Genomic DNA, 115,343 nt, shown 5'->3' with positions numbered 1-115,343 from the left:
AGATGAGGTGGAGTAGTGGCAACCCCGGACGAGCCCATGGAGATTCCCGCGTCGCAGGCGGGTGCGCCCGTCGCGCAGCCCGAGACGCGTAAGACTCCCGTGACCGACCCCTTCCTTCGCCCGGAGAACGAGGATGACGACGGCTACGACCCCTTCTCGGATCGCAGGCCGACGCCCGAGCCCCTCTTCGAGCGCGACCCGTGGTCGTAGTGAGGAGGCGTCTCCGCTGCCCCCGCGCCGCGGCGCCGCATCCACCGCTTTCCCGCGGCCCGTGGCCTCGCAGCCGCGGCGCTGCATCCACCGCGCACCCGCGGTTCGTGGTCTCGCAGCCGCTGCGCCCATTAGGGCCGTAACACATAAGAGAGCCCGTCAGACCGGTTTGTGCGCCGGCTGGCGGGCTCTTTGCATAAAAAGGCGTAGGGAGGGGTAGGAGGTACTTGCTGGCCAAACGTCTGATCGCCGGCACGTCGCGCCTCTGTCCCGCCGCTTCAGCGGGGCGAAGTCCTTAAATGGCGATGACTTGCCTGACGCCTGACGTATAAAACGAAAACGTTCCCACATATTTGGAATGCCGGCGTGTCACCCCTTGTTCTGGTCGCGAGCTCTTCGTCTTAGGGAGTAACATGGCCGCCAAAGCTGCTGAGCGTAGCGCGTGTGAGCCCTTCAAGCCCCCAACCCTCACTTTCGAGGATGGCGTGCGCGGGTCTTGTCCGCATTTCAGCATCGCCATTCCGGACGGCTTCGTCCTCGACGGTTCCCCGACGGACGGGTCCGCCTTTGTGGCCACGTCCCGGGACGAGGCGAGTCCCATTCGGGTGATATCCGGCGTCGCGACGCCCGTCCCTCTTGAGGATCTTCTCCAGTTCGACAAGTCCGGGTTCATCGAGCTCTACTATGCCTACGCCCGACTCCTCGTGCTTGACGTGCAAGAGCCGGGCTGGCGTTTTCTTGACGAGCGTGTCGTCGAGGCACAGGGCTGCTCCGTGCTCGTCACACGGTTCTCAGTCGTCGATTCTGAAGACCAAGTCTATTGGCTCCAGCCAATCAACCACTACCCCGATTATGGCATCCGCGTGGATGTGAGGCGGGGATGGGATGGCGCGGAGCCGCTGATGCCGCTCGTCGACCAGCTCGTCTCTGGCGTCAGCGTGGACGAGTGGAAGACCAGCGACCTCGTCTATGACCTCAATCGCGCCCGCAGTGAGGTCGTTGATCCTGCGCGCTTCGGCGAGATATGCCAGTCCCTCTTCCGTTTGCTCAACAGCTGTCGCCAGATGCACCATGCGGCTGACCAAGCCCAGCACCTCTCGGTCGCGGGCAATCTGATCACCGCCGACCTCATGGCCGTGGTCGTTTCCGGCATCGAGGAGTGCGGCGAGCGCACCCTTCCGTACGTGGAGGCATGTGTCGAGGCGTACGAGGCCCAACTCGGGCTCGGCGTCGACGACGAGACAATCCGCGCCGAGGGCCACGACGTGCTCTCCCTGCTAGGTTGTTTGCTGGTCAAGTTCGAGCCCGATGGGCGCGAGGAGGCGGAGTACATGCGCGAGCATGGTCCCATCGAGGTTCCCGACAGGTTCTGGGAGCTCTCTGACCGTATCGCCGCCGTCCTTGGAAGTCTCGCCTAGCCAGGCCCTCGTCCCCGCATACACAACCTGCGTGCGCAGACCTTGTATGCGGCCTGCGCATGCAAACAGGGGCTACATTCTGCGATGGTGCCCCTGAGCCTGCCTATGTGAGCGACATCGGCGCGACGGGAAGCCCTCGCCCTGCTTCGCGGACGCTTGCCTAGAGCGTCGGGTTCGCCTTCATGATACGAGGCCTCAGGGTCTTGCCCACGGCGAGGCGATAGCCCTCGGTCATCTCGATGGTCTTCCTGAGGAGGTCCTGCGCCTCCGCGTCATGGACGTCGACGAGCGACATGGACATGCGGAGGTCGACCGCGAGGAGCTCGTCGAGCTCGCCGTCGAGATAGCTGGACTCAATGCAGCGAATCATCTCGTTGAACGCTCCCTGAGAGAGCGTGACGGCAATCTTGAGCTTGGTAATGTCACAGCTGCCGGTCTTGCGTGCCAAGATCTTCGAGAGCTGCTCGTGCTGGACGCGGACCTCGTCGTCAGAGACCTCGGGGTACGCGATGATGTCGACGTAGAAGCGACGGAGACGCTCGTTGCGATGAAGGCAATCGACGAGCAGATACTCGAGGATGCAGTAGGCAAGAGCCGGATCGTCCGTTGGGAAGCGACGCTCCACGGCTTCGCGCAATGCCTCGACGTACTCGTGGTAAATGGCAGCAACAAGTCCGCCGCGGCTACCAAAGTGATATCCGACGAGTCCTCGCTGGACTCCCGCCTCTCGGCAGATGATGGCGTCGGACACTGAAGAGACACCCTGTTCGTAGAAGAGCGTACGGGCGGTGTTCTTGATGCTTTCCTTGGTGGCATCTCCCACCGCGTAGGTTCCCATATCAACTCCTTATAGCTCTACGGGGCGCCGCTATTGTATAGCACGCGGCGCCCCGTAGGCCAAGCTTATGCGATCTGTGGGCGATTCACCTGCGTGCGATTAGCACATCATGACGAGCGCGAGGCCACCAAAGCAGATTCCGCAGCCGATGATGCGGGAGATCGTGACGCGCTCCTTGTAGAAGATTGCGCCGATGGCAAGCAGGCAGACGGCGAGGATAACGTAGAGGACCAGGCAAGCGACGGAGACGTCCCAGCCGGCGCGGTACTGCAGAAGGATGGCGAGCTCCATGAGGACGAGGGAGAGGCCCATGGCGGGGGCTGACCAGTTGCACTTCTTGATGGCGCGGCCGTAGTTCTTATCCTTTGCGGTGGTGAAGAAGAAGATGAAGGAGGCGGCGCAGCAGGTTGCGTAAGTAAGGAACACGGAGGCGACGGCGTTGACGTCTGTCGGGGTGAGCTTGGCCACGATGTTGTAGGCCACGTTCACGAAGATCATCAGGATGACGGGGAAGAGGAATGCGAAGCCCGTCTTCTTAGCGGTTTCGGTCATGGTAGTTTCCTCTCGGTTGCTCGACTTGGTTAAGCCTCGGCGTCGTAGGCGATACGGCCGTTGACGAGCGTCAGCTGCGACTCGGTGATCTGGATGTCCTTGGGATCACAAGTGAACAGGTTGTGATCGAAAACGACGACGTCTGCGAACTTGCCGCACTCGAGGGAGCCCTTGATTCCCTCCTTGTTGAGCTGATAGGCGCCACCCCAGGTGAAGGCCCACAGAGCCTCGGAGACGGAAATCTTCTGCTCGGGATGGATGCCGCCGACGGGCAGGCCGTCGTTGAAGGTGCGCTGGGTGGAACGGAAGACCTGGTCGAGCTTGCCAGCGAAGCCGACCGGGGAGTCGGAGCTGAAGGAGATGTAGTCGCAGTTGTCGAACATGGAGCGGTTGGCCCAGGCGTACTTGTAGACAGCGTCTCCGAACGTCTTGCGATAGAAGTCGGTCTCGTACGTAGGCGTCGGGGCGAGCATGTCGGGCTGCAGCGCGGCGACAACGCCGAGCTCACGGAAGCGCGGGAAGTCCTTGGGGCTCACGGTGTCGCAGTGGGTGATGCAGTTGCGCTGGCCCTGGACATAGCCTGCCTTGACGGCCTCCTCGAAGCAATCAAGGGCGTATTCGACGGTGCGGGTGCCGCAGGCGTGGACGTGAACCGGCATGCCGGTCTCCTCGCAGGCGAGGATGCGGCGCCTGAACTCCTCGGGCTCGAGCAGGCAGCCACCGGAGGTGGAGGGATCGTCAGCGTAGGGCTCGCACATCCAGGCGGTGTGGGCTCCGCCGACGCCGTCACCGATGACCTTGAAGCCCCAGAAGGTGATGAAGTCCTCGATGTTGGGATAACGCTCGGCCATCTTCTGAGCGATCTCGATGAAGTCGGGGTTGTCATTGATCATGGTGCAGGTGTTGACGCGGAGATTGAGCTTGCCCTGTTCCTGAAGGTCCTCGAGGGCCTCGTACCAGGTCTCGGGGGTGTCGAAGGCGTCCCAGACCTCGGTGACGCCGCGGCGGTTGAGCAACTCGATGGTCTCGAGGAGCTTGCCCGCGCGGACGGCGGGGTCGGAGATGGCGCGCTTGAGGACGTCGGGCTCGATGTTGAGGGCTGCGGACTCCTCGAGGTAGCCGGTCGGCTCGCCGTTCTCGTCACGCCAGATGCGGCCGCCGATGGGATCGGGGGTCTCGGCGGTGATCTCGAGCTCGTCGAGGGCCTTCTGGTTCAGCCAAGCGCAGTGGGTGTCGATGTCGAGCAGGAAGGCGGGGTTGTCAGGCAGGGCCTCGGTCAGCAGATCCTTGGTGGGAACCTTGCAGCCGGGCCAGTTGGCCTGGTGCCATCCGAAGCCGATGACCCAGTGGGAATCCGGGTTGGCCTCGTGCCAGGCCTTGCAGTTGGCGACGCACTCCTCCTCGGTGCCGATGTAGCGAAGCACCGGGCCGCTCTCGCAGAGAACGGTGTTCTCGAGGTGGAGGTGAGCGTCGCAGAGAGCGGGCATGAGGAGCTTGTCATCGCCGTAGCGGCGGATAACGGTGTCGGGACCGGCAAGAGCCTCAATCTGCTCGGGGGTGCCAACGGCGACGATGCGCTCGCCGCTGATCGCGATGCCGCCGGCGGCGGGTATCTCGTCGCGGCTGATGCCGCGCCACATGGCGCCTGCGAGGATGACCATGTCGATACGGTTGCTCATTGTGCTCTCCTTAAGTTTGGAAAAGGGGAGGTACGCGGGGAAGAAGGGGGCACGCGGGGAAGGGACTCCTTCGCCTCATCACGTTATTTGGGGTTCCGACCCCGCGTACCAGGGGGTGCATGCTCGCTTTAGGACTCGTATTCAACAGCCTCTTCCTCAACAGCCTCTTCCGCACCCTCGACTGCCTTCTCGGGGCGGTTGACGACGTAAAGGCCAAGCAGGCAGACTGCGATGCCGGCGATCTTCATTGCGTCGAGGGACTCATTCCAGAGGAGGACGCCAACAACGACGAGGGCAAGGGAGACAGAGATGTTGCCTACGAGAGTGCCGACGCTGATGTCCCAACCGACGCGATAAAGCAGGATGATCGCGACATCGCAGCCTACGATGCACAAACCGAGGGCGTAGGAAGCCCAGTTTGCCTTAGCGAACTCGGCGAAGATGTTTCCGCCACCGGAGGTGACCATGTAGATCACGAAGGTGGCAGCCATGCCGGCCGCATAGGTGAGGGTGAGGGACGCGAAGGTGTCCGCGTCATCGGGAGTCGACTTGGCGAAGACGTTGTACAGGATGTTACCCAACACGCCGATTCCCAGGGGAACGTAGAACATGATGCCTTCCATAGATTCTCCTTTGTTGATGATGGGCCTTCCATGACTGAGGACAATGTAAAGGAGGATTTTGAAGGTGTAAATATTGACGCTGCAAAATTTCACGGCGTGAAAATCGAATATCGAGCCGATCAAAATGAAATCTGTGCAGCGAGATGTGCAGAAAAGGGCAGGTAAACTGTTTGCCAGCTTTGAGGTGTTATTGGTTTGCAGCGGAGGATTGGTCGCTTCTCCGAATTGACAAACAGTCGGCAAGCGGTTGAAAAACTGAGATGAGCGCTATCTGTCTAGATCTCTTCTGAAATCAAAATTATGGCACAGCGCAAATACAACTTCGAAGTAACAAAAATCGAATTCAGGCAGAGCCGTCATCGCCTCGCGTGGGCGACAGGCTAAGGCGAAGGCCCGGCTCCGGTGTGATTCGGAGCCGGGCCCTTCGCTTCTGGTCAGTTTGCGGTGCGCCGTTGGGCTTGGTGCATACGATTCGTGGCGCCGTTGGGCTCGACGGATGTGTGAGCTCCTGTGTCCTACTTGGACCAGAAAATGATGAGCAGGATCGCAACGATGGCCACCACGACGATGCTGACAACCACGATGTGGCGCTTCTGCTCCTTTTCATGCGAGCCGAAGATCTCGCGGTTGCCTTTTGGAACGGAGAGATACTGGCCGTACTTGAGCTCTTGGCGCACCTTCTCCTGCTGGGAGCGGGAGTGGCGATAGACACCCCTTGAGGGCGCGACGCGATTCTTGAGCGTGTAGCTCGAATCGAAGGAGTAGTTGTTCTCGTAGGCCTCGTCCGCCTGGAGGTCATTCACGGGCGGCTGGCGGCGATGAGGCTTGGGTTGACGCACGTACGCGGGGCGCCCCTCGCTATCTCGCTCAAAAGACTCCTGCGAATATGCGGGACGCTCCTCTTGGCCCTCCCCAGAGGGCTCCTGTGCCTCGGCGCCCATGGCGTCGATTTCATCCGTGGAATTGCGGTCTTGATCGTTCGTCATTCCAGTCCCCTTTTGGAGCATGTCTCAGTCCCTGTGAGTGTACCCCCTCAGGGTTGGTATGGCTCAATTTCTCATGACCTTTACCCATGCCAGGATACTGCCGCGCGTACGTCTCGACGCGAATGCGCCGCGTGGGCGTGGCGTTGGAGCGGGGAGGGGAGGGCGGCGGAGCGACGGAAGCTTGCGCTGGCTCTTGTTCGCTTATGAGACCTTATATAGACAGACTTAGATTTTATTAGCAAAAAAGACTAAGAAATCTTGTATTGACGTGTTTAGAAACAATCGTCGCGGGAACATATACCAGCGACACAAGGGGCACAGGCAATGCGAGGTGCCCACAACCACAAAAGGAGTGGTAACCATGGCAAGCATGATTCCGTATGATCGTTACAACCGTCTCGCGCGTGTGGCCTTCCCGTTCGATGACGTCTTTGACAGCTTCCTCGCTCCGGCCACTGCGGCGGCAGACTTCAAGATGGATGTCGAGGATGCTGGCGATGCCTATGTGGTCAGCGCTCACGTTCCTGGCGTCACGCGCGATCAGATTGACGTCGAGCTCAACGAGGGCCGTCTTTCCATCACGGTTGATAAGAAGGACTCTGACGAGCAGAAGGCAAAGAACTATCTGCAGCGTGAGACCGGCGAGTACACCTGCACGCGCGGCGTCTTCCTGAAGGATGCTGCTACGAGTGGCTTGTCCGCCAAGCTCGCCGACGGCGTCCTGACCGTCAACGTCCCGAAGCAGGACGAGAAGGCCAACGTAACCAAGGTCTCCATCGACTAGATGGGCTCAGTCACGCTAGGCTCGCAACGTAGCGAGTGCGATTTTTTGAGGAGGGGCTGTCGCTTAGGCGGCGGCCCCTCTTTTTATGACTAATCTGGAATGGATAACACGAGGTAGAGCGTTTGCGTAAGCAAACATTAGTTCGATTTAGTGTCAGATAGGGGCTGTATCCTCTGTCTATCAGAGGCCAAGAGATGGGAGATGGTATGCGCGACATCACGATCACGTCTGATGGATGCACGGTTCTGGCAAGGCGTTGCTCTTCTCGGGAGACGGTCCAGATGGGCCTTGTCGAGAAGCCAGAAGGTGTGCTTGTCGTTTGCCGTACGGAGGGCGATACCACACTTGATGTCTATGATGCGCCGTGGCATATCGGCTGCGCGTGCGTGACGGCCCAGAATCTCCCTGCGCTCATTGAGGTGCTGGCTGGTCCTCTCCCCAGCGTTGAGAGGACACTGCCCGCACTGCTCACGGCGCTCTTCGCGGATGATGAGGTGCAGTTTTCGGATCTCCTCGACATCCTTGATGCGGCGAAGGTGCCCTATGCCTATCGAGCGTTTGGTCCGGATGCAACGGCGGTTCGCCTTGAGGGAGACGAGGCGCTGATGGGGGCCTTGTTCGACTAGCCGCTTGCGATAGGCTGCTTGCTGGGTCCGTGCGTGGGCGTGATTGGCAGTCCGGCCGAGTCCCCTGGCGCTTTCCTAGGCCAGGGGAGGCTCGGCTCTATTCGGGATGAGGCGCCTCAGCTCGCCTCAGCTCTATTCGCCTCGGCCCAATTCGAGCCGGAAGATGGCTTTGCTGCGATACACAAAAAAGCAGGTGGCCGTCCGAAGACAACCACCTGCGTCTTTTTAATGGTGCGGCATATAGGATTCGAACCTATGACCTTTTGATTCGTAGTCAAACGCTCTATCCAGCTGAGCTAATGCCGCAGCGCAGTTAGATATACTCGCATTCGACCTACCCTTCGTCAAGTACTTTTTCGAAATTCAGTAAAAAATTTTTGAGCAACGCCCTTGAGCAGGGGTTTTCCAATCGGACACCAATGGCTGATCTTGAGGGAGAATAGAAGTCGCGTGTCTTTGCGTCCGTAGTGGGTTCATCTTTGTTGGGAATCTCGTATGGCGAGCATGACACGCGGGCGTTTGGGTATGCATGCTTATCGGATTAACAGTCCGTTCAATACGTTGGAAGGAAGACTCTATGGCTATTAACGAGAACGTCGCCAAGGTGCTTGAGGACCAGATTAACAAGGAGCTCTATAGCGCCTACCTCTATCTCACCTTCGCTGACTACTACGAGGACCGCGGCCTCAAGGGCTTTGCCAACTGGTACATGATCCAGGTCCAGGAGGAGACGGACCACGCTAAGGCTCTTCGTCGCTACCTGCTCGACAATGATTACAAGCCCACGATGGAGGCCATCGACAAGCCCGACAAGACCTTCTCCAACGACCTCGAGCCGCTCGAGGCCGGCCTTGAGCACGAGGAGTACGTTACGAGCCTCATCCACCACTGCTACGAGGTCGCCCAGGAGGCCCACGACATTCGCGCCATGCAGATGCTCGACTGGTTCGTGAAGGAGCAGGGCGAGGAAGAGGCCAACGCGCGCGACATGATCAGCAACATGAAGCTCTTCGGCACTGACCCCAAGGGCCTGTACGATCTTGATCGCGAGTACGCCACGCGCACTTATATCGCGCAGACCACGCTGCCGATGTAGTCTCTGCCGCCACTGCCTCGTGCCGCTCGGGCGCCGTGCCACGGCGCTCGCTCCGCATGTGCCATACTGGGCGACATGGATATCGCTCATGACACCAATATCGCCCGCCCGACGGCGCCCAAGCGCGTCGTCGGGCGTTTTGCGCCCACGCCGTCCGGGCGCATGCATCTGGGAAACGTTGCGTCGTGTCTCTTGGCGTGGCTGTCGGCTCGCTCTGCAGGCGGGCGTATGATCCTCCGCATCGAGGACCTCGACCCTCGCGCTCAGAGTCGCGAGGCAGCCCGGCTCATCATGGATGACCTGAACTGGCTTGGCCTTGACTGGGACGAGGGCCCCTTCTGGCAGAGCGAACGCGCCGAGGTCTACGCCGCCGCGATCGACCGCCTCGGCGGCAGCGGCATAGAGGCCGGTTCGAAGGGCCTGCGGCTCACGTATCCATGCTTCTGCACCCGCAGCGAGCTCCATGCGGCGACGGCGCCCCATGCGAGCGACGGCACCTACGTCTATGCCGGTACGTGTCGTGGCCTTTCCGCCGATGAGGTTGCGGCGCGAGCTGCCGTGCGTCCCCCGGCGACGCGCCTGCGAGTGCCCGATGCCGCCGATCCGGCGGGCACCATCGACTTCTGTGACCTCGCCTATGGGGCGCAACGCGAGGTGCTGGCACACGAGTGCGGGGACTTTCTCGTACGGAGAAGCGACGGCGTGGTCGCCTATCAGCTTGCCGTGGTGGTCGATGACGCGGAGATGGGCGTCACGCAGGTGGTCCGCGGGCGTGACCTGTTGGGTTCCGCGCCTCGTCAGATGTATCTCCAGAGCCTGCTGGGCTATGGCAATCCGGAGTATGGCCACGTGCCGCTGCTTGTGGCGCCGGACGGCCGCCGCCTCTCCAAGCGCGAGCGAGACCTCGATCTGGGCGCTCTCCGCGAGCGTTTCGAGACCCCCGGTCCTCTGATTGGCGCCATCGCGAGCCGTCTGGGCCTTGCCGAGGTGGGGGAGAGCCTGACTGCGGATGCCCTCGTGCCCCGTTTTTCGTGGGGGACGGTCGCCAGTCATCGCGAGGATATCGTGGTGGACGAAGACTTCTTGTCTTTCGTGTGAGGAAACCCTTGCAGTTTTGCCGGTGTGAGGTATGATTCTCTAGCACCTTTTACGGAGAGCTGACCGAGAGGCCGAAGGTGCTCGCCTGCTAAGCGAGTATACCCCCCAAGGGTATCTGGGGTTCGAATCCCCAGCTCTCCGCCAGAACGCGCAGCCCCGCAGGGATTCGTCCCCGCGGGGCTTTTCTTTTGCGCCGATGCGCTGTGCTGGCCCGTGTCGTCGTGCTGTGGCCCTCAACCGTACCGGGCCACCGCCGTGGGTGCCGATTCGCGTCGCCGCACTGGGCGGCTGCCATGTTCCCACCCGCAGGCTGACGTCGCCCTCCATCGGGTACCATGTGGCCAACACTGGCCCGTTCAAGGGAGCCACATGGCTATGTCTTGCAAGAGGTGGCGCGGGGCTGCCGGGGCGCTTGTCCCCGTCATCGTGCTTCTCGCACTTGCCCTCGTCCTCGCGCCCACGCCGGCGCAGGCGCGCGAGTATTCGATTGACGAGGTTGTTGGGGACCTAACCGTCAACACGGACGGGTCGATTACGGTCGCCGAGGAGCGAACCTTCGACTTCGACGGATCCTTCCATGGCGTCTACTGGAACCTCTCGAAGCGCGGGCCCGTTGCCACCACCAACTCTGGTGACGTGAGCATTACCAACATCACGGTGGAGGACCTATCCTCTCCCGAGCTGGGTAGCTTCATCGAGTCTGATTCGGGGGCTGACGGCACCTATCAGCTCACGGATAGCGGCAGCGCGCTCAAGGTGAAGATCTTCTCCTCGCACGAGGACGAATCCGCCACGGTGCGCATCACCTACACCGTCACCAACGTGGTCAACGCCTGGGCCGATACCGGCGAACTCTACTGGAAGCTCGTCTCGAACGGCTGGGACGTGCCCTCTGATAACGTCACCTATCGCGTTCATCTTCCCGTCCCCGCTGGTGAGACGGTGCGTCCCGAGGATAACGTCCGCGCCTGGGGCCATGGCCCGCTCGACGCGTCGCTCGCCTTCGACGGCAACGAGATCGTCTACGCCATTCCCGGCGTGGGAACGAGCGAGTACGCCGAGGCCCGCGTGACCTTCCCGGTCGAGTGGCTCACGGGCATGGTGCCCAGCTCCATCGAGCACATGTCTTCGATCCTGCGTGACGAGCAGCGCTGGGCAGACGAGGCGAACGAGCGCCGCGAGCGCGCCCGCCTCGAGCTTGCGATCTTCGGGACCGTGGGTGGCGTCTCGATCGCGGCGACGGGAGGCCTGACGCTCTTCCTGACGAGGCGTTATAAGCGCATGCGCAGGAAGGCCTTCCCAGACGAGTACTTCCGCGACGTCCCCTCCGCAGACCATCCCGCCGTGCTCGGCGCGTTGCTGAAGGGCGGCAAGGTCTCGAACGAGTGCTTCACCGCCACGCTTATGAAGCTCACGGACGATGGCATCATCGGCCTTGACCTCATCTGCGATAGCAAGGGTAGGGCGAAGGACTATCAGATCACCCGCAGCACGCGCGTTGCGACCGATCCTATCGATGACGCCGCGATGCATCTCATGTTTGACGTCGTGGCACCCCGCGGCAAGGACCGCAAAATGAGCACGGCTCCCGCCGCCGGCTATTCCACGCTGCGATTCTCGGATTTCAAGCGTGCCGCCAAGAAGGCACCCGCCACCTATAGCGAGGCCCTGGGCGACTGGGAGCACGAGGTCAAGGCGGCTGCGGAGAAACGAGGCTTCTTCAATGGCGAAGAGGTGACCGGCCGTGTTCCCCTCGCCATCTTCTCCGTGCTGTTTGGCCTGGTGGGCATGGTCTGCGGCGTTGCGCTCTTGGCTGATGACGCCATCTTGGCGGGCATTGCCGTGCTCGTGCTCTCTATCGTGGCGATGACGGTCGGCATCATCGTGTGCGCCAGGCTCGCGCCGATGTCTCGCGAGGGCATGGAGCTTGCGGGCAAGCTTGAGGCCCTCAAACGCTGGCTCAAGGACTTCACGCTGCTCAACGAGGCGGTGCCTCGCGACGTCGCCCTGTGGGATCGCCTGCTCGTCATGGCCGTCGTCCTCGGGGTGGCGGATCGCGTGATCGAGCAGCTCAAGGTCGCGGCGCCCGAGGTCCTCGCAAGCCCGTACTTCTACAGCTACTGCTGGCTCCACGACTACGGCTATGCCGGCCTCGACAGACCCGCCAGCTGCCTCACCACGGACTTCGGCAGCGCCCACAACGTAAGCACTGCTGCCCTCGCCGCGTCTTCCTCGAGCTCCGGCGGCGGTGGCGGCGGTGGATTCTCCGGCGGTGGCGGCGGAGGCGGAGGCGGTGGCGGCGGTGGCGGCGCGTTCTAACGTGCCCGCGCGTCCACGCGACCTTTGTTGAGCGACCGGCGCGCCTGGTGCATCAGGCGCGCCGGTCGTGTTCGTGCTCTCTGGCGCTCGCGAGGTTGCGCGGCCTGCGGGATTCCACATCCGGCACGCTGGTCGCGCTTGCGTTCTCTGGCGCCTAGGCTCTGCCTCCGTAGACAAAGTAGTGCTCCGGGGCGCCAGACACCATGCCGGGGCGATCCGCGAGCCTCTCGAGGCCAAGGTGCTCGTAGAAGGACCAATCGCAGTCCGTGTCCGTGACGAGCCAATAGCGCTCCGCACCGTGGCGGCGGAAGTGGTCGAGCGCCCGGTCGATGAGGCGCTTGCCAAGGCCGTGGCCGCGCGCCTCCGTGCTGACTACGAGCAGGAGAATGCGCGGAATCGAGCCGAGGTCCGCCTCGGCGCGCATCTCCTTTGTGGCGCGGATTTCATCGAGGTAGATGGGTTCGGTGGGCTCGACGTTGTCCGGGTGCTCCGCGCGCTCGCGTGCTGCCGTGAGGAGCTCCTCGGCGCGCTTGCGGGCCTCCGCGCCAACGTGCCCGAAATGCTCGGCCGTCTCTGCGCTCGTGTGGGTGCCGTGCGTCACGATGACGCCAACCATCTTGCCATTGAGCAGGGCCTTTACGCCCCACGTCATCTCCTGGAGATAGGCGGCGATCTCATCGGTCGCCATGAGGCGTGCCACACGGTCGCGCTCGGAGTCATCGAGCCATGTGCCCTCCATGGAGGCGCTCGTCATGTCCCCCAGCCCGTCGGGCGAATACCAGGCGTCCGCGGCAAGGCCTGCGATGTCGTCTAGGTCATCTCCGGTGAGTGGTTCGAACGTGATGCCGTCGCCAAACAAAGCCATAATTCCTCCGTTTCGGGTGCTATTCCAAAAGCCTACCCGTTTTTCACGTTCTCGACGGGCGAGAAGGCGCCGCATGCGTCACAATGAAGCGTTGGGAGTTGAAACCACGGGCATCCCCCAGCGACCGCCTTCGGGCGCCGCGCGTGTTCGGCGGAGGCCGCTCCCGGACTGCTAGCAATCAACGAGGAGGTTTCATGGCACAGGGTTCCATCAAGAGGGCGCTCGTCTCGGTCACCGACAAGACCGGTGTCGTCGAGTTCGTCAAGACGCTCGAGGATGAGTTCGGCGTCGAGGTGATTTCTACCGGCGGCACGGCCCGCGTGCTCGCGGACGCCGGCGTCAATGTCGTCCCCATCGAGCAGTACACGGGATTCCCCGAGATGATGGATGGTCGCGTCAAGACCCTGCACCCCAAGGTGCACGGCGGCCTTCTTGCCCGCCGCGATGACGAGAAGCACATGGCCGAGGCCGCGGAGCACGGCATCGGCATGATCGACCTCGTCGTCGTCAACCTCTATGAGTTCGAGAAGACCGTCGCCAAGCCCGACGTCACCTTCGCGGACGCCATCGAGCACATCGACATCGGTGGCCCCTCCATGCTCCGTTCCGCCGCCAAGAACGCTGACGCCGTGACCGTCGTCAGCGACCCGGCGGACTACGACGCCGTCCTCGCCGAGATGCGCGCCAACGACGGCGCCACCACGCTCGAGACCCGCCGTCGCCTGCAGCTGAAGGTCTACCAAACCACCGCCGCCTATGACACGGCCATCGCCGCCTGGCTGGGCGAGCAGGCCGCCAAGGCTTCCGCCGAGGGCGAGGCCACGAGCGCCTTCCCCGAGAAGTTCGTGCTCACCGCCACCAAGGAGCAGGACCTCCGCTACGGCGAGAACCCGCAGCAGGCTGCCGCCTTCTACGTGAGCCCGGACGCGCCGGAGCACTCGCTTGCCCGCGCCGAGCAGATCCAGGGCAAGCCGCTCTCCTACAACAACATCCTCGATGCCGACGCCGCCTGGGCGGCCGTCCGCGAGTTCGACGAGCCCGCGGTGGTCATCCTCAAGCATCAGAATCCGTGTGGCTCCGCCACCGCCGCGGATGTCACCGAGGCCTATGACCGCGCCTTCGCCTGCGACCCCATCTCCGCCTATGGCGGCATCATCGCCGTCAACCGTGAGGTGCCCCTGTCGCTGTGCGAGCACTTCGCCGACGTGAACAAGCAGTTTGTCGAGGTCATGATTGCCCCGAGCTACACGCCCGAGGCCCTCGAGCGCCTCTCCAGGCGCAAGAACATGCGCGTGCTTGCCACCGGTGGCGTCGACCGCACGATTGGCCACGAGGTCCGCACCGTCGACGGCGGTGTCCTCGTCCAGGACATCGACCACGTGAGTGAGGACCCCGCGACCTTCACGGTGCCCACCAAGCGCAAGCCCACGGACGCCGAGATGGATGACCTGCTGTTCGCCTGGCGCGTCTGCAAGGCCGTGAAGTCCAACGCCATCCTCGTCGCCAAGGGCCGCGCCGGCATCGGCATGGGTCCCGGCCAGCCCAACCGCACGGACTCCGCCCGCATCGCCTGCGAGCGCGCCGAGGCCGCCTGCGAGCGCATGGGTGTCTCGACCGAGGGCATGGTCGCCGCGTCCGACGCCTTCCTGCCGTTCCGCGATGACGTCGACGTCCTCGCCGAGCACGGTATCACCGCGATCATCCAGCCCGGCGGCTCCATCCGCGACGAGGAGTCCATCCAGGCCTGCGACGAGCACGGCATCGCCATGGTCTTCACCGGTACCAGGCACTTCCGCCACTAGTAGCTGGTGGTAGTCCGGCGGGCTTCGGCCCGCCGGCATTTTGTTTGGGGGAGCGTTGCCCAAGATCTATGTCATAGAGGATGACGAGGGCATCCGCGTCGAGCTCGTCCGCATGCTCGAGCGCGAGGGCTTTGAGGCGGAGGCGTGCGAGGACTTCTCCCGCGCCGCCGAGCTTGCCCTCGCTGCCGCCCCGGACCTCGTTCTTCTCGATCTCACGCTTCCGGGTACGGATGGCCAGCTCATCTGCCGCGAGATCCGCGCCGCCTCCTCAGTCCCGGTCATCGTGCTCACGAGCCGCGTGACCGAGGCGGACGAGGTGGTCTCCATGACGCTGGGCGCGGATGACTTCGTGCCCAAGCCCTATAGCCCCCGCGTGCTCGTGGCTCACATCCAGGCCTTGCTGCGCCGCGCGGGCCAGGCTGCGACGCCCGCCTCGACCATCGAGCGCGGGGCCGTGACGCTCGACCTCTCCCGCTCCTGCGCCGCCGCGAACGGCAAGACCGTCGAGCTCACCAAGAACGAGATGCGCATCCTGGGCCTGCTCATGCGCCGTTCCCCCGCAATCGTCTCGCGCGAGGACCTCATGCGCGAGCTCTGGGACTCAGACGCTTTTGTCGATGACAACACGCTTACGGTCAACGTCAACCGCCTCCGCGCCCAGCTCGCGAGGGTGGGCGTCGAGGGGTTCCTGGTCACGCACCGCGGCCAGGGCTATTCGGTCCAGGCGTAGCCGATGAGGTTGGGAAGTTACATACGCTCGCGCGTCCCGGAGCTTCTGGTCCTCGTGGCGCTCGAGCTACTCCTTGCGCTCCTGCTGCACATCTCCGGCATGGGCGCGGCCTTCGTCGCGCTCGTCTGCTCGATTGTGCTCGTCTCGGCGCTCGTCGCCGTCGCACTGGGGTTTGCCCGCGAGTGCGGCTTCTGGGACTCCCTCTCCGAGACCTGCTCCTCGCTTGACAACGCGCGCCTGCTGCCGGAGCTCATCGACAGGCCAGAGTTCCCCGAGGGCCAGGTGGCCTATGACGCGCTCGTCTCCGTGGCGAAGACCGCCAGCGACGAGGTCGCCGAGCAGCGTCGCTTCGTCGAGGAGTATCGCGCCTACGTCGAGACTTGGGTGCATGAGGCAAAGAGCCCGATTACGGCCGCGCGCCTGGCGCTCTCAAACCTCGAGGAGGACGCGGATGCGTGCGTGGGCTGCCCGCGCGAGGTCGAGCCCGTCGTCCCGCGCCTGCGCTCGGTCGAAGACGAGCTCGTCCGCGTCGAGCGCTACGTTGAGCAGGCGCTGTTCTACGCGCGCTCCGAGACGCTCGAGCGCGACTTCCTCGTCCGCTCCCACTCGCTTCGCGAGATGGTGGCCTCGGCCATCAAGGCCAACGCGAACCTGCTCATCGCCGCCGGCGTGACGCCGCGTCTGGGCGAGGGCCTCGACCTCAAGGTCTTCACGGACGACAAATGGCTCGTCTTCATGCTGGGGCAGCTCCTCCAGAACACGGCCCGCTACGTGCGCCCCGGTTGCGAGGGCTGGCCTCAGGTCTGGTTCGATGCGCGCCTCTTGGACGAGGGCCTCGCGAGCGAGCGCGTTGAACTGACCGTGCGGGATAACGGATGCGGCGTGAGCGCGGCGGACCTGCCACGCGTGCTCGAGCGCGGCTTCACGGGCGACAACGGCCGTACCCACAAGCAGTCGACGGGTCTGGGCCTTTGGCTCGTCGCGCGCCTCGCCCGGAAGATGGGCGTCTCGGTCGCGGTTGACTCGGCAGAGGACGAGTTCTTCTCCGTGACGCTTGCCTTCCCCGCTAACAAGATGCACTACTTCGAGGACTAGCGGCTGCGCGCTGTTGGCTCGGCCTGGCCGTCCGCATATTCGGGCGATGCCGCTCGAGGCTTGCCGGGCACCCGGCGCGCTCGCCCCGCCGCCCGCCGCCGCCCGCGGGCCCGAGCTCGGACAAAAAAAGAGGGCCGGCCACGTGGCCGACCCTCGGGTGCCAGGCAGTGTCCTGCTCGCCGCCTGCGCTACGCCGTGTAACGGGTGCGAACGGCGTCGTTCAGGATGCCGCGGCTCATGGCGTAGGTGACCAGGAAGTAGCCACCGTATGCCGCGAGGAAGATCGCGCAGGTGAAGCCCACCATGCCGCTGATGGTGAGACCTCCGAACACCCTGACGAGGTCGATGACGACCCTCAGCGCCACGAACGAGTGGGCGACGCCTACCGCGAGCGGGAACATGAAGAACACGGTTTGCTGCGCGAGCATGGAGTGGGCAATCTGTCGTCTGTCGCAGCCGAGCTCGGAGAGCACGCGATAGCTGCGGCTGGCGTCGGACACGCCCGAGAGCTGCTGAATGGCAAGGATTGCCGCACAGGCGATCACGAGCACGAAGCCGATGTAGATGGCGAGGTAGCTGACGGAACCCGCCAACGTGTTGATCGAGGCGAACATCTCGCCGCGGGTCACGCTGGGCCCGAAGAAGCCGAAGACGTCGCTGCCCGACCTGATCTCGCTGTAGGTGATGCGGCTAAGCGCCGACTGGTTTATGAACTCGTCGCCCTGGTCGATGCTGACGCCCCGCTTGTTGTAGTTGACGAGTAGGTTCGAGCTCTTGACCTGGAGGTGTGCGTCGTCGACGACGGCGTCGGGGACGATGATAGTGCCGGAGTTGGAGCCCACGGCGGAGTTCGCCAGGGCGCTGCTGCCGACGTCGACCTTCTGGGCCGCGGGCTTGAGCTCGTGGCCTCCCAGCTTGATGGTGAGGTCGGAGGCGAGGACCTTGTCGTAGAAGCTGGCGATGGCGTCGCCCATGTCACAGGTGATGAGGTAGCCGCACTCGCCGAGGTCCACCTGCGGCTTGCCGAGATAGGCGAGGAGCTGGTTGTACTGACTCTCCCTCATGACGTCGATTCCTAGGAGGTCAGCGTCCGAGTTGGTCATGCCGTCGGGAACCTCGGCTCCCGTCCTCTCGGCGAGGGCGCGAATGGTGAGCGGGTTCTCGCTGGCCGTGCTCTCGCGGCGCTCGACGCGGGTGACCTGCTCGCTTTCGAGCGGGAAGTAGCTGTCGAGCTGGACCGTGGAGTCGCAGACCGAGTCAAGGTCGACGCCACGTGCCTCGAGCTCGCTCGCGACGTCGAGCGGCTGGTCCGGCGCGACATAGCGCAGGGGGTTGAGGTTCTCGTCGGTGCCTTCGGAGGGGCTGTAGTTGTACCAGACGCTCTGGCTGAAGTCGACGGGGTTCATGCGCTCGATGCTGTTGGTCATGGCATTGACGATCGACATGCCGGTGGTGACGGACGTGATGGCGAGGAACAGGATCATCGAGATGATGGCCATCGAGAGCGAGACGGTGTTGACCTTGGCGGAGAGCTGGCGAAGCGTGAAGGCGTTGAGGCCGCGCCAATAGATGCCGCGCACGGTTTGGAGGAGCTTGAGCAAAAGCCCCGAGAGCCCAAAGAAGAACAGGACGGTTCCGAGGGTCACCATTCCCGTGGTGATCTCGAACTGGGTCATCGCGGCTTCGAGCTCTTCACTCCTGGCGGTGACGGGGAGGCCGTCATGCAGCAGGCGGGAGTAGGCCACTCCGATGAGCACGGCGCCAAGCAGGCACACCAGACCTGCGAGCAGCGGGTTGCGCGTTTTGACCGACTCGTTGCGGCGCCCCGACCCCATGAGGTCGACGAGGCATGACTTGCGCACCACGCGAAGGTTGAACACGAGCGTCACGAGGAAGATTACGGCGAGGCACTCGACGGTGATCGCGAGGGCGCTCGTGGAGAAGATGAACTTGAAGTTGGCGATCTGCGTTTTGAAGAGCGACGCGGTGAAGAAGACCATCAGCTGGGAGAGGCCAACGCCCAAGATGATGCCGAGGACAAGTGCCGCGGCTGACACGATGACCGTCTCGAGCGCCATGATGCGGGCGACCTGGCCGCGCGTCATACCCAGTACCTGGTAGAGGCCAAACTCCTTGTTGCGGCGCTTCATGATGAAGTTGTTGGCGTAGACCATGAGGAAGCCCATGATCGCGCCGAGGAACTTGGTGACGCCGTCGAGCAGGCTCCCGAGGACCTCGGCCACGCTGTCGACATCGACGCCAGCGAGGTCGACCTGCAGGCTGATGGTGTTGAACGCGTAGAAGACGGTCACGCCGAGCGTGAGCGTGAGCAGGTAGATGAGGTAGTCGCGCCGCGCGCGGGCGACGTTGCCCCAGGCGAGCTTACAGAGCATCGGAGCCCTCACCGCCCATCATCGCGACGACCTCCATGATGCGGTCGAAGAACTCGCGGCGAGGCGAGCTTCCGCGGCGGAGTTCGGTGAAGATCTTGCCGTCGCGGATGAACAGCACGCGCTCCGTGTAGCTTGCCGCGAAGCTGTCGTGGGTGACCATGAGGATCGTGGCGTCCCTCTCCTCGTTGAGCTGCTGGAGGCTCTCGAGCAGGAGGCGGGCGCTCTTGGAGTCGAGGGCGCCGGTGGGCTCGTCCGCCATGATGACGGCAGGCTTGGTGACGAGCGCGCGTGCCGCGGCGACGCGCTGTTGCTGGCCACCGGAGAGCTGGTAGGGATACTTGTCGAGGACGTCCGCGATGTTGAGGCGGCGGGCCATCTCCTCCACGCGGGCGAGCGTCTCGCCGGCGGAGACGCGGGAGATGGTGAGCGGCAGGGCGATGTTCTCGCGGGCAGTGAGGGTGTCGAGCAAGTTCGAGTCCTGGAAGACGAAGCCGAGCTGCTCGCGGCGGAAACGCGCGAGCTCGCCTGCGCGCATGGACGTGACGTCGACGCCGCGCACGAAGACGTGGCCGCTCGTGGCAGAGTCGATAGTCGAGACGCAGTTGAGCAGCGTCGACTTGCCGGAGCCCGAGGCGCCCATGATGGCTACGAACTCGCTCTCGTTCACGTCGAAGGAGACGTCCGCCAGGGCGCGGGTGGTCGCTCCACGGCCCCTCTTGCCGCGGTTCCCGTAGGTCTTCTCGAGGTGCTGGACGGAGAGGACCGAATTCGCAGGCGCCTGACGCACCGGTGACCCATCGAGAGGAATGTTGGAGTTGGGCTGATAGTGGTTGCCCATGGGTATCCTTTCTTTTACGCCCCATCGTCGGGGCGCAGCTGCATGACACCAGTATCGTTGCGCGACCGCCCCTGCGGAGCCATCGAATTGGCTTACAGTGTGGTTGCAAAAATGTAATGTTGGGCACCCGCGCCCGAGTGTGCGGGTGTGTGGGCGTCGTGCGCGCGGCGTCTCCGGATCCTGGCGCGAAGCGCCCGCAGAAAGGCGGTTCTTCATGGCAGATGGCAAGATTCCCGAGGAGTTCGAGGTTGGCGCTCCCGTCCTCGTGTGCCGCTGGCGAATTCAGGGTGGCGAGCTGCCTGCCATGAATCGCCACATGCGCGCGCTCGGTAAGCGCATGGTGCTGGGCAAACATCTCACTCCGCAGCTTCTGGGCTGGGTCAAGCAACACGTGGAGTGGACCCTCAAGGATGGCTCGTATGAGCATCCCAACGGCGTCCTCATGTTGATGATCGACGAGCTCGGCCGCGCCGCCATGGCGGTGGGGGAGTATGAGCCGCTCGCAGACACCTCGCTTTCGGCGCTTATCGAGCGCGCCAAGGCCTCTGAGCTCGAGGCGGGCGAGACCGACGTCGCCCCCGAGACGATCTGGGTGGCTCGCGGCGGTTCCCTCGTCTACGGCGCGGGCGTGGGCTCGATCTCCTCGGGCGCGGCGTCGCTCGTCCTCGACCTCGCAGCGACCCTCGGCATCCCGGTCGAGCGCGCGGACTCCCTCGCCGAGGACCTCGAGATGGGCGCTGCCTGCGACGAGGCCTTCCTCGTCTCGGACGAGCACGGCGTCGTGCCGGCGTCGGACGCCAAGGGCCCCATGGGCGAGCGCTTTGCCCAGAGCTGGGAGGCCTTGCTCGCCAAGACCGCCCGGGCTGCAAGGTAGGAAACGCCATCGCTTCCTGTGGCCCCTCTGCAGCAAAGCCGCAGGAAGCAAGCGTGAATACCGGAGAATAACGCCTTCGAGCGGACGTCGCGCTGCGACGCGTCGATGACCGCTCGGCAGATCGCTGGCATGCTTTCTTAAAAACCCGATTGAACCGGCCCAGAATGCGGGATAATCAAATGGCTATGAAATAGCCGCCTTTTGGCCGCCGGGGAAGTGGCCAGGGGGCGATTTCGCGTGGAGAGGCAACCGCCAGGGGGTGGTGGTGACCCACGTCACCTGCCGCCGCGCGACCTCGTCAGAAGGAGAGGATATGGCACGTAAGTTCAAGTCTATGGACGGCAACGAGGCTGCTGCTTGGGTCTCGTACGCCTACACCGAGGTGGCGGGCATCTACCCGATCACGCCGTCCAGCCCGATGGCCGACCACGTCGACCAGTGGGCCGCCCAGGGCATCAAGAACGTCTTTGGTACCCCGGTTAACGTCGTCGAGATGGAGTCTGAGGCTGGTGCCGCCGGTACCGTTCATGGCTCCCTTGGCGCTGGCGCTCTCACGACGACCTACACGGCGTCCCAGGGCCTGCTGCTCATGATCCCGAACATGTACAAGATCGCTGGCGAGGGCCTGCCGGGCGTGTTCCACGTCTCCGCCCGCTGCGTCGCTTCCCACGCGCTCAACATCTTCGGCGATCACTCTGACGTCATGGCCTGTCGCCAGACCGGCTTCGCCATGCTCGCCGAGGGCAACGTCCAGGAGGTCATGGACCTTTCGCCTGTTGCCCACCTCGCTGCCATCAAGGGCCGCGTGCCGTTCCTGAACTTCTTCGACGGCTTCCGCACCTCGCACGAGATCCAGAAGGTCGCCATGTGGGACTTCGACGACCTCAAGGACATGCTCGACATGGACGCCGTCCAGGCTTTCCGTGACCACGCCCTGAACCCCGAGCACCCGCATGCCCGCGGCTCCCACGAGAACGGCGATGTCTTCTTCCAGCATCGCGAGGCCTGCAACAAGGCCTATGACGAGCTGCCGGCCGTCGTCGAGGAGTACATGGGCAAGATCAATGCCAAGCTCGGCACTGATTACGGCCTGTTCAACTACTACGGCGCTCCCGATGCCGATCGCGTCGTCGTCTGCATGGGCTCCTTCTGCGACGTGCTCGAGGAGGTCATTGACTACCTCAACGCCCACGGCGAGAAGGTCGGCCTGGTGAAGGTCCGCCTGTTCCGTCCGTTCTCCATCAAGCACTTCGTTGACGTCCTCCCCGAGACCGTCAAGAAGATCGCCGTCATGGACCGCACGAAGGAGCCGGGCTCCATCGGCGAGCCGCTCTACCAGGACGTCGTCTCTGCCCTCTATGAGGCCGGCAAGACCGATATCCACGTTTCCGGCGGCCGTTACGGCCTCGGCAGCAAGGACACGCCGCCCGCGTCTGCCTTCGCCGTCTTCGAGGAGCTCAAGAAGGACGAGCCCAAGCGCGAGTTCACCATCGGCATCAACGACGATGTCACGCACCTCAGCCTCCCCGAGGACGAGGACGCGCCCAACACCGCTGACCCGAGCACCATCGAGTGCAAGTTCTGGGGTCTCGGCGGCGACGGCACCGTTGGCGCCAACAAGAACTCGATCAAGATCATCGGTGACCACACGGACAAGTACGTCCAGGCCTACTTCCAGTACGACTCCAAGAAGACCGGCGGCGTTACCGTCTCGCACCTGCGCTTCGGTGATTCCCCGATCCGCTCGCCGTACTACGTCACGAAGGCCGACTTCGTGGCCTGCCACAACCCGTCCTACATCATCAAGGGCTTCAAGATGGTCCGCGACGTCAAGCCGGGCGGCACGTTCCTCGTGAACTGCCAGTGGTCTGACGAGGAGTTCGCCGAGCACATGCCGGCCGTGGCTAAGCGCTACATCGCCAAGAACAACGTGAACGTCTACCTCATCGACGCCATCGACCTCGCCGCCAAGGTGGGCATGGGCAAGCGCACCAACACCGTGCTGCAGTCCGCGTTCTTCGCGCTGGCCAACGTCCTGCCGGCCGCTGACGCCCTCCAGTACATGAAGGACGCCGCCACCAAGTCCTACATGAAGAAGGGCCAGGCTATCGTCGACGCCAACCACAAGGCCATCGACGCCGGCGCCACCGCCTTCCACAAGTTCGAGGTTCCCGCTGACTGGGCCACTGCCGAGGACGCTCCCTCCACGCTCTCCATCGAGGGTCGCGCGGAGATCGTCGAGCAGGTCAAGAAGATCATGGACCCGATCAACCGCATGGACGGCGACTCGCTGCCCGTTTCCGCCTTCGAGAAGTACGTCGACGGCCAGTGGGAGCTCGGTGCCTCTCAGTACGAGAAGCGCGGCGTTGCCGTTATGGTTCCGCACTGGGATGAGACCAAGTGCATCCAGTGCAACCAGTGCGCCTATGTCTGCTCGCACGCCACGATTCGCCCGATCGCCCTCACGGCTGACGAGGCTGCCGCGGCTCCTGAGAACATGCGCATGATCGATGCCAAGGGCAAGGGCGTCGAGGGCCTGAAGTTCGCCATCGCCGTCTCCCCGCTCGACTGCATGGGCTGCTACAACTGCGTCCAGGTCTGCCCGAAGGACGCTCTCACCATGGTCCCGCAGGAGGACGAGCTCGATCAAGCTCCCGTCTGGGATTACGCCGTCAACAAGGTCACGGAGAAGAAGGAGCTCGTTGCCTCCAACGTCAAGGGCAGCCAGTTCGCCAAGCCGTACCTCGAGTTCTCCGGCTCCTGCGCCGGCTGCGCCGAGACCGCTTACGCGCGTCTCGTCACCCAGCTCTGCGGCGACCGCATGTTCATCTCCAACGCCACCGGCTGCTCTTCCATTTGGGGCAACCCGGCTGCCGTCTCGCCCTTCACCGTCAACGCTGAGGGTCACGGTCCGGCCTGGAACAACTCCCTGTTCGAGGACAACGCGGAGCACGGCCTCGGCCTCGCCGTTGGTTATGCCGCCGTCCAGAACAAGCTCGTCGCCGAGACTGAGGCTCTCCTCCAGGGCGACGCCTCTGACGAGCTGAAGGCCGCTGCTGCCGCTTGGCTCGAGAACCGCAACGACACCGAGGCCTCCAAGACCACGGCTGCTGCCTACATCGCCGAGCTCGAGAAGTGCGGCTGCGATGCTTCTAAGGCCATCCTGGCCGACAAGGCTTACCTCACCAAGAAGTCCTTCTGGATCTTCGGCGGCGACGGTTGGGCCTACGACATCGGCTTCGGCGGCCTCGACCACGTCCTGGCTTCCAACCACAACATCAACGTCTTCGTCTTCGACACCGAGGTCTACTCCAACACGGGTGGCCAGGCCTCCAAGGCCTCTAACCTCGGTCAGGTCGCGCAGTTCGCTGCCGCCGGCAAGGTGACCAAGAAGAAGTCCCTCGCCGAGATCGAGATGTCCTACGGCTACGTTTACGTCGCCCAGGTCGCCATGGGTGCCAACCCGGCCCAGACCCTCAAGGCCATCACCGAGGCCGAGGCCTACGACGGCCCGTCCCTTGTCATCGGCTACAGCCCGTGCGAGATGCACTCCATCAAGAAGGGCGGCATGATGAACTGCCAGTCCGAGATGAAGAAGGCTGTGGACTGCGGTTACTGGAACCTCTTCCGCTTCAACCCGGCCGCGCCGGAGGGCAAGAAGTTCTCGCTCGACTCCAAGGAGCCGGCGGGTGGCTACCAGGAGTTCCTGATGAACGAGGCTCGTTACGCTTCGCTCACCCGCTCGTTCCCCGAGCGCGCCAAGGAGCTCTTCGCCGAGAACGAGCAGGCCGCCATGGAGCGCTACGCTCATCTGCTCAAGCTCAAGGCCCTCTACAACGAGGCCTAAGCCACGAGCTAGGTTCGCGCGCCTGACATAGTTTGGGCTAGGGCCCGCTTCGGGAAACCGGGGCGGGCCTTTTTTGTGGGACAAGCGGCGCGTATTGCTTGCCGCGACCCTTCATCTGCCATTCGGCGAGCGGTTGCAAATGCTCCGTGAGGTAGAATGTCAGAAAGAGATGAAGGGGAGTTGGTATTCATGGACAAGTCTCTTACCTGCCTCGGGTGGGCTTGCGTCGTGCGCGACGTCATGACCCATGCTGCCGCTCCCCGTACTGGGTATCGCTGGTAGTGCCATTGAATCCCGCCGTCGTCATACCAACCTACTGGGCTACTGATCCCTCGCAGCCGGGAGTCTATGACCATGCCACGTCCATAGACGAGCCCCTGCCCGAGCTCGCGCGCTGTCTCGACTCGCTCGACGATGTTCGCGGCGTGATGAGGACGGTCATCCTCGTCGTTGCTCCGCCGAGTGCGCAGGCTGCGGCCCGCGCACGCATCAACGCCATCGTTCGTGACCACGAGGGCCTTTCGCCGTATGTCGTGGGTGCCCCTGAGGCCCGCCTCATTGCCGCCCACATCGAGAGCCTCTGCCCGGGTATCGGCGGTGAGCCGGTTTCGCTTCGCGGCTACGGTGCCATCCGTAATCTTGGCCTCGCTGTCTGCGCCATGCTCGGCCACGATGTCGCCGTCTTTATGGATGACGACGAAGTCGCCCTTTCCCCGGATTTCCTCGTGGATGCGGTCTTCGGTCTGGGCCACCTCACGCGTCAGGACCTGAAGATTCTTGCGAAGACCGGACACTTCGTGGATGCCGAGGGATCTCACCTCGCGGGCGGCGGCAAGCGTCGCTTCTGGGAGCGCTGGTGGTCGAAGCGCGAGGAGTTCAACGAGTGGATGTCCTCTGCGCTTGCGGGCACGCGCATCTGCCGCTCCAACTATGTCTGCGGCGGATGCCTTGCCATTCACGCGAGCGCCTTCTCCCAGGTGCCCTTCGATCCCTGGATCACACGTGGCGAGGACCTCGACTACCTCTTCAACCTGCGCCTTTCCGGCCTGGAGATGTGGTTTGACAACAAGTGGTACGTGCGCCACCTGCCGCCCGCGACGCCGGATGAGCCAAACCGCTTCCTCCAGGACATCTACCGCTGGCTGTATGAACGCGCCAAGCTCGCGTTCTGCTCGCAGAGGCAGGAGCTTCGCCAGGTCACGCCCGCGTCCCTCATGCCCTATCCCGGCCGCTGGATCTCGCCGGAGGTCGAGGGCAGGATCTCGAAGGCGACCCTCGCCCGCATCGTGGCGGGCCCGGGAAGGCGCCAGAGTTTTGCTATCTGGCACCGCGGCATCGGCGAGGCTCGCGCCTACGCCGGCGCGAACGCGCAGAACTATGCGCGCCTGCTGAGCTTCTGGCCAACCGCGATTGACGGGCTCTGGAACGACGAAGAGCTTGCCGTCAAGGTCGCGGAGATTCAGGCGAAGCGCCCAGAACCCGTCCCGCGTTGCGGTGGGAGAAAGAGCAAGGCGCGTACCGAGCACCAGGGCGAGCCGCGGCTTCAGAGCCAAGATGGGGCCCGAACGCAGGGCGAGAATCGGAAAGACACCACCACGAGTAGGGAAGGGGAGGCATGACGGCACACCGCTTGAACAAGGGGCTCGCTCGCTACGGGGACATTCGCAGCTCACAGGGCACCGAGCATATCCTGGGCCTTGCTTCTAGGACGCTCGATCTCATGCGAGCCGGCCTTACCCCGCAGGCTTGCAAGGCGGTCTGCAGCCTCCTTCTGCCTGAGACCACGGCCGTCGCCGTTGCCATGACGGACACGGAGCATGTGCTCGCCTACGAGGGCGCGCTTGCCGCGGACTTCCCTCCCGGCAGTCCCATTCACACGGCGGGCACGCTCGAGGTGCTCAAGACGGGCAAGCTCGGGATGTTCCAGTCGCGCAACGAGGATGACAACACGGAGTTGCCTCGCAACATGCGTGGCGGCATCGTCGTTCCGCTTAACGTGCAGGACCGCGTGTGCGGAACCATCAAGTTCTACTATCGCTCGCCTGCGGACATCAACCGTAGCCAGCTTGCGATCGCGCGTGGTTTTGGCCAGCTGCTCTCCACCCAGCTATCCACCCACGAGCTTGATCGTCAGGCTGAGCTCACGGCAAAGGCCGAGGTAAAGGCCCTACAGGCGCAGATCAACCCGCATTTTCTGTTCAACACCATCAACACCATCGCGGCATTTACGCGAACGGACCCGACGCGTGCCCGTAATCTCCTGCGCGAGTTCGCGGTCTTCTATCGTCAGACGCTCGAGAGCTCTGACCAGCTCATCCCGCTCGCTCGTGAGCTCGAGCAGACCAGGCGCTACCTACGCTTCGAGCACGCTCGCTTTGGCGAGGACCGCATCTCCGAGCACGAGCACGTTGGCTTCGGGTGCGGGGACGTGCTCGTCCCGGCCTTTATCGTCCAGCCGATCGTGGAGAACGCCGTTCGCCATGCCATGCGCGATGAGGGTGCCCTGAGCATTGACATCAGGGCAGAGATCGATGGGTCTGACGTCCTAATTGCCGTAACGGACGACGGCCTTGGAATGGATGAGGAAACGCTTGAAAAGCTGCGCTGCAGCGTCTCGACCGACCAGCCCTGTGGCTGCTCGGACGAGGAGAAGGGAACGGGCATCGCTCTGAGGAATGTTGCAGAGAGGCTCGAGAGGTTTTATGGTTTCGACTCGGGAATCGACATCATGTCGAAGCCCGGCGAGGGGACGTGCGTGACGCTGCGCCTCGCGCGCACCGCCGCCCACGACTGACGAGGAATGTGATTCTATGCTGCGTGCCATGATCGTTGACGACGAAGCCCCTGCTCGTTCCGAGCTCCGCTTCCTCCTCGAGGAGACCGGAAGGGTTGAGAACATCACCGAGGCTTCGAGCGCTCGTGACGCCGTCGAGAAGCTGATGGATAGCCGCCCGGACGTGCTGTTCCTGGACATCTCTATGCCCAAGACGAACGGCATGCAGCTCGCCGAGGCGCTCCATAAGCTCAAAAACCCGCCTGCGGTGGTGTTCGTCACTGCCTACAGCGAGTACGCCCTCGAGGCGTTTGACGTCGACGCCGTCGACTACCTGATGAAGCCTGTCGAGACGGATCGCCTCGAGCGAGCCCTCGACAAGGTTGAGGCTCGCGGCAAGCAAGCCGCCGCCCCGGCTGCTCCGGCCGAGCGCATTCCCGTCGAGAAGGGCGGCCGCAAGGTTCTCGTCCCCATCGACCAGATTCGCTATATCGAGGCGAAGGACGATTATTCCTGCATCTACACGGATTCCGATCGCTATCTTTCGGTTATCTCGCTCGCGCAGCTCGAGGCGAAGCTCTCCCCGCACGGATTCTTCCGCGTGCACCGTGGCTACATCGTCAATCTTCAGTACGTCGAGGACGTCGAGGTCGTGTCGAGTGGCGTGATGCAGCTTGGCATTGCTGGCGTTGAGGGCAAGAAGATTTCCGTCTCGCGCCGCCGCGTGGTGCAGCTCAAGCGCGCTCTGGGGCTCTAGCCCATGACATTGCGACGTATCGACGTTATCTCGGACACCCACGGCAGGCTCTCCCGCGAGCTGCTTGACGCGCTTGATGGCTGCGACCTCATCGTCCATGCCGGCGACATTACCTCGGAGGACGACTTCATTACGCTCAAGGCGCTTGCGCCCCTGCGGATGTGCCTGGGCAACAATGACTGGGCGGGCGAGTACGGGCCCGAGGTGAAGCGTCTCGTGCGCTTCGAATACGAGGGATTGCAGTTCAGCGTCACGCACTATCGCGAAAACCTTACGGGCGAGCACTGCGACGTGGGGGTTTGCGGCCACACCCACGTACCGGAGATCGTCGAGCGCGCGAACGGTTCCATCATCGTGAACCCGGGCAGCCCGACGTTCCCGAGGAGCATGGCGGGCCCGACGATCGCTCGCCTTATGGTGCAGGACAGCCACGTGGTTTCTTCGAATATCGTGGAGCTGAAGGTCCCCGAGAAGGACGGGCGCGGTAAGGGCCGCTTCTTCATGGGCTGGTAGCCTGGCCGTGGCGGGGCGAGCCTATGTCTGGGTCGTGACGGCGTGGCTGATGCTGTGAGCCAGGGCGAGCGCGGCGCTGACGTGGCCGGTGACGATTCGAGATATGGAACGCGAAGCGCCCGCGGAGCCGATGGGTTCCGCGGGCGCTTGGTATATCTTGCTGGTGGTGTCGGACGCGAGTGGTGGGCTGGAGCCCCGGTGTGTCCGGCGTGTCTGGGACCTGAGCTTGCCGGCGCTTGCTTACAGGTACTCGCGCAGCTCTGCGAGGATGCGGGCCTTGGGGGCGCTGCCGACCATCGTGTGAACCGCCTTGCCGCCCTTGAAGAGGATGAGCGTGGGGATGGACATGACCTGGAAGCGCATGGCGAGGTCCTGCTCGTCCTCGACGTTGCACTTATAGACGGCAAGTTCGCTGGGCATCTCGTTGGCAATTTCCTCGATGATGGGGGAGAGGGCACGGCAGGGTCCGCACCAAGACGCCCAGAAGTCGACGAGGACGGGCTTGTCAGAGCTGCTGATGATGTCATCGAACGTATCCTGGGTGATTGCCTTTGCAGCCATGGTGGCCCTCCTATGATCTTGTGGCGCGAGGCGCGGCTCACGCGATTGTTGACGACGGGGTTATACCCGGAAAATGGGCGCTAGAATCAAAGACCGGTTAAGTTGGCGGCGGAGGTCCCCATGGGTGTGAGTGACGAGTACGTGAACAAGGCGAAGGCCGAGCTCGGCGATCTCGCTGATGCCGGCGTGGTCATGTCTGGCAACGCCTTCTCTCCCGTGCTGCTCGTGAAGGGCGAGCCCGAGGAGTCTGGCGTCAAGCTTCTGGCTGGCCCGGATGGCGATGCCCTGCGCGCCGCCCTTGGCGCCCTCGGCTATGCGCCGGAGGAGTGGGCCGCGCTCTCCGTCCGCGATGCGGAGGGATTCCCCCTGGTGCCGGGAACGTTACGCCTTGCCATCGCCACGCTCGACCCCGCCACGGTCATTGCGCTGGACGATCCTGCCGCCTCCGCCATTTGCGAGGCTTTTGCCGATGAGCTCGTCGAGCTTGAGAGCCTCGAGGCGGCGACGCTCGCGCCCGGGTATGTGGTGCGCCTGCTGGGCATGCGCGTTCTTGCCCTCGGCGGTTTCGAGCAGAGCCTCGCGGACGCAAAGGCAAAGCAGGTCATGTGGGCTCGCCTGAAGCAGGTTCCGCCGCTGGGCGAGCCGTACTAGGCGCGGCGGGCCGTACCGGGTTGGGCAGCGGACCGGGCCGGGCGAGCCGCGCTGGCGTGGCGGGCCGGACACCGGATCGGGCCTGGCGCTGGCGGGGCGGCGCGCTCGCCCGGGTGGCGGGCAGGCCCTGCAGGCTAGCAGCTCGTAACAAACCGACAGACTTCGGTTTCTTCGCTTGCACGTTGCGCTACGCTTAAGCCTGCTGAGAATCGCCCCGGAGTGTCCGGGGCCTGCGGTCAAGGAGGACTTATGTCGAACATCCCCGCGCCCATTGACGCCACCGCCACCCCCGAGTGGGCGGCCCTTAAGGCGCACCATGACAAGCTCGTTGCCGATGGGTTCAACCTCAAGAGCGCCTTCGCGACGGATGCCGAGCGCGTCGAGAAGCTCACCTTTGAGACGAGCGACCTCCACTTCGACCTCTCCAAGAACCTCGTGACCGAGGAGACCCTGAAGCTGCTCGTCGACCTCGCCCGCGCCGTCAAGCTCGAGGAGCGTCGCAATGCCATGTACTGTGGCGAGCACATCAACACGACCGAGGATCGCGCCGTTCTCCACACCGCCCTTCGTCGTCCGAAGGAACAGATTGGCAAGTTCATCGTCGATGGCCAGGACACCGTGGCCGACGTCCACGAGGTCCTCGACCGCATGTACGCCTTTGCCGAGCGTGTCCGTTCCGGCGAGTGGAAGGGTGTTTCCGGCAAGGAGATCAAGCACGTCCTCGCTATCGGCATCGGCGGCTCTGACCTCGGCCCGGTTATGGTCTACGAGGCCCTCAAGCCCTATGCCGACTCCGGAATCGACTGCACCTTCGTCTCGAACATCGACCCGAACGACATGGCCGAGAAGACTCGCGGCCTCGACCCCGAGACCACGCTCGTGATTGTCGTCTCCAAGACCTTTACCACGCTCGAGACCCTTACTAACGCCCGCGAGGCGAAGGCCTGGATGCTCGACGCCCTTCGTGCCGCCGGCGCCATTGATGGTTCCGCCGAGAAGGACGCGGAGGCCATCCGCAAGCACTTCGTCGCCGTCTCCACCGCGCTTAACCTCGTCGAGCAGTTCGGCATCGACCCGGAGAACGCCTTTGGCTTCTGGAGCTGGGTTGGCGGCCGTTATTCCGTCGATTCCGCCGTGGGCCTCTCGCTCATCATCGCCTTTGGTCCGGAGCGCTTCCAGGAGTTCCTCGCCGGCTTCCATGACCTCGACGAGTACTTCAAGAACGTGCCGCTGGAGGAGAACGTCGTCGCCCTTCTCGGCCTCATCAATGTCTGGTACGTCAACTTCTATGGCGCCGAGAGCCACGCCGTGCTGCCCTACAACCAGTACCTGCATCGCTTCCCGGCCTATCTCCAGCAGCTCACGATGGAGTCGAATGGCAAGAGCGTGCGCTGGGACGGCACTCCGGTGACGAGCGCCACGGGCGAGATTTTCTGGGGCGAGCCGGGCACCAACGGTCAGCACGCCTTCTACCAGCTGATTCACCAGGGCACCCGCATGATTCCCGCGGACTTCATCGCCTTCGTGAACACGCCCAACCCGTTTACCGATGGCGGCCAGGACGTCCACGAGCTCTTCCTGGGCAACTTCCTCGCCCAGACCAAGGCCCTCGCCTTTGGTAAGACGGCCGACGAGGTCCGCGCCGAGGGCACGCCCGAGCAGATCGTGCCCGCTCGCGTCTTCACTGGTAACCGCCCGACCACTTCGATCTTTGGCGAGGCGCTCACGCCGCACGCGCTGGGCGAGCTCATCGCGCTGTACGAGCACATCACCTTCGTCGAGGGCACCGTCTGGGGCCTTGACTCCTACGACCAGTGGGGCGTCGAGCTTGGCAAGCAGCTCGCCAAGCAGATTACCCCGGCATTCCACGACGACGCCGCGCTCGCCGAGCAGGACGCGAGCACCCAGGCGCTCATCGCCTACTATCGCGCTCACCGCAAGTAGGGTTGCCGCGCGTGCGCAAGCTGTCGCGCGCTCGCGAGCTTGAACTGACAACAAAGCGGGCCACATCGTTTGGGTGTGGCCCGCTTTTTGCTGCGCCTTCGTAGGCGACTAGGGATTTGCAAAGATGCATGCTTAGACGGGCCAAGCATGCCGAAAGTGTGAGTTACTTTGAGGGCGTAACGAGCTGGATCAGGTCGCGGTGACGCTGTTCGCTGAGGGCGCGCTTGGGCACGATGAGGTAGCGCGGGCCCACGAACTCGACCACGCTGACCTCGCGGCCGAGGTACAGCTTATGAACGGTCGAGAGCGGAAGCTCCTCGGCCTCTTTGCCGGGGACATTGGCGACGAGGTGGTCGGGGTAGACCTCGACCTTGACGCGGCGGCTCTCCTTGGGGAGCCCGGTGATGTCGAGGCCAGCCTTCTTGAGGCGCCTGAGGTGGAACTCGTTCCAGTGGTCGGAGACGAACCAGAGGACAACCTCGACGCAGACGAGCGAGGCGAGGAGGAGCGTTACCTGCCTTCCGTTGGGTGACATCGCGATGAAGACAATCACGATGAGCAGAAGGACGCTCGCGATGTTCGACGGGTTGCGGAGGCGATTGCCCATCATGGCGAGAGAGGCATCCTCGAGGAGGGTGTGGTTCACGTCATAGCTGAACGAGAAAAGGTGGTTGTCCGGGGACTGCTTTGAGGTGCTCTTCTTTGCCATGATGACTCCCGTGCCTGCCGACCCTGCGGTCCGGCGTTTGATTAGTAGATTCCGCGCTCGCGGCCCTGACGGTCGCCCACGCGACGACGCGGCTTGCCGGTCGGCTTGGTCGCGTGCTTCGAGGCGGGCTTGCCGGACTTCGAGGTTCCGCCGGCGGCCTTCTGACGCCTCGCGGCGTCGCCCTGGCGCTGGCTCGACCCCTTGCGAACACCGCTCGGAGCCTGGGCGCGAACGCCGGAACCCTTGCCCTTGCGCCTGCGCTTCTTGCCGCTGGCCTCGGCTTCGAGCTCGGCAATCTCGCCACGGCTGAGGAGAGCGCCGGTCGCGTCGATCTTGCGCCTGCCGCGAGGGGTGCTCTCTCGGGGGTCGCGGTCCGTCTGGGCGTCACGGCCAGCGCGCTCTTTGCGGTCGCCCGTCTCGTGATCCTTACGGCCCTCACGCTTGCGGCCCTCGCCGCCGCGTCCAGACCTGCCCTTGCCGCCGCGCTTCCTGCGCTTCTTGCCGGCGCCGCGCGCGGGGGCGTCCGCGGTGCGGTTGGGATCGAGCTCGGGGAGTTCCTCGCCCAGCTCGAGTTCGACCTTTGCCTCGTAGGGAGGGACGACCTGGCCCATGAGGCGCTCGATATCAAAGAGGTCCTCGGCGTCGTTGACGGTCACGAAAGTGAGTGCCCAGCCCGTCTCGCCGGCACGGCCCGTGCGGCCAATGCGGTGGATGTAGTCCTCGGGATCCTCCGGGACGTCGAAGTTGACGACGTATCGAACGTCGGAGACGTCGATGCCACGAGCGAGGACGTCCGTGGCGACGAGGATGTCGACCTTGCCGTCGCGGAAGTCGCGAAGTGCGCGCTCGCGCTGGTTCTGGCTGCGGTCTCCGTGGATGGGCGCGCAGGCGATGCCGGCGCGGCGCAGGCGACGGCAGCAGGCGTCCGCGCGGTGCTTGGTGCGGGTGAAGACGATCACGCGGTCCGTGCCCTCGCTCTTGAGGACCTTGGTGAGCAGGCCGTTCTTCTCGTCAAGGGAGACGGGGAGAACGTACTGGTCGATCGTCTCGGCGACAGTGCCCTTGTGGGCGATCTCGACGGTGGCGGGGTCATGTACGAGGTCGCGAATGCCGCCGATGGCGTTCTCGTCGAGCGTGGCGGAGAAGAGCAGCGTCTGACGCGTGGAGGGCGTCTCGGACACGATCTTGCGCATCTGGGGCAGGAAGCCCATGTCGAGCATGCGGTCCGCCTCGTCGAGGACAAGTACCTCGACCTCGTCAAGATGAGCCTCGCCCTGCTCGATGAGGTCGACGAGGCGACCAGGCGTGGCGACGAGGATGTCGCAGCCGCGGCGAAGGGCCTGCTTCTGCGGCTCGTAGCCAACGCCACCCACGATGGTGACGCTGCGGTGATGCGTGTATGCCTCGACGGTGGTGCAGACGTCGGCGATTTGCTGGGCGAGCTCGCGGGTGGGGGTCACGACGAGCATGGCGGGGCCATGATGGCGCGCGACGTGGGTGAGACGGCTCATGGAGGGAAGGACGAAGGCCGCGGTCTTGCCGGTGCCCGTCTGGGCGGCAGCAAGCAGGTCGCGCCCCTCAAGAACATAGGGGATGGCGCGCGCTTGGACGGGCGTGGGCTCCGTGTAGCCAAGGGCGTCGACAGCGGCGAGGACCGGCTCGGAAAGGCCGAGGCCGGAGAAGGCGACGACGTCGCCCGGGGTGGTGCTCTGGGTCATGTAGTTCGTTCCTATCTGTGGGGAGGGCTTGGGGCGGAGGTTCGCCCCGGCTCCTCGTCTGCGGCTAGGCGGGCGGCGGGTTGCTACGCTCGCGGCCGTTGGTATACCGATTATCGATTAGACGAGAACACTGTAGCGGAAGTATGCTTATCGCGCAGCTCAAAGGGGTTACGCTTATGTGCTAACGAGGGATTTCGCGGACAAATTCGCAATTCGAACGCAACCGAGCCGGAGGGATGCGCGATGGGGGAGCCGTCGGACGGCGCCTGGTGGCAGCATGACGAGCCTGACGTAAACGAGCGTCGGGCGTCCTATCCGCATGCCGATGCGCAGCCCGCGCGCCGGGGCCCTGCGCGCGAGTCCTCCTCGGGAGGCTATGGCGCGCGTCCTTCGCGCCCGCGCAAGGACGGTCGCCGCATCGATCCCGCCGAGGGTAGAAGCGCTGCGGCATCGCTTCCCAACGCGCGCCGCCGCTCCGTTTCCGGCGAGCGTCCGGGGGAGCGCGGGGGCTACCACCGCTCGGGCCCTGCTCATCGCAGCGAATATGGTTCGGCTGAGTACTCGTCCTACGGTCGCTCGGCAATCCCTGATGACCGCGCTCCGCGTCCTCGCAGGCGTCCGCAGCAGCAGCGCCCCTTGGGTTGGAGCACGGAGAACGTCCCCCAGATGCACAAGACCATCGCGAGCAATGGTGGCTGGGGCTTTAAGTCCCTCAAGCCCAGGCGGTCGGTGGGGCCGAAGTGGGGCTTCATCGCGGCGGGCGTTCTTGCCGTCGTCCTTCTCGTCCTTATCGTGCGTGGTATTTCCGGATGCGTCGCCGGCCTGGTCAGGCCTCAGGAGGAGCCTGAGCCCGCGGCTGCGACCACTTCCGTCGCGGCAACGACCGAGCCCGCCTCCGCAGACCCGACGGCTCCCGCGACCAAGGTGCTCGACGCTGGGCGCAGGACCGCAAGCGGCGAGGGGCGCATGAGCTTCTCTGCCGTGGGTGACAACCTCATCAACGAGAACCTCCTCAAACTCGCGGATTCCTGGGCGGGTTCCACCGGTGACGGCGAGTATGACTTCACGCCCTTCTACCGCGAGGTGAAGCCGTTCATCCAAGACCAGTGCGATGTCTCCTTCGTGAACCAGGAGACGACGCTCGGTGGCACGGACCGCTTCGATTACATGGGCTATCCCAGCTACAACACGCCGGACTCCATGGCAGACGCCGTGGCTGACACCGGCTGGCGAATCGTCGCGACCAACTCGAACCACACCTATGACACTTGGACACCCTCGATCGAGCATGCCCAGGAGGTCTGGAACAGCAAGTCGGGCCTCGTCACCATCGGCAGCTATGCGAGCGAGGAGGACCGCGCGACGGTTCGCGTCGTGGAGTGCAACGGCATCAAAGTTGCCGCGCTCTCGTATAGCTATGGCCAGAATGGTTACGAGCAGAGCGATCTCCCCAATGACTACTATGCCGTTCCCTACGACGCAGATAGGCTCAAGGAGGAGGTTGCTCAGGCGCGCAAGGTGGCGGACGTCGTCCTCGTCTACATGCACTGGGGCGCGGAGTACAAGAACGAGCCGAGCGACGAGCAGCGCGAGATGGCGCAGGTGTGCGCCGACGCCGGCGTTGACGTGGTGATTGGCAGCCATGTTCACGTGATTCAGCCGGTCGAGTGGGTGAGCCGCTCGGGTGGCGGCAAGATGCTCTGCGCCTACGGGCTGGGAGACTTCCTCGCCGGCTATGGCGGCAACCCGGATTGCATCATGAGCGGCATGATCACCTTCGACTTCGTCCGCACGGACGAGGCGGGGGACAACGTCGGCCCGGGCGGTATCGCCGTCGAGAATGTCGTGTGGCACCCGCTTGTCGAGCACATGGTGGGCGATACTGACGTGGTTCGCTTCGTGAAGGGCTACTCGGACGAGGACGCCCGCGCGAACGAGCTCCTTTCGACCCTCGATGACCCGCATTCCTGGCTCATAGACCAGACGCGCGAGGTCATTGGCGATGACGTCACGATCGACGTGTAGCGCGCTCGATAGCGGGACCGTCGCGTGCGACGTCCGCGGATGCCGTGGGCGCCTGGCGATGCCGCATGGCGCCTGGCGATGCCACGGCTGCGATTTGGCGTGGTTGGCGGCCAAGCGTGCCGTCGCGCCAGCAAGGCAAAAACCAATCTCCTCCCGTTATCGAAGCGCAACGTTGCGGTGGTAGCGTGGCTCGAGGACTATTCGCCACTACGGGAGGCAAGCATGCAAGAGCTCAGCCAGCGCACGTCGCAGTTCACGGATTCCGTGATTCGCCGCATGACGCGCGTTTCCATGAAGTACGACGCGATCAACCTGTCACAGGGCTTCCCTGATTTCGATCCCCCTGCGGAAATCACCGACCGCCTTGCCGAGGTCGCCCACAAGGGCCCGCACCAGTACGCCATTACCTGGGGAGCGCCCAACTTCCGCGCGGCGCTTGCTGCCAAGCAGAGCCCGCGCATGGGCATCGATATCGACCCTGAGACCCAGATCGTCGTCACCTGCGGGTCGACCGAGGCCATGATGTGCTCCGTCATGACGGTCACCAACCCCGGCGACCGCGTCGTGATCTTCTCGCCGTTCTACGAGAACTACGGAGCCGATACGATCCTGTGTGGCGCAGACCCCACGTACGTGGAGCTCCACGCGCCCACCTTCACCTTCGATGAGGCCGAGCTCGAGGCGGCGTGCGCCGTGCCGGGCACGAAGGCATTGATCCTGTGCAACCCATCTAACCCCTGCGGCCACGTTTTCTCGCGCGCCGAGCTCGAGTTTATTGCCAAGATGGCCGAGAAGTACGACCTATGGGTCATCACCGACGAGGTCTACGAGCACATCGTGTACGCACCGTACGAGCACATCTACTTTGCGAGCCTGCCGGGCATGGAGAAGCGTACGCTCTCCTGCAGCTCGCTCTCGAAGACCTACAGCATGACCGGCTGGCGCCTGGGCTACGTCATCGCGCCGGCAGATGTCATCGACCGCGCGCGCAAGGTGCATGACTTCCTTACCGTGGGCGCCGCGGCTCCTCTCATGGAGGCGGCCGTTGCGGGCCTCGAGCTGCCGCAGTCCTACTATGACGAGCTCACGGCGCTCTACACCCACAAGCGCGACCTGTTCTGCGACGGCTTGCGCAGCCTCGGCTTCGATTTCATTGAGCCGCAGGGCGCCTACTACGTTATGGCCGACGTCTCGAGCCTGGGCTACGAGAGCGATTATGACTGCGCGGTGGACCTCATCAAGAAGGTGGGCGTGGGCACGGTGCCTGCGAGCTGCTTCTATGACACGCCGGAGAACCGCTTCGTACGCTTCCACTTCGCCAAGTCTGACGAGGTGCTGAAGGCCGCCCTCGATCGTCTCGACGGCTGGCGCGAGAAGATGACGAAGTAGGAGGCGTGCGAGGACGGCGGGCGGCGTGTGCCCTGGGCTCGCGGGGATGGGCAGCATACGTTGTCGGGGGGCTTGCGGCCATTCGCCGATTGACAAAAACGGGTCATCTACCTGCGCATACGCAACGTAACGCATCGTTTACAGAAAAGGCCCTTGCTTCTGCGCGGGGGATGCGCGTATAGTCTCCGGCAACGTGCAAGAGCGTATTGAATCGAAGTCGAGAGAGCAGAGAGGAGTGCCAACATGTTCAAGTCCCAGAACAACAACTGGTGGTGGCGCAACTCGATCTCTCTCGGTCGATGGTGAGTCTTGTCGCGCCATATTTTTCGCGATTAGAAGGGCTCCCGGGCGACCGGGGGCCCTTTTTTCGTATCGCGGCTATGTCCGCAAGCTTTAGCCATAGCAAGTCAAGCAATCCCGACGACCAACCGGGAACAAAGGAAGGAATCCAAAAATGTCCGAGAACACCCAGCAGGCCCGCACCGTCTCCGCCAAGTCCACCGACGCCCTCGACCTCAAGGCCCTCGTCCTGCTCGCCATCCTGCTCGCCGCCGGCTTCATCCTGAACTTCACCCTCGGCAAGGCTATCTCCACGATGTCGGGCGGCATGATCTCCCCCGAGTTCATTATCTCCGCCTTCTGCATCACGATCCTCGTCGTCCGCCCGAACATCCCCCAGGCGCTCGTCATCGGCCTCATCTCCGCCGCCGTGATCCAGCTCACCACGACTTCGCCCTTCATCGACTTCGCCGCCGAGGGCGTCTCCGCCATGCTCATGGCCGGCATTGTGTCCGCCGCCGCCAAGAAGGGCTCCGTCAGCCCGGTTGCCGCCGCTGTCGCCACCTTCGCGGCAACCGCGGTCTCCGGCGTCATCTTCATGGTCATCAAGATCGCGATGGTCGGCGCTGCCGAGCAGCTCGCCGCCGCGATGCTCCCCGTCATCATGCTCACCGCCGTCTTCAACGCGATCCTCGTCGCCGCGCTCTACGTCCCCATCAAGAAGGCCCTCAAGCTCAACGACTAGCCTCCCGGCTCTGGACGCCGCTTACGCCCGCCGCTAGGCGCGACTCGGAAAGCGTCACCCCGCCGGCATCACCTCGACTCGGCATGCCGGCACCACCTCACGCAAAGCTCACCCGAAGGGATTCCACTATGGCCAGCGCCGAAGCCCGCACCGTCTCCGCCTCTGCCAAGTCCAATGGCCTCGTCGACATCAAGTCCCTCGTCCTGCTGGCGATTCTGCTCGCCGCCGGATTCATCCTCAACATGACCGTGGGCAACGCCCTGGCCACCGTTGGCATCAAGCCGCAGTTCATCATCGCCGCCTACGCGCTCGCGATCATCCTCACCCGCGCCAACCTCGTCCAGTCCGTCATCTACGCCGTCGTCTCCGCCTGCGTCATTCAGATCACGACGTCCATTCCCGGCCTGAACTTCCTCACCGAGACCGTTGCCGCCGCCGTGATGTTTGGTCTCTGCAGCCTTGACCGCAAGTCCGGTGGCTTCGCCCTGACCCCACTCGTAGCCACCTTCCTGACAACGCTCGTCTCCGGCGCCCTCTTCGCCGCCATCGGCACCGTGATGATGGGCGCCCCGATCGCCAGCGCCATGGTCAAGGTCCCGCTCGTCCTCGGCACCGCCGTGTTCAACGCGGCCGTCGTCCAGGCGCTCTATATCCCGCTCGTCAAGGTTCTTGGCAAGTAACTTAGATACGATGTTGGCGCTGGCTCTCATGCGGGCCGGCGCCTTTTCGTGCGCCGCGGCCATGTCGGCTGTTCTCGTACGACCGCTCGTCCCGCATCGCGCGCCCGCGCCTCGTGCGTGTTTCGCACCACCCACGTTCCGCGCCGCGCATGTCCATACAAACCCGACCGCTTCGAAAGGCCCCATCCACCATGACCACGGGCACATCAATCATCGAGCTCAAGGACGTCAGCTTCTCCTATGACGGATCCGGCGAGCCTGCGGGGGAGAAGGCGCTCGACCGGGTGTCCCTCTCCATCAGCGAGGGAGACTTCGTGGGCATCATCGGCCCCTCCGGAGCCGGCAAGTCCACCCTCGCCGCTGTCATGAGCGGCGCCATCCCGCATCACTTCACCGGCCAGCTCTTCGGCGCGACGTTCGTCGACGGCAGGGATACCTGCGACGTCACCCTGACGGACATCTCGAGCGTCGTCGGCAGCGTACTCCAGGACATCGATGCGCAGATGGTCGCGTCCGTCGTAGAGGACGAGATGCTGTTCGGCCTCGAGAACTTCGGCGTGCCGCACGACCAGATCGAGGGGCGCATCGCGACCACGCTCGAGACCGTGGGTATCTCCGATCTCCGCGACCGCGAGATCGCGACGCTGTCCGGCGGCCAGAAGCAGAAGGTCGCCATTGCCGCGATCCTGGCGCTCGAGCCGCGCGTCCTCGTCCTTGACGAGCCCACTGCCGCGCTCGACCCCGCCAGCTCGCGCCTCGTCTTTGAGACGCTGCGCGAGGCGAACGAACGCCTGGGCGTGACCGTCGTCGTCATCGAGCAGAAGGTCGCCCTGCTCTCCGAGTATTGCGACCGCATCGTCGTTATGGACCGCGGCCACATCGCCTTCTCCGGCACGCCACACGAGGTGTTCTGCCACTCCGAGGAGCTCCGCGCGATCGGCGTCGACAGCCCGCGCGTCGCCCGTATCTCGAACTGCCTCGTCAGGGATGGCTTCATCACAGCGGGCGAGCCCTGCCTGAACGTGGCCGAGGCCGAGGCTCTCGTTGCCGGGCTTGTGGGCGTTCGCGAGGGCGTCGCGGCCGGCGGCCAGGCCGCGGCCGACGCGACGGCGGAGACCCGCCCCGCCGCGTCCCCGCACGCCCCCGCCTCGCGCCCCCACGCTGAGGGAGCCGAGCCTGTCGTTCTGCTCCAGGGCGTGAACTTCTCCTATCCGCATGGCGGCGCCTCCGTGCGCGACCTCGAGATGCGCGTCTATCCCGGCGAGCTCGTGGGCGTCGTGGGCCAGAACGGCGCCGGCAAGACCACGCTCACCAAGCTGCTGAACGGGCTGCTCAAGCCCTCTTCCGGCAGCGTTCGCGTCGCGGGCCTCGACACGCGCGAGGTGCCGACGAGCGCCATTGCCGCCCGCTGCGCGACCCTCTTCCAGAATCCGGATCGCCAGCTGTGCAAGGACACGGTCCTCGAGGAGGTCGCCTTCGGCCTCGAGCTCCAGGGCGTCGAGGCGCGGGAGGCGAAGAGGCGCGCCGAGCAGGTCGCTCTGCGCTTCGGGCTGCCCCTCGACGAGGCGCCCTTCTCCCTCTCGCGCGGGCAGCGCCAGATGGTGGCGCTCGCGAGCGTCGTCGTCACCGATCCGGACGTCGTCCTGCTCGATGAGCCCACGAGCGGCCTTGACTATCGCGAATGCATGACCGTCATGGAGACCGTGCGAGAGATGGCCGAGCGCGGCTGCGCCGTCATCATGGTCTGCCACGACATGGAGGTCGTGAGCGACTTCGCTGAGCGCCTCGTGGTCATGGCGAACGGCGAGATCCTCGACCGCGGTCCTGTCGCCGAGGTCTTCGCGAACGAGGACCTCATGAAGCGCGCCTACGTCGCGCCGCCCCAGGCCGTCGAGCTTTCCGCACGCCTTGCGGCTGACGTGTCGCCCGAGTTCAGCGGCATGAGTGAGGTTTCCGACATCGTTCGCGTCACCGAGGAGATGATCCGCCGTGGTTAATGTCATCGACTACGTTCCGGGCGACACCGTTCTGCATCGCCTGAATCCCATCGCCAAGCTCGCGCTCGCGTCGGGCATCATCATCGCGACCTTCCTCGGCGACACCTACCCGATGCTTCTGGGCCTGCTTGCCCTCACGCTCGCGCTGGGTGCCTACGCTGGAGTCTTCAAGAACCTGCTCTCGCTGCTCAAGCTGCTCATCCCGCTCGCCGTGGTGATGCTCGCGCTCCAAACCGCCTTCGTGCGCACGGGCGATGTCGTCGCGCTGTGGATGACGGTCGACGGCCTGGTCACGGGCTCGAAGGCGTGCCTGCGCCTCCTCGGCGTGGCGCTGCCGCTCATCCTCATGCTTACCGTCACCAAGCTGAACGACCTCGCGAACGCCTGCGTCGAAATCCTCCACGTGCCCTATCGCTACGCCTTCACCTTTACGACGGCGCTGCGCTTCGTGCCCGTGTTCAGCCAGGAGATGAACGCGATCATGGAGGCCCAGACCGCGCGCGGCGTGGAGTACGACACGAAGAACCCCTTCAAGAAGGTCCAGCTCATGCTGCCGCTGTGCATTCCTTTGCTCGTGAGCTCGGTGGGCAAGACCGACGCCACCGCCCTCGCCGCCGAACAACGCGGCTTCTACCTGCGCACGCGAGAGAGCAGCTACAAGCGCTACCCGTTCGTCGCCACCGACTACGCAGCACTCCTCATCGCCGCCGCCCTCATCGTCTCCGGCGCGCTCTTCTAAACCTGCAGAAGAACCTGCAGAAGGGACAGTCCCTTTTTCAGGTGGTGCCGCGCGGAGTGACAAAGGGAGTGACAAAGGGACAGTCCCTTTGTCAACTTTGAGGGTGATGGGGAGACGGCTGCTGGAGGAATAGCCCTTTTGCACGCTTTGCCATCTCGACGGCTGATCCGCATCTGAGCGAAAACCAATAAGTATGTTTTCAGAGGACTTTAAGGGCCCGCTTCAACTATCATATGCACCGGATTTGAGTCGGGGTGGTCGATGAGAACGTTTCGTCGGCCACCCTGCCTGCTAAGGAATTGCTTCTAAGACCGGGGGCAAGGTGGATTGGAGCATGTTCGTGAAGACGAAGCGTTGTATTGGCCGGAGGGGCAACCTTGGCCATTTTGAGAGGGTGGGCCTCGGCTTTGGCGCGATCTGTGCCGTGCTCGTGGCCGCTCTGTTCACGCCGACGCCTGCTATGGCAGCCGACTGGATTGAGATCAATGGCGAAAGGTATCAGGCCGGCACGCCCCAGAGTGACCCCGCCGGCGACTCCTGGAAGTGGGACGGCGACAGCACGCTCACGCTCAGGGACTACGACGGTGGTGCCATTGGCGCTGGTGGCAATCTCGATATCGTCTGCGAGGGCAAGAACTCTGTAAAGAACGCCGATGGTGAGGGGTCCGTTCTATGGCAGGAGGGTGACGGTACGCTCACTGTTAAGGGCTCCGGATCGCTTTCCGTCGCTGCCACTGGTGGATTCTACGACATCAAGGCCATTTCCGCTGAGGGTAACATTGCCCTGACCGACGGTGTAACTGTGAGCGTTACGTCTGTGGACCTTGGCAATGCCATTGGTATCATGACGAACGGAAGCGTCAGTATCGATAAGGGCACCACCTTTACGGCCAACGATTGCTATGCGGGGATAATCGCGATTGGTGGGGTGACCATCGATGCCGCATCTGCCAACTTTACCGGCAGCTTTCCGGAGGACGAGGTCCCTCATCAGGAATATGGTGTGATGTGCGGCGGCTCTCTTGCCATCAAGAATGGCTCGGCCGTACGCGTTAAGCTTGACGGCTATGCGGCTATCGGATTCAGCGTTACCAAGACTGCTAGCTGGGATGGTCCGTCTGTCGCAATCGCCGACTCAGTGGTTGATATTGCCGTGAACTCTACCGCTAGTACCGTGGCCCCGAGCGGCATCGTGGCTATGTCTACTGTTCCTGATAACGAGATTTCCATTGCTCGCTCTACGGTCACCGTTGACTCGCCTTCTGGCCCCGCGATTATGGCCCAGTATCAGCTTACGAATGCCGAGACCGCTGATCGCGCAACAATCACTATCGATGGCTGCAAGATCGTCGAGCCGACTGTTGGTCGCGTTTGCGACATCTCTCTCAATTTTACGGACTATGACTACGGTATGCCAGTGGTGAGGGGCCAGTTCATCGGAACCGGTGACGTCCGTGCCGAATTCGAGGAGCCCGACTACTCTAACAATGTGTTTGCGTGCGTCTCGAGGAAGGTCGTCATCAAGCCCGACGCTCCGGTTGCTCCCGAGCCGCCCGCGACGACCGAGCCGCCCGCGACGACCGAGCCGCCCGCGACTACCGAGCCTCCCGCGACGACCGACCCCGCCACGTCTGGGTCTCCCGTAACGCCGGTCGTCCCGACGACGCCTGCGACTCCGGCCGTTACGCAGGGCGCTGCGACGACGACGGAGGAGAAAGCCCTGCCCCAGACCGGCGATTCCAACTCGCCTATTGCGGTTGCGGCCTTTGTTCTTGGCGGTATTCTCGCGCTCGCTCTCGCCTTTGTCGCAAGCCGCTCTAACGAGTAAGACCTGAAACCTGCAAAAGGGACAGTCCCTTTTGCAGATGACAGCGCGTAAGTTGACAAAGGGACAGTCCCTTTGTCAACTTTTGTGGTGCTGACTCGTGTAGCTTTGGTAGCGGGCGCCCCGCCTTTGCGGCCGGGCGCCCGTCTTCTGTATACTGAGTCCCCGAGTGAGTTCGATGGGTTCGGGTGACGTCACACCTCGAACCTGGTCAGGGCCGGAAGGCAGCAGCCATAAGGGGCCTCTGGCGGGCACCCGTTCCCATCGAACTCACTTATTGATCAGCAAAGCGACGCCCCGAGGAATGCGATGGCTGCATCCGAGGGGCGTTTTTCTAACTCGGCAACGTCGCGCCGCCTTGCGGCCCGTCACGCCGGACGGGAGGGACCATGGGCTTCATCAACTTCATCGTCGAGCTTCTGCAGGATCCGCGCACGGCCATCGCCAGCTGGATTGCCGCCGGCCCCCTCATGGCCTACGGCTGCGTCTTCCTCATCATCTTCATCGAGACGGGTGTCGTGTTCTTCCCGTTCCTTCCGGGCGACTCGCTGCTGTTCGCGTCGGGCTTCTTTGCGCACAACGGCGGCTTCAACATCGTGGCTCTTCTCGGCACTGCCTGGGCCGCCGCAATCCTGGGCGACCAGTGCAACTTCATGATCGGCCACTTCTTCGGCAAGAAGATTGTCGCCTCGGGCAAGGTCAAGGCCATGACGCCGGAGCGCCTCGAGAAGTCCGAGAAGTTCCTCGACAAGTGGGGCCACCTCGCCATCTTCCTCGGCCGATTCTTCCCGTTCATCCGCACCTTCGTGCCCTTCATCGCGGGCATGGGCGGCATGCACTGGCGCAACTTCGGCATCTACAACATCCTGGGCGGCATCACCTGGTCGACGCTCTTCACGCTCCTCGGCTACTTCTTCGGTGGAATCCCGTTTGTCCAGGAGCACTTTGAGCTGCTGATCGTGGGCATCGTGCTCGTCTCCGTCATCCCGACGGTCGCGGGTCTCGTGAAGGCGAAGCTCGCCAAGAAGGCCGAGTAGCGCGGGACGTGCGCCGTGGGGCGGACGCCCCTCATAGTGACGGCGAGGGCCGCGGGACGCAGGTGCTCCCGCGGCCTTTTTACGCGTCGCGTGGTTGCCGCGCGTCCGCGTCGCTCGTGCGTGAGCCTCGGTCCTGCGTGCCCGTGCGCCCCGGCCACGAGTGTCCCGGCATCATGCTCGAATCTTACCCACCGCGGAAATCGATACCGCAGCTAGAACACTAATTCCACCCGCTTTTACCGATGCTCCCGACATACCTTTCGCCAGGCCATGAGTACCGTTCGCGGCGGTAAAAACCCTGGCAGTGATTCAAGTCGGGCTCGGTTGTACACAATATGAGTAAAGCGCGCGCCCTCCTGAACGCTCGTCTCCCCTCCGGTCGTCGGGTAGCATGCTGGGCGCATTCAACGGCACGCCCATTTAGTTCTTCAGAGATTCTTCCAACCCCCTGTTCTCTGGGAGGGCGCGCGCCGATTGGAAGATCCGGGTCGCCCGCTAAGCGGGAAAAGGAGTCTTTGGCTGCCATGACCCGGCAAGCGCCCCGGATGATCGGGGCGCTTTTTTGTGCCTGGAATTCTGAATCTGTGGACTTCGCGGCTCGATGGCTATAAGGCGCATGGGCTCGCCGGGCGATCGGGGAACGCGGCTTGGCATGGACCTGCGTCGCTTCATGAAGTCGCCCGCCTATGGTGAGGAGCCTGCTTACAACAGCGCGATCGCCTGGCGCGCCGCGCCGAGGAAGCCGGCGTCGTTTCCCAGCGTGGCAACGCGAATGAGGGTGTCGCGGCAACCGGGGATGGCGTAGGCACGGTATTTCTCAAGGCAAACGTCACCAAACGTATCCCAGCCTCCGCACATGCCCCCGCCCAGAATGAACATCTCCGGGTCGACGAGGGCGGCGATGATCGACATGGCACGCGCGAGGTAGTCGGCGAGGCGGTCGCAGGCGCGCAGGGCCTCGGGATTGTCCGCGCGCGCGGCCTCGAAGACGGCGAGCGCGTCGGTCGCGTGGGCGATTGGGACCTCAGCGGCGCCGGATGCCGCGCACTCCTCGCGATAGAGGCGGATGAGGCCGCGGGCGCTCGCATATTGCTCGAGGCAGCCGTGGCAGCCGCAGCCGCAGGCTTCGGGTTCGCTGGGGTTTACGTTGATGTGGCCGGCTTCCCCGCCCGCGCCGTGCGTTCCAACGACAACCTTTCCGTCAACGATGACGCCGGCACCCACGCCCGTGCCGAGCGTAAGCATGACGGCGCTTCTGACGCCGTCGCCCGCTCCGAGCCAGGCCTCTCCAAGCGCCGCGGCGTTCGCGTCGTTGAGCGCGTGGGTGCGGGCACTGGGGAAGGCGGCCTTGAGGGCTGCGGTCAGACCGTCGAGATCGAGAACAGTGTTGGGGGCCATGGCCAGCGTGCCGTCCTCGAGGACGACGCCGGGAACGTCGATACCGACGGCGCTGAGCGTCTCGGGGTCCTTCCCCGCCTCGCGCACGAGGGCGACAGCGGAGGTGGAGACCCTATCAAACGCCTCGGCATTATCAAGCTCGCCGGTTGGGACCTTCGCTGTGGCGAGGATTTTCCCGCCCCTCGTCACAACGCCCATCTTGATGCTCGTACCGCCGATGTCGAGGCCGAGAACTGCCTCGTCCGTGTTGCTCGCCGCAGCTGCATCGAGCGCGTCATCAATATTTGTCATGGTTTCCCCCTCGGTCTCTGCGCACTTTCGAAAGCGTACGCCTTGCGACTCGGGCGGGGTGCGCGTATTAGGCGGACGGTAGCGCGGGAGAAGGAGACCGGGGTGTCCTCCGACGCGTTGGGGGATGACGTTGAATGCCGGAAAAGGCTCTGCGGAGGCGCGGGCCGCTGGTCGAGTGCCGCCGTCATGGGTGTCCGCGCGGTGTCAGGCGCGAGCGCGCCAGGCGGCCCGGGTATACTGGTCTGGTCTGGCGTGGCCCGTCTCGGTCGCGCCGCTACGATTGCCGGAGGTCCCATGGAGTCGCTGTATCGCAAATATCGTCCGCAGACGTTTGAGCAGGTAGTCGGCCAGGCGCACGTGGTCTCTACGCTCGAGCGTGCCGTGTGCGAGGGCCGCACGAGCCATGCGTACCTCTTCTGCGGCCCGCGCGGCACTGGCAAGACCACCATGGCCCGCATCCTTGCGAAGGCCCTCATGTGCGAGCAGGGCGAGGGCCACCTGCCGGATGGCACCTGTGAGGAGTGCCGCCTCATCGCCGCCGGCGAGCACCCGGATGTCTACGAGCTCGACGCGGCAAGCCGCACGGGCGTCGACAACGTGCGCGAGGAGATCATCAACCGCGTCGACTATGCGCCGGTGCGTGGCCGCTACAAGGTCTACATCATCGACGAGGTCCACATGCTGACGCCCGCGGCGTTTAACGCGCTGCTCAAGACGCTCGAGGAGCCGCCGGCACACGTCGTCTTCATCATGTGCACGACCGATCCGCAGAAGATCCTCGCCACCATTCTCTCTCGCGTGCAACGCTTCGACTTCCACTCCATCGCGCCGGACGAGATGCGCGCCCACCTCGTTGACGTGTGCGAGAAGGAGGGTTTCACCTTCGATGACGAGGCTCTCGACATCGTTGTGCGTCATGCTCGCGGAGGCATGCGTGATGCGCTCTCCGCGCTCGAGCAACTCTCTGTCTTTGGCGCGGGAGATGTGAGTGCCGAGGCCGCGCGCGATCTTCTCGGCGAGGCGAGCGGCTCTGCGCTCTCCGGCGTGTCGCTGGCACTCGCGAACCGTGATGTGCCCGCGCTCTTCTCCGAGGTGGCGGAGCTCGTCAACAACGGCGGAGACCTATTGCAGTTTACGCGCGAGCTCGCGAGCCGCGTGCGCGATGCCTACGTGGTGAGCGTTGCCGGTGCCAAGCCGGGCGTGGTGAACGCGTCCGACGAGGCCCTGACCGAGCTTGCGGACGAGGCTGCAGCATATGGCAGCAGCGACCGCCTCGCACGCGTGCTTACCGTGCTCGGCGATGCGGCGAGCGAAATGCGCACCGCCGTCAACCAGCGACTCGTTCTCGAGATCGCCCTGACGCGCTGCGCGAGGCCCGAAGGCGACCTTACGCTCGAGGCCCTTGCCGAGCGTATCGAGTGCCTCGAGCGCGGGGGAGTGGCGGTGGCCCCCGCTGTCGGTGCGTCCACGCCTGCGGTGGCGCCTGTGGTAGCGTCATCGCCCACGCCGAGGCCCGCCCCTGCGCCTGCGCCTGCGGCTGCGGCGCCGAAACCGTTTACGCCGCCGCCCCTGCCTCGCCGCAAGCCCGCGGTGGCCCCGGCGCTCGTGCCCACGGCTATTCCGGCGCCCGCGCCTGCTCCGGAGCCCGCGGCTGCTCCGACGCCGGTCAAGCCCGCCGTTGCTCCGGCTCCCGCGCCGAAGTCCGCGGCTGCCCCGGCTCCCGCGGCGGCTCCGGCGGCGGCCCCGGCTCCCGCGCCCACTTCGTCGGTCGCTGCTGGCAATCTCCAGCGCACGTGGAAGGGCGTCGTCGATGGCATCGTCAAGAGCAACCCCTCGTGCGGTGGGCTGCTGCTTAACGTGACCGCGCTGTCTGATGACGGCTCGACCTTGACGCTTGGTCTGCCCGCGGGTGGTTCTTTCGTCCGCCTGATGCTCGGCCGCGCAGACGTGAAGGCGATTCTCGATGCCGCCGTGACGGCCGCCTTTGGCTCTCGCCAGATTGCGCTCGTCGGCTCCGAGGCGCCTGCCGTGCCTGAGCCCAAGCCTGCCCCTGCTGCCGTTGCCGCGCCTAAGCCCGCTCCGGCTCCTGCCGCCGTTGCCGCGCCCGCGCCAGCGCCCGCGCCGGCCACCGCGCCCGAACCGGCGTCCGCATTCGAGGAAGACGAGCCGCCCTATGACGACTACGTTCCCTATGACGACGAGGATGCCTTCGCTCCTGGCGACGAGGATTCCGCGCCCGCGAATCTTGGCGCCGACCCGAGCGAGTCCGAGGCGCCCGCTGCCCCCGCGTCCGCGACTGCCGAGCCGGCTCCCGCGCCTGCGGCACCCTCGCTTTCCGTTCCTCCCGCGGCTTCTGCTGCGGCGGGATCGTCTGACCCCATCACCTCCGAGGCAGAGCTTCGCTCCGCGATGATGGATATCTTCGGGGCCGGAATCAAGATCGACCATGTTGAGGGCGACGCCTAGGCCGGATGGCATGCAAGGCCCTCAGCGGGTAAAGTAGAAGAGTTGCCAATGCCGTTTTCTCGGCGATAGACGAAGGAGCCCCCATGGCCCAGATGAATATGCAGCAGATGATGAAGCAGGCACGCAAGATGCAGGAGCAGCTTGCTGCCGCGCAGGAGAAGCTCAAGGACCTCGAGGTCTCCTCCTCCACCGGTGGTGGCATGGTCAAGGTCGTCGCCACTGGCGAGATGCAGATCAAGTCCATCGAGATCAGCCCCGACGCCTGCGATCCCGAGGACGTCGAGCTTCTCCAGGATATGGTCCTCGCTGCCGTTAATGAGGCCCTTTCCAGCGCCCAAGAGGCTGCCGGCTCTCAGATGAGTGCCGCCACTGGTCTCGGCGGCATGAACATTCCGGGGCTCTTCTAACCTATGCCCTACGACCAAATTGGCGCCCAGGGAGAGCCCTTCGGTGCCTCGCGCAATGATGGTCGCGCCTTGCGTCGCCTGCTCGACGAGCTTGGCCGCCTGCCGGGCATTGGGCCTAAGAGCGCCCAGCGCATCGCCTATCACATCCTCGGCGCTGATGCCGAGGATGCTCGTAGGCTTGCGCAGGCGATCCTCGACGTCAAGCAACAGGTTCACTTCTGCCCGGTCTGCTTCAGCTACGCGACGCGCGAGCGCTGCGACGTCTGCGAGGACCCGGGCCGCGACCAGACCTCAATCTGCGTGGTCTCGGAGCCCCGTGACGTCTCCGCCATCGAGCGGACGGGCGCGTTCCACGGACTGTATCACGTCCTCGGCGGCGTTATTTCGCCCATGGATAAGATCGGACCGGAGCAGCTCCACGTGCGCGAGCTTCTCTCGCGCCTGGCGGATGGCACCGTCACCGAGGTTATCCTCGCGACGAATCCGGACGTCGAGGGCGAGACCACGGCTACGTACTTGTCGCGCACGATCAAGCCGCTCGGCGTGCACGTGACGCGCCTCGCGAGTGGTCTTCCGGTTGGTGGAGACCTTGAGTACGCGGACGAGGTCACGCTGGGGCGTGCGATTGAGGCTCGCAGAGAGCTGTAGAATTTCGTCGTCAGCGGAGGCGGGCATTTCGTCCGCCTACCGCGCGCGACAAAGGGGGAATGGCGATGTCAGCAAAGCGCTTCAAACAGCCGGATCAGGGTCAGCCCCAGCGGGCCGCATCCGCGTCTGGCCAGCGCCCCGTCTCCGGACACCACATGGGCGCGCATGCCGCCACGCCGCGACCGGCGGATCGGGTTCCTCCGGTGTCGGGGTATTCCGCGCCTGCACGCGCTCAGGCTGCGTCCGCGCCTGCCGCGGCCCATCGTCAGGGCTCTGCGCCGGCTCGCGCCAGGGGCTCCCGCTTTGCGGACGCAACCCGCGCGACTGCCTCTTCCCACCAGTTCGCTCACCTCGGGGGCACTACGGACCTTGGCGTTGCCGCCGGCCAGGTCCCTGTCACCGCGTCTGACGACGGGGCCGGCTCCTATTCGGGCGACGACGCACCGCGTCCCATTGACGTCGACCCCGCGGCAACGGGCTCCTTTAATACGATCCGTCGCGGTCAGGGTGCCGTCATCTCTACGCGCGAGACCGCAGGTCGTGCTGCCGCTGCCGCTCGCAGGTCTCTTCCCAAGGAAGCGCGTCGTGGTCAGGGCACGCGCCAGCGCTCGGCAAAGGCCCCGCTTCCGGTTCTCGTTGGCATTGGCGTCGCCGCGCTCGTGGTAGTCGTCCTTCTCGTCATGCTTGTCACGTCGCTCCTGGGTGGCTCCTCCAAGCAGGCTTCTGGCGCCGCCACGACCGCTCCCGCCGAGACGGTCGTTTCTGCGCAAGAGGGCATCCAGCTTGGGAGTTACACCTATTCTACGAGCCAGGGTGATCAGGGCTGGGAGCTTGTCCGCAGCTCGACTGCTGGGGAGACCGCGGTGGTAGCGGCGCTTTCGGGCACCCCCGCCTCTGTCTGCCTATATCAGGGCACGCTTTATATTCCGGAGAACCTGCCCGATGGCACGTGGGACATCATCTGCTATCTTCCCGCCGATGGCTCAACTGCTTCCCAGCTGCTTGGCGGCGACGGCCAGCCCGTCGTTGGTTCGGGCACGGTGACAAGCGCCGTGGTTCAGGGCGGGTCGCTTGCGCTTTCCGGCGATGGCGTCTCGCAATCCGTGCCTCTTAGCTAGAAGAAGTGAGCGATGTCCCTGGTAGAAGGCTAGCGCTGGAGCATGTTGCATCTTTGTCAAAAACTGGCAAAGAAATTTGAAAAAGCTACTAGACAGGGCTAGAGAGTTTCCTGTACTATAGCTCTCGCACCTGACACGGGGTATTAGCTCAGCTGGTTAGAGCGCCGGCCTGTCACGTCGGAGGTCGCGGGTTCGAGCCCCGCATATCCCGCCATTAGATGTTCGAAGGGTCCTGGTTCACGCCAGGGCCCTTTTTGTTTTGGGCGAGCGGGTCTCCTCGTGTGGCGAGTCGCTCGGGCCGCGCGTCTCTTTGTCTGGACGATCCCGTGTCATTCCGCCTCCGTCGCTGGAGTCGAGCGCCTGCTAAATCTGCTGTCCCTTGAGGGCGAGACAACTCCCTTAGTTGCGGCGCCATTACCAAGGGCCCACAAAACGCCATGCGACTGGTCGCATTTGCTAAAATTGCTAGGTCGCACTCACATTTCACGGGGGTGATTAATGGTGACTGCGCCGACGCAAACAATGGCCCCGGCTCGCCTCGCCGTCTTCGACTATGACGGGACGATTCTGAGCGGTCAGTCGGGCGCTCTCTTTTCGCGCTATCTGCTTTCGAACGGGCTTGTGACGAAACGCACCGCGTTGCGCCTGTTCTGGTGGGGAGTTCGCTATAAGCTTCACCTGCCATTCCGTCAGGATGAGGCTCGCGAGCTGATCTTCCGCGATCTCGGGGCCCATGGCTACGATTACGCCACGCGGGTCATGCGGGATTTCTCGCATGAGGTTCTCGAGCCGCGTGAGCGGGCCGCCGCCAAGGCGGAGATTCGTCGCCGTGCCGATGAGGGCTGCGCTACCGTGCTCGTTTCCGCGACGTTCTTCGAGATCGCCCGCCTTGCGGCAGAACGCCTGGGTATTGACGGCGTCGCCGCCACGCGCATGGAGCGCGACGCCGATGGCGCTTATACCGGCAAGGTCGAGGGCGAGGTCGTCGCGGGTGCGGGGAAGGTCCGGGCTGTCGTCGCTTGGGCAGAGGAGCGCTTCGGCCACGACTGGTCGATTGCCTACGCCTATGGCGACCACTTCACTGACGAGCCTCTGCTTGAGCTGGCGGACACGCCTTACGCGGTCTGTCCGGGGACCACGCTCTCGCGCATTGCGAAGAAGCGCGGTTGGCAGAGTTTGAACTGGAGGTAGCCTTGGATATCTCGAGAAAGACGGACTACGCCCTGCGCATGCTCGCAGAGCTCGTCCGCGAGCCTTCCGGGGTCGTTTCCGTTCGTTCCGCGGCAGACCAGAACAACGTGCCTTACTCCTTTGCGCGCTCGATTCAGCGCGACCTCGTTCAGGCCGGCGTCATAGAGAGTATTCGCGGTTCTCGCGGTGGCATGCGTCTCGTAGCTGACCCGTCGACCGTCACCCTGCTCGATGTCGTCGAGGCCGTGCAGGGCCCGCTTGCGATTTCCGGCTGTGCTGCGGCTGGTCCGGATGGGGGAGAGTGCCCGCGTGCCATCGCCTGTGGATACAATCCCATTTGGAGGGGCGCTCAGGAGCTGCTCGATAGCTATCTCTCCTCGGTGACGCTTGCCGAGGCGGTTTCTGGCCGCGCGCGTCCCGTCGTGGACGCCCGCTTCACCCGTCCCGGCGAGTCCGGTGTGGCGCATCGATGAGCGAGGGTATCGAAGCCTTCCGCGAACGCGTCTATCTTGCGGGCCGCGAGTTGTATCGCGATCTCCCCTGGCGTCGCACGCATGACCCCTATGCGATTTGGGTCTCCGAGGCAATGCTCCAGCAGACGCAAGTCTCTCGTGTTGACGGGAGATGGCAGTCCTGGCTCGACCGATTCCCCTCGGTCGACGCGCTTGCCGCCGCTACCTCGGCAGACGTGCTTGCCGAGTGGCAGGGCTTGGGCTATAACCGTCGTGCCCTCGCGCTCTGGCGCGCCGCGCGGGAGATTTGCGAGCGCCACGCGGGCGTTATGCCCCACGACGAGGCCGCCCTCAAGGCGCTTCCGGGGATTGGTCCCGCGACGGCTGCCGGCATTCGCGCCTTCGCGTTCGACCTGCCCGGCGTCTACCTCGAGACAAACGTGCGCGCGGTCTTTCTCCACGAGCTCTTTCCCGGTGCCGAGGGCGTGCCGGATTCTGCCCTTCGGCCGCTTGTGGCCGAGGCGTGCCCCGACGACTCGCTGGCGATTGTCGGTGCTGACGCGCCATGCTCGCCGCGTACCTGGTATTACGCGTTGCTTGACTATGGCGCGCACCTCAAGCGGACCTTGCCCAACCCATCCCGTCGCTCTCGCGAGAACGTGAGGCAGTCGCGTTTTGAGGGGTCACATCGTCAGAAGCGCGCTGTCCTCGTGAGGCTGTTGCTTGCTGCGGGCGTTGAGGGGGTCTCTGCCGCCGACGCCGCTCTCGAGCTCACAGAATTCGAGGCCAAGGCGGGGCGTGCCGCCGTTACTGAGGCTGCCACCTCCGGCATTCTCGAGGAGCTTGCCGCCGAGGGCTTCTGCCGCGAGGTGGCTTCAGGGTGTTGGGTCGTTTAGCTGCGATCTTGCCATCGCAAACAGGAATCTTACCGCTGGCGGCGCGTCTCTGTGCCGCGTTGCTTTGGCGGTGTGCGGGCGTTTGCGTTTTCGCATGCGAACGATTGCCGCCTGCATGCGCGGTCGGCTGGCGCTTTCGCGCGATGCGCGTGACGCGTTGGGCTGGCGGTTTCGCGCGATGCGCGTGACGTGTTGATTGTCCGGCCGTGCGTATTGCTCCCGCGCCTGGGGTAGAAGAGCTGTGGTTCGATTGGGGCGTCGCCTGGGATTGCGGCGCACAAGAGAGAGGAAATTGCCATGGCTACCAACTTTGCCGATTCGAAGACCAAGAAGAACCTCGAGGCAGCCTTTGCTGGTGAGTCTCAGGCGTCGATGAAGTACGGCTACTATGCCAAGGCCGCCAAGAAGGAAGGCTACGTCCAGATCGGTCAGATCTTCTCCGAGACGGCCGGCAACGAGGCCGAGCATGCCAAGCTGTGGTTCAAGTACCTGCACGATGGCGATGTGCCCGACACGCTCACTAACTTGAAGGATGCCGCCGAAGGCGAGAACAGCGAGTGGACGAGTATGTATCCCGAGTTTGCGAAGGTCGCTCGCGAGGAGGGCTTCGACGAGATTGCCGCTCGCTTCGAGAGCGTCGCCGGTATCGAGCGCACGCATGAGGAGCGCTATCGCAAACTCGCCGATCGTGTCGAGAACGGCGAGGTATTCAAGCGCGAGGGCGTTAAGGTCTGGAAGTGCTCCAACTGCGGTTATCTGTATGAGGGTGACGCCGCGCCTAAGGTCTGCCCGGTTTGCAAGCATCCACAGGCTTACTTCGAGGAGCAGGCGACCAACTACTAGGCGCGTGACCAGGGCCGAGTACATATGCGAGCAGCCCCGAGCGATGTCGCGAAAACGCGTGAGTGAAATCGAGGCGTGGCCGGCATATCCGCTCGCGATTAACAAAGAAACGCGCGAAAAGTCAGGATTCGCATAGCTCGATCGCGCGGAGGAGCGCCCCAATTGGGGCGCTCCTCTTTTTTATGCGCCAAGTAGGGGGCTAATCGGCTTCCCGCCGAGTAGACGCCTTTTTTGTCCCGCAAAAGCCGAGGTCGCTGAGAGCTCTTGAGTGGGTCTACTCGAGCTCGGGCGATTTAGCCCCCTACTTGGCGGCTTTTTCGCGTCGCGGCCTTTCTCGAGAGGATCCGCACCTTACTTCCGAAAGCGGGGGCTAAATGTTTAGGTCTAAAACAAAGCAAAACCAATTTCATATAACGGCAGCTCGCAGGCCTGCTTTGTGCTACACCTTAAAAATGTGCACGAAATGTGAACCGCCCATCATTGAACCACGCCCGCTTACCGAAGCTTTTCATTCGCCGGCGCTCCTGGGGATGCGGGCGGGCATAAAGTGGAGGTGTCCCATCGAGCCCGGGGCCAAACGTTCGCGAATCAACCGGTTTTACGCCGGGCCGCACTTGCGATATCGCCTGGCTTCGCTGGCGTGTGGGAGAGGGTTGAAGAAGGGGGATTCGAATGAAGGCAACCAAAGCCGCCGTTGATCCGGTGGCTGGCGCAAGCCTCGATATAACGTCTGACGACCTGTATTTGATGGCTGCCGGTACCTGGTATCGCAGCTATGACAAGATGGGTGCTCACCCTACTTGCGAGAATGGTGCCCCTGGCTACCGCTTTGCCGTCTGGGCCCCCGGCGTGCGATCGGTCCACGTCGTGGGTGATTTCAATGGCTGGGATACCTCGGCAAATCCGCTTTCGCCCTTGCCTACGGGCGGCGTATGGTGCGGTTTCGTGCCTGGTGTCGGCGAGGGTGAGCTATACAAGTTCGTCCTCGAGACGATGTCTGGCGAGCTGCTCTATAAGGCCGATCCCTACGCCTTCGCTGCGGAGCCCGCGCCGGGCACCGCCTCAGTCACGGCGGCGGATCCCGCATATGCCTGGGGCGACGAGGAGTGGCTCGCCCACCGCTCCCAGAATGGCCACATGCATGAGCCCCTCAACATCTATGAGGTGCATCTCGGCAGCTGGAAGCGCCATGGCGACGAGCCCCAGGGCGAGCCTCGCGAGGACGGCACCTGGCCTGGCCCTATGGACGAGTTCCCCGCCCAGCGCGGCGCCTACTACTCCTATGACGACATGGCTGCCGAGCTCGTGCCCTACGTCAAGGAGATGGGCTACTCCCACGTCGAGCTCCTCCCCGTGATGGAACACCCCTTCGATGGCTCGTGGGGCTATCAGGTCACCGGTTACTATGCCCCCACCTCGCGCTTCGGTTCCCCGGAGGGCTTCATGCGCCTCGTCGACGCCTTCCATCAGGCGGGCATCGGCGTGATCCTCGACTGGGTGCCCGGTGGCTTCTGCGCGGACGCCCATGGCCTCGCGATGTTCAACGGCGGGATGCTCTATGAGCGCGAGATCCACCCCAACTGGGGCACGCACAAGTTCGACTTCGCTCGCGGCGAGGTGCGCAGCTTCCTCGTCTCCAACGCGCTTTTCTGGCTCGAGCGCTTCCACGCGGACGGCATCCGCATGGATGGTGTCTCCAGCATGCTCTACCTCAACTTCGGTATCGACAATCCCGCGGAGAAGCGCCTGAACGAGAAGGGCACGGAGGAGGACCTCGATGCCTCCGCCTTCATTCGCCAGGTCAACACTGCGGTGGGCGACTACTTCCCCGGTACGATGATGATGGCGGAGGAGTCCACCGCGTGGCCCCTCGTGACCTACCCGCCCGAGGACGGCGGCCTGGGCTTCCACTACAAGTGGGACATGGGCTGGATGAACGACACCCTGAGCTACATGCAGACGGACTTCCCCTGGCGTCCCGGCGCCCACGGCAAGCTGACGTTCTCCCTCATGTATGCCTTCAACGAGAACTTCATCTGCCCGCTCTCGCATGACGAGGTCGTCCACGGCAAGTGCTCGCTGATCACGCGTCAGCCGGGCGACCAGTGGAGGCAGTTCGCCGGTCTGAGGACGCTCGCGTTCTACCAGATGACTCACCCCGGCGCGAAACTAAGCTTCATGGGTAACGAGATTGGCCAGTACATCGAGTGGCGCTACTACGAGTCCATCCAGTGGTTCCTCGCCAAGGAGTATGAGCCCCACGCGAAGCACCAGCACTTCATCGCCGCCCTCAACAAGCTCTACCTCGAGCAGCCGGCGCTCTGGCGCGAGGCGTACGAGTGGCAGGGCTTCGAGTGGCTCTCGGCGGATGACGCCGAGCACTCGATCATCTCCTTCGTCCGCCGTGGCGACGAGGGCGAGGAGCTCGTCGTCGTCATCAACTTCGACGTCAACTTCCGTCCGAGCTGGCGTGTCCCCGTGCCGCGTGAAGGCGATTACATCGAGCTCTTCAACTCGGACGCCGAGGAATTCGGCGGATCGGGCCAGCTCAACGGCGGCACCATCCAGAGCCGCCCGGAGGACTGCGACGGACGCCCGAACTCCGTGATTGTGAACGTGCCCCCGTTGGGTGGCATGATCTTGCGCCGCATAGGGCCGAGCACCTTCGTGCCAGAGCCCAAGGAGGCCGCCGAGGCCAAGCCTGCCGCCAAGCGCGCTCGTCGCGCCAGTGGTCCGCTGCCCGTCAAGGGCAAGCGCGCTGCCACGCAGAAGAGCGCTAAGACCAAGAAGCGCGCAGCCGCCCCAAAGGCGTCAGGTAAGAGGAAGGGCAAGTCTGCGAAAGCAAATAAGGCCGACGCCCCTGCCAAGTCCGCAAAGGGCGCTACCATCAAATAAATGCCTGCTAACAGGCGTCTGTCGAGGCCAAGCTGGGCTGACAGACGCGTAACAGCACCAGAGAAGAGTTAGATCGTTAGGAGCACGTACATGACCGACCGTATCTTCGAGAATTCCGAGGTTTTTGCCACCGAGTATCGTTCCATGCTCGAGTCCCTCGTGGGCAAGGACTTCAAGGACTGCACCACGCTTGAGCAGTACCAGGCCCTGGCCCAGCTCATCGCGATGAAGGCGAACATCGAGTTCGCCACCTCGGATTCCGAGAACAAGAAGAGCAACAAGAAGAAGGTCTACTACTTCTGCCTCGAGTTCCTGCTTGGCCCCCTGCTCGATAACTACCTGCTCAACTATGGCGTCCGCGACCTGGTCAAGGACGGTCTTGCCAACATGGGCATCGACCTCGATGAACTCATCGCCCAGGAGGTCGACCCGGGCCTTGGCAACGGCGGCCTCGGCCGTCTCGCCGCGTGCTTCCTCGATTCCATGGCCGCCGAGGGCATCCTGGGCTTTGGCAACGGCATGCGCTACCACTACGGCCTCTTCCGCCAGAAGATCGTCGATGGCCGCCAAGTCGAGGTGACGGACAACTGGCTCGACAAGGGCTATCCGTGGGAGACGAAGCACCCGGAGAGCGCCGTGCTCGTGCGCTTCGGCGGCGAGGTCGTCCGCCACGAGGATGAGAACGGCAAGTTCTGGTTCACGCAGGAGGGCGGCGAGCTCATCAAGGCCGTCCCGTATGACGTACCGGTCATCGGTTATGGCGGCAAGACCGTGAACCGCCTCCGCCTTTGGAGCGCCGAACCCGCGCACGAGGACTTCGACCTCGATGCCTTCAACGCCGGCGACTATGCCAAGGCCGCGAAGTTCCGCACGGACGCCGAGGCCATCTCCGAGATCCTCTACCCCAATGACGCCGGCGAGCACGGCCGCATCCTTCGTCTCAAGCAGGAGTACCTGTTCGTGGCCGCGGGTCTCGCTTCGATCCTGCGTAACTACAAGTACGACCATGCGGATGCCGGCTGGGAGCGCTTCCCGGATTTCGTCGCCATCCACACGAACGACACCCACCCCGCCATGTGCGGCGCCGAGCTCATGCGCCTGCTTGTTGACGAGGAGGGGCTCGACTGGGATACCGCGTGGGACATCACCACGCGCTCCATCTCCTACACCAACCACACCGTGCTTCCCGAGGCCCTCGAGAAGTGGCCGATCGACACCTTCCAGCGCCTGCTCCCGCGCCTCTACATGTACGTCGACGAAATCAACCGCCGCTACATGGAGAGCTTCCCGCGCGACATCGACAACTGGCAGGAGAAGCTGCGCAACACCGCCATCCTGTGGGACGGCCAGGTCCGCATGGCGAACCTCTCGGTGATCTGCAGCCACAGCGTCAACGGCGTGGCCGCGCTCCATACGGAGATTCTCAAGCGCGAGACCCTGCATGACTTCTACGAGCTCATGCCCGAGAAGTTCAACAACAAGACCAACGGCATCTCGCCGCGTCGCTTCCTCGGCAACGCCAACCCGAGCCTCTCTGCCCTCATCACCTCGAAGATCGGTGACGGCTGGCTGGCGGATGCCGCCGAGCTCTCGAAGCTCTCCGCCTACTATGACGACGTCGACTTCCTCGATGCCATGAGCGCGAGCAAGCGCGAGAACAAGGTTCGTCTCGCCAAGTATGTCCTCGAGCAGACCGGCGTCGAGATTGACCCGGACTCCATCTACGACGTCCAGGTCAAGCGCTTCCACGCCTACAAGCGTCAGCTGCTCAACATTTTCAAGGTCATGAGCATCTACAACCACATGCTCGATGACCCGAGCTACAAGCCGCACAAGACGACCTTCATCATCTCCGGCAAGGCGGCGAGCGCCTACACCTTCGCCAAGGAGGTCATCCGCCTTATCAACTCGGTCGCAGACGTCATCAACAACGATGAGCGCGTCAACGAGTACATCAAGGTCGCTTTCATCCCCAACTTCGCGGTCTCGAACGCCCAGCTCATCTACCCCGCGGCCGACATCTCCGAGCAGATTAGCACTGCCGGCAAGGAGGCCTCGGGCACCTCGAACATGAAGCTCATGATGAACGGCGCCCTGACGCTCGGTACCCTCGATGGCGCCAACGTCGAGATCGCCGAGCTCGCGGGCATGGAGAACGAGAAGATCTTCGGCATGAAGGTCGAGGAGGTCGAGGCCCTGCGCGCAAGCGGCAGCTACTTCGCACAGGACATCCTCAACGCGGACCCGAACGGCATCGGCCGCTGCGTGCGCCAGCTGACGGACGGCACGTTCGCCCGCCTCTCGGGCAATTTCGAGCAGATCAGCTCCGAGCTCATGGGCAACAACGACTACGACTTCGTGATCGCGGACTTCGCGAGCTACGTCCAGGCTTGGGAGGAGCTGACCGCCACCTACGACGACCAGCGCTCCTGGCAGCGTAGGGCCCTCCACAATATCGCGAACTCCGGTCAGTTCTCGAGCGACCGCACCATCAGGGAATACGCCTCAGAAATCTGGGGGCTCTAGGGATATACGGCCCCAATCGCCCGCACAACCTTCCGCGGGCGAAGGGCCAGGCATACCAATTACGGCGTGAAGGGGGAAGGACACATGGGCAAGAAGGAAAGCATCGCGATGCTGCTTGCCGGTGGACAGGGAAGCAGGCTTCTTGCGCTCACGCGCAATATCGCCAAGCCCGCGGTCTCGTTCGGAGGCAAGTACCGCATTATCGACTTCGCGCTCTCCAACTGCGCGAACTCGGGAATCGATACGGTGGGCGTGCTGACGCAGTATCGCCCCTATCTGCTGCACTCCTACATCGGCACGGGTGCTGCGTGGAACCTCGACGCGCGTGACGGCGGCGTCTCGATTCTGCCGCCCTACGCCACCGAGACGGGCGGCAACTGGTATGCCGGCACGGCAGATGCCATCTACCAGAACCTCGGCTACATCGAGAGCTATGACCCCGAGTACGTCGTGATCCTGTCCGGCGACCACCTGTATCGCATGGACTACAGCAAGATGATCGAGAGCCACAAGGCCAACAACGCCGACCTCACGATCTCCGTCATGCCGGTCGACTGGGCGGAGGCCTCGCGCTTCGGCATCATCACCAAGAACGAGGACGACTCGGTCGCCAAGTTCACCGAGAAGCCCAAGAAGCCGGACTCCAACCTCGCCTCGATGGGCATCTACGTCTTCAGCACCGACGTCCTGCTCCGCTCGCTCCGTGAGGACGCGCAGGACCCGCAGTCCGAGCACGACTTCGGCAACAACATCATCCCGAAGCTCCTCGCCGAGCAGGCCCGCATCTTCTGCTACGAGTTCCACGGCTTCTGGCGCGACGTCGGCACCATCTCGAGCTATCACGAGACCTCGATGGAGCTCCTCGGCCCGAACCCGGCGTTCGACCTGTATGGCAAGGAGTTCCCGTTCATGACGAACGCCCCGGTGCGCCCGCCGCACTACGTGGGTCCGGATGCCGTCATCGACGACGCGATTGTCGCCAACGGCTGCCGCATCGAGGGCACCGTCCGGCACTCGATCATCTCCACGGACGCGGAGGTTGGCCCGCGCGCGGTCGTCGAGGACTCGGTGCTGTTCCCGGGCGCTGTCGTCAAGGAGGGCGCGCACGTGGTTCGCGCGATTCTGGGCGAGAAGGCCGTCGTTGAGGCGGGCGTCGAGCTCGGTAGCGTTGATGTGACGAAGGACACGGCAGTTATCGGCGACGAGGTCGTCGTGGGGAAGGGGGAGGAGTAGGCCATGGAGACCGCGGTCGGACTCATCACCACAAACTATTCCGTCAAGCACCCGAGCGCCCTCACGAAGCTGCGCCCGGCGGCGTCCGTGCCGTTCCTCGGCCGTTACCGCCTCGTCGACTTCCCGCTCTCGAACATGGTCAACTCCGGCATCGAGACCGTTGGTGTGATCATGCCCTATAACTATCGTTCGGTCGTTGACCACCTCTACACCGGTAAGGACTGGGGCCTCGATCGCAAGAAGGGCGGCCTCTTCCTCATGCCGGGCTCCGCGTTCGGCACGAGCCGCAAGGGCCCGCGCTTCCTGTTGCGCGACCTCATCGCCAACCGCGTGTTCCTCGATCGCGACAAGGCCAGCAATGTGGTCGTCTCCGCGGCGAACATCATCTATAACTACGACTATCGCGAGCTCATCCGCGTTCACAACGAGAGCGGCGCAGACATCACGCTACTCACGAAGACCTACAACTGCGAGGCCGAGGACGTCTCGAGCGTCTACACCGAGGACGGCCATGTCCGAGGGTTCACCTATGGCACCCGTTACGGTGACGAGGGCTTCCTTGACTGCTTCGTGGTTAAGCGCGAGAAGCTCATCGAGCTCATCGAGCGCTATGCCAACGTCGACTATCTCGACCTGTTCGAGGCCATCGAGCCGGATCTCCCGCAGCTTGAAGTTCGTGCGCACAGGGTCGATATGTACACGGGCTCGGTTTTCGACGCGCGCATGTATGCCAAGCGTAGCCACGAGATGCTCGACTCCAACGTCACCGCCGAGCTCTTCCCGCCTGATCGCCCGATCATGACGAAGGCTCACGATAACCCGCCTGCGAAGTATGAGAGCGGTTCCCGCGTCACCAACTCCATTGTCTCGGGAGGTTGCCACATCCAGGGCACCGTCGCGGACTCGATTCTGTCTCGCCACGTCGTCGTCGAGCCCGGCGCCTCCGTGCGCGACTGCGTCATCATGAATGACTGCGTCATCAAGCGCGGCGCTCGCCTCGAGCACGCGATCATCGACCGCGGAAACGTCATCACGGCTGGCACCGAGCTTCGCGGCACGCCTGAGGCCGTTCTCGTGAAGGAGAAGGGCGGCGAGAGGTAGTGAGTGGCCGAACCCGCAGGAAGCTTCGCGTGGTCTTCTGCGCCTCCGAGGCCGCCCCGTTCGTGAAGACGGGCGGCCTGGGCGACGTCGCCGGCTCGCTCCCCCATGAGCTCCGTCGCTGCGGTAGCAAGGTCAGCGTGATCCTGCCCAAGTACCGCCGTATCCCGGCGGAGTACCGCGATAAGATGAACCACGTGGCCGATTTCTGGATGAACCTGGGCTGGCGCAACGTCTGGTGCGGCGTCGATCACCTCAACTATCACAGCATCGACTACTACTTCATCGATAACGAGGACTACTTCGGCCGCGATACCATCTACGGCGACTTCGACGATGGCGAGCGCTTCGCGTTCTTCTCGAAGGCCATTACGGAGTGCCTGGGTCGCGTGCCGGAGCTTGCCGGGACCGACATCCTCCACTGCAATGACTGGCAGACGGCGCTCTCGTGCGTGTTCCTCCGCGAGTTCTACAAGGGCCTTCCCGGATACGACAACGTCAAGACGGTGTTCTCTATCCATAACGTGAAGTTCCAGGGTCAGTATGGCGACGAGGTCATGAGTGACATCTGCGGCCTTGCGGACACCGCTGCCGCTGGCCAGATGTACACGGCCCCGAAGACCATCAACTTCATGAAGGGGGCGCTCCTCTACGCGGACACCATCACCACGGTGAGCCCGACTTACGCCGAGGAGCTCAAGACCCCGTTCTATGGCGAGGGCCTCGATGACATCTTCCGCGATCGCGCCTGGAAGCTGCATGGCATCCTGAACGGTATCGACACGCAGGAGTACGACCCCAGGATTGACTCTGGCATTGCCAGCCACTACTCCGTGGACGACCTCTCCGGCAAGGCCGCTTGCAAGGCGGCGCTGCAGGAGGAGCTTGGCCTCAAGGTTGACCCGAGCCGTCCCCTCGCCGTCATGGTGAGTCGCCTCACCAAGCAGAAGGGCTGCGACCTGGTCCAGTACGCACTGGGTCAGCTGCTCGACCGCTCGGTCCAGGTCGCCGTGCTCGGTACCGGCGAGAGCCAGTACGAGGATTCCCTCCGCTACTTCGACTGGAAGTACAAGGGGCAGATGTGCGCTCGCATCGACTTCGACTCGAAGCTGTCGCATCGTATGTATGCGGGTGCGGACCTGTTCCTGATGCCCAGCCAGTTCGAGCCGTGCGGCCTGTCGCAGATGATCTCGATGCGCTACGGCACCCTGCCGGTGGTTCGCGAGACCGGCGGCCTCAAGGATTCCGTCGTGCCGTACAACAAGTTCACGGGCGAGGGGACCGGTTTCTCGTTCGCGAACTTCAATGGTGACGAGTTCGCTGCGACGGTTTTGAACGCCTGTGAGGTATTCTGGACTGACAAGGATGCCTGGGAGGGCCTCATGCGCAATGCCATGGGGGCCGATTTCGGCTGGCGCCGCGCTGCCAACCAGTATCTGGATGCCTACCATGACCTCCATCCCGAGGTGATCCCTTACAACAAGAAGCGGAACCGGTAGAGCCCGTCGCCTGCGGAGCTCCCGGTGACCGCAGGACGGATGGGATAGAGACATGTGGGCATATCACGACAGTCGTGACAGCCGCTATAGGATTCCGTTCGGTGCCGCCCCCGCGGGCGGCACCGTCACGCTTGGCCTCTCCATCGGCGGAGACTCTGGCGCGCATGTGGCTCTGCGCACGTGGGTCGACGGCGAGGGGGAGGCCTTCGTCCCCATGACGGGCGAGCCCGAAGGCGATCACCTACGCTTTTCGTGCGAGTTCACGCGTGAGAGCCCTGCGATCGTGTGGTACTCCTTCGTGATCGAGCGCTCTGACGGCAGGGTGCTGCGCTATGGCGCGCGCGATGGCCACACCGGCGGCGAGGGCATGCTCTGCGAGTGGCAGCCCTCCTCCTTCCAGCTCACGGTCTATCGCCCGCGCGAGGTCAAGCCGGAGTGGTTTACCTCGGGCATCGTCTATCAAATCTTCCCGGACCGCTATCGCCGCGGAAGCGACTGGCGTGAGCGAGCCCGGGCGGCGGGCCACCTCCATGGGAACGACTCTGCAGATGGCATCCCCGGTCCCAGGCGTCGCGTGGTTGAGGATTGGGACACGGACCCGTCCTACGAGAAGGATGCCGATGGCCGTGTCGTGGCGTGGGACTTCTACGGCGGCACGCTCGAGGGCATCAGGGGAGACCTACGCCGTCTCGCCGACATGGGCGTGACCGTCATTTATCTGAACCCGATCTTCGAGGCTCGCAGCAGCCATCGCTATGACACGGCTGACTTCATGCGCGTCGACGCGATGCTTGGCGACGAGGAGGGATTCTCCGAGCTCTGCCGCGAGGCGGGAGAGCTCGGCATCTCGATCGTCCTTGACGGCGTCTTCAACCATGTGGGCGCGGACAGCCGCTACTTCAACCGCTACGAGACCTACTCCGAGCCCGGCGCCTGGCAGGCCCACGAGGCGGAGATTGCCGCTGGTGGCCCGGAGGCGGGCGGAGCCGTCTCTCCCTATGCGGACTGGTTCACCTTTAACGACGACGGTACCTACGAGGCTTGGTGGGGCGTCGACGACCTGCCTGCCGTGAACGAGACGAACCCTGGCTACCAGAACTTCATCACGGGACCCGAGGGCGTCGTGCGCCACTGGCTCGCCGCTGGCGCACGCGGCTGGCGCCTCGACGTGGCGGACGAGCTGCCGGACGAGTTCATCGAGGACATCAAGACGGCCGCCCTCGCGGAGCGCCCAGACGCACTCGTCCTGGGCGAGGTCTGGGAAGACGCGTCGAACAAGATTAGCTATGGCAAGCTGCGTCGTTACCTGCTGGGTTCCGAACTCGACAGCGCGATGAACTATCCGTTCCGCACGGCGGTGCTCGACTTCCTTCTCGGCAATGTCAGCGCGGCGGATGCGGCGGAGAGCCTCATGCAGATCGCGGAGAACTATCCGCCTGAGGCTATGGCTGCCGCGCTGAACCTGCTCTCGAGCCATGATCGCCCACGTCTCATGAGCGTGCTGGGTGGCGCGCTCGACCATCCTGACTGGCAGCCTTGGCCAGATGATTTCCCCGGGCGCCTGACGGAGGCGCGCCGCGGCCTTGCCAAGGGCCGCTTTTGGCTCGCGACGCTCCTCCAGATGACCTACCAGGGTGTTCCCAGCATCTACTACGGTGACGAGCGTGGTATGGAAGGTCTCTGCGACCCGTGCAACCGCGGTCCCTATCCGTGGGACGGTGGCGACGCGGACTGCCAGGTGATGTATCGCAACACCACCCAGCTGAGGCGCGCTCTGCCCGTGCTCACGGATGGCATCGTGAGGCCCATCAACTGCGGTGACGATGTTCTTGGCTGGTGGCGCCTGCCTGCTGGCTCGAGCCTTGCTCCGCATGATGCGCCCGATGGCCCGAGCGTCTGCGTCCTCGTGAACAGGAGCCTTTCCGAGTCAAGGTACGCCTCCATTCCCAGTCGCGGCGAGCGTGCCGTTGACCTTATCGGTGGCATGGAGCTCAGGCGCGAGGGCGAGGCGGTCTCGCTTACGCTGCCGCCGCTCGGCAGCGCCGTGATCTATTTTGATGACGAGAAGACCCTGGCAAAGCCTATGGACGCCGGCTGCGGCGTGGTTTGTCACGTCACGAGCATCCCCAACGGCGACAAGCCCGGTACGCTGGGCGCCCCCGCTCGCGCCTTCGTCGATTGGCTTGCGTCCTGCGGGCAGCGCTATTGGCAGATCCTCCCCGTGAACCCCACGGACATGTACGGCTCGCCCTATGCGGGGTCCTCGGTCTTCGCCGGAAACGAGCGCTTGCTCGAGCCGGATGGGGGCGAGCTCAGGCGTCGCTTCGAGGCGTTCGAGCCCGATGCCGCGTTCCGCGAGTTCGTGCAGATCAACAATGACTGGCTCGAGCCCTACTGCTGCTTCGCCGCCATCGCCGAGGTGCTTGGCACGGAGGAGTGGCAGACCTGGCCGGAGGAGCTCCGCCACTACGCGCCGGAGCTCGCAGATGACCCGCGCTTCAGCGCCGGCGTCGCATTCCATCGCTTCGCGCAGTGGGAGTTCGAGTGGGAGTGGATGGATCTGCGCGCCTATGCGAACGCCCGAGGCATCGAGGTCATCGGTGACATTCCCATGTACGTCGCCTCCTCCTCCGCTGACGTCTGGGCGCATCCCGAGCAGTTCCGTCTCGACGCGGACGGCGCGGCGGAGCTCCAGGCCGGCACCCCGCCGGACCAGTTCGCCGAGGAGGGCCAGCTCTGGGGCAATCCCTGTTACCGCTGGGACGCGATGCGCGCCGACGGCTACGCCTGGTGGATGCGCCGCCTCGCGCGCACCTTCGGTCTCTATGACGTGACGCGCCTCGACCACTTCCTGGGCTTCGAGAACTACTACGGCGTGCCCGCTGGCAAGGGGGCCCGTGACGGCTCGTGGCTCGCGGGCCCGGGCGTCGACCTCTTCGCCCACGCCAACTCGCTGCTGGGACCACTGCCGATTCTTGCCGAGGACCTCGGCTCGATCACGCCCGCCACGCGTGCCCTTCTTGCGCAGGTGGGTTGTCCGGGCATGGACGTCCTCCTCTTCGCCGACGGCGACGTGAGGGACGGGTGGCATCCGCACGCGGACAAGGTCGCCTATACCTCCACGCATGACACCTCCACGCTCGTGGGTTGGTGCGGGCAGAGGTTCGGCCTTGCCGAGGGTGACGCTCGCGAACTCGCCCGTCGTCTCATGCGTGACGCCTACTCGAGTTCCTCTCGCGTGGTCATGTGCACGCTGCAGGATGCGGCGCTGCTCGGCGACGAGGCTCGCATGAACGTGCCCGGCGTCGCGGGCGGCAACTGGAGCTGGCACGCTACCGAGGCGGACCTCGACGCCGCCGCGCCGCACCTTCGCGAGCTCGCTTCCCTGCGTCCCGAGCGCCAGGAGGATGGTCGCTAGTGCTTATCAACCGAGTCTCTCGACAGTTGCTTTCCGCGCCGGAACTTCTCCCGGCGCTCTCCGAGCTCCGAGCCGGAAACGACGCCACGCTGGCAGTCTCCCAGAGCGCTCGTCCGCTCGTGCTGGCGAGCGTCTGGGCGGCTGACCCGCGTCCGTGCCTGTTCGTGGTCTCCGGCGAGGAGGCGGCGGACCGCGCGGCTAAGGCCCTCTCGGCATGGCTTGGCGGCGACGTCGTCTGCCGCTACCCAGAGCGTCGTGACCTCCCCTGGAAGGCGGAGACGCCGGACTGGTCCGTCGTTGGCGCTCGTTGCGAGGCGATTGGACGCCTGGCAACCGGCGACCCCTGCCTCGTCGTGGCCAGCGCTCGCTCGCTGCTTCGTCGCGTGCCGCCCGTGGGGTCTGGCTACTGGGCGAGCAGCACCTTCTCGGTGGGCGACGAGGTTCCCTTCGAGGAGGTTGGGTCCCTGCTTGTGGGTCTCGGCTACTCCGATCCGGGCGAGCTCGACGGCCCTGGCACCTTCCATATCCACGGCGACGCGGTCGACATCCATCCCGCCCAGATGGGCACGCCGGTGCGCATCGAGTTCTTCGGCGATGAGGTCGATCGCGTGAGGCGTATGGTCGTCTCCACTGGCCAGACCATCGGCGACCTCGACAGCGTGACCGTGCGCCCTTGCCGCGAGCTGGCGCTCACGGACGAGACGGTCGCCCGCGCGCGCAAGGCGCTCTGGGCGGATGCCCAGGCAAGCACCAAGGTCGCCACTGACCTCGAGCTCATCGAGGCGCGAAGCGCGGACCCCACGCTCGAGCGCTATCTCGCCGCCCTCTATGGCAAGACGGCGAGCCCTCTCGAGCATGTCTGCGAGGGCGCCCTCATGTGCTTCGCCGAGCCACGCGCCCTCTTTGACGATTGCGTGCGCGCTTCAGACGAGGTGGCCCAGCTTGCGACCAACGCCGGCGAGGAGACGGCGGGACTCTACACCGCCCCTCGTGACCTCGATTTCGGCCGCCAACAGCGACTTTCGTTCGCAAGCATGTTGCGCGTGGGCTCCCAGGTCACCGCGGAGCTGCCCGTGAGGCAGCCGAGCATCGCCGGCTCCGATACGCGCCTGCTCGGCCGCGTCCGCCAGCTTCTGAACGACGGCGCTTCCGTGCTGTTCGCCGTGCCCGACCGTGCGGCGCGCGAGCACCTCGAGCTCACCTTTGGCGACGAGCGCGTCACCTTTGGCGAGGCGCTGGGCTCCGCTCCGGAGAATAGCGTGCCGGTGATGGACCCGACTGCGAACGACCTTGCGAGCGCGCCAGACCTCCCGCGCGGCCAGGTGACCTTCACTGACCTTCCCGTGCCCGCCGGCGTCATCGTGCCGTCGGCGCGCCTCGCGATCCTCTCCGTGGGCGACCTCGCGATTCGTTCCGCCAAGCGCAAGACGCGCCGCCGCGTCGATCCCACGAGCGTGACCTTCCCGTTCAAGCCCGGAGACTACGTCGTCCACGCCACGCATGGCATCGCGCTCTTCTCGGACATCGTGCGCCAGGAAGTCGCCGGCAAGGAGCGCGACTACTTCCTGCTCGAATACTCCGGCGGGGACAAGCTCTTCGTACCGCTTGAGCAGGTCGATCGCATCACGCGTTATGTTGGCCCGGACGGTTCCGCGCCGCGCCTCACGCGCCTCAACACCGCGGACTGGAGCCGTGCCACCGGCAAGGCTCGCAAGAACGCCCGCCGCCTCGCCTTCGACCTCGTCGATCTCTACACGCGTCGTGCGAGCGTCCAGGGCTTTGCCTTCGCGCCGGACACGCCCGAGCAACAAGACATGGAGGCGGAGTTCCCCTACCAGCTCACGCAGGATCAGGCCTCCGCCGTGGCGGATATCAAATCTGACATGGAGACCGCCCGCCCGATGGACCGCCTGCTCTGCGGTGACGTGGGCTTCGGCAAGACCGAGGTAGCCCTGCGCGCCGCCTTCAAGTGTGTCGCCGAGGGCCGCCAGGTCATGGTGCTCTGTCCCACGACGATCCTCGCCCAGCAGCACTTCGAGACGTTCTTCAACCGCTTCGCGCCGTTCGACTTCGAGGTCGACGTGCTCTCGCGCTTCCGCACGCCCAAGCAGCAGAAGCTTGCCCTCGAGGGCTTTGCGAGTGGCAAGGTGAGCGTCCTCGTGGGTACCCATCGCCTGCTTTCCTCGGACGTGAATCCGCATGACCTGGGCCTCGTCATCATCGACGAGGAGCAGCGTTTCGGCGTCCAGCACAAGGAGCAGCTCAAGAACATGCGCGAGCAGGTCGACGTGCTCACGCTCTCCGCCACGCCCATCCCGCGCACCATGCAGATGGCGATGAGCGGCGTGCGCGACATGAGCCTGATCATGACGCCGCCGCCGGGGCGCCTCCCTGTCAAGGTGACGGTGGGGGAGTACGACCCGGACGTCGTCTCCGCGGCCATTCGTGCGGAGCTCGCCCGTGATGGTCAGGTCTACTACGTCTCCAACCGCGTGAAGACCATCGACGAGGCCGAGGCCCGTGTGCTCGAGGCCGCGCCCGAGGCCCGCGTGGGCGTGGCGCACGGCAAGATGAGCGCCAAGCAGGTCGAGGACATGATGATGAAGTTCCAGCGCGGCGAGATCGACGTGCTGGTGGCGACCACCATCATCGAGAGCGGCATCGACAACCCTCACAGCAACACCCTCATCATCGAGGACTCCCAGCGCTTGGGCCTGGCACAGCTCTACCAGCTCAAGGGGCGCGTCGGCCGTGGTCGCATCCAGGCGTACGCCTACTTCATGTTCCCCGGCGAGCGTCCGCTCACGCCTGAGGCGACGGACCGCCTCATGGCGATCAACGAGTACCAGGAGCTTGGCAGCGGCATGCGCGTCGCCATGCGCGACCTCGAGATTCGTGGCGCCGGCTCGCTCGTGGGGGCGGAGCAGCACGGCAACCTCTCGAGCGTCGGCTTCGACCTGTTCACCCAGATGCTTGGCGAGGCCGTCGCCGAGGCGAAGGGCGAGGCAGGCGGCGAGCTTGCGCAGAGCGAGGTCAACATCAACCTTTCCGCGGACTTCTACCTCGCGGAGGAGTACCTGCCCGAGGTCGACAAGCGCGTCCTGGTGTACCGCAAGCTTGCGGGCGCCGTGGAGCTTGCCGAGGTCGACGCGCTCGAGCAAGAGTGCGAGCGCGACTTCGGCGCGATGCCTGCCGCCGCGAAGAACCTCTTCGACCGCGCGCGCATTCGCATCCGCTCCCAGCGTCTGGGCGTCACGAGCGTCACGCTCACGAGCGGCCGCATCATCTACCTGGGCCTCAAGTGCTCTCGCGACCTTACGCTCAAGTTCAAGGCACGCGGGGCGATCATATATCCCAAGACCGAGAAGGTCGCCTACCCCTTCAAGCGTGGTGCCGAGGACCTCGTCGCCTGCGCCTTGGCCGTGCTCGAGGAAGCCGGTGGCGATGACGAGCCAGAAGAATAACCGCTGGTGAGGACTCTGGCACCATGCCAAGGCCTCGCCAAGACCCATCCCTTCGAACGAACGGAGAAGATCATGGCCGAGAACAGTTCGAATACCCCGATCGATGCGGCAGCCGCTGCGGACGCCGCCTTTGCCGAGGTCGCCGGCAAGCCCTTCCCCTCGGATGTCTTTACTGCGCCCGAGCTGCGCTGGGCCGTCATCGGTTGCGGCGTCATCGCGAACCAGATGGCGGAGTCCTTCGCGCTCGCGGGCCGCAAGCTCGCCGGCGTCCAAAATCGCACGCGGGCCAAGGCGGAGGAGTTCGCCGAGCGCTGGGGCGTCGCGCGCGTCTATGACACGCCGGAAGAGCTCTATGCCGATCCTGACATCGACGCTATCTACATCACGACGCCCCATAACACGCATATCAAGTATCTCCGCGGTGCCCTTGGCTCGGGCAAGCACGTGCTGTGCGAGAAGTCCATCACGCTGAACTCCGAGGAGCTCGCTGAGGCACTGACGATCGCGGACGCCAACCACGTTCAGCTCGTCGATGCCACCACCATCCTGCACATGCCCCTCTACCGCGAGATTATCCGCCGCGCCATGGCGGGCGAGTTCGGCCAGATGAACCTGGCGCAGATTAACTTTGGCTCCTACAAGGAGTTCGATCCCAAATCGCGCTTCTACAACCGCGATCTCGCGGGCGGCGCCCTGCTCGACATCGGTGTCTATGCGATTACCCTCGCGCGTCTGTTCATGATGAGCCTGCCGGAGGACGTGCTCTCGATTGCCAATGCCTGCTCCACGGGCGTCGACGTCACGAGCGGCATCGTACTGCGCAATCCCGACATGCAGATGGCTACCATCACGCTGTCGCTCCACTCGAAGCAGCCCAAGCGCGCCGTCCTCTCGTTTGACGACTGCTACATCGAGGTCACGAACTACCCGCGTGCGGACCGCGCCACCATCGTCTGGACGGCCGATGGACGCCGTGAGGAGATCCGTGCGGGCGAGGAGGCCTACGCGCTGTGTTACGAGGCCGCGAACCTCGAGCGCGCCGTGGCCGGAGACCAGGTCGAGCAGAATATGATTGCCTACACCGTCGACGTCATGGCCATCATGACGATGCTCCGTCGTCAGTGGGGCATTCGCTACCCCGAGGAGGAGCGGGCGTAAAACAGCTCCGCGTGCGGCGGCCGTACGCGCTTTGTTGCCGTCGTCGCCTCTTTGGCATGGTGGGCGTAAGCGCTCTGTCAGGAGTCGCTGTCTTTTCAGACTCGAGCGCTACACTTGGGCAAAACCAAGGGAGAGAAAGAAGAAACATGACTGCTGCTAACATCGCGCCGTTCGTCCGAGGTGCCCGTCACCTCATCTACCGCCCCGATGGTCTCGTGAGGCCGTCGCGCATGTCGAACAAGCAGGCGGAGGCCGCGGCAGCCGCCGGTCGCGAGCGAGCCGCGAGCTACACCGCTGGCGCCACGATTAACCTCGTGACCACGGGGGACGAAGTCTCGTTCGACCTCTCCGTCATCGAGGGCATCCACTTCGAGAGCAACTCGGTGCGCGAGACCATCGAGCTCGCTCGCGCTGCCGGCGATGACCGTGCCCCGGAGGACGGCGTGGTTGACGGCATCGATCTCGTCGTCGACGGCGTCTACGTGAAGACCGCCCCCGTCCGCGAGGGTACGGTCACGCTCGAGTTCGAGAATCCCTCCCACGCGCCCGCCTCGGTCACGATCTACCTGCCCTGCCTCATGAACGTCGCGGTGGGCAACCTCTCAACCAATGGCAGCCTCGAGCAGCCGGCCGAGCGCGGCTACCTCCTCGCGCTCGGAGACTCGATCACCCAGGGCTACGTCGTGGGAAGGCCGAGTGCGTCCTGGCCGGCGGAGGTCTCCCGCGCTCTCGGCCTTGACCTCATGAACCAGGCCATCGCGGGCCATCACTTCGACGACCGCACCCTGCGCGGCATGAAGGCCTTCCGCGAGAACCCGCCTGCGGCGATCATCGTTGCCTATGGCACCAACGATTGGGCCCATACCGAGCGAGAGCGCGACCTCGTGGAGAATATGACCACGTATCTCCAGAGACTCGTCGACAAGTTCCCCGATACGCCCATCTTCGCCGTGAGCCCCATCTGGCGCGCGGACGTCGACGGCGAGCAGCCTCACGGCCGCACCCTCGCGTGGGTGCGCAGCATCATGTGTGACGAGTGCGCGCGTCTTGGCATCGAGTACATCGATGGCGCGGAGCTTGTCCCGGCGGACCCCGCGCTCTATGCGGACGGCAGGCTCCACCCCAACGCCGATGGCGCCCATCTCATGGCCGAGGGCATCCTTCGCGCCCTCGGGGAGCGTGGACTCGTCGCCGCTCTTGGGGGACGCCACGATGAGCCTCGCGAGCTCGCGGACGCCCAGACGCTTCTCCGCTCGAACGCCCCGCGCGACCAGCGCGAGCTCGAGCAGGCCGTGAGGACGATCTGGCGCCTTCGCCAGAACGATGGCTGCCCCTGGGATAGGGAACAGACCCACGCGAGCATCGCGAAGAACATGATCGAGGAGGCCTACGAGGCGGTCGATGCGATTGAAGCCGGTGATGCCGCGCACCTGCGCGAGGAACTTGGCGATGTGCTCATGCAGGTCCTCCTCCACGCCCAGATTGCCGAGGACGCCGGCGAGTTCACCTTTGCCGATGTCTGCCGTGACCTCGACGACAAGCTCGTTCGTAGGCATCCGCACGTGTTTGGCTCCGGCGTGGCCGCGCATGACTCCGCCGAGGTGCTCGATATCTGGAGCAAGGTGAAGCTCGACGAGCGCCGTGACGCGGAGCAGTCCGGCTCGACCTCGAGCCTGCTCGATGCCGTCCCTCGCGCGCTTCCCGCCCTCATGCAGGCGCAGAAGATCTCGAAGAAGGCTGCCAACTGTGGCTTTGACTGGGAGACCACGGACGACGTCTGGGCCAAGGTCGATGAGGAACGCGCGGAGTTCGTCGCGGAGGAGCCGGGTTCCGAGGGTGCGCTCGAGGAGTTCGGCGACGTGCTGTTCTCCGTCGTGAACGTTGCCCGCAAGGAGCACATCGATGCCGAGACGGCGCTGAGGCGTAGCTGCGAGAAGTTCCGCGAGCGTTGGGCCGCCATGGAGAAGGCCGCCGCCGAGAAGGACCAGTCGCTCGCCGACGTCTCTCGTGAAGAGCTTGAGCAGCTCTGGGCCGAAGCGAAGAGGGCTGGTAGGTCTGACTCCTAATCTGTCATAATCGATAAACGCGCGAAAGCGCGACCATAACCGCAACATGTGCCCAAACACAGCAGAAACGAAGCAGACGCCACATGAGTGCAAGTAATTCCATTGTCCTAGGACACTATAACCGCGCGAACACCCGTGCCTCCTCTGGCTACGGGCGCTCCTCAAGTGCGTCGAACCCGAGCTTCAGCTCTTACGAGAGCCTTCGCTCGCGTGAATCGGCGAGCTCCGGCTCGCGAGAGAGCCGTCGCGCGTCCTCCAGCGGCACCTCTGCAGCGTATCGCGACGTACCGCGTCGAGAGCGCGCTCGCGGTGTCGTCGCCGCGAACAAGCCATCCCGCGAGGCCTCCTCTCGTGGCCGTTCGGTGTCCGGCCGTGCCGCGTCCGAGACCCGTCGGCGCACCGCGGGGGAGGGCGAGGGCGGTCGCCGCGCTGCGAACGTCGCCTCGCAGGCGCGGGGAGTGCTCGCCTGGGCGATGGGGCATCGTGCCCTTTCCATCGCGCTCGTTGTCATCATGGCACTCGTGCTCATGCTCTATCCGCCGATCAAGGCCCTCTATGGAGCATCGCGCACCAACGCGCTCCTCTCTACCCAGCTCAGTTCCGTCACCGCCACCAACGACACTCTTCAGGGAGAGGTCGATAACCTCATGACCCGCGAGGGCATCGAGGACGAGGCTCGTCGTCGCGGCTATGTGGCGGAGGGCGATACGCCGGTCGACATGTCGGGCGTCGAGGATTCCGGCGGTGCTTCGAGCGATTCGACCGTCTCGACGGACGAGTCCGCCCCGGCGGCAAGCGACCCCTGGTACGTCTCCGCCCTTGACTTCATCTTTGGATACAATCCCGCCGATCAGGGGGTTTCCCAGTGAGCCGCGTTGCCGTTATCGATATCGGCACCGTGACGGCGCGTCTTGGCGTTGCCGACGTCGTGGCCTCGCGCGTCGAGCGCTGTGCCAAGACGTCGACCATCTGCAGCCTTGGCGAGGGCGTTGCTGAGACGGGCGTGCTCCGCGAGGATGCGTGCGGGCGCGTGCTTTCGTGCGTTGATGGCTATCTGGCCCAGGCTCGCGAGTCTGGCGCCGAGGTGGCGTGCTGCACGCTCACGAGCGCCGCGCGAGACGCTGAGAATTCGAATGTGCTGCTTGATGGCCTCGCGGAGCGCGGCGTTGTCGCTCAGGTCATTCCCGGCGAGGTGGAGGGATCGCTCACGTTCCTCGGCGTGGCCCAGGACTTTCGGGCGTCGCGCATCGTCGTTGCGGATAACGGTGGTGGGTCGACCGAGGTGGCCGTGGGAGTGCTCGACGGCGAGCGGCCCGGCGTGGCGCTCGAGGCTGTGCGTTCGCTGGATGTGGGCTGTCGCCGCGTAACGGACCTCTTCCTCTCTCGCGAGGATCCACCTTCGGCCTCTGCGCTGGAGGAGGCTCGCGCGTTCTGCCGCGAGGCTTTCGAATCCGGCCTCCCCGCCGAGGCGCGCGATCCGGAGTGCCTTGTCTGCGTGGGTGGTACGGTCACGACGCTTGTCGCCATCGACGCGAGGCTCGACCCCTATGACCCTGCGTTCGTCCATCTTCAAACGCTTACGCTTGACGAGGTGGATGGGCTGGTCGGCCGTCTTGCCGCGCTTCCTCTTGAGCAGCGCCGCGGGGTCGTGGGCCTGCAGCCCAAGCGCGCCGGCGTAATCTTGGCGGGTGCCGTCTGCGTGAGCGAGCTCATGCGCGCGTGCCATGCCCGCGAGCTCACCGTGAGCGAGAGCGACCTGCTCTACGGTCTGTCGCTCTCCGCGGCTGCGGCGGCGGATGGGGTTACCGCCCCAGTTTCTTGGACGCCGCAACTCTTCTCTTTGCGCTAAGGTAGTCAGCGCGCGACTTTGCGGCATGATGCGTGACGGCGCGATAAGGGTGCCAAGCACTTTCACGTGACGATGGCGCCACATGATATGGGGGCGTGGCGGAATTGGCAGACGCAGGGGCCTTAAAAGCCCTCGCCGGAAGGCTTGTGGGTTCGAATCCCACCGCCCCTACCAGACGAAAAAAGCGGGACGACGGCTCTGTGGCTGTCGTCCCGCTTTCCATGAGGAGCGAGTTTGGGGCACGCGCGCTTGCTGGCCCTGGTGTGGGTGCCGCGCTCCGGCTGTCCGCGCCGGGCGCAGGCTAAGAGCAAGCCGACGCACGGGCGCGGCTGGGTGCGCGCATGAGCGCGAGCAGGGAGCGCTCTGAGGCGCTGGTGTCGCCTCCCGTGAGGAACGGCGTGCCGTTCACGTACGGGATATCGAGGGTGCCGGGGATGAGCGTGACGGCGATGAGGAAGTCATGAGTCTCAGCGAGCGCCGGGACATCAGCCATCTTGCACGGGGTGACGTCATAGGTGCCGGCGAACCCGTGAGAATCGAGAATCTGACAGACGCGGTCGCGTACCGCAGACGAGGTGCAAATGCCCGTGCCGCAGGCCATGAGGATGTGCTTCATTGCCGTCCTTCTAAAACGACAGATACCTGGCGACTCGTGGAGGTGTGATTGCGAGTTCGTTTATGGCGTGGCACGTGCGCTCAGGCGTAAATACAATTCGACAAGCGCGTACTTTAGCCGTTTCTCTCCCGTTTGTGTAGGGGTTTATTTGCGCGGGTCGCTGCCGTTCGCCGAATCGTATGGCGGTGGAGCGGGCGGCTCGCGGTCCTTATATGGCGAGAATAGGCGAATGATTAGCGAATCTTGCCAATAAACAGCAGGTAGGAGTAGGCGTACATCGCGATGCATCCCCCAAGGCAGACCACGCTGATCGCCGCTGCGGCAACACCATCCGAGATGTAGGGTCCCGCGAAGCCAAATGCCGCGACGGCTATGCCCATGAGCACGAAGCACTTGCCGCCAAAGCGCTGGGTGCGGCGCCAGTTCTCCGGGTCATTGAGCGCCCAGGGGGTCTTCACTCCCATGGTGTAGTTCTGGCCGATGCGGGGCATATAGTTGCCGATGCCAACGAGCAGCGCGCCAATCAGCACGGAGACGATGACGTTCGTGGAGCCCTTGGCTGCGATCACGCCCCAGATGGTAAGCTCGGGAAGCCAGCTGACGGCGATCATAAGCAGGGTAAAAACGACAACGAAGCGCTGGTAGAACTTCCCGGCGCGGGCATAGCCATTGCCCTTGGGATCGATGAGCGGAATCACGCAGAAGAGGACGAGCATCCCGAGGGGCAGCGCGCCCAAGGCAGTTGCCGTCCAGCTCGGCCCCCAGCCGTTAATCTCGCCGCCAGCGCCCCAGTGGGTGGGTATTTGTGCGGGCAGGCTTGGAAGCGCGATGAGATGCGCGATGACGTTCGCGACGGAAAGCGCGGCGAGCGCGATGAGGCAGTTGCGAGAGATGAGGTTCCGGGCGCTGCCGTTGTTGGTGCTATTCATGAGAGTCCTCCGTAAAGCCAAGGAACCAACCAATCAGATCCTGCATGACGGTGGTGTTGAGGCTATAGACGATGTTCTGGCCGTGGCGCTCGTCCGTGACGAGGCCGGCAGCCTTGAGCGTTGCCAGGTGGTGGCTGAGTGTTGGCTTGCTGACGTCAAAGTTCCGGGCGAGCTCACCCGCCGTGAGGTCGCCCGACTTGAGTAGCTCGAGAATGCGTCTGCGCGTTGGGTCAGCGAGCGCCTTGAATCCCTCTCCTGCCATAACGCCTCCTTAGTGAGGTATCCGCGTTCCTCTCGGCAATTAGATAGTTAGACAAACATCTAACAACAGAGGAGTATACAGACGTCGTATGGGAAGTCAACGGGTGGATTTTGCGTTTGCGGAGTGCGGCGTGACGTCTCGCATGTCCACGCGACGCGCCGCTCCGCAGCTCCATGCGGCGCACCGCGTAAAAAAGAAGCAGGCCAGAGGCTCGAATTCCTCTGACCTGCTGCAATGTCTGGTGCCCCCAGCGGGATTCGAACCCGCGATATCCACCTTGAAAGGGTGGCGTCCTGGGCCGCTAGACGATGGGGACGGCGAACGAGAGTATATCAGAGCATGCGGCTTGTTATGCCGCGCTTTACGCAATTCGCAATGAGACCCGGCTTTGGCGTGCGCCGAAGGATGCTGGTGCGAATTCGGTGCTCCACCTACCAGTCGAGGTCGTTATCGCGTGCGAATTTCTCTGCCTGCGCGGCGAAGCCATCCTGCGCGGTCGCCCATGCGAGGAAGTCGGGCGTGTCCATCACGACGGAATCGCACTCGTGAACGGCGAGCGCCGCTTCCTCAAAGCTGCCCGGTTCAAAAGCGGGGCGATCGGGGAGGTACCCTTCGACGAACGTTGGCCGAAGAAGGGCGTAGGCGCCGCCTCGGCATAGGCTTGTGTACCCACGAAGGGCGCGACGAGCGGCGGGCATGCGGTCGAGTTTAAACATGAGTAGCGTGCGTGCGAGGTGGTTCCACGCGTTGCCCTGCCTGCCGAATCGTGCGTCGAGGGCATCGAAGCCCTTCTCGTCCTCAAGGCGCGCGAGTGCGATTGCCCAGGTATATCGAGCGCCGAGCTGGTCTGTGGGGTCGAGCTCGATGAGGCGCTCGCACGTTTTGCAGGCGTTCTTATAGCGGGCGGTCTCGAGCCTCGCGCGAGCGATGGAGCTTAGGAGGCGCAGACGAGGGCGCGCGAAGACGTCGTCCCACTCGGAGACGGTGGCGAGAGGGGCCTCGTCACCATCAGACGTGGGGTCATCTGCCCCCAGCGCGGACGGGGAGGCGTTGCCTTCCTTCTCCCTCGGCTCCGTATCAAGTTCGATCTCATTGGCGAGCTTCAGGAGCGCCGCCAGCGAGGCGTCGGGGTCCTTGGCGCCAAGCATGGCAGCGATCGTGCGAGCGTCGAGGCAATCCCCGTCAATGGAGATCGCCTCCGCGCATGCCGTACGAAGCTTGTCGAGCCTGCGATTGCGGGAGGATTCGTACCCCTCGTCGTCAAGAAACTCCTCCTCCGCCTGGGCGAGGTCGTTGGCGGCGAGTGCGTCGGCAAGGTGCTTGAACGCGACGTCTCCCTTGTGCTCGAGGAATGAATCGGGGTCTCTCGTGACGGCAAGCCTGAGCTCGTCGAAGGCGTCCTCCGAGAGCTTGCCGAGTTTTTCAGCGCGTCGCCATGACAGGCGGTCAATCAGCTCGTCCGCGTATCTCATGACTGGCCCTCCTTGAGCGTCGGGTCGATTGCGACCTCGCGAGCGTAGGCCTCGGCGACATCGGGCCTCGAAGAGACCCATGAGCCAAGCGTGCCGCGCTCATTGGCGTCGAAACCTTCCTGCAGCAGGACTGTCGCCTCGGAGGTAGCGAGGATGAGCTCGTCTTCGCTCCCGGGCGCGACGCAGATGCGGCAGAAGATGCCGTCCGGTAGGTCATCCTGGCGAGTGAGCGTGGTCCCCGCGTTGGGATATGCCGCTATGATCGCGCGAATCTCCTCCTCGGCGGCATCACGGTCCTCCCGCTTGAAGGCGAGGGCCATGCGCGCGAGGGAATACCAGGCGGCGCCGGGCAGGGGGCCGTTGCCGGCGGCCTTACGGGCATCGGCGTAAAGCGACGCGAATGTCTCTTCGTCCTCGAGCTTTGCGTATGCGATGGCGAGCGTGAGGCGCACGCCAACAGGGTCGCTCGGGTCGAGCTCGAGCGCCTCGTTGGCGAGCCGTATGCCAAGACGGTAGCGGCCGCAGACGAGTGCGTTGGATGCTTCGATGGCAATCCAGCGGAGATAGGGGCGGAAGGCAAGCAACGTGGCGACATCCTTGAGGTCGCCCTCGGGAAGCTCGTATGAAGCCGCGTCGCGTTCGCACGCCTCGCGAACGCTGGCGGCGTTGTCTGCAAGGTAGCGGTGGTAGGCGGTGGGGGATCCGCTTGACGCGGCGGCAAGCATGCGGCGTGCGTCATGGCACGAGGGGTCTAGGTCGAGCGCCTCGTTGAGGCATTTGCGCGCTTCGAGGATGATTTTCTGCGCGGCGGAATCATCCGTGGCGAAGGGCAACTGGTAGTCAATGAGGTCGCTCGCCTTGACCACGAGGTGGAAGGCGCGGTCTGCGTCCGTTTGCGGAAGTGAGTCCCTGTTGGAGCGATAGCGACGAGCGAAATCCGCCGCGGCGCGCGCGGCGCCAAAGGGATCTCGAGGGTCGAGATCGCGGGCAAAGCGCACGCTCAGGCGCTGGTAGTCTTCAAAATGTGGATCGATGGACATGCTCTCCTCCTTTGAATCTATGGTAGCAAGGAGAACGTTTGACCTGCGACGGGACGGGCGTTTCTCCCGCCTTTGCCGCGCGGCCTTGGCAGCGCTTGTCTCGGCGTCGCCTCCCACCGAGCGATGGGGGCGATTGTTCGAGCTGCATAAACCGCGTGAGATAGTCTTAAGAGCGCGTGAAACTACATAATTTCTGCATAATGTTACGCGTCTGTTTCCAATGTTATTCAGTAAGCATCTTTTTGTTGACACTGTCGGGCCACGCGACGAAGATGCTGAACCATCCACTGGGGATGGCGCGTGGGGATACGCGCCAAGGTGAATCAGGAGTACATCGCAATGAACAAGCAGCTATCCATTATTGAGGTCGTCATTATCTAAGACGGGTGGCTGAATGCGAGCCGCCCGAATCTTCGGGCGGCCTTATGAGGGGCCGCAGGGTGATAAACCCAGCGGCCCCTTTTCTTGTCTCGCGATTTTCTCTTGGAACGGAAGGAGCTTTTTGTGAACGGAATCGCTGTTATGGTCGTTTGTGCAGCCGTGCTCTTTGCCGGCTACATGCTTTATGGTCGCTGGCTGGCCAATAAGTGGGGCGTCGACGTGAGCGCCGTCACCCCGGCTCGTCGTATGGAGGATGGCAACGCCTTCTCCCCGGCCTCTGCCTTCACCGTCTTCTCGCACCAGTTCAGCTCGATCTGCGGCGCCGGCCCTGTTACGGGCACCATCGTCGCCATGGCCTTCGGCTGGCTGCCCGTCGTCCTGTGGGTTCTCGTCGGCGGCATCTTCTTCGGCGCCGTCCACGACTTTGGCGCCCTCTATGCCTCGATGAAGAACAACGGCAAGTCGCTCGCTCAGCTCGTTGACAAGTACATTGGCAAGACTGGCCGCCGCCTGTTCCTGCTCTTCTGCTGGCTCTTCTGCATCATCGTCATCGCTGCCTTCACCTCGATGGTCTGCGGCACGTTTGCCCAGTCCGCCAAGGCTTCCGACGCCGTGAACTACGCCGCCGCCTCCACGGGCACGATCTCGATCCTGTTCACGTTCGTCGCTATCGCCTTTGGCTGGGCCCGCAACAAGTTCAACCTTACGGGTGCTGCCGAGTTCGCCGTCGCCGTCGTCATGGTCGTTGCCATGTTCGCCGTCGGCATGGTTGCCCCGCTGCGTCTCGGCACCAACGCCTGGATCGCCATCGTCATGGTCTACCTGGTCTTTGCCGGCGCCATGCCCATCCAGACGCTCAAGCAGCCGCGCGATTACCTCACGACCATCATGATGCTCACCATGATCGTCTGCGCCGTCTTCGGCATCGTCGTCCTCGGCGTCAACGGTCAGGCTACGATGACCGCCCCGATGTTCACTGGCTTCTCCACGAAGTCCGGAATGATGTTCCCCGTCCTGTTCGTCTCCGTCGCTTGCGGCGCCCTCTCTGGCTTCCACAGCCTCGTTTCCTCTGGCACCTCCTCCAAGCAGGTCTCTAACGAGGCCGACGCCGTGAAGGTCGGCTATGGCGCGATGGTCCTCGAGTCCTTCGTCGGCATCCTCGCCATCGTCGTCGCTGGCATCATGTGGTCTACGGTCAACACCCTTGGTGCCGATGGCGCTGAGGTGGGCACGGCCTTCCAGGTCTTCGCCCGTGGCGTCGCCAAGGGCATGACCGCCTTCGGCGTCGATAGCACCGTCGCCACCGTGTTCATGCAGATGAACGTCTCCGCCCTCTGCCTGACCTCGCTTGATGCCGTTGCCCGTATTGCCCGCACCTCCTTCTCCGAGTTCTTCGCTTCCTCCAACGACGCTCTGGCCATCGACTCCAAGAGCGGTGCCATGAAGGTCCTCGGCAACCCCTGGTTCGCCACGGTCGTCACGCTGGTTCCGGGCCTGGCCCTCACCTTCGGCGGCTACCTCAACATCTGGCCGCTCTTCGGCGCCTCTAACCAGCTGCTCGGTGGCATGACGATGATCACGCTCGCCGTGTTCTGCAAGTGCACCGGCCGCAAGGGTTGGATGCTCTACGTGCCCGTCGCGTTCCTGCTGGTCTGCACCTTCACCTCGCTCGTTCAGAGCGCCCTCGGCTGCTACGCCGCCGTCTCCGCCTATGGCTTCTTTGGCACCATCCCTGCCACCGAGACCACCGCTGCCGTGTCCGTGGCCGCCACTAAGGGCCTGCAGCTCGTCTTCGCCGTCCTGCTGATGGTCCTCGGCCTCATCGTTGCCGTGAACTGCCTCAAGGAGCTCTTCGGCAAGGAGGCCGGCTCCATGCCCGACGAGCAGCCCGAGTGGACCGAGCTCGGCCGCGAGCACGTCTCCGCTTCCGCTGGCAAGGGTGCCGCTTCTGGCACCGCTGCCACCGAGAAGGCCTAGGCGCTCGACTCCTGACGCCACTCTCGTCGAGAGGGCCTAGGCGCTCGATTCCTAGCGCCGCTCTCGCCGTGAAGGCGTAGGCGCTTCACATCCAGGCGCCGCCTTCGTCGAGAAGGCGTAGACGCTTCGCATCCTCCTCATTTCCATCGCCGACTTATCGACTCGCAGCCGGCTTTGGTGGGCCCGCATCCTCGTGGTGCGGGCCTTTTTTGTGCGCTTGCTTGGCGTGTGCTTGGTGCGCGGGGACGCCGTGGGAGGACTACGCCTTCACGTGTTGGCGGCCTGCCGACATCGGAGCACTGGCATGTGGCACATGACACACATAAGCGCTCCAAGTGCGACAAAGCGCGCGCCCGCGTGCCATGGGGCCGCCTGAGGTTGGGACGACCGGGACCCTGGCGCTCCTTCGACACATATAAGTGTCCTAAGCGCGACGAAACTGAGCGGCGGCGGTTGGCCATGCAATCCGTGGCGACAAATTGCACGCTTAAACGGATTGAATGCCTGTATCTATGCCGAAGCGTCGCTACGGATTCGGCGGGGCGTAGTGCGACTCTTATTTCGACGCGCAAAGGACGGGGGTGCGGCGTTCCTGCACGCTGGCTCCATTGCTGCGGCGTTATTGCGCGCTGCGCGGGCCTTGAGCGTGCAGAAGCGCCATGCCAACGGGCGGGACGTGTAAAAGCGCCACGGTAGCGAGAAGAGCGGCGCGGCGCGGCGGGCGGGGCGGCGAGGGGAACGGCGCAGCGAGACGCGGCGCAGCGAGGGGGGGACGGCGCGGCCTCGCACCCGGGCTATCCCGTACGCCTCCACCCTCGCGCCCCACGCCCGGGCCGCCTCGCGCAGCTGTCCCCGCGCCCGGGCCGCCTCGTGTGGCTGCCCCTGTGCCCCACGCCCGGGCCATCCCGGACTCTGTGCCTATCCGACGTTCTGCTCCCACCCCGCGCTTCACAACGACTGTCCACTGATTTCGAGCTTGTGTCGATAGGGAGAAGGCAAGCCGCGGGCGCGTATACTTGAAAAAACATGCAACTTGAGGGGGCGTTATGGATCAGGAAGTCGAGAAGAACGTCGAAAACGAGGGAGTGCCTGTTGAGGAGTCCCTTGAGGAACGTCTTCAGCGGGCAATCGCGATCACTGCTCCCGGCACTGCCGTGCGTCGTGCGCTTGACATGATCATTGCCGGCCACCTCGGCGCGCTCATTTGCGTGGGCGACACGGAGACCGTTCTCGGCGCTGGCAATGACGGCTTCCCCCTGAACATATCCTTTACCGCGAACCGTCTCTTCGAGCTCTCGAAGATGGACGGTGCCATCGTCGTCGACCGCGACCTTACCCAGATCCTTCGCGCGAACTTCCACCTGAACCCGGACCCGAGCCTCCCCACGAGCGAGACGGGCATGCGTCACCGCACCGCCGCTCGTATGAGCCTTCTCACGAAGGCGCTCGTGATTTCGGTCTCGGAGCGCCGCCAGGTCGTCAACCTATATGTGGGGGGTAGGTCCTTCCAGCTCAAGAGCGTCCCGCAGCTTATGGCGAGCGCCTCGCAGCTCATCACCACCCTCCAGACCACGCGCCAGTCGCTCGACCGTGCCCTGCTGCGCCTCTCCACGCTCGAACTCGACAACTACGTCACCCTTGCGGATGTCACGACGATCCTCAACTACTTCGAGACCCTCATGACCGCCGCGGACGAGCTCGATCGCATCGTCGATCAGCTGGGCAGCGAGGGTCGCACCGTCGAGATGCAGCGCGAGCAGCTCGCTGGTGACATGGACCACGAGTACCTTCTCATGATCCGCGATTATGCCCGCGATTCCTCGGAGGAGAACGCCGAGGCAATCCGCGCCAAGCTCCACGCCGCCGCGCCCTCGCAGTGGCGTTCTCCCAATCGTGTCGCCAAGGTACTCGGCTACGATGACCTGCACGAGGATAGCGTCCTCGTGCCGCTGGGCCTGCGCACGCTCAATCGTGTCTCGGTCGTTCGCGAGGGCATGGCCGATAAGATCGTCGACGAGTACGGCAACCTTCGCGAGCTCATGGACGACATCGAGCAGAATCCCAACCGCCTGGGCGAGCTGGGCGTCAGGAACCCGAACATCCTCACGGATAGCCTCTATCGCATGTGGGGCAAGAAGGAGTAGCGATGGACGCGAGCCTCATCAATACTTCTGCGCCTGATACCTGCGCCGTTATCGCTGCCGGTGGCCTTGGCATGCGTTTTGGCGATCCGCACGGCAAGCAGTATGTCGAGCTTTGCGGCTTGCCGGTCCTGTGCTGGTCCATTGCCGCGTTCGACGACGCGCCCTCCGTGGGCGCCATTGTGGTCGTGTGCCCGAGGGGTCGCGTTGACGAGACTCGCGCTGCCGTGGGCCGTCTTGCGCCCGCCACGCCCGTTGTCTACGTTTCCGGCGGAGCGACTCGCCAGGAGAGCTGTCTTGCGGGCATCCGTGCGATTCCCGAGGGCTACGAGTTCGCCGCCATCCACGACGGAGCTCGTCCCCTCATCGAGCCGGAGACGATTGAGCGCGTCATTGCCCGCGTTCGCGATGACGCCTCCATAGCCGGAGCCATCTGCGCTCACCCCTCCGCTGACACGCTGAAGATTGTGGAGGACGGCGTCGTGTGTTCGACGCCGGAGCGCTCGCGTTACTGGGCTGTGCAAACTCCGCAGGTATTTCGCCTGGATGAGGTTCGTGCCGCGCACGAGCGCGCCGCGAGCGAGGGCTTTTTGGGCACGGACGATTCCTCCCTCGTCGAACGCATGGGCGGGGTCGTTGCTTGTGTCGAAAGCCCGAGTGACAACATGAAGGTTACGGTGCCCGAGGACCGTCTTCCCATTGAGGCCATCCTCAGACAGAGGCTTGCGGCGCGTCACGCGGGTTCCACGCGTATGGTGGGTGATGCCTCATGACGTTGAGGATCGGACACGGCTATGACGTCCACAAGCTCGTTGAGGGCAGGAAGCTTATCCTCTGCGGCGTCGAGATTCCCCACAAGTTGGGGCTTCTCGGCCATTCGGACGCGGATGTCGCCACGCATGCCGTAGCAGATGCCATCTTGGGCGCCACGCGCCTGGGAGACCTCGGCAAACTATTCCCCGACACAGATCCGGCCTATGCCGGTGCCAACTCGCTCGAGCTCCTCGCCCAGGTCATGCGCCTCGCGCGTGAGCGTGGCTATGAGCTCCTGGACTGCGACTGTACGATCGCCGCCCAGGCGCCCAAGCTTGCGCCCCATCGAGAGCAAATGCGCGCGAACCTCGCGCAGGCACTTGGCGTGGGAGTCGAGAGCGTGGGTGTGAAGGCCACCACTACCGAGCGTCTTGGGTTCGTCGGGCGCGAGGAGGGGATGGCAGCCTGGGCGGTCTGCATCATGGAAGACGCACGCTAGAGCTACCCCTCGTTCACCCATTCGTAACCCGGCTTTGTTGGTCCCGCGCTATTCTGTGGGGCCATACTCTGGTTACGAGCGAGGGGAAAGCACCCAGGCACAAGTTAGGATCAGCATGTTTGATCGCATCCGCGAGGACATCGCGACCTTCAGGTCTCATGACCCGGCCGCGACCTCAACCATATCCATCCTGCTCAATTCGCCCGGCATGCGTGCCATCTGGGCGTATCGGCGCCAGCACTGGCTGTGGACTCACGGGCACAAGCTCCTCGCGCGCACGCTTTCCACCTGGAGTCGCCACCGCTTCGGCGTGGAGATCCACCCGGGAGCGACCATCGGCCGCCGCTTCGTCATCGACCACGGCATGGGCATCGTCGTGGGGGAGACGACCATCATCGGCGATGATTGCCAGCTCTACCAGGGCGTGACCCTTGGTGGAACCGGCAAGGAGGGCGGCAAGCGCCACCCGACGCTTGGCAACAACGTCGTGGTGGGCGTAGGCGCGTCTGTTCTTGGCAACATCACGCTTGGCGACAATGCCAAGGTTGGCGGAGGGGCCGTCGTTGTGCGCGACGTCCCGGCCGACTGCACGGTCGTCGGAATTCCCGGTCACGTCACCACAAAGGGAGGCGTGCGCGTGCGTACTGCCGCGGGCGACCGTCTCACCTGCATTTCGATGGCGGACCAGTCTACAATTGACAAGATTATCCGTGAACGCGAGGACGTAGAGCACCGCGAGTACCTTCCCGATCCCATCGATCGCACGGTCGACGACCTCGCCTCGAAGGTGGAGCGCCTCGAGAGGCGAATCGCCGAGCTGGAGAGCCAGCTTCAGGACAAGGAGTAGCCAATGCTCGTCTATAACACCCAACTTCACAAGAAGGTCGAGCTTACGCCCATCGAGCCCGGCAAGATTCGCATGTACGTCTGCGGCCCCACCGTCTATGACCAGATTCACGTCGGCAACGGCCGCACGTTCCTGGCCTTTGACGTCATCCGCCGTTACCTCATGTACAAGGGCTACCAGGTCACCTTCGCCCAGAATCTGACCGACGTGGACGACAAGATCATCAAGCGCGCCAACGAGCAGGGCCGCACCTCCGAGGACGTCGCGAGCGAGTTTTCCGATGCCTTCATCGAGCAGATGCACCGCATGGGCGTCCTCGACCCGGATATCCGCCCGCGTGCCACGCAGGAGATCGAGGCCATGATCGAGATGATCTCCGGCCTCATCGAGCAGGGCCACGCCTATGCGCCCGGCAATGGCGACGTCTACTTCTCTGTCCGCAGCGATCCCAGCTACGGCACCGTGTCCGGTCGTAACATCGACGAGCTCAAGGTCGGTGCCCGCATCGAGGCCAACGAGGAGAAGGACGACCCTCTGGACTTCGCCCTCTGGAAGGCAGCCAAGCCGGGCGAGCCCATGTGGGACTCCCCGTGGGGCAAGGGTCGTCCGGGCTGGCACACCGAGTGCTCCGCGATGGTCCATCGCTACCTGGGCACCCCGATTGACATTCACGGCGGTGGCCAAGATCTGCAGTTCCCGCACCACGAGAACGAGTACGCGCAGGCCATGTGCTGCTGGCACGAGCCTCTGGCTAACGTGTGGATGCACTCGGGCATGCTCCTCATCAACGGCGAGAAGATGTCGAAGAGCCTCGGCAACTTCTACACGCTCAAGGAGGTTCTCGACAAGTATCCGGCGGATGCCGTGCGCCTGCTGATGCTTCAGACCCACTATCGCTCGCCGCTCGACTTCTCCTTCGATCGCCTCGATGGCGCCGTGGGCACGCTCGAGCGCGTGCGTGGCGCCGTTGCCAACCTCCGTTGGGCTGCGGAGAGCTCGAGCGCGAGCGGCCATGAGCTTAATGACGCGGATCGCGCCTTCGGCAAGGCCGTGGATGACGCTGCCGCCGAGTTCACCCGCCAGATGGATGATGACTTCAATACCGCCGGCGCTCTCGCTGCGCTCTTTGGTCTCGTTACGGCTTCGAACACCTACCTTGACGAGGCCGGCGCGAACGTTGCCGGTTCCGTGGCCCTTCGCGCCTCGGACACGCTCGTCGAGCTCCTCGGCGTCCTCGGCGTCGAGTCCGTGCGCCCCTCGGCGTCCGAGCTCCCGCACGAGATCGTCGACCTTGCCCGCGAGCAGGCTGGCTATGAGGGCGACGACGCAAACGAGGCGGCGGACGCCCTCGTTGCCGCTCGCGCCGAGGCTCGTGCCGCCAAGAACTGGGGCGTTGCCGACGCCATCCGTGACGGCATCGCCGCCCTTGGTCTTGTCGTCGAAGACACGGCTGCCGGCACGCGCATCAAGAGCGCCCAGAAGGAGGACTAGGAATGGCACGTCGATCCGGCGGACGCCCTGCGTCCCGTGACAACCGCTCGGTTTCCGGTCAGCGCCAGGGCGGCCCTTCTAAGGGCCGTGGCGGGGCTGGCGGCCGTTCGACCCAGGGTGGCGGCAGGGGCCGTGGCGCCGGGGTTCGCGGGGGCGCTCCTGCGCGTTCCCAGCGCCCGCAAAAGCGCGATGCCGATACCCAGTCTGCGCAGAGTCGCCGCTCCGACCGCTCCCGCGCCGGTTCGAAGGGCGACCTCATCGAGGGTCGTCGTGCCGTTGCGGAAGCCCTCGAGCTGGGTCTGCCCGTTTCTCGCGCCTTGATCCAGAAGGACCAGGGCGGCGCCGACCAAGCACTCGCAGACCTCGCCCGCACCTTTGAGGCCGCTGGCGTCGAGGTCGAGCGAGTCGCCAAACCGATCCTCGATTCGCTCTCCTCGCACGGCGCCCACCAGGGCGTCATGGTCAAAGTGCGCCCCTATCGCTATGCGTCCCTGGCAGATGTCATCGCTCGGGCGGGGGAGGGCAACGCCCTCGTCATCGTCCTCGACCACGTGACGGACGAAGGCAACTTCGGAGCCATCGTGCGCACGGCAGAGATCGTGGGGGCGGCAGGCGTCGTCATCGCGAACGCTCGTGCCGCCCGCGTTGGCGTGGGTGCCTACAAGACGAGTGCCGGCGCGGTCATGCATCTGCCCATTGCGCAGGTATCCAACCTCGCGACGGCCCTTGACGAGCTCAAGGAGCATGGTTTCTGGGCCGGTGGTGCCACCGAGCACGCGCATGACGTCATTTGGGATGCGCCGGTTCACGGGCGCCTTGCGCTCGTCATGGGCTCTGAGGGCTCCGGTATCTCGCGTCTCGTGCGCGAACACTGCGACTTCGAGTTCCGCCTGCCCCAGCGCGGCGTCGTCGAGTCCCTGAACGTCGCCCAGGCCACCACGGCAATCGCGTACGAGTGGCTTCGCCGCGACATGACTCAGGCGGAGGCTGCAGGCGGAGCTGCTGATGTCGCGGCGGCCGCTGACGCCTGGGACGCGACGGACGAGGTCGTCTTCGACGAGTCGGGCTACGACCTGCCCGATACGAGCGATTTCGACTTCTAGGTGGCGCACGTGGCTAAGCGTTCCAAGAACGAGCTTCTCGTCGTTGACGGCTACAACGTTATATTCGGCACCCCGCGGTACAAGGAGCTCGCAGACGAGCCTGAGCCTGGCTCTCGCGACGGCGACCCCTTCGAGCGCGCTAGAGACATGCTCGTGGGCGACGTCGCCGCCTTTGCCCAGGGTCGCTACGACCCTGTCATCGTCTTTGACGCTGCCGGAAACGTGAACCCGGAACACCCTGAGCTCAGGCGTGCCGGCGTGCGCATGATCTTCTCACCCACGGGCGTCACGGCGGATTCCGTCATCGAGAAGCTCGTGACCGATTGCCGCCGAGAGATGCGCGAGGTAACGGTTGTGACCTCAGACAATGCGATTAGGGCGACGGTCGGTGGAATTCCCGTGACTCGAATCTCGAGCTCGATGCTCGCTCACGAGATAGATACGCTCGATGCCGAGCGCGAGGTGGACGTGGCAGATCGAAGCCACGGCCGTCTTACGGTGGAGGACCGCCTCGACCCCAAGACACTTGCGGCGCTCAACGCGCTGTTGGGGAGGTAGCCGAAACGGCTTGATTCAGCTACCATGCAAGAACGCGGCTTGTCCGCGAATGCGTGCCAACGTAGCTCAATGGTAGAGCCCCTGTCTTGTAAACAGGCCGTTGTAGGTTCAATTCCTATCGTTGGCTCCATGATCTGGCGAAGCGGGACGACGTGCCGAGAAGGCTGTCGTCCCGCTTTTATTGCTCCTAGCGAGAAGTGAAGGAAATGTGAAGGTGGCCGGCTTCCCCATTTCTGTTGACAATATTTTCTCAGCCTTGTAATATCTCTTCCGCTGCGAGGGGCGACGGCCCCAGACGGCGGCTTGAAAACGGTATGGGGATGTGGCACAGCGGCAACTGCGGCGGACTGTAAATCCGCTCCCTCTGGGTTCCTTGGTTCGAGTCCAAGCATCCCCACCATGCCCGTGTAGCTCAGTAGGTAGAGCACTTCGTTGGTAACGAAGAGGTCACCGGTTCGAATCCGGTCGCGGGCTCCATTCAAGCACGGCGGTGTAGCTCAGTTGGTTAGAGCACGCGGTTCATACCCGCGGCGTCACTGGTTCGAATCCAGTCACCGCTACCAGAGCCCTCGCGGCGTCGAGCAATCGGCGCCGCTGGACATATTAATAGGCAAAAAGGCCGTCAAGGCCTAAAGCTAGCATCCATGAGGAGGATGGCAAATGGCCAAGGAGAAGTTTGAGCGCACTAAGCCGCACGTGAACATCGGTACGATTGGTCACGTTGACCACGGCAAGACCACGCTGACGGCTGCTATCACCAAGGTCCTCTCTGAGACCGAGGGCTGCAAGGCCGACTTCACCGCGTTCGAGAACATCGACAAGGCTCCCGAGGAGCGCGAGCGTGGCATCACCATCTCCGTCGCTCACGTCGAGTACGAGACGGCTGCCCGTCACTACGCCCACGTTGACTGCCCGGGCCACGCTGACTACGTCAAGAACATGATCTCCGGCGCTGCTCAGATGGACGGCGCTATCCTGGTCATCGCCGCCACCGACGGCCCCATGGCTCAGACCCGCGAGCACATCCTTCTCGCCCGTCAGGTCGGCGTGCCCTACATCGTCGTCTTCCTGAACAAGTGCGACATGGTCGACGATGAGGAGCTCATCGATCTCGTCGAGATGGAGACCCGTGACCTCCTCTCCGAGTACGACTTCCCCGGCGACGACATCCCCGTCATCCGTGGTTCCGCTCTCGGCGCCCTCAACGGCGACCCGAAGTGGATGGACTCCGTCCGCGAGCTCATGAAGGCCGTCGACGAGTACATCCCGACGCCCGCCCGTGACAACGAGAAGCCGTTCCTGATGGCCATCGAGGACGTCATGACCATCTCCGGTCGTGGTACCGTTGCCACCGGTCGTGTCGAGCGCGGCGAGCTCAAGCTCAACGAGCCGGTCGAGATCGTGGGCATCAAGCCGACGCAGAACTCCGTTGTCACCGGCATCGAGATGTTCCGCAAGACCATGGACTTCTGCGAGTCCGGCGACAACGTCGGCCTGCTTCTCCGCGGCATCAAGCGCGAGGACATCGAGCGTGGCCAGGTCATCTGCAAGCCCGGCACCGTTACCCCGCACTCCAAGTTCACCGCTGAGGTCTACGTTCTGACCAAGGAGGAGGGCGGCCGTCACACCCCGTTCTTCACCAACTACCGTCCGCAGTTCTACTTCCGCACCACGGACGTCACCGGCTCCATCGTCCTCCCCGAGGGCGTCGAGATGGCCATGCCGGGCGACCACGTCACCATCGAGGCTGACCTCATCCACGGCATTGCCATGGAGGAGGGTGACCGCTTCGCTATCCGTGAGGGTGGTCACACCGTCGGCGATGGTCGTATCGCTACGATCATTGAGTAGATCTAGGTTTTCCTAGCGACTACTGGGCCCGGTGCCGCTTGGTACCGGGCCTTTTCTTGTGAAGGTTCTGTCGAGACGCGAGGACTTTCTTCCATTACAGTCTCTTCGTGTTGACAAACCCAATGACACACTGGTAACATTCTCGCTCGCGCCATGGCTGAGATAGTCTTGGCCATGACCCATCAGGAGGAAAGCAATGCGTACCATGGTTACCCTCGCCTGCACTGAGTGCAAGCGCCGCAATTACACCACGGACAAGAACAAGCAGAACAATCCTGAGCGCATGGAGCTCAAGAAGTACTGCCCGTGGTGCCGCAAGCACACCCTGCACAAGGAGACCCGCTAGTCTCCAACACCCCACAGGCCAGTAGCTCCAATGGTAGAGCGGCGGTCTCCAAAACCGTTTGTTGTGGGTTCGAGTCCTACCTGGCCTGCCAGCAACTTCACCGGCCTCCCATTGGGGGAGGCCGGTTTCTATGATTGTACGAAGCCCGCCCGAAGGGAATGAGCATGGCCAACAAGGATCGCCAGAAGAGGAGCGTGCGCAAGGCGCGTGCCGCCGAGCGTAAGGAGCTCGAGGAGAAGCACGCCATTTCCTCGGCCAATGGCTCCAAGAAGGCAACCCCGGCGCCTGCTAAGGCTCAGGCCAAGAAGAGCGAGCCCAAGAAGGTCGGCTTCTTCGGTCGTATCAAGAATTGGTTCAAGGATGTCAAGACCGAGATGGGCCGCGTCACCTGGCCGTCCAAGTCCGAGCTCAAGAACTATTCTGTCGCGGTCATTGCCATGCTCGTCGTCTTCGGCGTCGCTGTTTGGCTTGTCGACACTGGTGTCGTCGCCGCTCTCATCGGCTTTACCGGACTGAGGGGTTAAGACTATGGCGAAGCGTTGGTATGTCGTTCACACCTACTCTGGCTATGAGAACAAGGTTAAGAACGACCTTGAGCACCGCATCGAGACCTACGGCCTCGAGAACGTCGTTGTCGACATCAAGATCCCGACCGAAGAGGTCACTGAGATCAAGGACGGCGGCAAGCGCGAGACGAAGGAGAGCAAGGTCTTCCCGGGCTATGTTCTCGTTCGTATGGAGATGGACGACAACTCCTGGTCTGTCGTTCGCAACACCCCTGGCGTGACCGGCTTCGTTGGCGTTGACGGCAAGCCTGCTCCGCTTTCTCGCGAAGAGTTCAACAAGATCATGCGCCGCAGCACGCCTCGCGCGGGTACTCCGGTGCCGCACCGCACCGCGACCAACCTTGAGCCCGGCATGACCGTCCGCGTGCTCTCTGGCCCCCTTGCTGACTTTGATGCTCAGGTCACCGAGGTCAACGCCGAGGCCGGCAAGGTCAAGGTCGTTATGATGATCTTTGGCCGCGAGACGCCCGCCGAGCTTACGCTCGACCAGGTCAGCGTCATCGCCTAAGACTGGCAATCCCGCGGGCCTCTTTCGGTGAGGAAAGCTTCTGAGGACCGCGCACTAGATAGCTCGCTTTAAACACGTTATTCAATCAGGAAGGTATGACCATGGCTGAGAAGAAGGTTGTTAACCTCATCAAGCTCCAGATTCCCGCCGGCGCTGCTAACCCCGCGCCCCCGATCGGCCCGGCCCTCGGTGCCGCCCAGGTCAACATCATGCAGTTCTGCCAGGCGTTCAATGCCGCCACGGCAGACAAGAAGGGCGACATCATCCCCGTTGAGATCAGCGTCTATGAGGATCGTTCCTTCACCTTCATCTGCAAGACCCCGCCTGCGGCTCACCTGATCAAGAAGACCCTCGGCCTCAAGGGCGGCTCGGGCGTTCCCCAGCGTGACAAGGTCGGCCAGCTCACCCAGGAGCAGCTCACCCAGATCGCTGAGACCAAGATGCCGGATCTCAACGCCAACGACATCGAGGCCGCCAAGAAGATCATCGCTGGCACCGCTCGTTCCATGGGCGTCACCATCGCTGAGTAGCTTTTTCGCTTTGCCTCGTCCGTTTTCGGGCGAGGCTTTGCCCTGACTGGGCACCTAGGTAATCCGCCGGCGTAAGTCGGTTCAAGCGCGGTCTTGTGACCGCACGATGTGGGAGGGCGTCAGCCCGTTGACCACATGGAGGAAAGAACATGTCTAAGCACGGTAAGAAGTACGCTGCCGCCGCTGCCAAGGTTGAGGCCGGCAAGCTCTACACCCCGAAGGCCGCCGCGGAGCTCGTCAAGGAGATCTCCTTCGCCGGTTTCGACGAGACCATCGAGGCCACCTTCCGCCTCGGCGTCGACACCCGCAAGGCTGACCAGAACATCCGTGGCTCCATCGCGCTGCCCCACGGCACCGGCAAGACCGTCCGCGTTGCCGTCTTCGCCGAGGGCGAGCAGGCTCGTGCCGCCGAGGAGGCCGGCGCCGACATCGTTGGCTCCGACGACCTCGTCGCTCAGATTCAGGCTGGCAACATCGACTTCGACGCTGCCATCGCCACCCCGCCGATGATGGCCAAGGTCGGTCGTCTCGGTAAGGTCCTCGGCCCCCGTGGCCTCATGCCGAACCCCAAGCTTGGCACCGTCACCATGGACGTCGCCAAGATGGTCGGCGAGCTCAAGGCCGGTCGTGTCGAGTATCGCGCTGACCGCTACGGCATCTGCCACGTCCCGGTGGGCCGTGTGTCCTTCCCGGTCGAGCAGATCGTCGAGAACTACGGCGCTCTCTACACCGAGATTCTCCGCGTGAAGCCCGCCACCGCCAAGGGCAAGTATGTTAAGTCCATCGCCCTTGCTTCCACCATGGGCCCTGGCGTCAAGGTTGACTCTTCCGTCACCCGCGCCTTCCTCGAGGCCTAAATCTCACCTAACGTGCGCCGCATAATCGGCGTGTAGGAGATTTGAATTTGATGCAGCCGCTTGACTCTTAGTCAGGCGGCTGCAATCATATTGACTGTTCAGCACATAGCACGTCCGCTGCCAGAGACAGCCGGTGCCCAATCGGGCCTAAGGGGTTCGTCCCGCCTGCCGAGGTGGTCCAACGAGTGAAACTCTTGCGACCCCGTCTGGCCAAGCGCCGGCGGGGTCTTTTGTTCTCCTCGAGCGAAGTCCCGCCTACTGGCGAGACGTGCACGTTCGCTCGAGGGGAGGTGCAACTATGCCAGCCAAGTCCAAGATCGATATGCTCGAGAAGGTCAACAAGTCCCTGGAGGCTTCCAGCGGACTATTCGTCATCGACTATCGCGGCCTCTCCGTCAAGGAGTCGCAGGAGCTTCGTCACGCTCTTCGTGAGGCGGGCGCGGAGATGAAGGTCTACAAGAACAACATCGTCCGTCTCGCGCTCAAGAACGCCGACATGCCCGCGATTGATGACTGCCTCGAGGGCACCGTCGCCTGCGTGTTCTACGAGAGCGACCCTGCCGCCGCTGCCAAGGCCATTAAGGAGACCTCCAAGAAGCTCAATAAGATTGAGTTCCGTGGTGGTATCACCGATGGTCAGGTCGTCTCCGCTGAGGAGGTCATCGCTATCGCTGACCTTCCCTCCAAGGAGCAGCTCCTCGGCCAGATCGCCGGTCTCATCAACGGTTTCGCGCGCGACATCGCCGTGTGCGTCAACGGTGTTTCCTCCGGTCTCGCCCGCTCGATCCAGCAGGTTTCCGAGCAGAAGGCTGCCTAGGCAGTCTTGCGGCCTAGCCGCAACCCGTAGGCGCAATCGCGCTTCGGATCAGACTAACCTCATGCAAGCTGCATGAGCCACGAAAGGAATTTAGCAATGGCTAAGCTCACCACCGATGAGATCATCGACGCCCTTAAGGAAATGACCCTTCTCGAGGCTTCCGAGCTCGTCAAGGCCATCGAGGACACCTTTGGTGTCTCCGCCGCCGCTCCTGCCGCCGTCGTCGCCGCCCCTGCCGCCGGCGAGGCCGCTGCCGAGGAGAAGACCAACTTCGACGTCGTGCTCGAGGGCTTCGGCGACAACAAGATCGCCGTCATCAAGGTCGTCCGCGAGCTCACCAGCCTTGGCCTGAAGGAGGCCAAGGAGGTCGTCGAGTCCGCCCCCAAGGCCGTCCTCGAGGGCGCCAAGAAGGAGGACGCCGAGGCTGCCAAGGAGAAGCTCGAGGCTGCCGGCGCTGCCGTCTCCCTTAAGTAACTCCTTGCAGGCTTGATGCCTGCCGCATAGGTTCGAACTAGATTCGAGCTATGAGTCAGTTACGAAGCCCCGCATCGAGAAATCGGTGCGGGGCTTTTTCTGTTTACAGCCGTTCTGTCGGCTTGAGTGAGGATCGATGGATGCAGCGGGGGAGTGTCAGAAGCAAAAGAGAGAAGTCGCCAAGCGGTAGTGCGCGGCACTTGAGCGGTAGAGAGGGCGACTGCTCACAGGTCCTTCATAACCAGAGGTTCGCCGAAAACGGCAAAGGTGCAGGAAATAGCTAAAGGGCGACAAAATAGTTGAAAAAAATAATGAAGTCAAGACTGTTCATTGACGAAAGACTTGAGCTTCGTTAGATTATTAGGTTGCGACAACTGCCGCCATATGCCATGTTGAAGGAGGAAATGCCTGGTGCGTACCGCTAAGTCTACTACCACCTCCGCAGTCAAGCACGATCGCGTGAGCTTTTCCAAGATCGCTCCCGCGATGGAGCTCCCCAACCTGATTAGGATCCAGAAGGAGTCGTTCGAGCGCTTCATGACCGATGGCCTTGCCGAGGCTTTTGCCGAGGCTTCGCCCATCGAGAACAACGCTGGCACGATGGAGATCACCTTCGGCGAGCACCAGTTTGGTGATCCCGCCAACACGATCGCCGAGTGCCGCGCCAAGGACATGTCGTATCAGGCCCCGCTCCTGGTCGACGTCCGCTTCGTTAACAAGGAGACCGGCGAGATCAAGGAGCAGCTCGTCTTCATGGGTGATTTCCCCCTGATGACCGAGCGTGGCACCTTCATCATCAATGGCACTGAGCGCGTCGTCGTCTCGCAGCTCGTCCGTTCGCCGGGCGTGTACTTCGCTGCCGAGATGGACAACGGCGTTCAGGTTCACCGCGTCCAGTTCATTCCTGCCCGCGGCGCCTGGCTCGAGTTCGAGGTCGACAAGCGCGGCCAGCTCGTCGTCTCCATCGACCGTAAGCGTCGTCAGAGCGCCACGATGTTCCTTCGTGCCCTCGGCATCGCCGAGAGCGATGAGGAGATCATCAACCTCCTCGGCGATTCTGAGATTGTGCGCTCCACGCTCGAGCGCGACGTCGCCCAGACCCGCGAGGACGCCCTCATCGAGATTTACAAGCGTCAGCGTCCCGGCGAGCCGCCCACCGTCGACTCCGCCCGCAGCCTGCTCGATGGCCTGTACTTCAACGCTCAGCGCTATGACCTCGCGAAGGTCGGCCGTTACAAGATCAACAAGAAGCTCGGCATCGACGTCGACGCCTCCGAGTCCGTTCTCACGGCTGAGGATCTCGTCTGCGCCCTTCGCTATCTCCTGGCCCTTCACGCCGGTGACCCCACCAAGAAGGTCGACGACATCGACCACTTCGGCAACCGTCGTGTCCGCACCGTGGGCGAGCTCGTCGCGAACCAGTTCCGCATCGGCATGAGCCGCATGGAGCGCGTCGTTCGCGAGCGCATGGCCGCTCAGGACGCTGATGACATCACGCCGCAGAGCCTGATTAACATCCGCCCGATTGTGGCTGCCATCAAGGAGTTCTTCGGCTCCTCGCAGCTCTCTCAGTTCATGGATCAGTCCAACCCGCTGGCTGGCCTGACCCACAAGCGCCGCCTCTCGGCCCTCGGCCCGGGCGGCCTCGCCGGCCACAAGTCCGGCTCCAGCCGTCGTACCAACGTCCCGACCGCCGTCCGCGACGTCCACAACTCGCACTATGCTCGCATGTGCCCCATCGAGACCCCCGAAGGCCCGAACATCGGCCTCATCGGCTCGCTGGCCCTCTACGCTCACGTCAACGACTTCGGCTTCATCGAGGCCCCGTATCGCAGGGTCGTCGACGGTAAGGTCACCGATCAGATTGACTGGATGACCGCAGACGAGGAAGAGGATCACGTCATCGCGCCGGCGAACACGCCGATCGACCCGAAGGACGGCTCCTTCATCGCTGTTGACGAGGACGGCAACCTCTACAACCCCAAGCGCGTCGTCGCCCGTACCCGCGACTTCGACGGCTCCTTCGGCGCCCCTGCCGAGTGCCCCGTCTCCGAGGTCGACTACATGGACGTCTCGCCGCGCCAGCTTCTCTCCGTGGCCGCCACGCTCATTCCGTTCCTCGAGCACGACGACGCGAAGCGTACCCTCATGGGCGCTAACATGCAGCGTCAGGCCGTGCCTCTGATTCACGCTCACGCGCCGTACGTCGGCACTGGCATGGAGGCTCGTGCCGCCCTCGATTCCGGCGACATCATCGCCGCCGAGTTCGACGGCACCGTTCTCGAGGCCGACGCGGCGCACATCGTCGTCGAGGGCCCGAAGGGTCCCGTGACGTACGACCTCCCGAAGTACCAGCGCTCTAACCAGAGCACGTGCATCAACCACCGTCCGATCGTCCACGCCGGCGAGATGGTCAAGGCCGGCCAGCCCCTCGCTGACGGTCCTTCGATCGACCACTCCGAGCTCGCCCTCGGCGCGAACCTCACCGTGGCCTACATGCCGTGGGAAGGCTACAACTACGAGGACGGCATCGTCGTCTCCGAGCGCGTCGTCCAGAATGACCTGCTCACCTCGGTGAACATCTCCCGTCACGAGATTGACGCCCGTGACACCAAGCTCGGCCCCGAGGAGATTACTCGCGAGATCCCGAACCTGGGCGAGGACATGCTCGCCAACCTCGACGATGACGGCATCATTCGCATCGGCGCCGAGGTCGGCCCTGGCGACATTCTCGTCGGCAAGGTCACGCCCAAGGGCGAGACGGCTCTCACTTCCGAGGAACGCCTGCTCCGCGCCATCTTCGGCGCCAAGGCGCACGACGTCCGTGATACGTCGCTGAAGATGCCTCACGGTGCCTATGGCCGCGTTGTTGACGTCGTCCGCTTCAGCCGCGAGGCTGGCGACGACCTCCCGCCGGGAGTCAACGAGCTCGTCCGTGTGTTCGTCGCTCAGCGCCGCAAGATCCAGCAGGGCGATAAGATCGCCGGCCGTCACGGCAACAAGGGTGTCGTCTGCCGCGTCCTGCCGGTCGAGGACATGCCCTACATGGCCGATGGTACGCCCATCGACGTCCTGCTCGACCCGCTGGGCGTTCCGTCCCGTATGAACGTCGGTCAGCTGCTCGAGTGCCACCTTGGCTGGGCTGCCGCCAATGGCTGGGACATGGAGGATGCCAATTCCGACAAGTACATCCCCGGCCCGATCCCCGTTACGACTCCGGTCTTCGACGGTGCCACGGCCGACGAGGTCGCTGAGGCTATTCGTCGCACCAACATCAACCTGGTGAACCGTGCCCGCGAGCGCTTTGGCGAGCATATGGACGAGACCTTCGTGCCGCAGCTCAACAGCTTTGGTAAGACCACCCTCTACGACGGTCGTACCGGCGAGCCCTTCCGTGACAAGATCACCGTGGGTACCTCCTACATCCTGAAGCTCGGCCACATGGTCGACGACAAGATCCACGCTCGTTCGACCGGCCCGTACAGCCTCGTCACCCAGCAGCCGCTCGGTGGTAAGGCCCAGTTCGGTGGTCAGCGTTTCGGTGAGATGGAAGTTTGGGCGCTGTATGCCTACGGCGCTTCCAACGTCCTCCAGGAGATCCTCACCGTTAAGTCCGACGACACGAACGGCCGCGTGAAGACTTACGAGTCCATCGTCAAGGGCGAGAACGTCCCCGAGGCCGGCATCCCCGAGTCCTTCAAGGTACTCGTCAAGGAGATTCGCTCCCTCGCTCTCGACATCGAGCCGATCTCCTACAAGAAGCGTGCCGCCAAGGCTGCCGCCGAGGTCAGCGCCGAGAACCCGGTCGACGTCTTCGCCGACGCCGGCTCTGCCGATGACCTGATCGGTGCCCCCGTCGACCTCAACTCCTCCGACGAGGAGCCCGAGCTCGTCGCCGAGACCACGAACGAGAAGGAGTAGCGAACCGTGGCAGATTTCGATACCACTGACTTCGACGCCATTAAGATCTCCCTCGCCTCTGCCGATGACATCCGCAGCTGGTCGCACGGTGAGGTCAAGAAGCCCGAGACGATCAACTACCGTACGCTCAAGCCGGAGAAGGACGGCCTGTTCTGCGAGAAGATCTTTGGCCCGGTCAAGGACTGGGAGTGCGGCTGCGGCAAGTACAAGGGCATTCGCTTCAAGGGCATCGTCTGCGAGCGCTGCGGCGTTGAGGTCACGAGCGCCAAGGTGCGCCGTGAGCGCATGGGCCACATCGAGCTCGCGGCTCCCGTGAGCCACATCTGGTACTTCAAGAGCCCCAACTGCTTCCCGCTGTCGCGTCTGCTCGACATGAAGTCCAAGGACCTCGAGAAGGTTCTCTACTTCGCGAGCTACGTGATCACCAATGTCGACACCGAGGCCCGCGAGGCCGACGCTGCCGACCTCAAGGAGGAGCTGGCCGCCGACCTCGAGCAGCTCGACGCCGAGCGCGACGAGCAGATCGAGCGCATGCGTGCTGACCAGGCCGAGGGCATCGTCGACGAGTTCAACGGCGACGACGTCCTGACCGATGACGAGCTCGCTGCCGCGATCGTCGACCTCCGCGAGGAGTATGAGGAGGAGAAGCAGCTCCGCTCTGAGGCTTACGAGAAGTTCATGCAGCTCGAGCCGCGTGAGCTCATCTCCGACGAGAGCCTCTTCCGCGAGATGAAGCGCTACTACTCCATCTACTTCCAGGGCGGCATGGGCGCCGAGGCCGTTCGCGACCTTCTCCGCGCTGTCGACCTTGAGAAGACCGCGGTTGAGCTCCGCGCCATCATCGCCGACGACAAGGGCCAGAAGCAGCGTCGCGAGAAGGCCGTCAAGCGCCTTGAGGTCGTTGACGCCTTCCTCGAGGGCCACAATGACCCTGCCAACATGATCCTTGACGTCATTCCGGTCATCCCGCCCGACCTGCGCCCGATGGTGCAGCTCGACGGCGGCCGCTTCGCCGCGTCTGACCTCAACGACCTCTACCGTCGTGTGGTCAACCGCAACAACCGCCTGAAGCGCCTTCTTGACCTCGATGCCCCCGCGATCATCGTCAACAACGAGAAGCGCATGCTCCAGGAGTCCGTGGACGCGCTCTTCGACAACGGTCGTCGCGGCCGTCCCGTCACTGGTCGTGGCGGTCGTCCGCTCAAGTCGCTCGCCGAGGCCCTCAAGGGCAAGCAGGGCCGCTTCCGTCAGAACCTGCTTGGTAAGCGAGTCGACTACTCCGGCCGTTCCGTCATCGTCACCGACCCGCACCTGCTTCTTCACCAGTGCGGCCTCCCCAAGACGATGGCCCTCGAGCTCTTCAAGCCGTTTGTCATGCGTCGCCTCGTCGAGCTCGGCAAGGTTGAGAACATCAAGGGCGCCAAGCGTGCCATCGATCGCAGCCTTCCCGCCGTTTGGGACGTGCTCGAGGAGGTCATCGACGGCCGTCTCGTGCTTCTCAACCGTGCACCTACGCTGCACCGTCTGTCGATTCAGGCCTTCGAGCCGGTCCTCGTCGAGGGTAAGGCCATCCACCTGCATCCGCTCGTGTGTGCCCCCTTCAACGCAGACTTCGACGGCGACCAGATGTCGGTTCACGTGCCGCTGTCCACGAAGGCCCAGACCGAGGCTCGCGTCCTCATGCTCTCGAGCAACAACCTGCGTTCGCCTGCATCCGGCAAGGTCCTGACCGTTCCTTCCCAGGACATGGTCTTCGGCGTGTACTTCCTCACGACGGAGAAGGACGACATGCCGGGCGAGGGCCACGTGTTCGCCAACTTCGACGACGCGCTCGCTGCCTATGATTCGCGTGTCGGCATTGACATCCAGGCCAAGGTCATCGTCCGCGTCTCCGCGGCCGACGCCAATGCCGAGGTCGACGGCCGTAAGATCTTCCGCGTCCGCACTGCTTGGGGCAAGGAAGAGGACCTCGACGTCACCGACAAGCCGGCTCGCTTCGAGACCACCACGGGCCGCATCATCTTCAACCGTCAGTGCCTGCCTGCCGATTACCCCTTCATCAACTACAAGATGGTGAAGAGCGACATGGGCAAGCTCGTCAACGACTGCTGCGACCGTTATCCGCTTGCTCGCGTCGAGCCGATCCTGGACGCCATCAAGTTCGCTGGCTTCCACTTCGCCACGCGCGCCGGCCTGACCGTGTCCGTCTGGGACGCTGTCATCCCGGGCTGCAAGGAGCACATGCTCGCCGAGGCCCAGGCCAACGTCAACGAGATCAACGAGTACTACGAGGACGGCTTCCTCTCTGAGGCGGAGCGTCATGCTGAGGTCGTTAACGCTTGGACCGAGTGCACCGAGGCCCTTGGTAAGGCAATGCTCGAGGGCTTCGACGACGACAACCCCATCTACATGATGGCTGACTCCGGTGCTCGTGGTTCTAAGACGCAGCTTCGTCAGCTCGCCGGTATGCGAGGCCTCATGGCTGACATGTCCGGTGACACGATCGACCTTCCCATTAAGGCGAACTTCCGTGAGGGCCTGCTCCCGCTCGAGTACTTCATCTCGACCTACGGCGCTCGTAAGGGCCTCGTCGACACCGCGTCTCACACGTCTGACTCCGGTTACCTCACGCGTCGTCTCGTCGACGTTGCGCAGGACGTCATCGTTCGCGAGGAGGACTGTGGCACCGCCGAGGGCGTTTCCTACGTCCTGGTGAAGCCCGGCACGACCGACCTCAACGTCGACCTTGTCGGCCGTTGCGCCCTCAACGACGTTATCGACCCGAAGACCGGCGAGGTTCTCATCCCGAAGGACGGCTACATCGAGTCCGCCGCTGACATCCAGCGCCTTGTCGATGCTGGCCTCAAGAAGGTTGAGCTCCGCGCTCTCCTCACCTGCCGTTCCAAGAACGGTGTCTGCCAGAAGTGCTATGGCTGGGACCTCTCCACGCGTCGTCCGGTCAACGTTGGTACCGCGGTTGGCATCATCGCCGCCCAGTCCATCGGCGAGCCGGGCACCCAGCTCACGATGCGTACGATTCACTCCGGCGGCGTCGCAGGCGTCGACGACATTACGCAGGGCCTGCCTACGGTTGGCCGTATGTTCGACGTCGTCGGCAACGTCAACGAGAAGATCCTCGGCCGTGAGGCTGACCTCGCTCCGCTCTCCGGTAAGCTCACCATCTCGCCGGAGCAGACCGAGTACCTCGTCCGCATCGTCGACATCGACGACCCGACCCGCATTCTCGACGAGAAGCGCATTCCCGCGAGCGCCCGCTTCATGCCGGGCATCGAGGATGGCTGCGAGGTCCGCGCCGGTGACCAGATCACCAAGGGCTTCGTGAACTTCCGCAACCTGCGCAAGCTCACCGACATCGAGTCGACCATGCACACGTTCGTCGAGAGCGTCAAGGACGTCTACACCAGCCAGGGCGTTGAGCTGAACGACAAGCACATCGAGGTCATCGCCCGTCAGATGCTGCGTCGCGTCCAGATCACCAACCCGGGTGACTCCAAGTACCTCATGGGTCAGTACGTCGACCGCTACGAGTTCGCCGACACCGTCAACGAGATTACCCTCGCCGGTGGCGTCGCCCCCGAGGCCGAACCCGCGATCCTTGGTACCCTCAAGGTCGCCAGCTCCATCGATTCCTGGCTCTCCAGCGCGTCGTTCATCCGCACGGCTGGCGTCCTCACCGAGGCCGCCATCTCCGGCGAGGTCGACAACCTCATGGACCTGAAGTCGAACGTTATCGTCGGCAAGAAGATTCCCGCCGGTACCGGCCTTGCCGCCTACAACGACGTCGAGCTTACGTACCGCGGCCAGAAGATCGACGGCCCGACGAGCCCGCTTGCGAAGAGCCTGCCCGACTGGGCTCCCGAGCAGCTCAAGGAGGTTGAGGAGCAGCTTCCTCAGCAGCTTGACTGGGTTGGCGACGAGTATGGTTACCCGGGCGTCTACTCGAAGAACGGCCGTACCCTCTCCAGCGAGGATGCCAAGCTCTACCTCTTCGACGACCTCGGCGTGTCGCAGCGTTGGACCAACAAGTTCGGCGAGGTTGGCATCGAGACCGTGGGCGACCTCATCGGTAAGACCGAGGACGACCTCCTGCACATCGACGGCATTGGCGCCAAGGCGATTCAGGAGCTTCGCGACGGCCTTGAGGCGCGCGGCCTGCTCTACATCCTCGAGCCCGAGGATGAGGGTGCCGACGACGAGGACCTGTCTCAGCTTCTGAACATGGTCTTCTCGCCTGACGGAGACTCCGACGTTCTTCTCGGCTCCGCCGCCCCGTCGGCGCACCACTTCGACTCGGACGACGAGCTCATTGGCGCTCCTGCCGAGAGCGGTCAGAAGGCCGATGTCATCAACGAGGGTCTCGACTCCCTTGATGCGCTTCTTTCCCAGGTCGTCCGCCACGACGACTCGATGGATGAGGACGACGAGTAGTCTTTAGTTCGCCGTCGTTTACGAAAATTTAAAGACCGGGAGGGCCGTGGGGTTATTCCACGGCCCTCCCGTTTTATATAGAATTCAACTATCTGTTGGGGGGCAAATTGAATATGAAAGGGGGCCATGTACAACCATGAAGGGGGATACCAGAAACCAGTACTCATACGAGGACAAAGTTGGCGCCGTCAAGGCGCACATCGAAGGCGGCATGACGTCTACGAGTGCCATGGATACCTATGGCGTCAAGAGCAAGAGCGCCTTCTTCAGGTGGTGCTCGACCTATAGGGAGGAAGGCGCCGAAGCCTTGCGCCCTAAGAAGAGGGGTAGGCCTCGCAAGGCCTAGTGGTCTTTAGAGAGCATGCAGTGTAAAGTGGGACGACCTCGATCCGGGGCGCCCCATTTTTTGTGCCGAATGTGAAGATGGATACGCCCGGCCCCGTGGCTTTTTGACACATGAATCTAGCACGAGTAATCTTCTCACTTGCGCCAATCCGGGGTGACGTCGTGCTGCGTCGCCTTCAAGTATGTAATCAGCACAGGTCTAGATAGGTATGAAGGAGAGAAGCTTTGCCTACTATCAACCAGCTTGTCCGTCAGGGCCGCACCACGATCAAGAGCAAGTCCAAGAACGCGGCACTCAAGCACAACCCGCAGAAGCGCGGCGTTTGCACCCGTGTCTTCACCACCACCCCCAAGAAGCCTAACTCCGCTCTTCGTAAGGTCGCCCGTGTGCGCCTCGTGAACGGCGTCGAGGTTACCGCCTACATCCCGGGCGAGGGCCACAACCTCCAGGAGCACTCGATCGTGCTCGTCCGTGGCGGCCGTGTCCGTGACCTCCCTGGTGTCCGCTACAAGATCATCCGTGGTGCCTACGACTGCGCCGCTGTTCAGGATCGTAAGCAGGCCCGTTCTCGCTACGGCGCCAAGCGCGGCTAAACCAGCCCAGTACCAGTAACTACCACGCCCGAACGTCTGGGCTGATTTCGTTAGGAGTTTCAATATGCCGCGTCGTGCAGCAGCCAACCGTCGTGAGATCACGCCGGATGCCGTCTACAACAACCGCCTCGTGACCCAGCTCATCAACAAGGTCCTTCTCGACGGCAAGAAGTCCGTCGCCGAGCGCATCGTCTACGGCGCCTTCGACCTCGTCAAGGAGAAGACCGAGTCTGATCCGCTGACCGTCTTCAAGAAGGCCATGGACAACGTCCGCCCGACCCTCGAGTGCAAGCCGAAGCGTGTCGGCGGTGCCACCTACCAGGTGCCGATGGAGGTCAACTCCCGTCGTGCCACCACGCTGGCCATTCGCTGGATCGTCACCTTCTCCCGCGCCCGCAAGGAGAAGACCATGGCCGAGCGTCTCGCCAACGAGATCATCGACGCCTCCAACGGCATCGGTGCCTCCGTCAAGAAGCGCGAGGATATGTACAAGATGGCCGAGGCCAACCGTGCCTTCTCGCACTATCGCTGGTAATCGCGTAGGTTAGGGAGAACACTCATGGCAAAGAGCAAGTACACGCTCAAGGACATGCGTAACATCGGCATCATGGCCCACATCGATGCCGGTAAGACCACGACCACCGAGCGAATCCTTTACTACACCGGCAAGACCCACAAGATCGGTGAGGTCCACGATGGCGCCGCCACCATGGACTGGATGGTTCAGGAGCAGGAGCGCGGCGTTACCATTCAGTCCGCTGCTACCACGTGCTTCTGGGGCGACAACGTCATTCAGATCATCGACACCCCAGGCCACGTTGACTTCACGGCCGAGGTCGAGCGCTCCCTCCGCGTCCTCGATGGTGCCGTCGCCGTCTTCGACGCCGTTGCCGGCGTTCAGCCGCAGTCTGAGACCGTTTGGCGTCAGGCTCACAACTACAACGTCCCGCGCATCGCCTTCATCAACAAGTATGACCGCATTGGCGCTGACTTCTTCCACGCCATTGACACCATGAAGGAGCGCCTGCACGCCAACGCCGTCGCCGCTCAGATCCCGATGGGCGCCGAGGACCAGTTCTGGGGCCTCGTCGACCTGGTCACCATGACCGCTTGGGACTTCAAGGAAGACGACAAGGGCATGATCTACCCTGAGGCCATGGACGCTATCCCGGCCGAGTACGCCGAGGTTGCCCAGGCCAAGCGCGATGAGCTCCTCGACGCCGCCGCCAACTTTGACGACGACCTCATGGAGAAGATCCTCATGGAGGAGGAGATCGAGGTCTCCGAGCTCAAGGCCGCGCTCCGCAAGGGCGTTATCTCTAACGAGCTGAACCTCGTCTTCGTCGGCTCCGCCTACAAGAACAAGGGCATCCAGGAGCTCCTCGACGCCGTCGTCGACTACCTCCCGAGCCCGCTCGACGTTCCTCCCGTCGAGGGCACCAACCCGAAGTCCAAGGAGACCGAGACCCGCGAGGCCGACAACAAGGCTCCGTTCAGCGCCCTGGCCTTCAAGATCCAGACCGACCCGTTCGTCGGTAAGCTGACCTACTTCCGTGTCTACTCCGGCACCGCTGAGGCTGGCTCCTACGTTTACAACGCCACCAAGGGCAATCGCGAGCGTCTGGGCCGCATCCTCGAGATGAACGCCCACGATCGTACGGACCGCGACTCTTGCGCCACCGGCGACATCGTCGCTGCCGTGGGCCTCAAGTCCACCACCACCGGTGACACCCTGTGCGACGAGGCTCACCCCATCATCCTCGAGTCCATCGAGTTCGCCGACCCGGTCATCGACGTCGCCGTCGAGCCCAAGACCAAGGCCGAGCAGGACAAGATGAGCGTTGGCCTCGCCAAGCTCGCCGAGGAGGACCCGACCTTCCAGGTTCACACGGACCAGGAGACCGGTCAGACCATCATCGCCGGCATGGGCGAGCTGCACCTCGAGATCATCGTCGACCGCCTGAAGCGCGAGTTCAACGTTGACTGCAACGTGGGTAAGCCGCAGGTCGCCTACCGTGAGACCGCTGGCAAGGCCGTCCAGCACGTCGACGGCAAGTTCGTTCGCCAGTCCGGTGGTCGTGGTCAGTACGGTCACGCCGTCATCGACCTCGAGCCGCAGGAGTCCGGCAAGGGCTACGAGTTCGTCAACGCCATCGTCGGCGGTGTCGTCCCGAAGGAGTACATCCCCTCGATCGACAAGGGCATCCAGGAGGCTCTCGAGAGCGGCGTCATCGCCGGCTACCCGGTTGTCGACATCAAGGTCACCCTTGTTGACGGTTCTTACCACGAGGTCGACTCCTCCGAGGCCGCCTTCAAGATCGCCGGTTCCATGGCCATCAAGGAGGCCCTGAAGAGGTCCAACCCGGTTCTCCTCGAGCCCATCGAGGACGTCGAGGTCGAGACCCCGCAGCAGTACCTCGGTGACGTCATGGGCAACCTCAACTCCCGCCGTGGCCAGATCCAGGGCATGGAGGAGCGCAACGGCACCACGTCCATCAAGGCCAAGGTGCCCCTGGGCGAGATGTTCGGCTACGCTACCGACCTTCGTTCCCAGACCCAGGGCCGCGCGAGCTACACCATGCAGTTCAGCGACTACGAGCCCGTCCCGAAGAACGTTGCCGACGAGATCGTCAGCAAGGCCGGCGGCAACGCCTAAGTTCTAGCCCTAGGAGAAACGACCGGGCGCATGCAGGCACGCGCGCGCCCGCCGATGGAGGTACCAAGTGTCTAACCAGAAGATCAGGATTCGTCTCAAGGGCTTTGATCACGAGGTCATCGATCAGTCCGCGAAGCTCATCGTCGACACCGCCCAGAAGACTGGCGCCAAGGTGTCTGGCCCCATCCCCCTGCCGACCGAGCGCAACCTTTACACGGTCATCCGCTCGCCGCACAAGGACAAGGACTCCCGCGAGCAGTTCGAGATGCGCACCCACAAGCGTCTCATCGACATCCTCGAGCCCACGAGCTCGACCGTCGACTCGCTCATGCGCCTCGACCTTCCGGCCGGCGTTGACATCGAGATCAAGCTTTAAGTTCTCGACCGAATAGCTCTTCCTAGGAGGTCCCGGATGCCGGGGCCTCCTTCTTTGTACGAAGTTGACAAAGGGACAGTCCCTTTGTCAACTTTTGCCGGTTCGCGGGAGGGCGAGCGATCGGTCGCCGAAATGCCACTGCTAACCAGCAAATATAGAGATTGTGAAGGGCATCAGACGCGTGTATACTAGTCAGGCTGCGCTTTTAGGGGCATGCTGTGTCGGCACCTAACCCCGGTGCCGGGCGTATCCTTCGAACGGGCACGAGAAGCACGTACGTGTTTCCGCCGGCAACGCGAGGGAAGCCGCAGGTCACAGCCAACGCCCTCACCCGCGCAGCGCACAGTAGGATGTGGTCCGCTGGGAACTGGCGCAAGGGGCGCCTGACACACCCAAGACCACCGAAGGTAAGGAACGTGTATGGTCAGCACCATCCTCGGCCGCAAGATCGGGATGACCCAGGTGTTTGACGAGGACGATAACGTCGTCCCCGTTACGGTCATTCAGGCCGGCCCCTGCGTCGTTTCGCAGGTCAAGACCGTTGCCACCGACGGCTACGACGCCGTCCAGATTGGCTTCGGTGAGATCAAGAAGTCTCGCGTCAACAAGCCCATGGCGGGTCACTTCGCCAAGGCCGGCGTCGAGCCCATGCGCTATCTCCGCGAGGTCCGCGTTGCCTCCGGCGAGGAGCACAAGGTTGGCGACGTCGTCTCCGTGGCTGACTTCGCTGAGGTCAAGAACGTCGACGTCACCGGCACCTCCAAGGGCAAGGGCTTCCAGGGCACCATCAAGCGCTGGAACTTCGCCTGCGGTCCCATGACCCACGGTTCGCGCAACCAGCGTAAGCCGGGTTCCATCGGCCAGTGCGCCTATCCGTCTCGTGTCCGCAAGGGCCTCCACATGGCTGGTCACATGGGCGACGAGCGCGTCACCGTCAAGAACCTCAAGCTCGTCCGCGTTGACGCCGAGCAGAACCTCATGCTCGTCAAGGGTGCCGTCCCCGGCGGCAAGAACGCCCTGGTCTCGATCCGCATGGCCTAAGGGCCTAGAGATACACACCTTTAGGCTATCAAGGAGAACATGATGTCCAACATCGAAATCAAGAACGCGGAGGGCAAGGCGGCCGGTACCGTCGAGCTCAGCTCCAGCGTGTTCGGCATCGAGCCGAACATCCCCGTTATCCACCAGGTCGTGACCGTTCAGCTCGGTAACCTCCGTCAGGGCACCCACGACACCAAGGGTCGCTCCGAGGTCTCCGGCGGCGGCGCCAAGCCTTGGCGTCAGAAGGGCACCGGTCGTGCCCGCCAGGGCTCCATCCGTGCCACCCAGTGGGTTGGCGGCGGCGTGCCCTTCGGCCCGACCCCTCGTTCCCACGCTCGTCGTCTGAACAACAAGGAGGTCAAGCTCGCCATGCGCGGCGTGCTCTCCGGTAAGCTTCGCGACAACGAGCTCGTGGTCGTCGACAACTATGGCTTCGACAAGCCCTGCACCAAGCAGGCCGTTGCCATGCTCAAGGCTCTTGGCCTCGAGGGCAAGCGCCTCACCGTCATCGTCCCCGACGACGACGTCTACACCTACCTGTCCTTCCGTAACGTCGAGACCGTTCGCATCATCGGCGTTGGCGAGGTCACCACGCACGCCCTCATCGACAACAACGCTCTCGTTATGTCGACCGAGGTCGCTAAGAAGCTCGAGGAGGTGCTCGCTTAAATGAACTCCGTCTACAACGTCATCATCCGCCCGGTCGTCTCCGAGCGTTCCTTCGACCTCATGAACCAGAACAAGTACACGTTCGAGGTCGCCAAGCAGGCTCCCAAGGAGGAGATTGCTGACGCCGTCGAGAAGCTCTTTGGCGTCCACGTCGTCAAGGTCAACACCATCTCGGTGAAGCCCAAGACCAAGCGCGTCCGCTACCAGGCTGGCAAGACCCGTTCCTGGAAGAAGGCCATCGTGACTGTCGCCGAGGGCGATTCGATCGAGCTCTTCGGCCAGCAGGCTGCCTCCGAGGAGTAGGGTACTCCCGCCCTCGCAAAAGCGAGGGCGTGTTCGCGCCGCGCTGAAGGATACGCGCGGCACCGTGGTAATCCGGCGTCATCTCGCCGAGGCCACTGCCGATAACGGCTGCAAGGCCTCATCCCTTGAGCGGGATGGCCAACGGACCTAAGAAAGGGAAAGTAACATGGGAGTTAAGCACCTCAAGCCGACCAGCGCAGGCAGGCGCTTCCAGACGGTCTCGGACTTCGCCGAGATCACGACGGACAAGCCCGAGAAGTCGCTTCTCGAGCCGCTGCCGAAGAAGGCCGGTCGCAACAACAACGGTCGCGTGACCACCCGTCACCAGGGCGGCGGCCACAAGCGTCGTTACCGCGTTATCGACTTCAAGCGTCGTAAGGATGGCGTGCCCGCCAAGGTTGCCACCATCGAGTACGACCCGAACCGTTCCGCTCGCATCGCGCTGCTTCACTACGCTGACGGCGCCAAGGCGTACATCCTCTGCCCGAAGGGCCTCAACGTCGGCGACACCGTCGTTTCTGGCGAGGGCGCCGACATCAAGCCCGGCAACGCCATGCCGCTGTCCGAGATTCCCGTCGGTACGCTCATCCACGCCGTCGAGTTCCAGCCCGGCCGTGGCGCTGCCATCGCCCGTTCCGCTGGTAACTCCTGCCAGCTGATGGGCAAGGAGGGTGGCTACGCCATCCTTCGCATGCCGTCTTCCGAGATGCGCCGCGTCCTCATCACCTGCCGCGCCACCATCGGCGAGGTTGGCAACGCCGAGCACGCCAACATCAAGATCGGCAAGGCTGGTCGTAACCGTTGGGCCGGCGTCCGTCCGACCGTCCGTGGTACGGTCATGAACCCGGTCGACCACCCGCACGGCGGCGGCGAGGGCAAGAACCACACCTCTGGTCGTCCGTCTGTGTCCCCGTGGGGCAAGCCGGCTAAGGGCAAGAAGACCCGCGACCCGAAGAAGGTCACCAACCGCCTCATCATCCGTCGTCGCAAGACGAAGTAACGCGAGAAGTAGGAGAAAGCACCTATGAGCAGAAGTCTCAAGAAGGGCCCGTTCGTGGAGACTCGCCTCCTTTCGCGTGTCGCTGCGATGAACGAGGCTGGCAAGAAGGAGGTCATCAAGACCTGGTCGCGTTCCTCCACCATCTTCCCGGAGATGGTCGGTCACACGATTGCCGTCCACGATGGCCGCAAGCACGTCCCTGTGTACGTCACCGAGTCCATGGTTGGTCACAAGCTGGGCGAGTTCGCCCCGACCCGCACCTTCCGTGGTCACAAGCAGGCTTAAGGGGGTACTGACAAATGGCTAAGAACACCAACCCGAATTGGGTCTCTGCGACCGCCAGGTACGTCCGTGTCGCCCCGCGCAAGGCCCGTCTTGTCGTTGATCTCATCCGCAACAAGTCCGTTGCTCGCGCCAACGAGATCCTCCAGTTCTCTGAGCGCGCTGTCGCCGTCGACGTGGAGAAGGTTCTCCGCTCCGCCGTGGCCAACGCCTATCAGAACAAGGGCTTCCGTCCCGACGACCTCGTGATCGTGGCCGCCTACGTCGACGAGGGCCCGACGCTCCGCCGCATCCGTCCGCGCGCTAAGGGCTCCGCGAGCCACATCAACAAGCGCACGAGCCACATCACCATCACCGTCGCTCCCCGAAAGGAGGCGTAAAGCCACATGGGTCAGAAGGTTTCCCCCACTGGTTTCCGCCTCGGAGTCACCGAGAACTGGCGCTCCCGTTGGTACGCCGACAAGGACTACGCCACCACCCTCGGCAATGACCTCGAGATTCGCAAGTACCTGGAGAAGCGCCTCAAGAACGCCGGTCTCTCTCGAGTTGAGATCGAGCGCGCTGGCGACAAGGTGAAGGTCACCATCTACACCTCTCGTCCGGGCATCGTCATTGGCAAGAAGGGCTCCGAGATCGACGGTCTCCGCTCTGAGCTCGAGAAGATCGCCAAGGTCTCCAAGGGTCAGGTCAACGTTGATGTCATCGAGGTCAAGCGCCCCGAGCTCGACGCCTCCCTCGTTGCCCAGTCCATCGCCGACCAGCTCGAGCAGCGCATCGCCTTCCGTCGCGCCATGCGCAAGGCCGTGCAGTCCGCTCGCAAGGCTGGCGCCAAGGGCATCCGTATTCAGTGCTCCGGTCGTCTCGGCGGTGCCGAGCTTGGCCGTCGCGAGTGGTACCGTGAGGGCCGCGTGCCCCTGCACACCCTCCGCGCCTGCATCGACTACGGTGAGGCCACCGCTCGCACCACCATGGGCGCCTGTGGCGTCAAGGTGTGGATCTACGTGGGCGAGAAGCTCCCCGGCCAGCCCAAGCCGCAGCCGGCTCTCGAGGGCTCCTCTCGTCCCCGTCGTCGCAATGAGAGGAGGGGCAACTAATGCTCGCACCTAAGCGAATCAACCACCGCAAGGTTCAGCGTGGCTCCATGAAGGGCCAGGCTAAGGGCAACACCCAGCTCTACTTCGGCGAGTACGGCATCCAGGCCCTCGAGGCTCACTGGATCACCAACCGTCAGATCGAGGCCGCTCGTATCGCCATGACCCGTTACATGAAGCGTGGCGGTAAGGTCTGGATCACGATCTTCCCGGACAAGCCCATCTCCAAGAAGCCCGCCGAGACCCGCATGGGTAAGGGTAAGGGTAACCCCGAGGAGTGGGTGGCCGTTGTCAAGCCCGGCCGCATCATGTTCGAGATCGGTGGCGTGACGGAGGAGGTTGCTCGCGAGGCCCTGCGTCTTGCCCAGCACAAGCTCCCCATCAAGACCAAGATCGTCATCGCCAAGGACGCCGAGGAGCGCGCTGAGGCCGAGATGAAGGCCGAGGCCGAGCTCGAGGCCAAGTGGGCCGCCGAGGACGCTGCTAATGGTGTTGCCACCGCGGAGGAGGATAACTAATGAAGCCCGCAGAGATTCGCGAGCTCTCCGACGAGCAGCTCGCCAAGAAGCTTGAGGACGGCCGCGCCGAGCTCTTCAACCTGCGTTTCCAGATGGCCACCAGCCAGCTGGACAACACGGCTCGCTTGACCAACGTCAAGCGTGACATTGCCCGCATTCTCACCGAGATGCGCGTCCGCCAGATCGCCGCTGAGGCGAAGTAGAAGAGTCTAGGGAGAAGAACATGAGCGATACCGAGGCTCGCAATCAGCGCAAGGTGCGCACGGGCGTCGTCACCTCTATCTCCGGTGCCAAGAGCATCGTTGTGACGATCAGCAACCGTAAGCGTCACCCCAAGTACGGCAAGATGATCACCATGTCCAAGAAGCTTCACGCCCACGACGAGGAGCAGGTCGCCAAGGTCGGCGACACCGTCAAGGTCATGGAGACTCGCCCCCTGTCCAAGACGAAGCGTTGGCGCCTCGTCGAGGTCGTTGAGGAAGCCAAGTAACAGCCAAGGCCCTCTTCTGGTACATGTGCGTCGCACGTGTGGGCGCACCTCTGTACCGGACGAGCTCTTGAAAGGGATTTAGCAATGATTCAGATGCAGACCATGCTCACCGTCGCCGACAACTCCGGCGCCAAGCGTGTGAGGTGCATTAAGGTCCTGGGCGGCTCTAAGCGTCGTTACGCCGGCCTCGCCGACGTCATCATCGCTGCCGTGCAGGAGGCCACTCCGGGTGGTTCCGTGAAGAAGGGTGACGTCGTTCGTTGCGTCGTCGTCCGCACCGCCAAGGAGAACCGTCGCAAGGACGGCAGCTACATCAAGTTCGATCAGAACGCTTGCGTCCTGATCGACAAGGACGGCGGCCCCGTGGGCACCCGTATCTTCGGGCCTGTCGCCCGCGAGCTGCGCGACCACAAGTACATGAAGATCGTCTCGCTCGCACCTGAGACGCTTTAGAAGGAGTCGCCACTATGGCTAAGATGAAGATCAAGAAGGGCGACACCGTCGAGGTCCTCTCTGGCAAGGACAAGGGCAAGCGCGGCCTGGTCGTGCGCGCCCTTCCCTCCGAGGGCAAGGTCGTCGTCGAGGGCGTTGCCGTCGCCAAGAAGGCTGTCCGCCCGACGCAGGAGAACCAGCAGGGTGGTTTCGTGAACAAGGAGATGCCCATCGACGTCTCCAACGTCGCGCTGATCGACCCCAAGACCGACAAGCCCACGCGCGTCGGCTACCGCTTCGAGGAGGACGGCACCAAGGTCCGTTACGCCAAGAAGTCCGGCGAGGTCATCCCCGACCCGTACAAGAAGTAATCTGAGCGGTTATCCGCTAGTTCGCTTCTGAAGGCGCCCCATAATCGGGGCGCCTTTATTGTTGCATTCCCGCGACGCTCAAAAACGTTTCGCGACGACGCGCAAAACCGCTTCGCGACGACGCACAAAACCGCTCCGCGATTTATAGAGCCGCTCACGGGTGAGCGGTGGATAGCATCGGCGAAGTGGGGGACGCTAGGGTCAAAGGGAAGCGCCGGCGAGAATGTCCTCGCGGCCAGACGAAGGGAGCGACCATGGGAGTGATGGCAGAGGAGAAGCTGGAGATCGGCCCCGACACGCTCGAGGGCTACCTCCGCTCGAACACCCGCGTCTTTACCAAGGTCAATGACGCCACGTATTACGTTACCCACACTGATGGGTACTGGCGCGTCCAAGATTGCGCGAACCTCAATGACAAGGGCCACTTTACGGATTGCTCCGAGCTGGTTCCTACGGTCAACGAGGTAATGAACCTCCCCGTGTTCGACGGAAAGTCCCTCGTAGACGTTGCCGCTGACGCCGAGTTCTATGCGAGCGTTCCCGAGTAACCGCTAGAGTCAACAAGATTTCAGCGGGGCTGATATCCGTGAGGGTGTCAGCCCCGCTACTTGTCTCAATGTGTTGGTTGCCTGCGTCATCCGCTGAGTGTGATTGCGCAAGCAAACTGAGGTACGGCATCGAGTAATCTAAACTCGTTAAACCCGAGTTGTGAGTTAGTCGTGAACGGTTAGCTTGCAAAGGAATCTTGTCGATTTTTGACTAGAAATCCCCTGCGTAAAGGCATATCCTTATGAGCTGCACTGTGAAGGCTCCTGCCGATTAGCCGTCGGACAGGAGGCATGAGGATAACGAGGCA

99 protein-coding genes, 10 tRNA genes, 1 other RNA gene and 2 pseudogenes (1 of these 112 only partly in view) are annotated in these 115,343 nt (G+C 63.7%); 93 read left to right on the top strand and 19 right to left on the bottom strand.

Annotated features, from left to right (window positions below; all coding sequences use genetic code 11):
* The 3 genes from clpB to ABCN07_RS03000 form a co-directional block, all read left to right on the top strand.
* Positions 1 to 16: the end of an ATP-dependent chaperone ClpB gene (gene clpB, locus ABCN07_RS03010; RefSeq protein ID WP_343005313.1), read on the top strand. 2,615 nt of this gene lie to the left of the window's left edge; 16 of the gene's 2,631 nt are visible here — the last part of the coding sequence; its start codon lies beyond the left edge, outside the window; its stop codon occupies positions 14 to 16.
* A complete protein-coding gene (locus tag ABCN07_RS03005) occupies positions 16 to 210 on the top strand; it encodes a hypothetical protein (protein WP_343005312.1) in 195 nt (64 codons plus the stop codon). The genes clpB and ABCN07_RS03005 overlap by 1 nt, the downstream gene beginning before the upstream one ends.
* A gap of 413 nt (positions 211 to 623) precedes the next feature.
* A complete protein-coding gene (locus ABCN07_RS03000; protein ID WP_343005311.1) occupies positions 624 to 1,628 on the top strand; it encodes a hypothetical protein in 1,005 nt (334 codons plus the stop codon).
* A gap of 160 nt (positions 1,629 to 1,788) precedes the next feature.
* Here the strand turns inward: ABCN07_RS03000 and ABCN07_RS02995 are convergent, their stop codons facing one another.
* From ABCN07_RS02995 to ABCN07_RS02980, 4 genes are all read right to left on the bottom strand, one after another.
* A complete protein-coding gene (locus ABCN07_RS02995) occupies positions 1,789 to 2,466 on the bottom strand; it encodes a TetR/AcrR family transcriptional regulator (protein WP_343005310.1) in 678 nt (225 codons plus the stop codon).
* A 99-nt stretch (positions 2,467 to 2,565) separates the two neighbouring features.
* Entirely contained in the window at positions 2,566 to 3,018 is a 453-nt protein-coding gene (locus tag ABCN07_RS02990; RefSeq protein ID WP_320680671.1) for an EamA family transporter, read from the bottom strand.
* A gap of 29 nt (positions 3,019 to 3,047) precedes the next feature.
* A complete protein-coding gene (locus tag ABCN07_RS02985) occupies positions 3,048 to 4,697 on the bottom strand; it encodes an amidohydrolase (protein WP_343005309.1) in 1,650 nt (549 codons plus the stop codon).
* Between the two features lie 128 nt (positions 4,698 to 4,825).
* Entirely contained in the window at positions 4,826 to 5,320 is a 495-nt protein-coding gene (locus ABCN07_RS02980) for a hypothetical protein (RefSeq protein WP_330029415.1), read from the bottom strand.
* A 30-nt stretch (positions 5,321 to 5,350) separates the two neighbouring features.
* On the opposite strand from ABCN07_RS02980, the gene ABCN07_RS02975 reads away from it, so the two are divergent.
* Positions 5,351 to 5,485, top strand: coding sequence for a hypothetical protein (locus ABCN07_RS02975; RefSeq protein ID WP_343005308.1), 135 nt, complete (start codon positions 5,351 to 5,353; stop codon positions 5,483 to 5,485).
* A gap of 350 nt (positions 5,486 to 5,835) precedes the next feature.
* Here ABCN07_RS02975 and ABCN07_RS02970 read toward each other — a convergent pair whose 3' ends face one another.
* Positions 5,836 to 6,306: a hypothetical protein gene (locus ABCN07_RS02970; protein ID WP_343005307.1), complete on the bottom strand. Its 471-nt coding sequence runs from the start codon at positions 6,304 to 6,306 to the stop codon at positions 5,836 to 5,838.
* Positions 6,307 to 6,667: 361 nt separating this feature from the next.
* Here ABCN07_RS02970 and ABCN07_RS02965 point away from each other — a divergent pair, with 361 nt between their 5' ends.
* Positions 6,668 to 7,090 carry an Hsp20 family protein gene (locus tag ABCN07_RS02965; protein ID WP_320680662.1) on the top strand — a complete coding sequence of 141 codons (423 nt, stop codon included), beginning with the start codon at positions 6,668 to 6,670 and terminating at the stop codon, positions 7,088 to 7,090.
* A gap of 206 nt (positions 7,091 to 7,296) precedes the next feature.
* On the top strand, positions 7,297 to 7,716 hold the full coding sequence (locus tag ABCN07_RS02960) for a hypothetical protein (RefSeq protein ID WP_343005306.1): 420 nt from the start codon (positions 7,297 to 7,299) through the stop codon (positions 7,714 to 7,716).
* A gap of 229 nt (positions 7,717 to 7,945) precedes the next feature.
* Here the strand turns inward: ABCN07_RS02960 and ABCN07_RS02955 are convergent.
* A tRNA-Arg gene (locus tag ABCN07_RS02955) sits at positions 7,946 to 8,022 on the bottom strand.
* A gap of 271 nt (positions 8,023 to 8,293) precedes the next feature.
* Here ABCN07_RS02955 and ABCN07_RS02950 point away from each other — a divergent pair.
* From ABCN07_RS02950 to ABCN07_RS02935, 4 genes are all read left to right on the top strand, one after another.
* Positions 8,294 to 8,812, top strand: coding sequence for a ferritin (locus ABCN07_RS02950; RefSeq protein WP_293814735.1), 519 nt, complete (start codon positions 8,294 to 8,296; stop codon positions 8,810 to 8,812).
* Positions 8,813 to 8,887: 75 nt separating this feature from the next.
* A complete protein-coding gene (gene gluQRS / locus ABCN07_RS02945) occupies positions 8,888 to 9,910 on the top strand; it encodes a tRNA glutamyl-Q(34) synthetase GluQRS (protein ID WP_343005305.1) in 1,023 nt (340 codons plus the stop codon).
* A 53-nt stretch (positions 9,911 to 9,963) separates the two neighbouring features.
* Positions 9,964 to 10,054, top strand: a tRNA-Ser gene (locus ABCN07_RS02940).
* Between the two features lie 225 nt (positions 10,055 to 10,279).
* A complete protein-coding gene (locus tag ABCN07_RS02935) occupies positions 10,280 to 12,229 on the top strand; it encodes a DUF2207 domain-containing protein (protein WP_343005304.1) in 1,950 nt (649 codons plus the stop codon).
* A gap of 154 nt (positions 12,230 to 12,383) precedes the next feature.
* Here the strand turns inward: ABCN07_RS02935 and ABCN07_RS02930 are convergent, their stop codons facing one another.
* Positions 12,384 to 13,094, bottom strand: a complete 711-nt coding sequence (locus ABCN07_RS02930; RefSeq protein WP_343005303.1) for a GNAT family N-acetyltransferase — start codon at positions 13,092 to 13,094, stop codon at positions 12,384 to 12,386.
* A 194-nt stretch (positions 13,095 to 13,288) separates the two neighbouring features.
* On the opposite strand from ABCN07_RS02930, the gene purH reads away from it, so the two are divergent.
* From purH to ABCN07_RS02915, 3 genes are read left to right on the top strand one after another with little or no spacing between them, the layout of a single operon-like run.
* Positions 13,289 to 14,896: a bifunctional phosphoribosylaminoimidazolecarboxamide formyltransferase/IMP cyclohydrolase gene (purH, locus tag ABCN07_RS02925; protein ID WP_343005302.1), complete on the top strand. Its 1,608-nt coding sequence runs from the start codon at positions 13,289 to 13,291 to the stop codon at positions 14,894 to 14,896.
* A 55-nt stretch (positions 14,897 to 14,951) separates the two neighbouring features.
* Entirely contained in the window at positions 14,952 to 15,626 is a 675-nt protein-coding gene (locus ABCN07_RS02920; protein WP_343005301.1) for a response regulator transcription factor, read from the top strand.
* Positions 15,627 to 15,629: 3 nt separating this feature from the next.
* Positions 15,630 to 16,721, top strand: coding sequence for a sensor histidine kinase (locus ABCN07_RS02915; protein ID WP_343005300.1), 1,092 nt, complete (start codon positions 15,630 to 15,632; stop codon positions 16,719 to 16,721).
* A gap of 188 nt (positions 16,722 to 16,909) precedes the next feature.
* Here the strand turns inward: ABCN07_RS02915 and ABCN07_RS02910 are convergent, their stop codons facing one another.
* Both ABCN07_RS02910 and ABCN07_RS02905 read right to left on the bottom strand, forming a co-directional pair.
* Complete coding sequence (locus ABCN07_RS02910; RefSeq protein WP_343005299.1) at positions 16,910 to 19,114, bottom strand: ABC transporter permease; 2,205 nt, start codon at positions 19,112 to 19,114, stop codon at positions 16,910 to 16,912.
* A complete protein-coding gene (locus ABCN07_RS02905) occupies positions 19,104 to 19,952 on the bottom strand; it encodes an ABC transporter ATP-binding protein (protein WP_343005298.1) in 849 nt (282 codons plus the stop codon). The genes ABCN07_RS02910 and ABCN07_RS02905 overlap by 11 nt, the downstream gene beginning before the upstream one ends.
* A 214-nt stretch (positions 19,953 to 20,166) precedes the next feature.
* Between ABCN07_RS02905 and ABCN07_RS02900 the strand changes: the two genes are divergently transcribed.
* From ABCN07_RS02900 to ABCN07_RS02875, 6 genes are all read left to right on the top strand, one after another.
* Complete coding sequence (locus ABCN07_RS02900; protein ID WP_343005297.1) at positions 20,167 to 20,826, top strand: hypothetical protein; 660 nt, start codon at positions 20,167 to 20,169, stop codon at positions 20,824 to 20,826.
* 313 nt (positions 20,827 to 21,139) lie between these two features.
* Positions 21,140 to 24,673: a pyruvate:ferredoxin (flavodoxin) oxidoreductase gene (nifJ, locus tag ABCN07_RS02895; RefSeq protein WP_343005296.1), complete on the top strand. Its 3,534-nt coding sequence runs from the start codon at positions 21,140 to 21,142 to the stop codon at positions 24,671 to 24,673.
* A 281-nt stretch (positions 24,674 to 24,954) separates the two neighbouring features.
* The gene (locus ABCN07_RS02890) at positions 24,955 to 26,292 is read left to right on the top strand and encodes a glycosyltransferase (protein ID WP_343005295.1); all 1,338 of its coding nucleotides are present in this window, start codon (positions 24,955 to 24,957) and stop codon (positions 26,290 to 26,292) included.
* Positions 26,289 to 27,467, top strand: a complete 1,179-nt coding sequence (locus tag ABCN07_RS02885; protein ID WP_320678543.1) for a histidine kinase — start codon at positions 26,289 to 26,291, stop codon at positions 27,465 to 27,467. The genes ABCN07_RS02890 and ABCN07_RS02885 overlap by 4 nt, the downstream gene beginning before the upstream one ends.
* Positions 27,468 to 27,483: 16 nt before the next feature.
* The gene (locus ABCN07_RS02880) at positions 27,484 to 28,203 is read left to right on the top strand and encodes a LytTR family DNA-binding domain-containing protein (protein ID WP_293815853.1); all 720 of its coding nucleotides are present in this window, start codon (positions 27,484 to 27,486) and stop codon (positions 28,201 to 28,203) included.
* Positions 28,204 to 28,206: 3 nt separating this feature from the next.
* A complete protein-coding gene (locus ABCN07_RS02875) occupies positions 28,207 to 28,716 on the top strand; it encodes a YfcE family phosphodiesterase (protein WP_343005294.1) in 510 nt (169 codons plus the stop codon).
* Between the two features lie 240 nt (positions 28,717 to 28,956).
* Here the strand turns inward: ABCN07_RS02875 and trxA are convergent, their stop codons facing one another.
* Entirely contained in the window at positions 28,957 to 29,277 is a 321-nt protein-coding gene (gene trxA / locus ABCN07_RS02870; RefSeq protein WP_320678547.1) for a thioredoxin, read from the bottom strand.
* 120 nt (positions 29,278 to 29,397) lie between these two features.
* Between trxA and ABCN07_RS02865 the strand changes: the two genes are divergently transcribed.
* Together ABCN07_RS02865 and pgi are read left to right on the top strand one after the other, a co-directional pair.
* Positions 29,398 to 29,928, top strand: coding sequence for a hypothetical protein (locus ABCN07_RS02865; protein ID WP_343005293.1), 531 nt, complete (start codon positions 29,398 to 29,400; stop codon positions 29,926 to 29,928).
* Positions 29,929 to 30,177: 249 nt separating this feature from the next.
* The gene (gene pgi / locus ABCN07_RS02860) at positions 30,178 to 31,872 is read left to right on the top strand and encodes a glucose-6-phosphate isomerase (protein WP_343005292.1); all 1,695 of its coding nucleotides are present in this window, start codon (positions 30,178 to 30,180) and stop codon (positions 31,870 to 31,872) included.
* A 163-nt stretch (positions 31,873 to 32,035) separates the two neighbouring features.
* Here the strand turns inward: pgi and ABCN07_RS02855 are convergent, their stop codons facing one another.
* A complete protein-coding gene (locus ABCN07_RS02855) occupies positions 32,036 to 32,581 on the bottom strand; it encodes a hypothetical protein (protein WP_343005291.1) in 546 nt (181 codons plus the stop codon).
* Between the two features lie 41 nt (positions 32,582 to 32,622).
* Positions 32,623 to 34,299, bottom strand: coding sequence for a DEAD/DEAH box helicase (locus tag ABCN07_RS02850; protein WP_343005290.1), 1,677 nt, complete (start codon positions 34,297 to 34,299; stop codon positions 32,623 to 32,625).
* Positions 34,300 to 34,542: 243 nt separating this feature from the next.
* On the opposite strand from ABCN07_RS02850, the gene ABCN07_RS02845 reads away from it, so the two are divergent.
* The 9 genes from ABCN07_RS02845 (at position 34,543) to ABCN07_RS02805 (ending at position 45,015) form a co-directional block, all read left to right on the top strand.
* Entirely contained in the window at positions 34,543 to 36,324 is a 1,782-nt protein-coding gene (locus tag ABCN07_RS02845) for a CapA family protein (RefSeq protein ID WP_343005289.1), read from the top strand.
* A 222-nt stretch (positions 36,325 to 36,546) separates the two neighbouring features.
* On the top strand, positions 36,547 to 37,713 hold the full coding sequence (locus ABCN07_RS02840) for an aminotransferase class I/II-fold pyridoxal phosphate-dependent enzyme (protein ID WP_343005288.1): 1,167 nt from the start codon (positions 36,547 to 36,549) through the stop codon (positions 37,711 to 37,713).
* 454 nt (positions 37,714 to 38,167) lie between these two features.
* Positions 38,168 to 38,737, top strand: coding sequence for a tryptophan transporter (locus tag ABCN07_RS02835; protein WP_343005287.1), 570 nt, complete (start codon positions 38,168 to 38,170; stop codon positions 38,735 to 38,737).
* 128 nt (positions 38,738 to 38,865) lie between these two features.
* On the top strand, positions 38,866 to 39,417 hold the full coding sequence (locus tag ABCN07_RS02830) for a tryptophan transporter (RefSeq protein WP_343005286.1): 552 nt from the start codon (positions 38,866 to 38,868) through the stop codon (positions 39,415 to 39,417).
* A gap of 191 nt (positions 39,418 to 39,608) precedes the next feature.
* Positions 39,609 to 41,414, top strand: coding sequence for an energy-coupling factor transporter ATPase (locus ABCN07_RS02825; protein ID WP_343005285.1), 1,806 nt, complete (start codon positions 39,609 to 39,611; stop codon positions 41,412 to 41,414).
* On the top strand, positions 41,407 to 42,153 hold the full coding sequence (locus ABCN07_RS02820; RefSeq protein ID WP_343005284.1) for an energy-coupling factor transporter transmembrane component T: 747 nt from the start codon (positions 41,407 to 41,409) through the stop codon (positions 42,151 to 42,153). Before ABCN07_RS02825 ends, ABCN07_RS02820 begins: the two co-directional genes overlap by 8 nt.
* 334 nt (positions 42,154 to 42,487) lie before the next feature.
* A complete protein-coding gene (locus ABCN07_RS02815) occupies positions 42,488 to 43,981 on the top strand; it encodes an LPXTG cell wall anchor domain-containing protein (protein ID WP_343005283.1) in 1,494 nt (497 codons plus the stop codon).
* Between the two features lie 172 nt (positions 43,982 to 44,153).
* An RNA gene (gene ffs, locus ABCN07_RS02810) (signal recognition particle sRNA small type) lies at positions 44,154 to 44,249 on the top strand.
* Between the two features lie 118 nt (positions 44,250 to 44,367).
* Positions 44,368 to 45,015 carry a VTT domain-containing protein gene (locus tag ABCN07_RS02805; RefSeq protein WP_343005282.1) on the top strand — a complete coding sequence of 216 codons (648 nt, stop codon included), beginning with the start codon at positions 44,368 to 44,370 and terminating at the stop codon, positions 45,013 to 45,015.
* A 702-nt stretch (positions 45,016 to 45,717) separates the two neighbouring features.
* Here ABCN07_RS02805 and ABCN07_RS02800 read toward each other — a convergent pair.
* On the bottom strand, positions 45,718 to 46,704 hold the full coding sequence (locus tag ABCN07_RS02800; RefSeq protein ID WP_343005281.1) for an ROK family protein: 987 nt from the start codon (positions 46,702 to 46,704) through the stop codon (positions 45,718 to 45,720).
* A gap of 294 nt (positions 46,705 to 46,998) precedes the next feature.
* On the opposite strand from ABCN07_RS02800, the gene dnaX reads away from it, so the two are divergent.
* The 22 genes and pseudogenes from dnaX to ABCN07_RS02690 all read left to right on the top strand — a co-directional run bounded on the left by dnaX (position 46,999) and on the right by ABCN07_RS02690 (position 76,105).
* A complete protein-coding gene (gene dnaX / locus ABCN07_RS02795) occupies positions 46,999 to 49,170 on the top strand; it encodes a DNA polymerase III subunit gamma/tau (RefSeq protein WP_343005280.1) in 2,172 nt (723 codons plus the stop codon).
* A gap of 83 nt (positions 49,171 to 49,253) precedes the next feature.
* Entirely contained in the window at positions 49,254 to 49,577 is a 324-nt protein-coding gene (locus ABCN07_RS02790) for a YbaB/EbfC family nucleoid-associated protein (protein ID WP_293814361.1), read from the top strand.
* 3 nt (positions 49,578 to 49,580) lie between these two features.
* On the top strand, positions 49,581 to 50,225 hold the full coding sequence (gene recR, locus ABCN07_RS02785; RefSeq protein WP_317285393.1) for a recombination mediator RecR: 645 nt from the start codon (positions 49,581 to 49,583) through the stop codon (positions 50,223 to 50,225).
* A 203-nt stretch (positions 50,226 to 50,428) separates the two neighbouring features.
* Positions 50,429 to 51,343, top strand: coding sequence for a hypothetical protein (locus ABCN07_RS02780; RefSeq protein WP_343005279.1), 915 nt, complete (start codon positions 50,429 to 50,431; stop codon positions 51,341 to 51,343).
* Positions 51,344 to 51,480: 137 nt separating this feature from the next.
* Positions 51,481 to 51,557: transfer RNA gene (locus ABCN07_RS02775), tRNA-Asp, on the top strand.
* A 284-nt stretch (positions 51,558 to 51,841) separates the two neighbouring features.
* Positions 51,842 to 52,534, top strand: coding sequence for an HAD-IB family hydrolase (locus ABCN07_RS02770; RefSeq protein ID WP_343005278.1), 693 nt, complete (start codon positions 51,842 to 51,844; stop codon positions 52,532 to 52,534).
* Positions 52,510 to 53,007 carry an Rrf2 family transcriptional regulator gene (locus tag ABCN07_RS02765; RefSeq protein WP_343005277.1) on the top strand — a complete coding sequence of 166 codons (498 nt, stop codon included), beginning with the start codon at positions 52,510 to 52,512 and terminating at the stop codon, positions 53,005 to 53,007. The genes ABCN07_RS02770 and ABCN07_RS02765 overlap by 25 nt, the downstream gene beginning before the upstream one ends.
* A complete protein-coding gene (locus ABCN07_RS02760; protein WP_343005276.1) occupies positions 53,004 to 53,882 on the top strand; it encodes an adenine glycosylase in 879 nt (292 codons plus the stop codon). Before ABCN07_RS02765 ends, ABCN07_RS02760 begins: the two co-directional genes overlap by 4 nt.
* Positions 53,883 to 54,179: 297 nt before the next feature.
* Positions 54,180 to 54,725, top strand: coding sequence for a rubrerythrin (gene rbr, locus ABCN07_RS02755; RefSeq protein WP_343005275.1), 546 nt, complete (start codon positions 54,180 to 54,182; stop codon positions 54,723 to 54,725).
* 672 nt (positions 54,726 to 55,397) lie between these two features.
* Positions 55,398 to 57,620: a 1,4-alpha-glucan branching protein GlgB gene (glgB, locus tag ABCN07_RS02750; protein WP_343005274.1), complete on the top strand. Its 2,223-nt coding sequence runs from the start codon at positions 55,398 to 55,400 to the stop codon at positions 57,618 to 57,620.
* A 90-nt stretch (positions 57,621 to 57,710) separates the two neighbouring features.
* Positions 57,711 to 60,146: a glycogen/starch/alpha-glucan phosphorylase gene (locus ABCN07_RS02745; RefSeq protein WP_343005273.1), complete on the top strand. Its 2,436-nt coding sequence runs from the start codon at positions 57,711 to 57,713 to the stop codon at positions 60,144 to 60,146.
* Positions 60,147 to 60,230: 84 nt separating this feature from the next.
* Positions 60,231 to 61,379, top strand: coding sequence for a glucose-1-phosphate adenylyltransferase (locus ABCN07_RS02740; protein ID WP_343005272.1), 1,149 nt, complete (start codon positions 60,231 to 60,233; stop codon positions 61,377 to 61,379).
* Between the two features lie 3 nt (positions 61,380 to 61,382).
* On the top strand, positions 61,383 to 62,480 hold the full coding sequence (glgD, locus tag ABCN07_RS02735; RefSeq protein WP_343005271.1) for a glucose-1-phosphate adenylyltransferase subunit GlgD: 1,098 nt from the start codon (positions 61,383 to 61,385) through the stop codon (positions 62,478 to 62,480).
* Positions 62,480 to 63,976 carry a glycogen synthase GlgA gene (gene glgA / locus ABCN07_RS02730; protein WP_320679619.1) on the top strand — a complete coding sequence of 499 codons (1,497 nt, stop codon included), beginning with the start codon at positions 62,480 to 62,482 and terminating at the stop codon, positions 63,974 to 63,976. The genes glgD and glgA overlap by 1 nt, the downstream gene beginning before the upstream one ends.
* Positions 63,977 to 64,028: 52 nt before the next feature.
* Positions 64,029 to 67,394 carry a 4-alpha-glucanotransferase gene (locus ABCN07_RS02725; RefSeq protein WP_343005270.1) on the top strand — a complete coding sequence of 1,122 codons (3,366 nt, stop codon included), beginning with the start codon at positions 64,029 to 64,031 and terminating at the stop codon, positions 67,392 to 67,394.
* Complete coding sequence (mfd, locus tag ABCN07_RS02720) at positions 67,394 to 70,858, top strand: transcription-repair coupling factor (protein ID WP_343005269.1); 3,465 nt, start codon at positions 67,394 to 67,396, stop codon at positions 70,856 to 70,858. Before ABCN07_RS02725 ends, mfd begins: the two co-directional genes overlap by 1 nt.
* Before the next feature lie 72 nt (positions 70,859 to 70,930).
* Positions 70,931 to 72,016, top strand: a complete 1,086-nt coding sequence (locus ABCN07_RS02715) for a Gfo/Idh/MocA family oxidoreductase (RefSeq protein WP_343005268.1) — start codon at positions 70,931 to 70,933, stop codon at positions 72,014 to 72,016.
* A 56-nt stretch (positions 72,017 to 72,072) separates the two neighbouring features.
* Positions 72,073 to 73,164 (top strand): annotated as a pseudogene (locus ABCN07_RS02710) (SGNH/GDSL hydrolase family protein); the annotation flags it as partial.
* Positions 73,165 to 73,173: 9 nt separating this feature from the next.
* The gene (mazG, locus tag ABCN07_RS02705; RefSeq protein WP_343005414.1) at positions 73,174 to 74,082 is read left to right on the top strand and encodes a nucleoside triphosphate pyrophosphohydrolase; all 909 of its coding nucleotides are present in this window, start codon (positions 73,174 to 73,176) and stop codon (positions 74,080 to 74,082) included.
* An 83-nt stretch (positions 74,083 to 74,165) separates the two neighbouring features.
* Positions 74,166 to 74,951, top strand: coding sequence for a hypothetical protein (locus ABCN07_RS02700; RefSeq protein WP_343005267.1), 786 nt, complete (start codon positions 74,166 to 74,168; stop codon positions 74,949 to 74,951).
* The gene (locus ABCN07_RS02695; RefSeq protein WP_343005266.1) at positions 74,948 to 75,931 is read left to right on the top strand and encodes a phosphatase; all 984 of its coding nucleotides are present in this window, start codon (positions 74,948 to 74,950) and stop codon (positions 75,929 to 75,931) included. Before ABCN07_RS02700 ends, ABCN07_RS02695 begins: the two co-directional genes overlap by 4 nt.
* A gap of 89 nt (positions 75,932 to 76,020) precedes the next feature.
* A tRNA-Leu gene (locus tag ABCN07_RS02690) sits at positions 76,021 to 76,105 on the top strand.
* Between the two features lie 127 nt (positions 76,106 to 76,232).
* Here ABCN07_RS02690 and ABCN07_RS02685 read toward each other — a convergent pair.
* From ABCN07_RS02685 to ABCN07_RS02660, 6 genes are all read right to left on the bottom strand, one after another.
* Positions 76,233 to 76,547, bottom strand: a complete 315-nt coding sequence (locus ABCN07_RS02685) for a PTS sugar transporter subunit IIB (RefSeq protein WP_343005265.1) — start codon at positions 76,545 to 76,547, stop codon at positions 76,233 to 76,235.
* A gap of 233 nt (positions 76,548 to 76,780) precedes the next feature.
* On the bottom strand, positions 76,781 to 77,476 hold the full coding sequence (locus tag ABCN07_RS02680; RefSeq protein WP_343005264.1) for an SdpI family protein: 696 nt from the start codon (positions 77,474 to 77,476) through the stop codon (positions 76,781 to 76,783).
* Positions 77,469 to 77,738, bottom strand: a complete 270-nt coding sequence (locus tag ABCN07_RS02675; protein WP_343005263.1) for an autorepressor SdpR family transcription factor — start codon at positions 77,736 to 77,738, stop codon at positions 77,469 to 77,471. Before ABCN07_RS02675 ends, ABCN07_RS02680 begins: the two co-directional genes overlap by 8 nt.
* A gap of 239 nt (positions 77,739 to 77,977) precedes the next feature.
* A tRNA-Glu gene (locus tag ABCN07_RS02670) sits at positions 77,978 to 78,054 on the bottom strand.
* A 115-nt stretch (positions 78,055 to 78,169) separates the two neighbouring features.
* On the bottom strand, positions 78,170 to 79,210 hold the full coding sequence (locus tag ABCN07_RS02665; protein WP_343005262.1) for a hypothetical protein: 1,041 nt from the start codon (positions 79,208 to 79,210) through the stop codon (positions 78,170 to 78,172).
* Positions 79,207 to 80,250, bottom strand: coding sequence for a response regulator receiver protein (locus tag ABCN07_RS02660; protein ID WP_343005261.1), 1,044 nt, complete (start codon positions 80,248 to 80,250; stop codon positions 79,207 to 79,209). Before ABCN07_RS02660 ends, ABCN07_RS02665 begins: the two co-directional genes overlap by 4 nt.
* A 504-nt stretch (positions 80,251 to 80,754) precedes the next feature.
* Here ABCN07_RS02660 and ABCN07_RS02655 point away from each other — a divergent pair.
* From ABCN07_RS02655 to ABCN07_RS02455, 41 genes and pseudogenes are all read left to right on the top strand, one after another.
* Positions 80,755 to 82,608, top strand: a complete 1,854-nt coding sequence (locus tag ABCN07_RS02655; protein WP_343005260.1) for a carbon starvation CstA family protein — start codon at positions 80,755 to 80,757, stop codon at positions 82,606 to 82,608.
* 1,046 nt (positions 82,609 to 83,654) lie between these two features.
* Positions 83,655 to 84,752 (top strand): DNA integrity scanning diadenylate cyclase DisA, encoded by a 1,098-nt coding sequence (gene disA, locus ABCN07_RS02650; RefSeq protein ID WP_343005259.1) that lies wholly within the window; start codon positions 83,655 to 83,657, stop codon positions 84,750 to 84,752.
* A 2-nt stretch (positions 84,753 to 84,754) separates the two neighbouring features.
* Positions 84,755 to 85,522 carry a 2-C-methyl-D-erythritol 4-phosphate cytidylyltransferase gene (ispD, locus tag ABCN07_RS02645; protein ID WP_343005258.1) on the top strand — a complete coding sequence of 256 codons (768 nt, stop codon included), beginning with the start codon at positions 84,755 to 84,757 and terminating at the stop codon, positions 85,520 to 85,522.
* Positions 85,519 to 86,001 carry a 2-C-methyl-D-erythritol 2,4-cyclodiphosphate synthase gene (gene ispF, locus ABCN07_RS02640; protein WP_317285415.1) on the top strand — a complete coding sequence of 161 codons (483 nt, stop codon included), beginning with the start codon at positions 85,519 to 85,521 and terminating at the stop codon, positions 85,999 to 86,001. The genes ispD and ispF overlap by 4 nt, the downstream gene beginning before the upstream one ends.
* Positions 86,002 to 86,116: 115 nt before the next feature.
* A complete protein-coding gene (gene cysE, locus ABCN07_RS02635) occupies positions 86,117 to 86,848 on the top strand; it encodes a serine O-acetyltransferase (RefSeq protein ID WP_343005257.1) in 732 nt (243 codons plus the stop codon).
* Between the two features lie 3 nt (positions 86,849 to 86,851).
* Positions 86,852 to 88,339 (top strand): cysteine--tRNA ligase, encoded by a 1,488-nt coding sequence (gene cysS, locus ABCN07_RS02630; protein ID WP_343005256.1) that lies wholly within the window; start codon positions 86,852 to 86,854, stop codon positions 88,337 to 88,339.
* A gap of 2 nt (positions 88,340 to 88,341) precedes the next feature.
* Positions 88,342 to 89,442 carry a 23S rRNA (guanosine(2251)-2'-O)-methyltransferase RlmB gene (gene rlmB / locus ABCN07_RS02625; RefSeq protein WP_343005255.1) on the top strand — a complete coding sequence of 367 codons (1,101 nt, stop codon included), beginning with the start codon at positions 88,342 to 88,344 and terminating at the stop codon, positions 89,440 to 89,442.
* 9 nt (positions 89,443 to 89,451) lie between these two features.
* Positions 89,452 to 90,000, top strand: coding sequence for an NYN domain-containing protein (locus tag ABCN07_RS02620; RefSeq protein ID WP_293814390.1), 549 nt, complete (start codon positions 89,452 to 89,454; stop codon positions 89,998 to 90,000).
* 55 nt (positions 90,001 to 90,055) lie between these two features.
* Positions 90,056 to 90,130 (top strand) — tRNA-Thr (locus ABCN07_RS02615).
* Between the two features lie 186 nt (positions 90,131 to 90,316).
* Positions 90,317 to 90,400: transfer RNA gene (locus ABCN07_RS02610), tRNA-Tyr, on the top strand.
* 1 nt (position 90,401) lies between these two features.
* A tRNA-Thr gene (locus tag ABCN07_RS02605) sits at positions 90,402 to 90,477 on the top strand.
* 9 nt (positions 90,478 to 90,486) lie between these two features.
* Positions 90,487 to 90,563, top strand: a tRNA-Met gene (locus ABCN07_RS02600).
* Positions 90,564 to 90,660: 97 nt separating this feature from the next.
* Entirely contained in the window at positions 90,661 to 91,851 is a 1,191-nt protein-coding gene (gene tuf / locus ABCN07_RS02595; RefSeq protein ID WP_343005254.1) for an elongation factor Tu, read from the top strand.
* A 196-nt stretch (positions 91,852 to 92,047) separates the two neighbouring features.
* On the top strand, positions 92,048 to 92,197 hold the full coding sequence (rpmG, locus tag ABCN07_RS02590) for a 50S ribosomal protein L33 (protein WP_293814392.1): 150 nt from the start codon (positions 92,048 to 92,050) through the stop codon (positions 92,195 to 92,197).
* A 15-nt stretch (positions 92,198 to 92,212) separates the two neighbouring features.
* A tRNA-Trp gene (locus ABCN07_RS02585) sits at positions 92,213 to 92,288 on the top strand.
* Between the two features lie 73 nt (positions 92,289 to 92,361).
* Positions 92,362 to 92,721, top strand: coding sequence for a preprotein translocase subunit SecE (gene secE, locus ABCN07_RS02580; protein WP_293814393.1), 360 nt, complete (start codon positions 92,362 to 92,364; stop codon positions 92,719 to 92,721).
* A gap of 4 nt (positions 92,722 to 92,725) precedes the next feature.
* A complete protein-coding gene (nusG, locus tag ABCN07_RS02575) occupies positions 92,726 to 93,271 on the top strand; it encodes a transcription termination/antitermination protein NusG (protein ID WP_293814394.1) in 546 nt (181 codons plus the stop codon).
* A 101-nt stretch (positions 93,272 to 93,372) separates the two neighbouring features.
* Positions 93,373 to 93,801 (top strand): 50S ribosomal protein L11, encoded by a 429-nt coding sequence (gene rplK, locus ABCN07_RS02570; RefSeq protein WP_293814395.1) that lies wholly within the window; start codon positions 93,373 to 93,375, stop codon positions 93,799 to 93,801.
* Between the two features lie 149 nt (positions 93,802 to 93,950).
* On the top strand, positions 93,951 to 94,658 hold the full coding sequence (rplA, locus tag ABCN07_RS02565) for a 50S ribosomal protein L1 (RefSeq protein WP_343005253.1): 708 nt from the start codon (positions 93,951 to 93,953) through the stop codon (positions 94,656 to 94,658).
* A 298-nt stretch (positions 94,659 to 94,956) separates the two neighbouring features.
* Entirely contained in the window at positions 94,957 to 95,475 is a 519-nt protein-coding gene (gene rplJ, locus ABCN07_RS02560; protein WP_293814397.1) for a 50S ribosomal protein L10, read from the top strand.
* Between the two features lie 96 nt (positions 95,476 to 95,571).
* Positions 95,572 to 95,949: a 50S ribosomal protein L7/L12 gene (gene rplL / locus ABCN07_RS02555; RefSeq protein ID WP_073296321.1), complete on the top strand. Its 378-nt coding sequence runs from the start codon at positions 95,572 to 95,574 to the stop codon at positions 95,947 to 95,949.
* 411 nt (positions 95,950 to 96,360) lie between these two features.
* On the top strand, positions 96,361 to 99,870 hold the full coding sequence (locus ABCN07_RS02550) for a DNA-directed RNA polymerase subunit beta (protein ID WP_343005252.1): 3,510 nt from the start codon (positions 96,361 to 96,363) through the stop codon (positions 99,868 to 99,870).
* Positions 99,871 to 99,876: 6 nt separating this feature from the next.
* Positions 99,877 to 104,319, top strand: coding sequence for a DNA-directed RNA polymerase subunit beta' (locus tag ABCN07_RS02545; protein WP_343005251.1), 4,443 nt, complete (start codon positions 99,877 to 99,879; stop codon positions 104,317 to 104,319).
* A gap of 136 nt (positions 104,320 to 104,455) precedes the next feature.
* Complete coding sequence (locus ABCN07_RS02540) at positions 104,456 to 104,665, top strand: helix-turn-helix domain-containing protein (protein WP_343005250.1); 210 nt, start codon at positions 104,456 to 104,458, stop codon at positions 104,663 to 104,665.
* A gap of 224 nt (positions 104,666 to 104,889) precedes the next feature.
* Positions 104,890 to 105,258, top strand: a complete 369-nt coding sequence (rpsL, locus tag ABCN07_RS02535; RefSeq protein WP_293814401.1) for a 30S ribosomal protein S12 — start codon at positions 104,890 to 104,892, stop codon at positions 105,256 to 105,258.
* 64 nt (positions 105,259 to 105,322) lie between these two features.
* A complete protein-coding gene (rpsG, locus tag ABCN07_RS02530; RefSeq protein WP_293814402.1) occupies positions 105,323 to 105,793 on the top strand; it encodes a 30S ribosomal protein S7 in 471 nt (156 codons plus the stop codon).
* Between the two features lie 24 nt (positions 105,794 to 105,817).
* On the top strand, positions 105,818 to 107,914 hold the full coding sequence (fusA, locus tag ABCN07_RS02525; protein WP_343005249.1) for an elongation factor G: 2,097 nt from the start codon (positions 105,818 to 105,820) through the stop codon (positions 107,912 to 107,914).
* Positions 107,915 to 107,981: 67 nt separating this feature from the next.
* On the top strand, positions 107,982 to 108,290 hold the full coding sequence (gene rpsJ / locus ABCN07_RS02520) for a 30S ribosomal protein S10 (RefSeq protein WP_293814404.1): 309 nt from the start codon (positions 107,982 to 107,984) through the stop codon (positions 108,288 to 108,290).
* Between the two features lie 420 nt (positions 108,291 to 108,710).
* Positions 108,711 to 109,331, top strand: coding sequence for a 50S ribosomal protein L3 (gene rplC, locus ABCN07_RS02515; protein ID WP_293814405.1), 621 nt, complete (start codon positions 108,711 to 108,713; stop codon positions 109,329 to 109,331).
* 42 nt (positions 109,332 to 109,373) lie between these two features.
* Complete coding sequence (gene rplD / locus ABCN07_RS02510; RefSeq protein ID WP_293814406.1) at positions 109,374 to 110,000, top strand: 50S ribosomal protein L4; 627 nt, start codon at positions 109,374 to 109,376, stop codon at positions 109,998 to 110,000.
* On the top strand, positions 110,001 to 110,303 hold the full coding sequence (gene rplW, locus ABCN07_RS02505; RefSeq protein ID WP_343005248.1) for a 50S ribosomal protein L23: 303 nt from the start codon (positions 110,001 to 110,003) through the stop codon (positions 110,301 to 110,303).
* 166 nt (positions 110,304 to 110,469) lie between these two features.
* Positions 110,470 to 111,303 (top strand): 50S ribosomal protein L2, encoded by an 834-nt coding sequence (gene rplB, locus ABCN07_RS02500; protein WP_293814408.1) that lies wholly within the window; start codon positions 110,470 to 110,472, stop codon positions 111,301 to 111,303.
* Between the two features lie 24 nt (positions 111,304 to 111,327).
* A complete protein-coding gene (rpsS, locus tag ABCN07_RS02495; protein WP_293814409.1) occupies positions 111,328 to 111,588 on the top strand; it encodes a 30S ribosomal protein S19 in 261 nt (86 codons plus the stop codon).
* Positions 111,589 to 111,602: 14 nt separating this feature from the next.
* A complete protein-coding gene (rplV, locus tag ABCN07_RS02490) occupies positions 111,603 to 111,965 on the top strand; it encodes a 50S ribosomal protein L22 (protein WP_343005247.1) in 363 nt (120 codons plus the stop codon).
* Positions 111,966 to 111,971: 6 nt separating this feature from the next.
* Complete coding sequence (rpsC, locus tag ABCN07_RS02485) at positions 111,972 to 112,679, top strand: 30S ribosomal protein S3 (protein WP_293814411.1); 708 nt, start codon at positions 111,972 to 111,974, stop codon at positions 112,677 to 112,679.
* A pseudogene (rplP, locus tag ABCN07_RS02480) lies at positions 112,679 to 113,074 on the top strand (50S ribosomal protein L16); the annotation flags it as partial. The gene rpsC and the pseudogene rplP, both read left to right, overlap by 1 nt.
* 119 nt (positions 113,075 to 113,193) lie before the next feature.
* Positions 113,194 to 113,397 carry a 50S ribosomal protein L29 gene (gene rpmC / locus ABCN07_RS02475; protein ID WP_343005246.1) on the top strand — a complete coding sequence of 68 codons (204 nt, stop codon included), beginning with the start codon at positions 113,194 to 113,196 and terminating at the stop codon, positions 113,395 to 113,397.
* Positions 113,398 to 113,417: 20 nt separating this feature from the next.
* Positions 113,418 to 113,684: a 30S ribosomal protein S17 gene (gene rpsQ / locus ABCN07_RS02470; protein ID WP_293814413.1), complete on the top strand. Its 267-nt coding sequence runs from the start codon at positions 113,418 to 113,420 to the stop codon at positions 113,682 to 113,684.
* Positions 113,685 to 113,768: 84 nt separating this feature from the next.
* Positions 113,769 to 114,137, top strand: a complete 369-nt coding sequence (rplN, locus tag ABCN07_RS02465; RefSeq protein ID WP_293836256.1) for a 50S ribosomal protein L14 — start codon at positions 113,769 to 113,771, stop codon at positions 114,135 to 114,137.
* 14 nt (positions 114,138 to 114,151) lie between these two features.
* Entirely contained in the window at positions 114,152 to 114,487 is a 336-nt protein-coding gene (gene rplX, locus ABCN07_RS02460; RefSeq protein ID WP_293814415.1) for a 50S ribosomal protein L24, read from the top strand.
* Between the two features lie 254 nt (positions 114,488 to 114,741).
* Positions 114,742 to 115,035, top strand: coding sequence for a CDP-alcohol phosphatidyltransferase (locus tag ABCN07_RS02455; RefSeq protein ID WP_293814416.1), 294 nt, complete (start codon positions 114,742 to 114,744; stop codon positions 115,033 to 115,035).
* Positions 115,036 to 115,343: the final 308 nt, after the last annotated feature.

The organism is Collinsella sp. 1033st1_E11_1033SCRN_220408 (genome assembly GCF_039062465.1).
GTDB lineage: Bacteria > Actinomycetota > Coriobacteriia > Coriobacteriales > Atopobiaceae > Parolsenella.
Note: the sequence above shows the minus strand (reverse complement) of the source record. Positions and strands in the feature narration are given on the sequence as shown.

Bases quoted from the DNA above. Each gene is read 5' to 3' on its own strand.
- ABCN07_RS02900 (WP_343005297.1), top strand. From the start codon at position 20,167: ATGGCAGATGGCAAGATTCCCGAGGAGTTCGAGGTTGGCGCTCCCGTC.
- disA (WP_343005259.1), top strand. From the start codon at position 83,655: ATGGATCAGGAAGTCGAGAAGAACGTCGAAAACGAGGGAGTGCCTGTT.
- rpsG (WP_293814402.1), top strand. From the start codon at position 105,323: ATGCCGCGTCGTGCAGCAGCCAACCGTCGTGAGATCACGCCGGATGCC.
- ABCN07_RS02845 (WP_343005289.1), top strand. From the start codon at position 34,543: ATGGGGGAGCCGTCGGACGGCGCCTGGTGGCAGCATGACGAGCCTGAC.
- ABCN07_RS02805 (WP_343005282.1), top strand. From the start codon at position 44,368: ATGGGCTTCATCAACTTCATCGTCGAGCTTCTGCAGGATCCGCGCACG.
- ABCN07_RS02935 (WP_343005304.1), top strand. From the start codon at position 10,280: ATGGCTATGTCTTGCAAGAGGTGGCGCGGGGCTGCCGGGGCGCTTGTC.
- ABCN07_RS02745 (WP_343005273.1), top strand. From the start codon at position 57,711: ATGACCGACCGTATCTTCGAGAATTCCGAGGTTTTTGCCACCGAGTAT.
- ABCN07_RS02990 (WP_320680671.1), bottom strand. From the start codon at position 3,018: ATGACCGAAACCGCTAAGAAGACGGGCTTCGCATTCCTCTTCCCCGTC.
- ABCN07_RS02965 (WP_320680662.1), top strand. From the start codon at position 6,668: ATGGCAAGCATGATTCCGTATGATCGTTACAACCGTCTCGCGCGTGTG.
- rplJ (WP_293814397.1), top strand. From the start codon at position 94,957: ATGCCAGCCAAGTCCAAGATCGATATGCTCGAGAAGGTCAACAAGTCC.
- ABCN07_RS02725 (WP_343005270.1), top strand. From the start codon at position 64,029: ATGTGGGCATATCACGACAGTCGTGACAGCCGCTATAGGATTCCGTTC.
- ABCN07_RS02980 (WP_330029415.1), bottom strand. From the start codon at position 5,320: ATGGAAGGCATCATGTTCTACGTTCCCCTGGGAATCGGCGTGTTGGGT.
- rplK (WP_293814395.1), top strand. From the start codon at position 93,373: ATGGCTGAGAAGAAGGTTGTTAACCTCATCAAGCTCCAGATTCCCGCC.
- pgi (WP_343005292.1), top strand. From the start codon at position 30,178: ATGTCGAACATCCCCGCGCCCATTGACGCCACCGCCACCCCCGAGTGG.
- rpsC (WP_293814411.1), top strand. From the start codon at position 111,972: ATGGGTCAGAAGGTTTCCCCCACTGGTTTCCGCCTCGGAGTCACCGAG.
- fusA (WP_343005249.1), top strand. From the start codon at position 105,818: ATGGCAAAGAGCAAGTACACGCTCAAGGACATGCGTAACATCGGCATC.
- ABCN07_RS02800 (WP_343005281.1), bottom strand. From the start codon at position 46,704: ATGACAAATATTGATGACGCGCTCGATGCAGCTGCGGCGAGCAACACG.
- rplC (WP_293814405.1), top strand. From the start codon at position 108,711: ATGGTCAGCACCATCCTCGGCCGCAAGATCGGGATGACCCAGGTGTTT.
- ABCN07_RS02660 (WP_343005261.1), bottom strand. From the start codon at position 80,250: ATGTCCATCGATCCACATTTTGAAGACTACCAGCGCCTGAGCGTGCGC.
- ABCN07_RS02975 (WP_343005308.1), top strand. From the start codon at position 5,351: ATGACTGAGGACAATGTAAAGGAGGATTTTGAAGGTGTAAATATTGAC.
- ispF (WP_317285415.1), top strand. From the start codon at position 85,519: ATGACGTTGAGGATCGGACACGGCTATGACGTCCACAAGCTCGTTGAG.
- rplA (WP_343005253.1), top strand. From the start codon at position 93,951: ATGTCTAAGCACGGTAAGAAGTACGCTGCCGCCGCTGCCAAGGTTGAG.
- ABCN07_RS02985 (WP_343005309.1), bottom strand. From the start codon at position 4,697: ATGAGCAACCGTATCGACATGGTCATCCTCGCAGGCGCCATGTGGCGC.
- ABCN07_RS02850 (WP_343005290.1), bottom strand. From the start codon at position 34,299: ATGACCCAGAGCACCACCCCGGGCGACGTCGTCGCCTTCTCCGGCCTC.
- ABCN07_RS02960 (WP_343005306.1), top strand. From the start codon at position 7,297: ATGCGCGACATCACGATCACGTCTGATGGATGCACGGTTCTGGCAAGG.
- rpmC (WP_343005246.1), top strand. From the start codon at position 113,194: ATGAAGCCCGCAGAGATTCGCGAGCTCTCCGACGAGCAGCTCGCCAAG.
- ABCN07_RS02830 (WP_343005286.1), top strand. From the start codon at position 38,866: ATGGCCAGCGCCGAAGCCCGCACCGTCTCCGCCTCTGCCAAGTCCAAT.
- nusG (WP_293814394.1), top strand. From the start codon at position 92,726: ATGGCGAAGCGTTGGTATGTCGTTCACACCTACTCTGGCTATGAGAAC.
- rplW (WP_343005248.1), top strand. From the start codon at position 110,001: ATGAACTCCGTCTACAACGTCATCATCCGCCCGGTCGTCTCCGAGCGT.
- ABCN07_RS02880 (WP_293815853.1), top strand. From the start codon at position 27,484: ATGCTGCGTGCCATGATCGTTGACGACGAAGCCCCTGCTCGTTCCGAG.
- ABCN07_RS02885 (WP_320678543.1), top strand. From the start codon at position 26,289: ATGACGGCACACCGCTTGAACAAGGGGCTCGCTCGCTACGGGGACATT.
- cysE (WP_343005257.1), top strand. From the start codon at position 86,117: ATGTTTGATCGCATCCGCGAGGACATCGCGACCTTCAGGTCTCATGAC.
- rplB (WP_293814408.1), top strand. From the start codon at position 110,470: ATGGGAGTTAAGCACCTCAAGCCGACCAGCGCAGGCAGGCGCTTCCAG.
- ABCN07_RS02685 (WP_343005265.1), bottom strand. From the start codon at position 76,547: ATGAAGCACATCCTCATGGCCTGCGGCACGGGCATTTGCACCTCGTCT.
- ABCN07_RS02455 (WP_293814416.1), top strand. From the start codon at position 114,742: ATGGGAGTGATGGCAGAGGAGAAGCTGGAGATCGGCCCCGACACGCTC.
- recR (WP_317285393.1), top strand. From the start codon at position 49,581: ATGCCCTACGACCAAATTGGCGCCCAGGGAGAGCCCTTCGGTGCCTCG.
- ABCN07_RS02865 (WP_343005293.1), top strand. From the start codon at position 29,398: ATGGGTGTGAGTGACGAGTACGTGAACAAGGCGAAGGCCGAGCTCGGC.
- rpmG (WP_293814392.1), top strand. From the start codon at position 92,048: ATGCGTACCATGGTTACCCTCGCCTGCACTGAGTGCAAGCGCCGCAAT.
- gluQRS (WP_343005305.1), top strand. From the start codon at position 8,888: ATGGATATCGCTCATGACACCAATATCGCCCGCCCGACGGCGCCCAAG.
- rpsS (WP_293814409.1), top strand. From the start codon at position 111,328: ATGAGCAGAAGTCTCAAGAAGGGCCCGTTCGTGGAGACTCGCCTCCTT.
- ABCN07_RS02970 (WP_343005307.1), bottom strand. From the start codon at position 6,306: ATGACGAACGATCAAGACCGCAATTCCACGGATGAAATCGACGCCATG.
- ABCN07_RS03000 (WP_343005311.1), top strand. From the start codon at position 624: ATGGCCGCCAAAGCTGCTGAGCGTAGCGCGTGTGAGCCCTTCAAGCCC.
- ABCN07_RS02915 (WP_343005300.1), top strand. From the start codon at position 15,630: ATGAGGTTGGGAAGTTACATACGCTCGCGCGTCCCGGAGCTTCTGGTC.
- rbr (WP_343005275.1), top strand. From the start codon at position 54,180: ATGGCTACCAACTTTGCCGATTCGAAGACCAAGAAGAACCTCGAGGCA.
- ABCN07_RS02950 (WP_293814735.1), top strand. From the start codon at position 8,294: ATGGCTATTAACGAGAACGTCGCCAAGGTGCTTGAGGACCAGATTAAC.
- ABCN07_RS02680 (WP_343005264.1), bottom strand. From the start codon at position 77,476: ATGAATAGCACCAACAACGGCAGCGCCCGGAACCTCATCTCTCGCAAC.
- ABCN07_RS02840 (WP_343005288.1), top strand. From the start codon at position 36,547: ATGCAAGAGCTCAGCCAGCGCACGTCGCAGTTCACGGATTCCGTGATT.
- ABCN07_RS02790 (WP_293814361.1), top strand. From the start codon at position 49,254: ATGGCCCAGATGAATATGCAGCAGATGATGAAGCAGGCACGCAAGATG.
- glgD (WP_343005271.1), top strand. From the start codon at position 61,383: ATGGAGACCGCGGTCGGACTCATCACCACAAACTATTCCGTCAAGCAC.
- ABCN07_RS02875 (WP_343005294.1), top strand. From the start codon at position 28,207: ATGACATTGCGACGTATCGACGTTATCTCGGACACCCACGGCAGGCTC.
- ABCN07_RS02665 (WP_343005262.1), bottom strand. From the start codon at position 79,210: ATGAGATACGCGGACGAGCTGATTGACCGCCTGTCATGGCGACGCGCT.
- ABCN07_RS02995 (WP_343005310.1), bottom strand. From the start codon at position 2,466: ATGGGAACCTACGCGGTGGGAGATGCCACCAAGGAAAGCATCAAGAAC.
- rplN (WP_293836256.1), top strand. From the start codon at position 113,769: ATGATTCAGATGCAGACCATGCTCACCGTCGCCGACAACTCCGGCGCC.
- rplX (WP_293814415.1), top strand. From the start codon at position 114,152: ATGGCTAAGATGAAGATCAAGAAGGGCGACACCGTCGAGGTCCTCTCT.
- ABCN07_RS02905 (WP_343005298.1), bottom strand. From the start codon at position 19,952: ATGGGCAACCACTATCAGCCCAACTCCAACATTCCTCTCGATGGGTCA.
- dnaX (WP_343005280.1), top strand. From the start codon at position 46,999: ATGGAGTCGCTGTATCGCAAATATCGTCCGCAGACGTTTGAGCAGGTA.
- rpsQ (WP_293814413.1), top strand. From the start codon at position 113,418: ATGAGCGATACCGAGGCTCGCAATCAGCGCAAGGTGCGCACGGGCGTC.
- ABCN07_RS02760 (WP_343005276.1), top strand. From the start codon at position 53,004: ATGAGCGAGGGTATCGAAGCCTTCCGCGAACGCGTCTATCTTGCGGGC.
- trxA (WP_320678547.1), bottom strand. From the start codon at position 29,277: ATGGCTGCAAAGGCAATCACCCAGGATACGTTCGATGACATCATCAGC.
- ABCN07_RS02675 (WP_343005263.1), bottom strand. From the start codon at position 77,738: ATGGCAGGAGAGGGATTCAAGGCGCTCGCTGACCCAACGCGCAGACGC.
- ABCN07_RS02770 (WP_343005278.1), top strand. From the start codon at position 51,842: ATGGTGACTGCGCCGACGCAAACAATGGCCCCGGCTCGCCTCGCCGTC.
- ABCN07_RS02825 (WP_343005285.1), top strand. From the start codon at position 39,609: ATGACCACGGGCACATCAATCATCGAGCTCAAGGACGTCAGCTTCTCC.
- ABCN07_RS02740 (WP_343005272.1), top strand. From the start codon at position 60,231: ATGGGCAAGAAGGAAAGCATCGCGATGCTGCTTGCCGGTGGACAGGGA.
- cysS (WP_343005256.1), top strand. From the start codon at position 86,852: ATGCTCGTCTATAACACCCAACTTCACAAGAAGGTCGAGCTTACGCCC.
- ABCN07_RS02540 (WP_343005250.1), top strand. From the start codon at position 104,456: ATGAAGGGGGATACCAGAAACCAGTACTCATACGAGGACAAAGTTGGC.
- ABCN07_RS02930 (WP_343005303.1), bottom strand. From the start codon at position 13,094: ATGGCTTTGTTTGGCGACGGCATCACGTTCGAACCACTCACCGGAGAT.
- rplV (WP_343005247.1), top strand. From the start codon at position 111,603: ATGGCTAAGAACACCAACCCGAATTGGGTCTCTGCGACCGCCAGGTAC.
- purH (WP_343005302.1), top strand. From the start codon at position 13,289: ATGGCACAGGGTTCCATCAAGAGGGCGCTCGTCTCGGTCACCGACAAG.
- tuf (WP_343005254.1), top strand. From the start codon at position 90,661: ATGGCCAAGGAGAAGTTTGAGCGCACTAAGCCGCACGTGAACATCGGT.
- ispD (WP_343005258.1), top strand. From the start codon at position 84,755: ATGGACGCGAGCCTCATCAATACTTCTGCGCCTGATACCTGCGCCGTT.
- ABCN07_RS02855 (WP_343005291.1), bottom strand. From the start codon at position 32,581: ATGGCAAAGAAGAGCACCTCAAAGCAGTCCCCGGACAACCACCTTTTC.
- rplD (WP_293814406.1), top strand. From the start codon at position 109,374: ATGTCCAACATCGAAATCAAGAACGCGGAGGGCAAGGCGGCCGGTACC.
- secE (WP_293814393.1), top strand. From the start codon at position 92,362: ATGGCCAACAAGGATCGCCAGAAGAGGAGCGTGCGCAAGGCGCGTGCC.
- nifJ (WP_343005296.1), top strand. From the start codon at position 21,140: ATGGCACGTAAGTTCAAGTCTATGGACGGCAACGAGGCTGCTGCTTGG.
- ABCN07_RS02910 (WP_343005299.1), bottom strand. From the start codon at position 19,114: ATGCTCTGTAAGCTCGCCTGGGGCAACGTCGCCCGCGCGCGGCGCGAC.
- rlmB (WP_343005255.1), top strand. From the start codon at position 88,342: ATGGCACGTCGATCCGGCGGACGCCCTGCGTCCCGTGACAACCGCTCG.
- ABCN07_RS02815 (WP_343005283.1), top strand. From the start codon at position 42,488: ATGTTCGTGAAGACGAAGCGTTGTATTGGCCGGAGGGGCAACCTTGGC.
- ABCN07_RS02715 (WP_343005268.1), top strand. From the start codon at position 70,931: ATGGCCGAGAACAGTTCGAATACCCCGATCGATGCGGCAGCCGCTGCG.
- glgB (WP_343005274.1), top strand. From the start codon at position 55,398: ATGAAGGCAACCAAAGCCGCCGTTGATCCGGTGGCTGGCGCAAGCCTC.
- ABCN07_RS02700 (WP_343005267.1), top strand. From the start codon at position 74,166: ATGAGTGCAAGTAATTCCATTGTCCTAGGACACTATAACCGCGCGAAC.
- rplL (WP_073296321.1), top strand. From the start codon at position 95,572: ATGGCTAAGCTCACCACCGATGAGATCATCGACGCCCTTAAGGAAATG.
- ABCN07_RS02835 (WP_343005287.1), top strand. From the start codon at position 38,168: ATGTCCGAGAACACCCAGCAGGCCCGCACCGTCTCCGCCAAGTCCACC.